Origin of the sequence: Hydrogenophaga sp., assembly GCF_011390835.1 — a bacterium.
Taxonomy (GTDB): domain Bacteria; phylum Pseudomonadota; class Gammaproteobacteria; order Burkholderiales; family Burkholderiaceae_C; genus Hydrogenophaga.
The window spans coordinates 1-92,360 of the sequence record NZ_JAABRQ010000017.1; the positions used below are offsets into that span (position 1 = coordinate 1).

Annotated in this window: 86 protein-coding genes and 1 riboswitch; of the genes, 56 read left to right on the forward strand and 30 right to left on the reverse strand. The window is 65.7% G+C overall.

The window, feature by feature from the left end; genetic code table 11:
- Positions 1-15: 15 nt before the first annotated feature.
- Genes gmhB through GPT34_RS11270 form a run of 3 tightly spaced genes read left to right on the forward strand, consistent with a single transcriptional unit; the run spans position 16 to position 2,401 of the window.
- The gene (gmhB, locus tag GPT34_RS11260) at positions 16-654 is read left to right on the forward strand and encodes a D-glycero-beta-D-manno-heptose 1,7-bisphosphate 7-phosphatase (protein WP_291012533.1); all 639 of its coding nucleotides are present in this window, start codon (positions 16-18) and stop codon (positions 652-654) included.
- On the forward strand, positions 651-1,400 hold the full coding sequence (locus GPT34_RS11265) for a lysophospholipid acyltransferase family protein (RefSeq protein ID WP_291012331.1): 750 nt from the start codon (positions 651-653) through the stop codon (positions 1,398-1,400). The genes gmhB and GPT34_RS11265 overlap by 4 nt, the downstream gene beginning before the upstream one ends.
- 5 nt (positions 1,401-1,405) lie before the next feature.
- Positions 1,406-2,401 (forward strand): SprT family zinc-dependent metalloprotease, encoded by a 996-nt coding sequence (locus GPT34_RS11270; protein WP_291012333.1) that lies wholly within the window; start codon positions 1,406-1,408, stop codon positions 2,399-2,401.
- Between the two features lie 56 nt (positions 2,402-2,457).
- Here the strand turns inward: GPT34_RS11270 and GPT34_RS11275 are convergent, their stop codons facing one another.
- Complete coding sequence (locus GPT34_RS11275) at positions 2,458-3,528, reverse strand: MBL fold metallo-hydrolase (RefSeq protein ID WP_291012335.1); 1,071 nt, start codon at positions 3,526-3,528, stop codon at positions 2,458-2,460.
- A 131-nt stretch (positions 3,529-3,659) separates the two neighbouring features.
- Here GPT34_RS11275 and GPT34_RS11280 point away from each other — a divergent pair, with 131 nt between their 5' ends.
- Positions 3,660-4,097 (forward strand): MerR family DNA-binding transcriptional regulator, encoded by a 438-nt coding sequence (locus GPT34_RS11280; protein WP_291012338.1) that lies wholly within the window; start codon positions 3,660-3,662, stop codon positions 4,095-4,097.
- An 18-nt stretch (positions 4,098-4,115) separates the two neighbouring features.
- Here GPT34_RS11280 and GPT34_RS11285 read toward each other — a convergent pair whose 3' ends face one another.
- Complete coding sequence (locus tag GPT34_RS11285) at positions 4,116-4,724, reverse strand: YigZ family protein (RefSeq protein WP_291012340.1); 609 nt, start codon at positions 4,722-4,724, stop codon at positions 4,116-4,118.
- 126 nt (positions 4,725-4,850) lie between these two features.
- Between GPT34_RS11285 and GPT34_RS11290 the strand changes: the two genes are divergently transcribed.
- The 14 genes from GPT34_RS11290 (at position 4,851) to GPT34_RS11355 (ending at position 18,373) form a co-directional block, all read left to right on the forward strand.
- Entirely contained in the window at positions 4,851-5,312 is a 462-nt protein-coding gene (locus GPT34_RS11290; RefSeq protein WP_291012343.1) for a PaaI family thioesterase, read from the forward strand.
- A 27-nt stretch (positions 5,313-5,339) separates the two neighbouring features.
- Positions 5,340-6,521 carry an isovaleryl-CoA dehydrogenase gene (locus GPT34_RS11295; protein ID WP_291012346.1) on the forward strand — a complete coding sequence of 394 codons (1,182 nt, stop codon included), beginning with the start codon at positions 5,340-5,342 and terminating at the stop codon, positions 6,519-6,521.
- Positions 6,521-7,174, forward strand: a complete 654-nt coding sequence (gene can / locus GPT34_RS11300) for a carbonate dehydratase (protein ID WP_291012349.1) — start codon at positions 6,521-6,523, stop codon at positions 7,172-7,174. Before GPT34_RS11295 ends, can begins: the two co-directional genes overlap by 1 nt.
- Before the next feature lie 32 nt (positions 7,175-7,206).
- Positions 7,207-9,042 (forward strand): bifunctional isocitrate dehydrogenase kinase/phosphatase, encoded by a 1,836-nt coding sequence (aceK, locus tag GPT34_RS11305; RefSeq protein WP_291012352.1) that lies wholly within the window; start codon positions 7,207-7,209, stop codon positions 9,040-9,042.
- Between the two features lie 45 nt (positions 9,043-9,087).
- Positions 9,088-10,284, forward strand: coding sequence for an acetyl-CoA C-acyltransferase (locus GPT34_RS11310; RefSeq protein WP_291012354.1), 1,197 nt, complete (start codon positions 9,088-9,090; stop codon positions 10,282-10,284).
- A 123-nt stretch (positions 10,285-10,407) separates the two neighbouring features.
- A complete protein-coding gene (locus GPT34_RS11315) occupies positions 10,408-11,076 on the forward strand; it encodes an SDR family oxidoreductase (protein WP_291012356.1) in 669 nt (222 codons plus the stop codon).
- Positions 11,077-11,108: 32 nt separating this feature from the next.
- Positions 11,109-12,236 (forward strand): acyl-CoA dehydrogenase family protein, encoded by a 1,128-nt coding sequence (locus GPT34_RS11320; protein ID WP_291012358.1) that lies wholly within the window; start codon positions 11,109-11,111, stop codon positions 12,234-12,236.
- A gap of 196 nt (positions 12,237-12,432) precedes the next feature.
- A complete protein-coding gene (gene trkA, locus GPT34_RS11325; RefSeq protein WP_291012360.1) occupies positions 12,433-13,824 on the forward strand; it encodes a Trk system potassium transporter TrkA in 1,392 nt (463 codons plus the stop codon).
- 13 nt (positions 13,825-13,837) lie between these two features.
- Positions 13,838-15,298: a potassium transporter TrkG gene (locus GPT34_RS11330; protein ID WP_291012362.1), complete on the forward strand. Its 1,461-nt coding sequence runs from the start codon at positions 13,838-13,840 to the stop codon at positions 15,296-15,298.
- A 158-nt stretch (positions 15,299-15,456) separates the two neighbouring features.
- A complete protein-coding gene (locus GPT34_RS11335) occupies positions 15,457-15,888 on the forward strand; it encodes a rhodanese-like domain-containing protein (RefSeq protein WP_291012364.1) in 432 nt (143 codons plus the stop codon).
- Positions 15,889-15,895: 7 nt separating this feature from the next.
- Entirely contained in the window at positions 15,896-16,300 is a 405-nt protein-coding gene (locus GPT34_RS11340; protein ID WP_291012366.1) for a YchJ family metal-binding protein, read from the forward strand.
- A 2-nt stretch (positions 16,301-16,302) separates the two neighbouring features.
- Positions 16,303-16,953: an HAD family phosphatase gene (locus tag GPT34_RS11345; protein WP_291012535.1), complete on the forward strand. Its 651-nt coding sequence runs from the start codon at positions 16,303-16,305 to the stop codon at positions 16,951-16,953.
- Between the two features lie 132 nt (positions 16,954-17,085).
- On the forward strand, positions 17,086-17,505 hold the full coding sequence (gene speD / locus GPT34_RS11350; protein ID WP_291012368.1) for an adenosylmethionine decarboxylase: 420 nt from the start codon (positions 17,086-17,088) through the stop codon (positions 17,503-17,505).
- Entirely contained in the window at positions 17,498-18,373 is an 876-nt protein-coding gene (locus GPT34_RS11355; RefSeq protein WP_291012370.1) for a hypothetical protein, read from the forward strand. The genes speD and GPT34_RS11355 overlap by 8 nt, the downstream gene beginning before the upstream one ends.
- Before the next feature lie 116 nt (positions 18,374-18,489).
- Here the strand turns inward: GPT34_RS11355 and GPT34_RS11360 are convergent, their stop codons facing one another.
- Entirely contained in the window at positions 18,490-19,659 is a 1,170-nt protein-coding gene (locus GPT34_RS11360; protein ID WP_291012372.1) for a mandelate racemase/muconate lactonizing enzyme family protein, read from the reverse strand.
- A 264-nt stretch (positions 19,660-19,923) separates the two neighbouring features.
- On the opposite strand from GPT34_RS11360, the gene GPT34_RS11365 reads away from it, so the two are divergent.
- Positions 19,924-20,838: a homocysteine S-methyltransferase family protein gene (locus GPT34_RS11365; RefSeq protein ID WP_291012374.1), complete on the forward strand. Its 915-nt coding sequence runs from the start codon at positions 19,924-19,926 to the stop codon at positions 20,836-20,838.
- Positions 20,839-21,216: 378 nt separating this feature from the next.
- Here GPT34_RS11365 and GPT34_RS11370 read toward each other — a convergent pair whose 3' ends face one another.
- From GPT34_RS11370 to GPT34_RS11385, 4 genes are all read right to left on the reverse strand, one after another.
- Positions 21,217-21,468, reverse strand: a complete 252-nt coding sequence (locus GPT34_RS11370; RefSeq protein ID WP_291012377.1) for a hypothetical protein — start codon at positions 21,466-21,468, stop codon at positions 21,217-21,219.
- Between the two features lies 1 nt (position 21,469).
- Positions 21,470-22,771 carry a TFIIB-type zinc ribbon-containing protein gene (locus GPT34_RS11375; RefSeq protein ID WP_291012379.1) on the reverse strand — a complete coding sequence of 434 codons (1,302 nt, stop codon included), beginning with the start codon at positions 22,769-22,771 and terminating at the stop codon, positions 21,470-21,472.
- 14 nt (positions 22,772-22,785) lie between these two features.
- Positions 22,786-23,970 (reverse strand): SPFH domain-containing protein, encoded by a 1,185-nt coding sequence (locus GPT34_RS11380; RefSeq protein ID WP_291012382.1) that lies wholly within the window; start codon positions 23,968-23,970, stop codon positions 22,786-22,788.
- Between the two features lie 314 nt (positions 23,971-24,284).
- Positions 24,285-25,262: an AraC family transcriptional regulator gene (locus GPT34_RS11385; protein ID WP_291012538.1), complete on the reverse strand. Its 978-nt coding sequence runs from the start codon at positions 25,260-25,262 to the stop codon at positions 24,285-24,287.
- A 186-nt stretch (positions 25,263-25,448) separates the two neighbouring features.
- Between GPT34_RS11385 and GPT34_RS11390 the strand changes: the two genes are divergently transcribed.
- The 13 genes from GPT34_RS11390 to GPT34_RS11450 all read left to right on the forward strand — a co-directional run bounded on the left by GPT34_RS11390 (position 25,449) and on the right by GPT34_RS11450 (position 36,953).
- Positions 25,449-27,071 carry a carboxyl transferase domain-containing protein gene (locus GPT34_RS11390; RefSeq protein WP_291012384.1) on the forward strand — a complete coding sequence of 541 codons (1,623 nt, stop codon included), beginning with the start codon at positions 25,449-25,451 and terminating at the stop codon, positions 27,069-27,071.
- Between the two features lie 6 nt (positions 27,072-27,077).
- Positions 27,078-27,590 carry a DinB family protein gene (locus GPT34_RS11395; protein WP_291012387.1) on the forward strand — a complete coding sequence of 171 codons (513 nt, stop codon included), beginning with the start codon at positions 27,078-27,080 and terminating at the stop codon, positions 27,588-27,590.
- Positions 27,587-28,723 carry an acyl-CoA dehydrogenase family protein gene (locus GPT34_RS11400; protein ID WP_291012390.1) on the forward strand — a complete coding sequence of 379 codons (1,137 nt, stop codon included), beginning with the start codon at positions 27,587-27,589 and terminating at the stop codon, positions 28,721-28,723. The genes GPT34_RS11395 and GPT34_RS11400 overlap by 4 nt, the downstream gene beginning before the upstream one ends.
- A 14-nt stretch (positions 28,724-28,737) precedes the next feature.
- Complete coding sequence (locus GPT34_RS11405; RefSeq protein WP_291012393.1) at positions 28,738-29,526, forward strand: enoyl-CoA hydratase/isomerase family protein; 789 nt, start codon at positions 28,738-28,740, stop codon at positions 29,524-29,526.
- A 32-nt stretch (positions 29,527-29,558) separates the two neighbouring features.
- Positions 29,559-30,302, forward strand: a complete 744-nt coding sequence (locus tag GPT34_RS11410; RefSeq protein WP_291012396.1) for a DUF4126 domain-containing protein — start codon at positions 29,559-29,561, stop codon at positions 30,300-30,302.
- Positions 30,302-32,326, forward strand: coding sequence for an acetyl/propionyl/methylcrotonyl-CoA carboxylase subunit alpha (locus tag GPT34_RS11415; RefSeq protein ID WP_291012399.1), 2,025 nt, complete (start codon positions 30,302-30,304; stop codon positions 32,324-32,326). Before GPT34_RS11410 ends, GPT34_RS11415 begins: the two co-directional genes overlap by 1 nt.
- A 36-nt stretch (positions 32,327-32,362) precedes the next feature.
- Entirely contained in the window at positions 32,363-33,283 is a 921-nt protein-coding gene (locus GPT34_RS11420; RefSeq protein WP_291012401.1) for a glyoxylate/hydroxypyruvate reductase A, read from the forward strand.
- A gap of 19 nt (positions 33,284-33,302) precedes the next feature.
- A complete protein-coding gene (locus GPT34_RS11425; protein WP_291012403.1) occupies positions 33,303-34,211 on the forward strand; it encodes a hydroxymethylglutaryl-CoA lyase in 909 nt (302 codons plus the stop codon).
- A gap of 1 nt (position 34,212) precedes the next feature.
- Entirely contained in the window at positions 34,213-34,881 is a 669-nt protein-coding gene (locus GPT34_RS11430) for a LysE family transporter (protein ID WP_291012406.1), read from the forward strand.
- Between the two features lie 46 nt (positions 34,882-34,927).
- A complete protein-coding gene (locus tag GPT34_RS11435; protein ID WP_291012409.1) occupies positions 34,928-35,455 on the forward strand; it encodes a YbaK/EbsC family protein in 528 nt (175 codons plus the stop codon).
- Positions 35,452-35,679: a DUF1289 domain-containing protein gene (locus tag GPT34_RS11440; RefSeq protein ID WP_291012412.1), complete on the forward strand. Its 228-nt coding sequence runs from the start codon at positions 35,452-35,454 to the stop codon at positions 35,677-35,679. The genes GPT34_RS11435 and GPT34_RS11440 overlap by 4 nt, the downstream gene beginning before the upstream one ends.
- Positions 35,680-35,686: 7 nt before the next feature.
- Positions 35,687-36,385: a 2-hydroxychromene-2-carboxylate isomerase gene (locus GPT34_RS11445; RefSeq protein ID WP_291012415.1), complete on the forward strand. Its 699-nt coding sequence runs from the start codon at positions 35,687-35,689 to the stop codon at positions 36,383-36,385.
- A 130-nt stretch (positions 36,386-36,515) separates the two neighbouring features.
- Positions 36,516-36,953 carry a universal stress protein gene (locus GPT34_RS11450; protein WP_291012417.1) on the forward strand — a complete coding sequence of 146 codons (438 nt, stop codon included), beginning with the start codon at positions 36,516-36,518 and terminating at the stop codon, positions 36,951-36,953.
- Positions 36,954-37,129: 176 nt separating this feature from the next.
- Here GPT34_RS11450 and GPT34_RS11455 read toward each other — a convergent pair whose 3' ends face one another.
- Entirely contained in the window at positions 37,130-38,254 is a 1,125-nt protein-coding gene (locus GPT34_RS11455) for an ABC transporter substrate-binding protein (protein ID WP_291012420.1), read from the reverse strand.
- 130 nt (positions 38,255-38,384) lie between these two features.
- Here GPT34_RS11455 and uvrA point away from each other — a divergent pair, with 130 nt between their 5' ends.
- Together uvrA and GPT34_RS11470 are read left to right on the forward strand one after the other, a co-directional pair.
- Positions 38,385-44,492: an excinuclease ABC subunit UvrA gene (gene uvrA, locus GPT34_RS11460; protein WP_291012423.1), complete on the forward strand. Its 6,108-nt coding sequence runs from the start codon at positions 38,385-38,387 to the stop codon at positions 44,490-44,492.
- A gap of 511 nt (positions 44,493-45,003) precedes the next feature.
- On the forward strand, positions 45,004-46,440 hold the full coding sequence (locus GPT34_RS11470) for an aldehyde dehydrogenase family protein (RefSeq protein WP_291012427.1): 1,437 nt from the start codon (positions 45,004-45,006) through the stop codon (positions 46,438-46,440).
- 204 nt (positions 46,441-46,644) lie between these two features.
- Here the strand turns inward: GPT34_RS11470 and GPT34_RS11475 are convergent, their stop codons facing one another.
- Positions 46,645-47,037 (reverse strand): hypothetical protein, encoded by a 393-nt coding sequence (locus tag GPT34_RS11475; RefSeq protein ID WP_291012429.1) that lies wholly within the window; start codon positions 47,035-47,037, stop codon positions 46,645-46,647.
- A 141-nt stretch (positions 47,038-47,178) separates the two neighbouring features.
- Between GPT34_RS11475 and GPT34_RS11480 the strand changes: the two genes are divergently transcribed.
- Complete coding sequence (locus GPT34_RS11480; protein WP_291012432.1) at positions 47,179-48,300, forward strand: YeeE/YedE family protein; 1,122 nt, start codon at positions 47,179-47,181, stop codon at positions 48,298-48,300.
- A 7-nt stretch (positions 48,301-48,307) separates the two neighbouring features.
- Here the strand turns inward: GPT34_RS11480 and GPT34_RS11485 are convergent, their stop codons facing one another.
- Together GPT34_RS11485 and GPT34_RS11490 are read right to left on the reverse strand one after the other, a co-directional pair.
- Positions 48,308-49,543: an MFS transporter gene (locus GPT34_RS11485; protein WP_291012435.1), complete on the reverse strand. Its 1,236-nt coding sequence runs from the start codon at positions 49,541-49,543 to the stop codon at positions 48,308-48,310.
- Positions 49,540-50,337, reverse strand: a complete 798-nt coding sequence (locus tag GPT34_RS11490) for an HAD-IIB family hydrolase (protein ID WP_291012437.1) — start codon at positions 50,335-50,337, stop codon at positions 49,540-49,542. The genes GPT34_RS11485 and GPT34_RS11490 overlap by 4 nt, the downstream gene beginning before the upstream one ends.
- A gap of 72 nt (positions 50,338-50,409) precedes the next feature.
- A riboswitch (S-adenosyl-L-homocysteine riboswitch) is annotated at positions 50,410-50,498 on the forward strand.
- Between the two features lie 76 nt (positions 50,499-50,574).
- Between GPT34_RS11490 and ahcY the strand changes: the two genes are divergently transcribed.
- The 6 genes from ahcY (at position 50,575) to GPT34_RS11520 (ending at position 56,313) form a co-directional block, all read left to right on the forward strand.
- Positions 50,575-52,008 (forward strand): adenosylhomocysteinase, encoded by a 1,434-nt coding sequence (gene ahcY, locus GPT34_RS11495; RefSeq protein WP_291012440.1) that lies wholly within the window; start codon positions 50,575-50,577, stop codon positions 52,006-52,008.
- A gap of 138 nt (positions 52,009-52,146) precedes the next feature.
- Positions 52,147-52,908, forward strand: coding sequence for a TlyA family RNA methyltransferase (locus tag GPT34_RS11500; protein WP_291012443.1), 762 nt, complete (start codon positions 52,147-52,149; stop codon positions 52,906-52,908).
- Between the two features lie 31 nt (positions 52,909-52,939).
- Positions 52,940-53,773 (forward strand): methylenetetrahydrofolate reductase [NAD(P)H], encoded by an 834-nt coding sequence (gene metF / locus GPT34_RS11505; protein ID WP_291012444.1) that lies wholly within the window; start codon positions 52,940-52,942, stop codon positions 53,771-53,773.
- Entirely contained in the window at positions 53,770-54,183 is a 414-nt protein-coding gene (locus GPT34_RS11510) for a septal ring lytic transglycosylase RlpA family protein (protein ID WP_291012447.1), read from the forward strand. Before metF ends, GPT34_RS11510 begins: the two co-directional genes overlap by 4 nt.
- A gap of 56 nt (positions 54,184-54,239) precedes the next feature.
- Positions 54,240-55,517, forward strand: coding sequence for an aminotransferase class I/II-fold pyridoxal phosphate-dependent enzyme (locus GPT34_RS11515; RefSeq protein ID WP_291012450.1), 1,278 nt, complete (start codon positions 54,240-54,242; stop codon positions 55,515-55,517).
- Positions 55,518-55,554: 37 nt separating this feature from the next.
- Entirely contained in the window at positions 55,555-56,313 is a 759-nt protein-coding gene (locus GPT34_RS11520; protein ID WP_291012453.1) for an alpha/beta fold hydrolase, read from the forward strand.
- A 16-nt stretch (positions 56,314-56,329) separates the two neighbouring features.
- Here GPT34_RS11520 and GPT34_RS11525 read toward each other — a convergent pair whose 3' ends face one another.
- From GPT34_RS11525 to paaA, 5 genes are read right to left on the reverse strand one after another with little or no spacing between them, the layout of a single operon-like run.
- The gene (locus GPT34_RS11525) at positions 56,330-57,439 is read right to left on the reverse strand and encodes a 2Fe-2S iron-sulfur cluster-binding protein (protein ID WP_291012456.1); all 1,110 of its coding nucleotides are present in this window, start codon (positions 57,437-57,439) and stop codon (positions 56,330-56,332) included.
- A 4-nt stretch (positions 57,440-57,443) separates the two neighbouring features.
- A complete protein-coding gene (gene paaD, locus GPT34_RS11530; RefSeq protein ID WP_291012459.1) occupies positions 57,444-57,974 on the reverse strand; it encodes a 1,2-phenylacetyl-CoA epoxidase subunit PaaD in 531 nt (176 codons plus the stop codon).
- 19 nt (positions 57,975-57,993) lie between these two features.
- Positions 57,994-58,851 (reverse strand): 1,2-phenylacetyl-CoA epoxidase subunit PaaC, encoded by an 858-nt coding sequence (gene paaC, locus GPT34_RS11535; protein ID WP_291012461.1) that lies wholly within the window; start codon positions 58,849-58,851, stop codon positions 57,994-57,996.
- Positions 58,851-59,150, reverse strand: coding sequence for a 1,2-phenylacetyl-CoA epoxidase subunit PaaB (paaB, locus tag GPT34_RS11540; protein WP_291012464.1), 300 nt, complete (start codon positions 59,148-59,150; stop codon positions 58,851-58,853). Before paaB ends, paaC begins: the two co-directional genes overlap by 1 nt.
- Positions 59,147-60,169, reverse strand: coding sequence for a 1,2-phenylacetyl-CoA epoxidase subunit PaaA (gene paaA / locus GPT34_RS11545; protein WP_291012466.1), 1,023 nt, complete (start codon positions 60,167-60,169; stop codon positions 59,147-59,149). Before paaA ends, paaB begins: the two co-directional genes overlap by 4 nt.
- A gap of 164 nt (positions 60,170-60,333) precedes the next feature.
- Between paaA and GPT34_RS11550 the strand changes: the two genes are divergently transcribed.
- On the forward strand, positions 60,334-61,014 hold the full coding sequence (locus GPT34_RS11550; RefSeq protein ID WP_291012469.1) for a CAP domain-containing protein: 681 nt from the start codon (positions 60,334-60,336) through the stop codon (positions 61,012-61,014).
- 18 nt (positions 61,015-61,032) lie between these two features.
- Here GPT34_RS11550 and rlmJ read toward each other — a convergent pair whose 3' ends face one another.
- Positions 61,033-61,947, reverse strand: coding sequence for a 23S rRNA (adenine(2030)-N(6))-methyltransferase RlmJ (gene rlmJ / locus GPT34_RS11555; protein ID WP_291012471.1), 915 nt, complete (start codon positions 61,945-61,947; stop codon positions 61,033-61,035).
- A 213-nt stretch (positions 61,948-62,160) separates the two neighbouring features.
- Here rlmJ and rplM point away from each other — a divergent pair, with 213 nt between their 5' ends.
- From rplM to erpA, 5 genes are all read left to right on the forward strand, one after another.
- Entirely contained in the window at positions 62,161-62,592 is a 432-nt protein-coding gene (gene rplM, locus GPT34_RS11560; RefSeq protein ID WP_291012473.1) for a 50S ribosomal protein L13, read from the forward strand.
- A gap of 11 nt (positions 62,593-62,603) precedes the next feature.
- On the forward strand, positions 62,604-62,996 hold the full coding sequence (rpsI, locus tag GPT34_RS11565; protein ID WP_066095514.1) for a 30S ribosomal protein S9: 393 nt from the start codon (positions 62,604-62,606) through the stop codon (positions 62,994-62,996).
- Positions 62,997-63,099: 103 nt separating this feature from the next.
- Positions 63,100-63,807 carry a DUF6776 family protein gene (locus GPT34_RS11570; protein ID WP_291012479.1) on the forward strand — a complete coding sequence of 236 codons (708 nt, stop codon included), beginning with the start codon at positions 63,100-63,102 and terminating at the stop codon, positions 63,805-63,807.
- Between the two features lie 27 nt (positions 63,808-63,834).
- A complete protein-coding gene (locus tag GPT34_RS11575; RefSeq protein WP_291012482.1) occupies positions 63,835-64,233 on the forward strand; it encodes a polymer-forming cytoskeletal protein in 399 nt (132 codons plus the stop codon).
- Positions 64,234-64,338: 105 nt separating this feature from the next.
- Positions 64,339-64,704: an iron-sulfur cluster insertion protein ErpA gene (gene erpA, locus GPT34_RS11580; RefSeq protein ID WP_291012484.1), complete on the forward strand. Its 366-nt coding sequence runs from the start codon at positions 64,339-64,341 to the stop codon at positions 64,702-64,704.
- A gap of 83 nt (positions 64,705-64,787) precedes the next feature.
- On the opposite strand, the gene GPT34_RS11585 is transcribed toward erpA, so the two are convergent.
- Positions 64,788-66,170 carry a M23 family metallopeptidase gene (locus GPT34_RS11585; protein WP_363356801.1) on the reverse strand — a complete coding sequence of 461 codons (1,383 nt, stop codon included), beginning with the start codon at positions 66,168-66,170 and terminating at the stop codon, positions 64,788-64,790.
- Between the two features lie 261 nt (positions 66,171-66,431).
- Here GPT34_RS11585 and tyrS point away from each other — a divergent pair, with 261 nt between their 5' ends.
- On the forward strand, positions 66,432-67,610 hold the full coding sequence (gene tyrS / locus GPT34_RS11590; protein ID WP_291012542.1) for a tyrosine--tRNA ligase: 1,179 nt from the start codon (positions 66,432-66,434) through the stop codon (positions 67,608-67,610).
- A gap of 22 nt (positions 67,611-67,632) precedes the next feature.
- On the opposite strand, the gene GPT34_RS11595 is transcribed toward tyrS, so the two are convergent.
- The 6 genes from GPT34_RS11595 to glgB are packed head-to-tail and all read right to left on the reverse strand — an operon-like array spanning position 67,633 to position 78,545.
- Positions 67,633-70,089: a glycogen/starch/alpha-glucan phosphorylase gene (locus tag GPT34_RS11595; protein ID WP_291012486.1), complete on the reverse strand. Its 2,457-nt coding sequence runs from the start codon at positions 70,087-70,089 to the stop codon at positions 67,633-67,635.
- A 34-nt stretch (positions 70,090-70,123) separates the two neighbouring features.
- A complete protein-coding gene (gene glgA, locus GPT34_RS11600; protein ID WP_291012488.1) occupies positions 70,124-71,608 on the reverse strand; it encodes a glycogen synthase GlgA in 1,485 nt (494 codons plus the stop codon).
- The gene (gene glgC / locus GPT34_RS11605) at positions 71,605-72,894 is read right to left on the reverse strand and encodes a glucose-1-phosphate adenylyltransferase (protein WP_291012491.1); all 1,290 of its coding nucleotides are present in this window, start codon (positions 72,892-72,894) and stop codon (positions 71,605-71,607) included. Before glgC ends, glgA begins: the two co-directional genes overlap by 4 nt.
- A 40-nt stretch (positions 72,895-72,934) precedes the next feature.
- Positions 72,935-74,437: a 4-alpha-glucanotransferase gene (gene malQ / locus GPT34_RS11610; protein ID WP_291012492.1), complete on the reverse strand. Its 1,503-nt coding sequence runs from the start codon at positions 74,435-74,437 to the stop codon at positions 72,935-72,937.
- Positions 74,434-76,599, reverse strand: a complete 2,166-nt coding sequence (gene glgX / locus GPT34_RS11615; RefSeq protein ID WP_291012495.1) for a glycogen debranching protein GlgX — start codon at positions 76,597-76,599, stop codon at positions 74,434-74,436. Before glgX ends, malQ begins: the two co-directional genes overlap by 4 nt.
- Entirely contained in the window at positions 76,596-78,545 is a 1,950-nt protein-coding gene (gene glgB, locus GPT34_RS11620) for a 1,4-alpha-glucan branching protein GlgB (protein WP_291012499.1), read from the reverse strand. Before glgB ends, glgX begins: the two co-directional genes overlap by 4 nt.
- 174 nt (positions 78,546-78,719) lie before the next feature.
- Between glgB and GPT34_RS11625 the strand changes: the two genes are divergently transcribed.
- On the forward strand, positions 78,720-79,649 hold the full coding sequence (locus GPT34_RS11625; RefSeq protein ID WP_291012502.1) for a cation diffusion facilitator family transporter: 930 nt from the start codon (positions 78,720-78,722) through the stop codon (positions 79,647-79,649).
- On the forward strand, positions 79,646-80,089 hold the full coding sequence (gene dtd / locus GPT34_RS11630) for a D-aminoacyl-tRNA deacylase (protein ID WP_291012505.1): 444 nt from the start codon (positions 79,646-79,648) through the stop codon (positions 80,087-80,089). Before GPT34_RS11625 ends, dtd begins: the two co-directional genes overlap by 4 nt.
- Before the next feature lie 10 nt (positions 80,090-80,099).
- On the opposite strand, the gene ybeY is transcribed toward dtd, so the two are convergent.
- Positions 80,100-80,558 (reverse strand): rRNA maturation RNase YbeY, encoded by a 459-nt coding sequence (ybeY, locus tag GPT34_RS11635; RefSeq protein WP_291012507.1) that lies wholly within the window; start codon positions 80,556-80,558, stop codon positions 80,100-80,102.
- A gap of 7 nt (positions 80,559-80,565) precedes the next feature.
- Positions 80,566-81,546: a PhoH family protein gene (locus GPT34_RS11640; RefSeq protein WP_291012509.1), complete on the reverse strand. Its 981-nt coding sequence runs from the start codon at positions 81,544-81,546 to the stop codon at positions 80,566-80,568.
- A gap of 40 nt (positions 81,547-81,586) precedes the next feature.
- On the opposite strand from GPT34_RS11640, the gene ruvA reads away from it, so the two are divergent.
- Entirely contained in the window at positions 81,587-82,165 is a 579-nt protein-coding gene (gene ruvA, locus GPT34_RS11645) for a Holliday junction branch migration protein RuvA (protein ID WP_291012511.1), read from the forward strand.
- 13 nt (positions 82,166-82,178) lie between these two features.
- On the opposite strand, the gene GPT34_RS11650 is transcribed toward ruvA, so the two are convergent.
- Positions 82,179-83,324 carry a carbonic anhydrase family protein gene (locus GPT34_RS11650; RefSeq protein ID WP_291012513.1) on the reverse strand — a complete coding sequence of 382 codons (1,146 nt, stop codon included), beginning with the start codon at positions 83,322-83,324 and terminating at the stop codon, positions 82,179-82,181.
- A gap of 149 nt (positions 83,325-83,473) precedes the next feature.
- On the opposite strand from GPT34_RS11650, the gene ruvB reads away from it, so the two are divergent.
- The 5 genes from ruvB to GPT34_RS11675 are packed head-to-tail and all read left to right on the forward strand — an operon-like array spanning position 83,474 to position 88,869.
- On the forward strand, positions 83,474-84,532 hold the full coding sequence (gene ruvB, locus GPT34_RS11655; protein ID WP_291012515.1) for a Holliday junction branch migration DNA helicase RuvB: 1,059 nt from the start codon (positions 83,474-83,476) through the stop codon (positions 84,530-84,532).
- A gap of 12 nt (positions 84,533-84,544) precedes the next feature.
- Positions 84,545-85,828: an efflux RND transporter periplasmic adaptor subunit gene (locus GPT34_RS11660; RefSeq protein ID WP_291012518.1), complete on the forward strand. Its 1,284-nt coding sequence runs from the start codon at positions 84,545-84,547 to the stop codon at positions 85,826-85,828.
- Positions 85,829-85,853: 25 nt separating this feature from the next.
- The gene (locus tag GPT34_RS11665) at positions 85,854-87,077 is read left to right on the forward strand and encodes an FtsX-like permease family protein (RefSeq protein WP_291012545.1); all 1,224 of its coding nucleotides are present in this window, start codon (positions 85,854-85,856) and stop codon (positions 87,075-87,077) included.
- A gap of 1 nt (position 87,078) precedes the next feature.
- Positions 87,079-87,795, forward strand: a complete 717-nt coding sequence (locus GPT34_RS11670) for an ABC transporter ATP-binding protein (protein ID WP_291012521.1) — start codon at positions 87,079-87,081, stop codon at positions 87,793-87,795.
- A gap of 27 nt (positions 87,796-87,822) precedes the next feature.
- Positions 87,823-88,869, forward strand: a complete 1,047-nt coding sequence (locus GPT34_RS11675; RefSeq protein WP_291012524.1) for an SPOR domain-containing protein — start codon at positions 87,823-87,825, stop codon at positions 88,867-88,869.
- Here GPT34_RS11675 and GPT34_RS11680 read toward each other — a convergent pair.
- From GPT34_RS11680 to GPT34_RS11690, 3 genes are all read right to left on the reverse strand, one after another.
- The gene (locus GPT34_RS11680; protein WP_291012526.1) at positions 88,857-90,623 is read right to left on the reverse strand and encodes a lysoplasmalogenase family protein; all 1,767 of its coding nucleotides are present in this window, start codon (positions 90,621-90,623) and stop codon (positions 88,857-88,859) included. The genes GPT34_RS11675 and GPT34_RS11680 overlap by 13 nt on opposite strands.
- Before the next feature lie 10 nt (positions 90,624-90,633).
- Positions 90,634-91,821 (reverse strand): DSD1 family PLP-dependent enzyme, encoded by a 1,188-nt coding sequence (locus GPT34_RS11685; protein WP_291012528.1) that lies wholly within the window; start codon positions 91,819-91,821, stop codon positions 90,634-90,636.
- The coding region (locus GPT34_RS11690) for a histidine phosphatase family protein (protein ID WP_291012531.1) at positions 91,805-92,360 on the reverse strand (556 nt) is incomplete at its 5' end. The genes GPT34_RS11690 and GPT34_RS11685, both read right to left, overlap by 17 nt.

A 92,360-nucleotide genomic window follows, 5' to 3' on the forward strand; every position in this document is an offset into this window, starting at 1 on the left:
GGTTACGCTAGACCCATGCCCGAACGCCTGCAGAAACTCCTGATCCTCGATCGCGACGGCACGCTCAACCGCAGCCGAGATGATTACGTGGCGTCGCCGGACGAGTGGGAGGCCTTGCCAGGGGCGCTGGAAGCGGTGGCCCGGCTCAACCAGGGCGGCTGGCATGTGGTGCTGGCGACCAACCAGAGCGGCATTGGCCGCGGCCTTTTCGACATGGCCTCGCTCAATGCGATCCACGCCAAGATGCACCGCCAGCTGGCGGCCGTGGGTGGGCGCGTCGATGCGGTGTTTTTCTGCCCGCATGCACCGGAAGACGGCTGCGATTGCCGCAAGCCGGCACCGGGGCTGTTTCACCAGATCGCGGCGCGCTTTGGCATCCCGCTGGCCAACCTGCCTGCGGCGGGCAATGCGGTGCGCCATGTGCAGGCTGCAGCCGCCGCTGGCTGCCCGGCCCACCTGCTGCTCACCGGCAAGTCCGAGCACCTGCGTGGCCGCCTTGGCCAGGGCGCTGAGGCCGATCTGGCCGTGCTCGCGCCCGAGCTGCCGCCCGGCACCCAGGTGCACGACGATCTGGACGCTTTCGCCGACTGGTTGCTGGCCCAGGAAGCCGCCGAGACACCCACGCTTCCCGTAGCACAAGGCGCCACTCCATGAACCTGCTGCGCTCCCTGCTTCACATGCTGTTCATGATGGTGACCGTGATCCCCTGGGGGCTCGCAGTGGTGATCGCTGCGCCCTTTCTGAGTAGCACCCGGGTCTACTGGATGTGCGTGGGCTGGTTGCGTGTGGCGGTGCGCAGCGGCGAGATCCTGCTGGGCATCCGCAACCACATCATCGGTTTCGAGAACCTGCCAGTAGCCACCAAGGCGCCGGCCATCCTGCTGCTCAAGCACCAGTCGACCTGGGAAACCTTCTGCATGCCTACACTGATGCCGCACCCGCTGGCCTATGTGTTCAAGAAAGAGCTGCTCTACGTGCCTTTCTTTGGCTGGGCCATGGGCCGCATGGACATGATTCACATCGACCGCAGCAAGCGCGCCCAGGCCTTCAACAAGGTGGTCGAGCAAGGCCAGCGCCTGCTCGACCAGGGCACCTGGGTCATCATGTTTCCCGAGGGCACACGCATTCCGCGCGGCCAGCAAGGGGTCTACAAGAGCGGTGGCACCCGCCTGGCGATCGCCACCGGCGCGCCGGTGATTCCGATCGCGGTCACCTCGGCTAAGTGCTGGCCGCGCAAGGCCTTCATCAAGAGGCCTGGCACGGTGGAGTTCTCGATTGGCAAGCCCATTCCCAGCGCGGGGCGCGAGCCCGATGAGCTGATGCGGGAAGTGGAGGCCTGGATCGAAGCCGAGATGCGCAGGCTCGACCCCACGGCTTATCCCTCGCCGGTGGCCAGCTGATCGCCATGCAGCGCTTCGTGCAACTGGCGCTGGACTTGCTGGGCATGGAGCCCTCGCCGGCACTGGTGCCAAGTCCCCAGCGACCGCGCCGAGTTCGCCGTCCGTCGGGCGTGGACACGGCAGGCAACGCGCAGGCTGCGCCGTTGTTGTTCGAAGTGCCTGTGGCGCCGCCCGCTCAGCAGCCGTCGGCGGGCGCGCTTCCGTCGGTGCCCGCCTTGCCTTTGAGCCAGGTGTTTCAGCCCGGCACCTGGCACCACCCGCGCGCCAACCGCTTGCTGCGGCTGCCATCGTGCGAGGTGGCCTACGAGTTCAAACGCGGCAAGCGCCGCACCATCGGCCTCACGGTCGGCCCCGAGGGCCTGAGCGTGCGTGCGCCTCGCTGGACGCCGCTGGGCGAAGTCGAGGCCATGCTGCATGAGCGAGCGCAATGGGTGCTGGACAAGTTGCAGCAAGCCCGCGCCCGGGCCGATGAACTGGCGCAGGCACGCACCGTCTGGACCGATGGCGCCCTGTTCGATTTTCTGGGTCAGCGCGTGCAACTGGTGCTGGACCCTGCACATGGCTTTGCACAGGTCGGTGCGGTGCTGGAACCCGGTATTGGCGATGTGCCCGCTCGCCTGCGGCTGGGGCTGGCGCACAACGCTGTCGAGGTCCAGATCCGCGACGCCGCGCAAGCCTGGCTCATGCGCCAGGCCAAGCGCGTGTTTGCTGAGCGGCTCGACCACTTCGCACCCCAATTGGGTGTGCGCTATCAGAAGCTGCGCCTGTCCAGCGCCGGCACCCGCTGGGGCAGCGCCAGTGCCGACGGTTGCATCCGCCTGAATTGGCGGCTGATTCACCTGAAGCTGGACATGGTGGACTATGTGGTGGTGCACGAACTCAGCCACCTGCGTCACATGGACCACAGCCCGCAGTTCTGGGAGGTGGTGGCCAGCGTCATGCCGGATCATCAGCAACGGCGGCGCGCATTGCGGCAAGCGGCGGTACCGCTGGGCGAGTAGAAGGGCCCGCACGCTGCCCCGCTGCGTGTGTCGCAGCCCTCCTCAAGCTCAGTGGATCAGACGGTACTGAATCGGTAGATGCCGTCGGCGCCGCGCTCGCGTTTCAGTTGGCCGTCGAACCAAAGCCGGTGCAAATGCGCGACCGCTTCGCCCATCGCAAATGTGGTCTGGTGTAGATCGAGTGCGCGGGTGAACAGCACGGGGATCATGTCCATCGCGCTGCAAGGCGCCTGCTGGCAGGCCTCGTGCACCTCGGCCAAGCGGTCGCGGTGGTGGTCCTTGAGCTGCTGGATGCGCTCATGCAGCCCGGTGAAGGGCTTGCCATGCGAGGGCAGCACCAGGGTATCGGCGGGCAAGGGCAGATAGCGATCGAGCGATTCAAGGAACAAGGCCAGCGGGTCCCCTTCGGGTTCCACGTCGTACACGCTCACGTTGGTGGAAATGCGCGGCAGCACCATGTCGCCGCTGATCAGGGTCTGGATGTCCGCGCAGTACAGCGCGATGTGCTCGGGCGCGTGGCCGTAGCCGCTGATGCAACGCCAGTCGCGCCCGCCGATGCGAACCAGTTGCCCGTCCATGATCCGGCGGTAGTGGCGCGGCACGCTGGGCACCAGATTGGGGTAGTAGCCGGTGCGCTGGCGGATCTTCTCCAGATCGTCCGGATCGGTCATGCCATGGGTACCGAAGAAGAGCATCGCACTTTCACCACCAAAGCCGGTGGTGCTCTGTGAGGCGATGCGAGCGGCGTTGTAGTCGGTGGCACTGGCCCACAGCGTCACACCCCATTTTTCGCACAACCAGTCGGCCAGGCCGATGTGGTCCGGGTGCATGTGGGTGACCAGCACGCGCAGCACTGGCAGGCCGTCGAGCTCGTTGGCGAACACCTGCTCCCACTGCGCTTTGGCTTCGTCGCGGGCAATGCAGCAATCCACCACCGTCCAGCCTTCAACACCGTCGATCTCGTCGCGCAGCAGCCAGAGGTTGATGTGGTCGAGCGCAAACGGCAGCGTCATGCGGATCCACTTCACGCCTGGCGCCACCTCGAGTGCGTGGCCTGGCTTGGGCAGCGCGGCGCCCTGCGGGTAGTGCAGTCGGCTCTCGAGCGCGTCTTTGGTGGGTGCGGTCATGTCGGGTGGATTCCGTTAAGATGAATGACGTTGACGTAAACGTCAATCTGCGTTGCATTCTACGGAGCGCGGTGCCTGCGCGCTGTCCGATGCCAGACAGGCCCTTTTCCCCCGGTACCCATCCCCCAGACATGGCGACACCTGCGACCCACACCATCAGCGACCTGGCCCGCGAGTTCGACCTGACCACGCGCGCCATCCGCTTCTATGAAGACATGGGCTTGTTGCAGCCGCTGCGCGAAGGACCGGGCGGTCGCAACCGGGTCTACAGCGCGCGCGACCGCACGCGGCTCAAGCTCACGCTGCGCGCCAAGCGGCTAGGGCTGTCCTTGTCCGAAGCCAAGGCCATCATCGATACCTACGACAGCCCGCGCGACACCGGGCCGCAGCTGCGCAAGTTTCTCGCCGTGCTGGCCGACCACCGGCGCCAGCTCGAAGAACAGCTGGCCGATCTGGTGGCCAACCTCGATGAGGTCAAGGTGCATGAGAAAGAAGCGCGTGCGCTGTTGGCCAAGGTGGACAAGGTGGACAAGGTGGACAAGGCTGCCATGCCGCGCAAGAGCACCTGATGCGCCCACCACGGGCGCTCACTCGCTTGGCGCACCCGCGTCGTTGTCGACCCAGTTCACCTGGCCTTGGCCCGCATCGTTGATGCGCGCCACCAGCCCTGCGGCCCTGGATTCGGGTACGTTCAGCGCCACATGCACACCCTGGCCGTGCTGCACCGCTTGCAGCTGCGCGGCGTGGCTGGGCAGTTCGCGGCGCAGCCAGCCCTCCAGCGCATAGGGCATCACGCATCGCAGGGTGGTGTGGCGGACGATGGGCATCTTCTCGGCCTTCAGCAGCGACTGCGCCACCGCGTCGGTGTACGCGCGCGCCAGACCTCCGGCGCCGAGCTGAATGCCGCCATAGTGGCGCACGACGGTGGCCAGCACCCCCTCCAGACCGTGGTGCCGCAGCACCTCCAGCATCGGGCGCCCGGCGGTGCCACTGGGCTCGCCATCGTCGTTCGCTGCCGATTGACCGCCCGCCATCAGCGCCCAGCACACATGGGCAGCGCCCGGGTGCTCGGCCCGCAGCGCGGCCACCCGCGCGATTGCGGCTGCGCGCCCGGTGCAGGGCTCGACGCAGCCGATGAAGCGGCTCTTCTTGATCGTGAGGTCGCTGTGGACCGGGTGGGCCAGCGCGTGGGGCATGTGCTGCAGTATCGTCTGCAGTGGGTACTGGTCGCGCTAGCCCGCTTCAGCCATAATTGACGTTTACGTAAACGTCAATGTCCGAACCCACGGTATCGCGTACCCGCGACCAGCTCAGGAAACGCCTTGCACCTCCCTGTTTTTGAACCCCGAGATCCCGATTACGTCCAGCGTGTGCGCGTCAGCTTCGAGCGCCAGGCCGCCATGCGCACCCTGGGCGCCTCGCTCGTCGCTGTGCGCCCGGGCCAGGTCGAGATCGCGCTGCCCTGGTCCGAGCCGCTGACCCAGCAACACGGCTTCCTGCATGCGGGCATGGTGTCCACTGCCCTGGACTCGGCCTGCGGCTACGCCGGGTTTTCGCTGATGCCTGCCAACGCGGCGGTTCTCACCATCGAGTTCAAGATCAACCTGCTAGCCCCAGCCAAGGGAGAGACCTTCCGCATGGTGGGCAACGTGATCAAGCCTGGCCGCACGGTGACGGTGTGCGAGGGTCAGGCCTACGCCATCGAAGATGGTCACGAGAAGCTGATCGCCACCATGGCCTGTACGCTCATGGCGGTGATCGGCCGAGACAACATCCAAGGCTGAGGCCTTTTTATTTCAGGAGATATTCACATGAACAACTTGCCCGGCCTCAACTTCCAGCTCGGTGAAGACATCGATGCCCTGCGTGATGCGGTGCGCGACTTTGCCCAGGCCGAAATCGCTCCTCGCGCTGAGGAGGTCGACCGCAGTGACCAGTTCCCCATGGACCTCTGGCGCAAGATGGGCGACCTCGGCGTGCTCGGCATTACTGTGCCCGAGACCGATGGTGGCGCCGGCATGGGCTATCTCGCCCACATGGTCGCCATGGAGGAGATCAGTCGCGCCAGCGCCTCGGTGGGCCTGTCCTACGGCGCGCACAGCAACCTCTGTGTGAACCAGATCAACCGCAATGGCAACGCCGCTCAGAAGACGAAGTACCTGCCCAAGTTGATCAGCGGCGAACACGTGGGCGCGCTGGCCATGAGCGAGCCGGGCGCTGGGTCGGACGTGATTTCCATGAAGCTGAAAGCCGAAGACAAGGGCGGCTACTACCTGCTCAACGGCAGCAAGATGTGGATCACCAACGGACCCGACGCCGACACCCTGGTGGTTTACGCCAAGAGCGAGCCCGAGCTCGGCGCGCGTGGCGTGACCGCCTTCCTGATCGAGAAAGGCATGAAGGGCTTCTCCATCGCGCAAAAGCTGGATAAGCTCGGCATGCGCGGGAGCCACACCGGTGAGCTGGTGTTCGAAAACGTCGAAGTGCCGGCCGAGAACATCCTCGGCGGACTCAACCTAGGTGCCAAGGTGCTCATGAGTGGGCTGGACTACGAGCGCGCAGTGCTCTCCGGCGGCCCGCTGGGCATCATGCAGTCGGTGATGGACAACATCGTGCCCTACATCCACGACCGCAAACAGTTTGGCCAGAGCATCGGCGAGTTCCAGCTGATACAGGGCAAGGTCGCCGACATGTACACCGTTCAGCAGGCGGCGCGTTCGTTTGCCTACACGGTGGCAAAGAACCTCGACCTGCTTGGCTCCGAACACGTGCGCCAGGTGCGCAAGGACTGCGCCTCCGTCATCCTCTGGACGGCCGAGAAAGCCACCTGGATGGCGGGCGAGGGCATCCAGATCTTCGGTGGCAATGGCTACATCAACGAATACCCGTTGGGCCGCCTCTGGCGCGACGCCAAGCTGTACGAGATCGGCGCTGGCACCAGCGAGATCCGCCGCATGCTGATCGGCCGTGAGCTGTTTTCGGAAACCATGTAATGCCGCTGCGCAACCTGCTCGCCCACAACCGTACTTGGGCGGCCCAGATGGAGGCCGAGCGGCCAGGCTTTTTCACGCGCCTGTCTGAGCAGCAGACGCCCCGCTACATGTGGATCGGTTGCTCCGACAGCCGCGTGCCCGCCAACCAGATCACCGGCCTGGAGCCAGGCGAGGTGTTCGTGCACCGCAACATCGCCAACGTGGTAGTACCGACCGACCTGAACTGCCTGTCCACGATCCAGTTTGCGGTCGACCAGTTGCACGTGGAGCACCTCATGGTGGTGGGCCATTTCGGTTGTGGCGGCGTGAAGGCAGCGCTCTACAACACACGCGTGGGCCTGGCCGACAACTGGCTGCGCCACATCAAGGATGTCCGCGACCAGCACGCGGGTCTGCTCGAGGGGCTGCACGAGTCGCACCGGCTGGATGCCATGTGTGAGCTCAATGTGATCGAGCAGGTGATGAACGTGGCCCAGACCACCGTGGTGCAAGACGCCTGGGCTCGCGGCCAGGCCTTAACGCTGCATGGCTGGGTCTACGGCCTCAGCGATGGCCTGTTGCAAGACCTTCATATGGTGATCCGCGGCGAAGACGTGCTGGCCGAAACCCACGCCCGCGCAATAGATGCGGTGGCGCAGCGCGTTCGCGCTTGAAGGTCCTCAGACGCCCCTGGTAACTGTCGAACATGGCACCTCAACGACTCGACTCCTCCGTGGCCTACGACATCGCCAAGGCGATGCTGGACGGCTTCAACCGCCACTACAAGCTGTTCCGAACCGAATCGGCGCGCGCCAAACATCGCTTCGAAACCCGCGACTGGCGCGGTCAGCAGCGCGCGCAGCGCGAGCGCATCGAGTTTTACGACCTGCGGGTCAACGAATGTGTCAAGCGGCTGATCAAGGAGTTCGGCGCCGGAGAGCGTCCCATGGAGGTCTGGGAGCAGGTCAAGCTGCATTACATCGGCCTGCTGGTGAACCACCACCAGCCGGAAACGGCAGAGACCTTTTTCAACTCGGTCACCACCAAGATCCTGCGCCGCGCCTATTTCCAGAACGATTTCATCTTCGTGCGCCCGGCCGTCTCCACCGAATACATCGAAAACGAAGAGCCCGACGCCAGGCCGACCTACCGCTGCTACTACCCCACGGCCGACACCATGCAGACCGAGGTGCTGCGCATGATCGAGGACTTCGACCTGCGCGTGCCATTTGAAAACCTGGAGCGCGATGCCGCGCTGGTGCTGGCGGCGATGAAGCTGCAGTTTGACTACGTCAAGCTGCGCGCCAACTTCCAGTTTCAGGTGCTCTCCGGCCTGTTCTTCCGCAACAAGGGCGCCTACGTGGTCGGCAAGATCATCAACGGCTTTCAGGACGTGCCGTTTGCGCTGCCCATCCTGCATAACCCGGCGGGCAAGCTGGAGATCGACGCTGCGCTGTTCGGTGAGGACGACTTGTTGCTGGTGTTCTCGTTTGCGCGCGCCTACTTCATGGTCGACATGGAGATTCCCAGCGCCTATGTGCAGTTCTTGCGCAGCATGATGCCGCGCAAGCCGCGCGCCGAGTTCTACAACGCGCTGGGCCTGGCCAAGCAGGGCAAGACGCTGTTCTACCGCGACTTTTTGTTCCACATGCGGCACAGCACCGACAAGTTCCGCATCGCACCTGGCATCAAAGGCATGGTGATGCTGGTGTTTGACCTGCCGAGCTACCCGTTCGTGTTCAAGGTCATCAAGGACTTTTACCCACCGCAGAAAGACACCTCCCGCGAACAGATTCGTGGCAAATACCAGCTGGTCAAGAACCACGACCGGGTGGGCCGCATGGCCGATACGCTGGAGTTCTCCGAAGTGGGCTTCCCGCGCGACCGTTTCACTGATGACCTGATCGCCGAGATCCAGAAATTTGCGCCCAGCCAGCTCGAAATCAGCGACCGCGACGGCGACGGCACCATCGAAGTCATCATCAAGCACGTGTACATCGAACGCCGCATGATCCCGCTGAACATCTACTTGCAGGAAGCCTTTGATGTGCTGCAGACCCCGGGCGCCGACGACCTGTCGCTGCAACGCGCTCGCGAACAGTTGACCCGCGCGGTGGTGGAGTACGGCAACGCCATCAAAGACCTGGTCGCCGCCAACATCTTCCCCGGCGACATGCTGTGGAAAAACTTCGGCATCACCCGCCACGGCAAGGTCGTGTTCTACGACTACGACGAGATCGAGTACATCACCGACTGCAACTTCCGCCGCGTGCCCGAGCCGCGCAACGAGGAAGACGAGATGTCGGGCGAGATCTGGTACAGCGTGGCCAAGAATGATGTGTTCCCCGAAACCTTTGGCCCCTTCCTGCTGGGCAATCCGCTGGTACGTCAGGAGTTCATGAAACACCATGCCGATCTGCTCGACGCCGAGTTCTGGCAATTGCACAAAGACCGAATCGCGGCCGGTCATGTGCACGACGTGTTTCCCTACGAGCGAGAGCGTCGCCTGCATGTCGACAGCCAGCACGACCTGCCCGCCTGATTTGAATCCCTGTCTCAAACCCCCGAATTTCCAAGGAGACCCCTCATGAGCACCCTGCCATCCGATCCCGTTGTCATCGTCGGCGCTGCCCGCACCCCCATGGGTTCGTTCCAGAGCGATTTCGCGTCCCAGTCGGCGCACGACCTGGGTGGTGTCGCCATCCGGGCCGCGGTCGAGCGCGCCGGCGTCAAGCCTGAACTGGTTGACGAAGTCCTCTTCGGCAACTGCCTCATGGCCGGCCAGGGCCAGGCGCCTGCGCGCCAGGCCGCGATCAAGGGTGGCTTGCCGCTGTCTGCGGGGGCCGTCACGCTGTCCAAGATGTGCGGCTCGGGCATGAAGGCCACCATGCTGGCGCACGACATGCTGCTGGCCGGCAGCGCCACCGTGATGGTGGCCGGCGGCATGGAAAGCATGACCAACGCGCCCTACCTGATGCTCAAAGGCCGCGCGGGTTACCGCATGGGTCACGACCGCATCTTTGATCACATGATGCTCGACGGCCTGGAAGACGCCTACGAACCCGGCCGCTCCATGGGGACCTTTGGCGAAGACTGCGCTGCCAAATACGGATTCACGCGCGAACAGCAGGACGCGTTTGCTATTCGCTCGGTGACCCGCGCCAAGGCCGCCACTGAAAGTGGTGCCTTCGCCACCGAGATCGCGGCCGTGACGGTCAAGGACCGCAGCGGCGAGCGCGTGATCGGCATCGACGAAGGCCCGGGCAAGGTCAAGCTCGACAAGATTTCCAGCCTCAAGCCCGCCTTCAAAAAAGACGGCGGCACGATCACCGCCGCGTCCAGCTCCAGCATCAACGACGGCGCGGCCGCGCTGGTGCTCATGCGCGAATCCACCGCCAAGGCCCAGGGCCTGAAGCCGCTGGCGCGCATCGTGGCCCACACCACCCATGCTCAGGAACCCAACTGGTTCGCCACCGCCCCGGTGGGGGCCACGCAGAAGCTGCTGGCCAAGACCGGCTGGGCGGTGGCCGATGTCGACCTGTGGGAAATCAACGAAGCCTTCGCCGTCGTGCCCATGGCGCTGATGACCGAGCTGTCGATCCCGCATGAGAAGGTGAACGTGAACGGTGGCGCCTGCGCGCTGGGCCACCCCATCGGCGCTTCCGGCGCGCGCATCCTCGTAACGCTACTGCACGCGCTGAAGGCGAGCGGCGGTAGAAAGGGCGTGGCCACGCTGTGCATTGGCGGTGGCGAGGCCACGGCCATGGCGGTGGAGATGATCTAACGCCCCCGCGCTGCAGGATGAGGCTCACCCCTGCCGCGCTGCGCGCGGCCCCCTCAAGGGGCGCCGCCGGCGGAGCGGCAGAGCCGGACCCGCGGCGGCCCTGACCGAACGCCCCCTTCATCTATGAGCACCATACTTATCATCGGCGCATCGCGCGGTATCGGCCTGGAGCTGGTCAACCAGTACCGGGCGGCGGGTGATCGCGTGATCGCCACCGCACGCAGCGACGCCGACCTGACCCGCTTGCAGACGCTGGGTGCCGAACCGCTGCGCCTGGACGTGGCCGACAGCGCCAGTGTGAGTGGTCTGGCCTGGCACCTGGACGGCGAGAAGCTGGACGTGGCGCTTTACGTGGCGGGCGTGATGGACCGCGCGTCGGCCACTACGCCGCCGACCCAGGCCGCGTTCGACCGGGTGATGCACGCCAACCTGCTCGGCGCCATGCAGTCCATGCCGCAGGTGCTGCCTGGCGTGCAGGCCGCGGGCGGAGTGTTCGGCGTGCTCTCCAGCAGTATGAGCCAGATTGGCCTGGTGCCAGCCAGCAACGCATGGCTGTACCGGGTAAGCAAGGCCGCGCTCAACATGGCGCTGGCCAGCGCTCGCTTCGACTACCCCGGCGCACGCCTGGTGGCACTGGACCCGGGCTGGGTACAGACCGACATGGGCGGTGCGGCGGCTGCGCTCACGGTTGAGGACAGCGTGCGCGGTCTGCGCCACGTGATTAACACCCTGACACCCGACGACAACGGGCGCCTGATCCACCACGACGGCCGCCGCGCGGCGACCTGGTGAGACCCCCTTCCCGAATTTGCTGAGGACATCCCATGCTGCTGAACCAAGACCAACTTATGATCCGCGACGCGGTGCGCGCCTTTGCCCAGGAACAACTGTGGCCTCACGCTGCGAAGTGGGACAAGGAACACCACTTTCCGAAGGCCGTGCACCAGGGACTGGCCGAGCTGGGCGCCTATGGCATTTGCGTGCCCGAGGCACTGGGCGGCGCCGGGCTAGACTACCTGACGCTGGCCGTGGTGCTGGAAGAGATCGCGGCGGGCGACGGCGGCACCAGCACCGCTATCAGCGTGACCAACTGCCCGGTCAACGCCATCCTGCTGCGCTACGGCAGCGCCCAGCATCAAGAGACCTGGCTGCGTCCTCTGGCCGCTGGCCGCATGCTCGGCGCCTTTTGCCTGACCGAGCCCCAGGCGGGGTCGGATGCGTCGTCACTGCGCACCACCGCCGTGCGGCAGGGTGGTGACTACGTGATCAATGGAGTGAAGCAGTTCATCACCAGCGGGAAAAACGGGCAGCTGGCCATCGTGATCGCGGTCACCGACAAGGGCGCCGGCAAAAAAGGCATGAGCGCTTTCGTGGTGCCCACCGACACCCCGGGCTACATCGTCGACCGCCTGGAAGACAAGCTCGGCCAGCACAGCAGCGACACCGCCCAGATCCGCTTCGAGAACTGCCGCATTTCGGCTGAGAACCTGATTGGCAGCGAGGGCGAGGGCTACAAGATCGCCTTGTCCGCACTGGAGGGCGGGCGCATCGGCATCGCGTCGCAGGCGATCGGCATGGCGCGCGCAGCCTTTGACTGCGCCGTGACCTACGCCAAGCAGCGCGAAAGTTTTGGCCAGCCGATCTTCCAGCATCAGGCCGTGGGCTTCAAGCTGGCCGAGATGGCCACGCAAATCGAGGCGGCCCGGGCACTCACCCACCACGCCGCCGCCCTGCGCGACGCCGGCCAGCCCTGCCTGAAAGAGGCCGCCATGGCCAAGCTGCTGGCCAGCGAAATGGCCGAAAAGGTCTGCTCGCAAGCGATCCAGATCCACGGCGGCTACGGCTATGTGAGCGACTTTCCAGTCGAGCGCATTTACCGAGATGTGCGTGTGTGCCAGATCTACGAAGGCACGAGCGACGTGCAAAAGATCATCATTCAGAGGGCGCTGTAAGCGCCATCCCCTGCGCCGCTGTGGCCCGGCATGGCCGGTTCCACAGGATCCCTGATTCCATACCCGCTCGCCGGAAGAAATATGAGAAGCGTGAAGGGAGCCATTCCAGAGCACCGCGGAACCAGCTTTGCCGGGCCGCCAGAGCCGCCCCCTGGGGGGGTGACGGCGAAGCCGGCGCGGGGGGTAACATTCATATATGAACATCATCATCCTCGGCGCTGGTCGCGTCGGTGAAAGCGTGGCCGAGAGCCTGGCCTCAGAGCAGAACGACATCACCGTCATCGACACCAATGCGGCGCGTCTGCGCAAGCTGGAGGAGCGTTTTGATTTGCGCGGTGTGGTCGGCAACGGTATCCAGCCCTCTGTCCTGAAAGAGGCCGGTGCGAAGGATGCCGACATGGTGATCGCCTGTGCCGCCAGCGACGAGTCGAATCTGGTGGTCTGCAAGGTGGCGCACGACGTGTTCAACGTGCCCAACACCATCGCCCGCTTGCGTTCGTCCGAGTTTGTTGAAGGCGACGAGCTGCTGGGCAAGACCGGCTTCGCGGTGGACCACGTGATCTGTCCTGAGGAGTCGGTCACCCGCTACATCCGCCAGCTCATCAGTTATCCCGAAGCCTTGCAGGTGGTGGAGTTTTCTCAGGCCCGCGCCTGCCTCACCGTGGTGCGGGCGGCCTCGGGCGGGGCTGGCGTGGGCCACACGATCGCCGAGCTGCGCGAGCGCATTCCCCACGCCGAGATGCGCGTGGTGGCGCTGTACCGGCTCGACACCGAGATGGACCCCAAGCCCAGCACCCGCATCCTGCCGGGCGACGAGGTGTTTCTGCTCGCCGATTCGCGCAAGATCCGCCAGGTGCTGGGCGCGATCCACAACATCGACAAGCCGGTGCAGCGCGTGATGATTGCTGGCGGCGGCCGGGTGGGCTTGCGGCTGGCGCGCAGCCTGATCGACCACTGCGAGGTCAAGATCATCGAGCGCGACCCCAAGCGCTGCGAATACCTGGCCAGCCAGCTGCCCTCATCCGTCCTGGTGCTGCAGGGCGATGGCGCCGACGAAGACCTGCTGCAGGATGAAAACGTCGGCATGATGGACATGTTCCTCGCACTCACCAGCGACGACGAAGACAACATCATGTCGGCCATGCTGGCCAAGCGGCTGGGTGCGGGCCGGGTGCTTTCGCTCATCAACCGCCGCGCCTACGCCGACATGATGCAGGGCAGCACCATCGACATCGCGATCTCGCCGGCGCAGACCGTGATTGGCGAGCTGCTGGCCCATCTGCGGCGGGGCGATGTGGCCGCAGTGCACAGCCTGCGCCGCGGCACCGCCGAGGCGCTGGAGGGCGTGGCCCGTGGCGACGTGAAGACCTCCAAGCTGGTCGGCCGGCGCGTCGAGGAGATCAAGCTGCCCAAGGGCGCGGCCATCGGCGCTATCGTGCGCGGCAAGGGCCGCGACGGACAGGTGCTGATGCCCCACCACGACACGCTGATCGAGGCGGACGACCACATCATCATCTTCATCCCCAACAAGCGCCAGGTGCGTGAGGTGGAGAAGCTGTTCCAGGTCAGCGCGACCTTCTTCGGCTGAGCCGGCCCCGCGCATGTACAGCCTCTTGCCTGTCCTCGCGGTCTTTGCCCGCATTCTGGTGGCATTTTCGCCGGCGTTTTTTGTCCCGCTGGGCTGGGCGCTGGCGCTCGACGCCAGTGAACACGCACTCTTGTGGGAGGTCTGCTTCGGCCTCGCGCTGGGCAGCGGGCTCCTGCTCTGGGCGCTGACCCGCAAACATCGCCGGGAGCTGCAGCCCCGCGATGGCTTCCTGCTGGTCAACCTGGTGTGGCTGGTACTGCCGGCTTACGCCGCGCTGCCGCTGATGTACACGGTGCCAGACATCACCTGGATCAAGGCTTACTTCGAAGCCATGAGCGCGCTCACCGCCACCGGTGCGACCGCGCTCAGCGGGTTGGATGCGCTGCCGGTGTCGATCAATATCTGGCGCTGTTTCCTGCAGTACCTGGGTGGTCTGGGCATCATGCTGTTGGTGGTGGCGGTGCTGCCCATGCTCGGGCTGGGTGGTTTTCAGGTCTACAAGGCCGAGACCCCCGGGCCCATGAAGGACGCCAAGTTCACCCCGCGCATTGCGGAAACCGCGCGCGGTCTGTGGGGCGTGTACTTCGCTTTTTCGCTCGCCTGTTTTCTGGCCTACCGCTGGGCTGGCATGAGCTGGGCCGATGCCTTCATGCACATGTGCTCCACCATGGGCCTGGGCGGCTTTTCGTCGCACGACGCCAGCATCGGCTACTTCAACTCGCCCGCTGTCGAGTGGGTCGCCATCGTGTTCATGGCGCTGGCCGGCATCAACTTCCTGCGCTATTTCATCGTCTTGCGCAGCCGCTCGCTTCGACCGCTCCTGCACGACCGCGAAATCAGCAACTACGTGGGCGTGCTGGTCGGCTCGGTGGTGCTGGTGGTGGTCTTGCTGGTGGTGCACGAGGTTCATCCCAATGTGGGAGACGCCCTGCGCATCAGCGCCTTCCATGTGGTCTCGCTGGCCACGACGACCGGCTATGCCTCCACCGACTACGCCGCCTGGCCGGTATTCGTGCCCATCCTGCTGCTTTTTCTCGGTAGCTTCGTGTCCTGCGCGGGATCCACCGGTGGCGGCATCAAGATGATCCGCATGATCTTGCTCATCAAGCAGGCGCGGCGCGAGCTGGTGCGCATCGTGCACCCGCGCGTGGTCAACCCGGTCACGCTGGGTGGTGCGGTAGTGCCGATCTCGGTCATGACTGCCACCTTCGGCTTCATGCTCATCTACGGCGCGGCCACCATGGGGTTGACCTTCATCATGCTGCTGACAGGTCTGGACCTGGTGACCGCGTTTTCGGCTGTGGTGGCCACCGTGAACAACATCGGCCCTGGCCTGGGCCTGGTCGGTCCATCCAGCAACTACGGTGTGCTCTCCGAATTCCAGCTCTGGGTGCTCAGCTTCGCCATGCTGCTCGGCCGGCTGGAGCTGTTGTCGGTGCTGGTGCTGCTGACTTCGCAATTCTGGAGGAAGTAGAGAGCCCCTCCCGCGCCGCCTTTGGCGTCACCCCCTCAAGGGGCAATGCCTGTGGTCCGGCAAAGCCGGTTCTACGGCATTCCCGGCCGAACGCCCCTTGGCTCTCAGTGGCGTTGGCTGACGACGGCGACCTTTCAATTCAATCACCGGAGACGATCATGCCCATCACCAAAGGATTCCGCCAGCTGGTGGACGAAGCCAATACCCAGATCACCACCTACACAGTGGAGCAGGTGCGCGAGCGCCTTGGAAAAGACCCGCGCTTGCAGCTGGTGGACATTCGTGATGTGCGCGAGTTGGAGCGCGAAGGCACGGTGCCTGGGGCAGTGCTGGCGCCGCGCGGCATGCTGGAGTTCTGGGTGGATCCCGCCTCGCCTTATTTCAAGCCGGTGTTTGGCGACGAGAGCAAAGAGTTCGTGCTGTTCTGCGGCGCGGGCTGGCGCAGTGCGCTGGCCACGCAGGCGCTGCAAGACATGGGCATGAGCAACGTCGCCCATGTGGACGGCGGGTTTGGCGCCTGGCAAAAAGCTGGCGCACCCACCGAAACACTGGAAGCACACAAAGCCGCCCACGCCGCCCGCAAAGCCTGACGTCTTCGTGCGCGCGCCTGTTTCGGTCGATTGCCCTTGTGGCCAGCGTGATGAGCGCGGCCGCGCGCAGGTGTTCGCAGCCTGCTGTGGCCGCTACCTGGGCGGCGAAGCGCTGGCGCCCGACGCGGAACGGCTCATGCGCTCGCGATACAGCGCCTACACCCTGGGCCACGTGCCCTACCTGTTGTCCAGCTGGCACCCCAGCACGCGACCGGCCGAGCTGTCGCTGGACGCCGGCGTGAAATGGCTGGGTCTGGAGGTGCGCGATCACCGCGCGCTGGATACCGACCGCGCCGAAGTCGAGTTTGTGGCCCGCTCGCGCCTCGCCGGGCGCGGGCAGCGGCTGCATGAGTGCAGCCGCTTTGTGCGCGAGGCCGGACAGTGGCTGTATGTGGATGGAGACCTGCTGTGAGCATGGTGTTTGATGCGGTGCTGTTCGATTGTGATGGCGTGCTGGTCGACAGCGAGCCCATCACCAACGGCGTGCTGCGCGAGGTGCTGAACGAATCGGGCTGGGCCCTCAGTCAGACGGAGTGCATGCAGATCTTCATCGGCAAGGCGGTGCGCGACGAGCGTGCGCGCATCGAAGCAGAGACGGGCCAGCCGCTCACCGACGACTGGATGCGCGCTTTTTATGCCCGGCGCGACCAGCGCTTGCGCGCCGAGCTGCGTGCCATGGACGGTGCATTGCATGCCGTGGCAGCCGCCCACCGCCACACGGCGGGCCGCATCGCCTGCGCCTCCGGCGCTGACCGGCCCAAGGTTGTGATGCAGATTCACATGGCCGGTATGTCGCCGTACTTCGAAGACCGCATCTTCAGCGGCCACGACCTGCCGCGCTCCAAGCCGCATCCCGACGTGTACCTGGCCGCTGCAGCGCACCTGGGCGCTGACCCTGCGCGCTGCCTGGTGATCGAAGACACTGCCACCGGCGCACAGGCGGGCCTCGCCGCCGGTGCCACGGTGTGGGGCTATTGCCCGGCGGGGCATGGACGGGCGTTTGACGGCATGACCCTGGCACGGGTGTTTCGCCACATGGACGAGTTGGCAGCGGCTTTGGGCTGAAGTCAACGCCTGGCGAACTCCTTCACCACCAGCGTCACACGCAGTGCCTCGACCAGCGGAGCCGCCTGCCCTATCCTCAAGGCATGGGCTCTCCAACGGAACCCGTCACCAACATGAAAGGACCGGATGAAGATGGAAATCACGGATCAGGGCCATGACAGCGCCTTGTTGTCACAGGAAAAAGACTATCTCATCACCCGCGACGGCAAACGCTATGCGGGCGTTCACCTGCTGATCGACCTGCATGGCGCGTCGCACCTCAGCGACCTGGCCCACATCGAAAAGACCATGCGCCGCTGCGTGGAGGCATCCAAAGCCACGCTGCTGCACATCCACCTTCATCGCTTCGACCCTGACGGTGTCAGTGGAGTCGCTGTGCTCGCCGAAAGTCACATCTCGGTGCACACCTGGCCCGAAAGCCGCTTTGCCGCCTTTGATGTTTTCATGTGCGGCAACACCCAGCCAGAGGTGTGCGTCGAGATCATGCGCGAGGCCTTTGAGGCCGAGCGCGCCGATGTACAAGAAATTTTGAGAGGCGAAGTCCATGAGTGAATTCAAATGGTGGCACGAGCGGTCGGATGGACACGGCATCACCACATCGGTGGAGGTGAAGCTGCTGCACTCGGAGAAAAGCCCGTATCAGCGCATTGAGATTTACGACCACCAGTCCTTTGGTCGCCTGCTGGTGCTCGATGGCTACATCCAGGCCAGCCAGGCAGACGAGTTCATCTACCACGAGATGGCGGTGCATGTGCCGCTGCTGGGCCGTGAGCGCAAGGACGCTTCTGTGCTCATCATCGGTGGTGGTGACGGCGGCATCTTGCGCGAAAGCCTCAAACACGATTTTGTGACCAGCGTCACCATGGTCGAGATCGACCAGCGCGTGATTGCGCTGGCAAAGGAATATCTGGCCGTCAACGGCGACTACGACGATCCCCGCGTGACGCTGGTCATCGACAATGCGGCCAACTTTGTCAGCCAGGCGCTGCAAAGCGGCCAGCGCTACGACCTGATCGTGCTCGACCTCACAGAGCCGGTGGGGCCTTCGTCTTGCCTGTTCACAGAGAAATTTCTGACCGAAGTGGTGTCCCTGGTATCAGAGACAGGCGTCATTCTCGATTCCGACAGCATTTACCTGTCGCAAAGCGGTGGCGATTTCCTGCAAGAGGTGAGCGGCGATGGCGACAACCTGGTGACCGTGATGCAGCGCACCAAGCTGCTGCCGCACATTGAGGTGTATCACACCAACATTCCGCTGTACCCAGGCGCTGATTTTGGATTTTTCCTTTACAGCCGGGATGGCGTGTCGTTGCGCAAGCCGGTCAAAGCGTTTGAAGGGCGGCACTACAACGCGGATGTGCATCAGGCCGCTTTCGCGCTGCCCAACTGGCAGAAGAAGTGGTCGACGGTTCAGGACTGAAGCGCACGCCGGGCGCCTGAGCCAGGCGCGACGCTGGACACCGCCAAAGAAGCCGTCGACTCTGCCCTCAGGGGTGCCTGAGGGTGCAAGCCGGCCGATCTTGCTCCCTCAGCGATTCAGTCCGACAGCGCCTTCATCACCCGATATAAATCGGCCTTGCCCTCAAACCCGATACCCGGCAAGTTGTCGGGCAGGGTGACGAAGCTGTTTTCCACTTTCACACCGTCGGGGAAGCCGCCGAAGGGCTGGAACAGGTCGGGGTAGGACTCGTTGCCCCCCAGACCCAGGCCGGCGGCGATGTTGAGTGACATCTGGTGCCCGCCGTGCGGGATGCAGCGGCTGGCCGACCAGCCGTGTTCCTTGAGCATGTCCAGCGTGCGCAGGTACTCCACCAGGCCGTAGCTCAATGCGCAGTCGAACTGCAGCCAGTCGCGGTCGGGTCGCATGCCTCCGTGGCGGATGAGGTTGCGCGCGTCCTGCATGGAGAATAGGTTTTCGCCGGTGGCCATGGGGTTCTTGTAGTAGTTGCGCAGCGTGGCCTGCAGCTCGAAGTCGAGCGGGTCGCCGGCTTCTTCGTACCAGAAGAGGTCGTATTGCGAGAGCGCCTTGGCGTAGAGGATGGCGGTGTCGAGGTCGAAACGGCCGTTGGCGTCGACACAGAGTTTCTGACCGTCACCCAGCACGCTCAGGATGGAATCGATGCGGCGCAGGTCTTCGTCGAGCGAGGCGCCACCGATCTTTTTCTTGACCACGGTGTAGCCGCGGTCGATGTAGCTGCGCATTTCGTCTTTGAGCTTGCTGTGGTCCTGGCCTGGGTAGTAGTAGCCGCCAGCGGCGTAGACGAAGACCTTGCGGTTGGGCTGGCCGTTGCCATAGCGATCAGCCAGTAGCTGGAACAGCGGCTTGCCTTCGATCTTGGCCACAGCGTCCCAGACCGCCATGTCGATGGTGCCGATGGCCACCGAGCGCTCGCCATGTCCGCCAGGCTTTTCGTTGGTGAACATCGCATGCCAGACTTTGTGCGGGTCGAGGTTGCTGCCGCTGGCGTCCAGCAGCGAATCCGGATCGGCCTCGGTCACACGCGGAATGAAACGTTCGCGCATCAGCGTGCCCTGGCCATAGCGACCGTTGGAGTTGAAGCCGTAGCCCACCACCGGCTGGCCGTCGCGGATCACATCGGTGATCACCGCCACCAGGCTCAGCGTCATCTTGCTGAAGTCGATGTAGGCGTTGCGGATGGGGCTGCTGATGGGAAGGGTCTTCTCACGAATCTCGACGATCTTCACGCGGGTCTCCTGGTGGGGTAAGGGCCGTTCAAAGTCGACATGATGGCAGGCCCATCGCCGCTGGCCCAAAGCGGATCCTGGCATCCTTGCTGACGGTGGGGCGGATGTCCGAGCCGTTAGGGTCATACGGAATCAACGCAACACCCCCTTTTTTTGTTCAAGGGATGTGGGCTCGGGTTCTTAAAGGGTCGACCGATCTGCGGGGTTCGGCACAATCCACCACTCTCCAGCCTGCCATTTGGTTTGCCGAAAGACCGCGCACCCATGTACCAACACATTGCCCAGAAACTGCAGCGCGGCGAGACCATCATCCTCGACGGCGGCACCGGCACCGACATCCAGCGCCGTGGCGCGCCCATGAGTGGCGACACCTGGTGCGCCGAGGTGAACCTGACGCATCCGGCCATCGTGCGAGCGGTACACGAGGACTACATTGCTGTGGGGGCAGACGTGATCACCGCCAATACCTTTGCCACCAGCGCCTTGCTGTTCAACGCGCTGGGACGCGACGACGAGCTGCTGGACATCGACCGTGCGGCGGTGGCCATTGCGCGGGAAGCAGCCGAGGGCAGACCGGTGGCGGTGGCGGGCTCGATCTCGACCATGCGCCCGCTGGCCGTGGGCACCGACCGCACCGATCTGCACCAGGACTGGTCTGAGGACACGGCTCGGGAGCTGTTTGCCCGCAAGGCCAACCACCTTGCTGTGCTGGGCGTCGATTTCCTGCTGATGGAGATGATGCGAGACGTTCACTATTCGCTGTGGGCCACGCAGGCCGCGCTGGCGACCGGCCTGCCGGTATGGGTGGGCATCGCCACCGAGCGCCGCGCCGACGGCGAGCTGGTCGGCTTCGGGCATCACGACCAGTTGCTGGACGAGGTGGTGCGCGAGCTCGTCGCGACAGGGCCGGCGCACATCAGCATCATGCATTCCTCGTCCAGCGACACGGCTGACGCCATCGACATCGTCAAGCGCCACTGGCAAGGGCCGCTCGGCGCGTATCCGGAGAGCGGCTATTTCAAGATGCCGGAGTGGAGCTTTGTCGACCTCATTTCGCCCGACGATCTGGTGGACCGGTCACAAGGCTGGCAGCGCCAGGGCGTGACCGCATTGGGTGGTTGCTGTGGGCTGGGGCCTGAGCACATTGCCGCCCTGGCTCAGCGGTTCAAACGAGCCTGATGAAACTGGCCCTGATTAAGGCATTCTCTTATGTCCTTGAGCTTGCGTGCCTGCGGGGTGCCAGCCAAGAAAGAGTCTCCGGCCGGCCGCTCCATTCATGGCGCGATTGCAAGTGCGCTGCGACATCCAGTTTGAGATCTGTACAAAGAAGTTTGGACGGCTGCCGACCAGATCTGGACGTTCAACCGTCGAGAGAATTGCGCCGCTAGTGACCGGTCTCTTGGGATACAGGGGACCTTGCTCAGGGTTCGCGAGCGAGGCCGAACTCCGGACATCTGTCGTTCAGGGACCTGAAACAACGGACGTCACCAAAGTCTTGTCCAACGTCGGGTCGCCGATCCGCCGAAGGAGCGTGGTCGCTGCAGAGAGGTCGACAGCCTACATCGGCCGCAAGCGCTGCCGATGGTTTCCCAGGTTTTCCCCCTGAATGCGGGCCGATCGGACCCCGCGGAGTTCATCGACCTTGCGATCGGCCTCGTTGCCGGTCAGGGCCAGCACCTCGACCGCGGTCTCGTGTTCAAAGGCGTGTGACTTGTCGGTGTTGCGATAGTGGCGATACATGGCCCAATAGAAGCCGACCGCGCCGACAGGGCCCAGGGCCAGTAGGAAAAGGACGCCGTCGCTGTCCATGTCAGCTCGCGATGAACCACAGCGCCAGCGCCTCGAGCACCGTCCCGATGGTCAGGGCCGCCAGAAGGAGCTTCCACTGCTGCACCGGCACGCTGCCCATGGTTTCGCCGGTGCGGCCGTTGACCGCGATGTAGTGCAGCAGGCCGCCGCCCGGCCCGGGCTGGTGGTAGGCGTACAGCCACACCGGCAGGTACATCGACACCCAGCGCGTGCCCTTGACGTCGATGCGCTCGCGCTCCCAGCGCACGCCGCGGTCGTAGCCCCGCACCGAAGGCAGCATCCGGGAGCGGGCGATCGAGAGCATCTGGTCGTGCACCTTTGGCATCAGGTGCTGCACGTCGCGGTCGCGCTTTTCAGAGGTGTAGCCCATCAGGTAGGAGGCGTTCCATTGCACCGCGTTCTTGGTGTCGAAGGGCAGGATGGTGTTGATGACGTTGAGGGTGTTGGTGCGGGTGTCGAGGTTGCCCCGGGCGGCGCTGGATTCGAGCGGGAGGTCGTCCACGGTGAAGTCCACATGGCGTTGAATCTGCCACACGTCGGCATCGTAGTAGGTCACCTTGTTCTTGCCCTCGCCCCGCGTATAGCGGCGCGTTTCGATCTCGCCGACGCCCGCCGCGTCGGCGCTGCCGCGCGCGTCCACCACCATGTAGGGTAGATACACGCCGACGACGTTGTCGGGAGTGAACTCGTCCTTGAATGCCTTGAGCGCAAACAGCCGGCGCTTGTTCACGAACTGACGGATGCGCGCCACCGCGTCGTCCTTCCGGATGTGAAAGGGCAGCACCGCGTCGGGAACCGCGCCGTTGTCGATTTGTTCGTTCACGCCCAGCACATGCCGGCACCAGTGGCAGCGTGCGGTCATGGCGAATTCGGTATTGACCACCACCTCGGCGCCGCACCCGCCGCACTTGAAGCTGCGCAGGCTCGCGGCGTCGGCGGCGATGTCGCGCGCGCCAGACGCGATCTGCGTGCCCAGCAGATCGGCGATGCCCTCGCCCAGCCCGAAGGCCTCCTCCACCCGGGTGGCCGCCCATTCGTGGCGACAGTAAAGGCAGATCAGCTGGTCGGACCCCGGCCGATGCCGAACCTCGGTGGAGCCGCACTTCGGGCAGCGGTTCACGCCGTCACGCAACTCTTTGGCGGCAGTGTCGATGGCAGCCGGGTCGGGCGCCAGCAGTTCGTCCCGGATCGGCTGCGGCAGCGTGTCCGGGTCGAGCGGATGCTGCCCCGTCGCAGGCGGCATGTCCTGGGGCGAGCCCGGTCCGGTGGGCCCGGGCGGGCTGGTCGGCGTGTGGGGCGCCATGCGCTGCGCCGGCCCTACAAGCCCAGCGCCTTGGCCTTCGCCGCGTCGTAGTCGGCCTGGGTGATGAGGCCAGAGTCGAGCATCTGCTTGGCCCTGGTCAGGCGGACGATGGGGTCGTCGGCCGCAGGAGTCGGTGCCGCCTGCGGCGCAGGCACAGCAGCAGGCGCCGGGGCCACCGGCTGCTGCAGGCCAGCCAAGCCACCCATGCTGCCCGCGGCAATGCCCATGCCCATGATGCCGCCCACGCCGGCGTTTTCACCCGCCGACTGCATGCCCGCTGCCACCGAGGCCTGCAGGTTGGAATTGCCGCGCGCACCGGCCAGTGCGTCGGCGCGCTGCACCGTCTTGAGGATCTCGCGGGTCTGGGCGTCGTATTCGATAGAGACGATGGCCGTCTTGACGATGACCAGGCCGCGGTCGGACTTCCAGTGGTAAGCACTTTCGACGGCGTCGGACAGGCTGGCAGCAAAACCGATGGCGTCCTGCTGGATGCGGGTGATGCGGTTGCCTTTGGCCGGGTCGTTGGTGTAGTGGCTGAAGGCCGGCGCCAGCGAGCCGACGACCTCGTTGAACAGCTGGCCGGCCGCCGCGTTGTCCAGGTCGGTGAAGTCGAACACCTGGCCGGGCTGCAGGTAGGTGGCGGGGACGAAGCCCTTGACGAAGCGGATCGGATCCACGATCTGCAGGGTGTAGCTGCCTCGGGTGATGGCACCGACCTGCGTGTTCAGGAAGCCGTCGTCCCAGTAGATTTCGGACTGGGTGCCGAAGCGGTTGTTCGGCAGCTCCTTCAGCGACACGAAGAACGCGGCCTGCTGCGACCCCGGCTGGCCCCCGAACTTGAAGCGCTCCCAGCTCTGGCGGACAAGCGAATCGAACAGCCCGCCGCCGCTGAAGATCGATTGCGACTGCAGATCGTTCGAGTTCCATTCGTAGCCGCCTGCCTCGGCCACGAAGGCTGTGACTGCACCGTCCTGCATCAGCAGCAAGCCGTAGCCTTCGGGCACGACGATGCGCGAGCCATTCGTGATGATGTTCGAAGACCCACGGGTGTTGGAGCCGCGCCCCGCGTTGGTGCCGCGCGGCACCGCCGCGAACAACGCGGCTGTCGCCGCCAGGCCATCGGGCACGGTGTAGAAGTCCTTCCACTGGTCGGCAAGCGTTCCGCCGATCGATCCTACCGCAGCCTGAACGAGACCCATGATGCGTTCCCTTTGTGAATGCGTGGCCGTGCGCTGCACCGCGAACGCGGGGCTCACCGACAAAAAATCATATCCGACCGCAGGGCCCGGCAGACTGACGTCGCCCGGAATCAATGCGAGATGGACAGTGCCGGCCCCCTCATCGTAATGCAGCGGGGGCGCCATCCGGCACCCGTTGGGGCTGCCGGCCGATAGGTGCCCTCCGCTACGAGGCCTCCGACGGTTGCCTGCGGGCGGGTCCGACCGGCAGCTTTGGGACGGCGAGTCCGTTAGGGGCTTTGTCGCAGGTGGGTCGAAAGCAGCAGCCTAGCGCTTCACCCCTGCTCTCGCCATTCCCCCGGGCTCACGCCCGTCCACCCTTTGAAGGCCCGGATAAAGCTCTTCTCGTTTCGGAACCCGGCCGCCAGCGCCACCTGCTTCACTGGCCGGCTCGTGCGCTGCAGCAGCTCGGTGGCGCGGTCGCGGCGCACCATGTCTTTGAGCGCTTGCAGTGAAGCGCCTTCTTCCTTTAGTTGCCGGTGCAGCGTGCGGGCCGACAGGTTGAGCTGCGCGGCCAGGTCGTCGGCGTTGTGGCTGTTCAGTGGCTGGCTGGCGAGTGCCTGGCGCACGCGCTGGACCAGCAGGCGATCGCGCCGGTAGGGCAGCACCGTGAGGGGCAGGGCGCGCTGCAGCATCTGGCTCATCGCGGGTTCGTCGCGCCGGATCGGCAGCGCGAGGTAGCGGGTATCCAGATGCAACGCGGCATGGGGCTGGTCGAACTCGGCCGGGCCGTCGAACAGCAGGCGGTAGGCATCGCCGTGTGCGGGCTCGGGGTAGGGGAAGCGGGCGCCCTGCAGCGGAATGCGCGAGTCCACCAGCCAGCAGGCCAGGCCCAGTACATTGCGCAGCACCGAGACCACGCAGAACTCGGTGAGCGCGCCGGGCTGGCGGTCGGCCGTGAGCACCAGCCGGGCGGCGTCGCCCTCGGTGTGCAGCGCCAGCGCTACGTCGTCGGTCAGCAGGGCGTGGTGACGGCACCAGCGCTTGAGCGCCACGCCCAGGCTGGGGGCCGAGAGCGAGGCGCGCGCCAGCATGCCGTAGCTGCCCCAGGGCAGGGCGCGGCGAAAACAGCCCAGGGCTTCGTCGTCCAGCTCGCGCATGGCCGCTTCGGACATGGCCTCCATCTGCGCGGCGGTGATGCGCGCACCGGAACTGATCACGGAATCTGGCGCGATTTGTGCCAGATGCAAAGCGGGGGTGGGATCCAGGCCTCGCGCAGCGTAGGCCGCCACCATGGCCTGCACAAAGAACATGGGCGTGGCAGCGACCGAGGCTTTGCCAGGAGCGGAAGAGGGCCGCGCCGCAGGTGGACGGCGCCTTGGGTCAGACATCGGCCAAGTCTGCCTAAAGCTGGCAGCATTTGCAACCTTGGTGGCGACCCGGATGGCAGGCAGCGGCCTATCCTCCACAATGGACCGATACACCTCACGGATGGACCCATGCAGACACTGGAGACTCAACTCAACGCCCGCTCAGCCGAGTTTCAAGCCAACGCCGCCGCCATGCGGGCGGTCGTGGATGACCTGAAGGCGCAGATCGAAAAGGCCACGCTGGGCGGCGGCGAGGCGGCGCGCGCCAAACACGTGAAGCGCGGAAAACTGCTGCCCCGCGACCGGGTGCAGATGCTGCTGGATCCGGGCACTCCGTTTCTGGAAATGAGCCCGCTGGCAGCCCTGAACATGTACCCGGACCGCGACGGCAGTGACAGCGCGCCCTGTGCCGGCGTCATCGTGGGCATCGGCCGCGTGAGCGGCGTGGACTGCATGATCGTCTGCAACGACGCCACGGTGAAGGGCGGTACCTACTACCCCATGACGGTGAAGAAACACCTGCGGGCGCAGGAGGTGGCGGCGCAAAATCACCTGCCCTGCATCTACCTGGTGGACTCGGGCGGCGCCAACCTGCCGAACCAGGACGAGGTGTTTCCCGACCGCGACCACTTTGGCCGCATTTTCTTCAACCAGGCCAACATGAGCGCGCAGGGCATCGCGCAGATCGCGGTGGTCATGGGCTCGTGCACGGCGGGCGGCGCCTACGTGCCGGCCATGAGCGACGAGACCATCATCGTCAAGAACCAGGGCACCATTTTTCTGGGCGGCCCGCCGCTGGTGAAGGCCGCCATTGGCGAAATCGTGAGCGCCGAAGACCTGGGCGGCGGTGATGTGCACACGCGGCTCTCCGGCGTGGCCGACCACCTGGCGCAGAACGATGCGCACGCCATCGCCCTGGCCCGCCAGGCCGTGGCCACGCTGAACCACCGCAAGGAAGTGGCGCAGGCGCTGCGCGAGCCATTGCCACCCAAATACGACCCGCAGGAGCTGTACGGAGTGATCCCCGCTGACACCCGCAAGCCCTACGACGTGCGCGAGATCATCGCCCGCATCGTCGACGCCTCCGAGTTCCACGAATTCAAGGCACGCTACGGCGCCACCCTGGTCTGCGGCTTCGCCCACATCGAAGGCATGCCGGTGGGCATCGTGGCCAACAACGGCATCCTGTTTTCCGAGAGCGCGCAAAAAGGCGCTCACTTCATCGAGCTGTGCTGTCAGCGCAAGGTGCCGCTGATCTTTCTGCAGAACATCACCGGCTTCATGGTGGGCCGGAAGTACGAGAGCGAAGGCATTGCGCGCCACGGTGCCAAGATGGTCACCGCTGTGGCCACGGCCCAGGTGCCCAAGTTCACCGTGATCATCGGTGGCAGTTACGGTGCCGGCAACTACGGCATGTGCGGCCGCGCCTATTCACCGCGCTTTCTATGGATGTGGCCCAACGCTCGCATCTGCGTCATGGGCGGCGAGCAGGCCGCTGGTGTGCTGGCCACGGTCAAGCGCGATGCCATCGAGGCCAAAGGCGGCAGCTGGAGCGCCGAGGAGGAAGCGGCGTTCAAACAACCCGTGCTCGATCAGTTCGGCCATCAGTCCCACCCTTACTACGCCAGCGCCCGGGTGTGGGACGACGGCGTGATCGACCCGGCTGACACGCGCCGCGTGCTGGGGCTGGCGCTGTCCGTGGCGTTGAACGCACCGATCGGCGAGCCGAAGTTTGGCGTGTTCCGCATGTGAGCGCGCATGGACGCCCACGCTCACTTCATCACCCTGGCCCGCTACAACGTCTGGGCCACGCAGAAGCTGCTGGCCGCGATTGAGCCGCTGCCTGACGCTGACTACCGGCGCGACGTGGGGCTGTTCTTCAAGAGCATCCACGGCACCCTGAACCACCTGCTGGTGGGAGAACACTTGCTCTGGTACGCGCGTTTCGCCAAAGGGGCATCGCCGCTGCTGGGCTTGGACACGGAAATCGAGCCCGACCGCGAACGCCTCGGGCAGGCCCTCAAAGGTGGTGCGGCCAACTGGGAGCCGCTGATCCGCGGCTGGCCGGTGGAGCGCTTCGACGGCTGCCTGGATTACAAGACTATGAAGGGTGTACCGCAGTCGCTGCCGTTCGCCGCCACGCTGGCCCATGTGTTCAACCACGGCACGCACCACCGCGGCCAGATCAGCGCCGCCCTGACCGCACTCGGGCAAGCCGCGCCTGAGCTGGATCTGGTGTATTGCCTGCAACAAACCGAGACGCCCGCATGACCCCCACCATCTACGACACCCCGGACCACGAGTTGCTGCGTGATCAGGTGGCGCGATTTCTGGCACGCGAGGTGGAGCCGTTTGCTGCCGCCTGGGAGGAAACCGGCATGGTGCCGCGCGACGTGTTGCGCCGCATGGGGCAGGCCGGGTTGCTGGGCATTGCGTTTGATTCGGATCACGGCGGCGCCGACGCCGATGCCATGACCAACCTGGTGTTTGCCGAAGCGCTGTCGCAGTCCACGTTTGCCGGTTTCATCATCACCGTGCTGGTGCACACCGACATGGCAGGTCCCCACCTGCACCACGCCGGCAGCCCGGCCCAGAAGGCGAAATACCTGCCCAAGGTGACAGCGGGCGAGATGATCACGGCGGTGGGCATCAGCGAACCGGGCGCAGGCTCGGACGTGGCGGGCATCCGCACCAGCGCGCGGCGTGACGGCGATGAATGGGTGCTCAACGGCACCAAGATGTTCATCACCAATGGCGTGCACGCCGATCTGTATTTCGTGGCGGCCAAGACCGGCACGGCCCGGCACGACATGAGCATGTTCATCGTCGAGAAAGGCACGCCCGGTTTCACCGTGGGCCGCGCGCTCAAGAAAACCGGCTGGCTCTCCAGCGACACGGCCGAGCTGGTGTTCGACAACGTGCGCATTCCGGCCGAGAACCTGCTGGGCGAGGAGGGCAAGGGCTTTTACTCGGTGATGAAGAACTTCCAGACCGAGCGCATCGCCCTGGGCGCGATGGCAGTGGGGCACTGCACGCAGGCGCTCCAGATCACGCTGGACCACGTGCGCCAGCGCCAGGCCTTCGGCGGCACGCTGTGGGACCAGCAGACGATTCGCCAGCGCCTGTCCATGCTGGACGCGAAGACCCGCGCGGCGCGGCAGTTCATGTACCACTGCGCGTGGTGCGTGACACAGGGCAAAGACATCGTGCAGGAGGTGTCGATGCTGAAGGCACTCACGGGCGAGCTGGTCAACGAGGTGGTGCAGACCTGCCAGCAGTTTCACGGTGGCATGGGCTTCATCCGCGAAACCGCGATCGAGCGGCTGTGGCGTGATGCGCGCGTGCTGGCCATCGGCGGTGGCGCCACTGAGGTGATGCTCGAAGAGGTCGCCAAACGCTATTGAGATGGGTATTGAAGATGAATCAAGTGTTGGACATTTCCCGCCCCACGCCTCAGGTCGCGCGCGTGTGGCTCAACCGCCCCGAGGTGCGCAACGCCTTCAACGACGAGGTGATCGCCGCGCTGACCACCAGCTTCGCCGAGCTGGCGCAGGACGAGCAGCTGCGTGTGATCGTGCTCGGTGCGCATGGCAGGGCCTTTTGCGCTGGCGCCGACCTCAACTGGATGAAAGCCATGGCGGGCTACAGCTGGGAAGAGAACCGGGCCGACGCGCAGAAGCTGGCCGACATGCTCTGGACGCTTGACCAGTGTCCGGTGCCCATCGTGGGTCGCATCCAGGGTGACTGTTATGCCGGTGGCATGGGGCTGGCGGCGGTGTGTGATGTGCTGGTGGCGGTGGCCGGCGCGACCTTCTGTTTGTCCGAAGCGCGGCTGGGCCTGTTGCCTGCCACCATCAGCCCGTACGTGGTACGTGCGCTGGGCCAGCCCGCCTCCCGCCGCTATATGGTCACGGCTGAGCGTTTCAGCGCCGAGCGCGCCCACGCGCTGGGCATGGTGCACGAACTCGCCACGGTCGAGACGCTGGACGAAAAAGTCGATGACTTCGTGCGCACCCTGGTCGCCAATGGCCCGCAAGCCGCGCGTGCCTGCAAGCGCCTGGTGCAAGACGTGAGCGGCGTGCCCATCACCAAGGCCCTGCGCGCCGAGACCGCGCGCCGAATTGCCGACATTCGCGCCAGCGATGAGGGCCGCGAAGGCGTGTCTTCATTCCTGAACAAGCGCCCGCCGTCCTGGCTGGTCGGCTGACGATCGCATCCTCCGCCGGACCATCTCACCCCATGGAAACGACCGACCCCAACCTGTGGCAACAGCTGCTGGCCTGGCTGCACGGCCTGGGCCTTCACCTGGGCAGCGGACCGGTGGCCGCTGTGGGCGAGCAAGTGGGCGCTGGCGTGGCCGACGCTGCGAGCAGGATGGACATGCCCAGCCTGCTCGCGCTGGCCGCGGCGCTTGGCTGGGCCAGCGGTTTCCGGCTCTATGCTGTGGTGTTTCTGGTCGGGGTGGCGGGCGCGGCGGGCTGGATTGCGCTGCCGCCGGGGCTGATGGTGTTGCAACACCCGGCGCTGTTGCTGGCCAGCGGTTTCATGCTGTTCATGGAATTTTTTGCCGACAAGATTCCTGGCGTCGATTCGGTCTGGGACATGCTCAACAGCGTGATCCGCATCCCCGCCGGCGCCGCCCTGGCCGCCGGCGCGCTGGGCGCTGACGGCGCCACCATGGGTCTGGTGGGTGCGCTGCTCGGCGGCGGTCTGGCCGCCACCTCGCAGGCGGCGAAGACCACCACCCGCGCCGCCATCAACACCTCGCCCGAGCCGTTTTCCAACCTCGCCATGAGCCTGGTGGAGGACGGCCTGGTGGTCGGCGCGCTCTGGCTGGCCACCAACCATCCGCTGGCCTTCGGCATCCTGCTGGTCATCGTAGTGGTACTGATGTGGATTGTCACCTGGATATTGTTCAAGTTCTTGCGCGCGGTGATTCGCCGCCTGATCGCCCTGTTGTCTGCTGCCCCAAAGGAAGCCTGATGTTTTCGAAAATACTGATTGCGAATCGAGGTGAGATCGCCTGCCGAGTCGCCGCCACCGCCCGCCGCATGGGTGTTCGCACCGTGGCCGTCTATTCCGATGCCGACGCCCACGCCAAGCATGTCGCCGCCTGTGATGAATCGGTGCACGTGGGTGGCAGCGCACCCAGGGACAGCTACCTGCAGTGGGAGCGCATCATCGCGGCCGCCAAGGCCACGGGCGCGCAGGCCATCCACCCTGGCTATGGCTTTCTGAGCGAAAACGAAGCCTTTGCCAACGCCTGCGCAAAAGAAGGCCTGGTATTCATCGGTCCGCCTTCGTCGGCCATTCTCGCTATGGGCCTGAAGGCGGAGTCCAAGCGCCTGATGGAAAAGGCCGGCGTACCGCTGGTGCCGGGTTACCACGGCGCCGACCAGGACCCTGCCATGCTGAAACACGAGGCCGATCGCATCGGCTACCCGGTGCTCATCAAGGCCAGTGCAGGCGGCGGTGGCAAAGGCATGCGCGCGGTGGACAAGGCGGAAGACTTCGCCGCCGCGTTGGCCAGCTGCCAGCGCGAGGCGCGCAACAGCTTCGGCAGTGACGCGGTGCTGGTCGAGAAATACGTGCAGCGCCCGCGCCACATCGAGATCCAGGTGTTCGGCGACACCCACGGCAACTGCGTGTATCTGTTCGAGCGGGATTGCTCGGTGCAGCGCCGCCACCAGAAGGTGCTGGAAGAGGCGCCCGCGCCGGGCATGACGCCCGAGCTGCGCCAGCAAATGGGTTTGGCCGCAGTGGCCGCTGCCAAGGCGGTGAACTACGTGGGCGCGGGCACGGTGGAGTTCATCGTGGAGCAACCTGGTGGCTACGACAAGCCGCAGGACATGCGATTTTTCTTCATGGAAATGAACACACGGCTGCAGGTGGAGCACCCGGTGACCGAAGCCATCACCGGGCTCGATCTGGTGGAGTGGCAGCTGCGCGTGGCCTCGGGCGAGCCGCTGCCGCTGAAGCAGGAGGAGCTGCGCATGCACGGCCACGCGATCGAGGCGCGCATTTGCGCCGAGACACCGGACAACCAGTTCCTGCCCGCCACCGGCCGGCTCGATGTCTACCGCAAACCTGCGGCGGTGAGTTTCGAGCGCGGTGCGGTGCGCTTCGACGACGGCGTGCGCGAGGGCGATGCCATCAGCCCGTTTTACGACTCCATGGTGGCCAAGCTCATCGTGCACGGCGCTACCCGCGCCGAGGCCCTGGCCAAGCTGGACGCCGCGCTGGCGCAGACGCGCATCGTCGGTCTGTCGACCAACGTGCAGTTTCTGCGCCATGTGGCGTCCAGCGCCTCGTTTGCCAGCGCCCAGCTCGACACGGCGCTGATTTCGCGCGAGGCCGATGTGCTGTTCCAGCAAGACCGCGTGGGCCGCCCGCTCGCCGTGGCCGCTGCCGTGGCGCAGACGCTGATCGCCGAGCGCGCCGCCGAAGGGGCAGACCCGTTTTCGCGCCGCGACGGCTGGCGCCCGTTCGGCCTCACCGTGCGCCGATTCGACTTTGAATACCGAGGCGAGTCGCTGCAGGCTCAGCTGAGCTACCTGCACGATGGCGCGCTGTTGCTCAACGTGGGGGAAGTGGCCGGGCCTTTGGTTTTCAACGCGCTGGAGAGCGACAGCGGCACGCGGATGGACCTGAGCTTCCACGGTCAACGCCAGACCGTGCAAACCTGGCAGCGCGACGAACTGGTGCATGTGTTCTGCGACCTGGGCGCCACCGTGATCACCGAGATCGATGCGCTGGCCCACGCGGGCGAAGCCGCTGCCGAGGGTGGCCGACTCACCGCACCCATGCCGGGCAAGGTGGTGTCGTTCTCGGTCAAGGCCGGCGACACGGTCAAGAAGGGCCAGCCGCTGGCGGTGATGGAGGCCATGAAGATGGAGCACACGATCGCCGCGCCCGCCGATGGCACGGTGGCTGAGCTGCTGTACGCGCCTGGTGACCAGGTGGCCGAGGGTGCGGAGCTGTTGAAGATCGCAGTGGCCTCCGCATGACAGCTTGCGGTGCCGATTCGGCTTAGAGTCCTGGGCATGAACATCACTTTTTGCTGCACCGACACCAAGGCCGAGCCCTGGCTGGCCGGCTTGCATGCCGCTTTGCCAGACGCGAGCGTCGAGGTCTGGCAACCGGGCTCGCCGCAGGCCGATTACGCCGTGGTCTGGGCGCCGCCTCAGCAATTCCTCGACGAACAGCCGCGACTCAAGGCGCTGTTCAACATCGGCGCCGGCGTGGACGCGCTGCTGCAACTCAAGTTGCCACCCGCCACCCGCGTCGTGCGGCTGGACGACGCGGGTATGTCGGTGCAGATGGCAGAGTATGTGTGCCATGCGGTGATCCGCCATTTCCGAGAATTCGATGGTTACGAGGCCGATGTGTCGCAAGGCAAGTGGTCGTTCCGCAAACCGCGCAGCCGCATCGATTTTCCGGTGGGGGTGCTGGGCCTGGGCGTGCTGGGCGAGCGGGTGGCGCAGGCGCTGCGCGTGTTCGAGTTTCCGGTACACGGCTGGAGCCGCAGCCCCAAGACGCTGGAAGGCGTGGTCTGCCACAACGGGCCAGACCGGCTCGACAGCTTCCTCGGCCAGTGCCGCGTGCTGGTCAACCTGCTGCCGCTCACGCCCGAAACCAGCGACATCCTGAACCGGCGCACGCTGTCTCTGCTCAAACCGGGCGGTTACCTCATCAACGTGGCGCGCGGCGCCCACCTGGTCGAGGCCGACTTGATTGAGCTGCTGGACCGGGGCCACCTCGCGGGCGCCACGCTGGACGTGTTCCGCACCGAGCCGCTGCCCGCCAGTCATCCGTTCTGGCAACACCCCGGGATCCGCATCACGCCGCATACCTCGGCGCGCACTTTGCGCACCGAGAGCATTGCCCAGATCGTCGGCAAGATCGCGGCGCTGGAGCGCGGCGAGCCGGTGGCCGGGGTGGTCGACCCCGCACGTGGTTATTGAATACCTTGAGAACAACACGATGACGCTGCCTTCCCGAGTCCAACTGATTGACGTCGGCCCGCGCGACGGCCTGCAAAACGAAAAACAGCCAGTGCCAGCGGCGATCAAGATCGAACTGGTTCACCGCCTGCAGGCCGCCGGCCTGAAAGAGATCGAGGTCACGAGCTACGTGAGCCCCAAGTGGGTGCCGCAGATGGCGGACAACCACGAAGTGATGCAAGGCATGACGCGCCAGCCTGGCGTGCACTACTCGGTGCTCACGCCCAACCTCAAGGGATTCGAGGCTGCGTTGCAGGACAAACCCGACGAGATCGTGGTGTTCGGCGCCGCCAGCGAGGCCTTCAGCCAGAAGAACATCAACTGCTCGATCGCCGAGAGCATCGAGCGCTTTGCGCCGGTGGTCGAGGCGGCGCTGGCCGCCGGTATCGCGGTGCGTGGCGCCATGAGCTGCACCGTGGGCTGTCCGTACGAGGGCGAGATCGCGCCCGAGCGCGTGGCCTACCTGGCGGGGCTGATGAAGGGCATTGGTGTGCAGCGGGTGGATGTGGCCGACACCATTGGCGTCGGCACGCCACGCGCGGTGCAGGCCGCCATCGAGGCCACGCTGCAACACTTTGCGCTCGATGCTGTGTCCGGCCATTTTCACGACACCTACGGACAAGCCTTGTCCAACACCCTGGCCGCGCTGCAGATGGGCGTGTGGAACTTCCAGTCTTCGGTCGCTGGCCTGGGCGGCTGCCCCTACGCCAAGGGTGCGACCGGCAACGTGGCCACCGAAGACGTGGTCTATCTGCTGCACGGCATGGGCGTGGAGACCGGCATCGACCTGGATGCGCTGGTGGATGCCGGCGCCTGGATCAGCGCAGAGCTCGGTCGCCCAACAGGGTCGCGCGTGGCGCGGGCGCTGCTGGCCAAGCGGACAGGCTGACATGGAGTGGCAGGTCTGGATCGCCTACTTTCTGGCCTGCTGGGTGATTGCCATTTCGCCCGGATCGGGCGCTGTGCTGTCCATGAGCCATGGTTTGGCCTATGGGGTGCGCCACACCAGCGCTACCATCGCCGGCTTGCAGCTTGGGCTGGCTGTGGTGCTGGTGATTGCGGGCGTGGGTGTGGGGGCCGTGCTGCTGGCATCCGCCACAGCCTTCACCGTGGTCAAGGTGCTTGGCGCGGCCTACCTGATGTGGTTGGGCTGGAGGCAGTGGCGTGCGCCGGTGCACGAGGCTGGGCCCGTCATCAACGAAGCTGTTCAGGCCACCAACGCATCCATGGCCTTGAGCAGGCGCGTTCCCTCGACACGCGAGCGCTTCGTCATTGGGCTGATGACCAACCTCACAAACCCCAAGAGCATTGTGTTCATGGTGGCGGTGTTGCCGCAGTTCATGAATCCGGCCCATTCGGTCTGGTTGCAGCTGTTGATCCTGGCGAGCACCGCCATGGCGGTGGACACGGTGGTGATGCACGGCTATGCCTTCTTGGCGTCGCGTGCCAAGCGCTGGATGGCGACGGCACGCGCGCAGCGCAATCAGAACCGCGTGTTTGGTGGTGTGCTGCTGGCCATGGGCGCGGGTTTGCTGTTGGTCAAGCGCTCGGCGTCTTGACCTGGTGCCGGGCGAGGCGGTTGCTTCGCCGCTAACATCAGGGACCATGGCCCCAATCCCTGACTTGAACGCCGCTGAGCGCCCCGCCGGCCTGCAGCGCGTGGCCGACGCGTTGGCCGCTGCTGGCCACCCGCATGCGCCGGTGATGCTCAGTGACGCCGCGCGCACTGCGCAGCAGGCGGCCGGTGCGCTGGGTGTGGCCCTGGGCCAGATCGCCAAGAGCATCGTCTTTCGCCGCAAGGCCGATGACGTGGCGGTGCTCGTCATCACCTCGGGTGACTTGCGGGTGGACGAGAAGAAAGTGCAGGCCATAGTCTGCGCCGAAGGTGGCCAACTGGGTCGTGCAGACGCCGAGTTCGTCAAGGCGAAGACCGGCTTCTCCATCGGCGGCGTCTCGCCACTGGCTCACGTCACGGCGCCAGTGACGCTGATCGACGCCCAGCTCTTTCGCTTTGCCGACATCTGGGCCGCGGCTGGCCATCCCCATGGTGTTTTCCGCCTCAGCCCTGCCGAGCTGCAAAGCCTGACCGGCGCACTGGTGCACGACGTGACCGAACCCCTGACCACCTCATGAGCCACGAACCCCTCATCAACCTGCGCGATGCGATGGACCGCCACAGTGGCCCTGGCGTGCCTTCGCCCTGCGTGTCGATCTGCGAGCTCGATGCGCGGCAAGGTCAGTGCAAAGGCTGTTACCGCTCGCTGCAGGAGATCGCGGTCTGGGGTCAGTTGGGCGATGACGAAAAAGTCGCCGTCTGGCGCCGCATCGAAGCGCGCCAGCTCGCTTCAGCCGGGTAAGGTCGGCATGAACACAATGGCCGAGCCCACGCTGCACGACATCCGGTTTTTCTACGATCCCATTTCGCCCTACGCCCACCTCGCATTCGAGCGCCTGCCCGAAGCGCTCATGGGTCACAGTGTTCGAGTGCGTTACCAGCCGGTGTTGTTCGCGGCCCTGCTCAAGGCGCATGGCCAGCTCGGCCCGGCCGAAATTCCGGGCAAGCGCGACTGGACCTACCGCCAGGTGAGCTGGCTGGCGCATCAGCACGGCGTAGCACTGGATCTGCCAGCCGAGCACCCGTTCAATCCGCTGCCCCTGCTGCGCCTGGGTCTGTGCTGCGCCACCGATGAGGCGCCCGGCGAAACCAGCCGCTGGGTCACCGAACAGCTGTTTCGCCACATCTGGCGCGGTGGCCACAGCGCGACCGGCCCCGAGCGCCTGGCCGATTTGCAAGCGCGCCTGCAGGACCACATGGCGCAGTGCGGCCGCCCGTGGCTCGAGCCCGACAGCGATGCCGTGAAGCAGCGCCTGCGCGTCAACACCGAGCAGGCGTTGGCGCTGGGGCTTTTCGGGGTGCCTTCCCTGGTGATGAACGGCCGCCTGTTCTGGGGTCAGGATGCCTTGCCCATGCTGCGCGCCTGCCTGGACGGTGAACCCTGGTTCAAAGGGCCGGACTGGGATGCTGCGGGCCAGCTGCCTGCTGGGGTTCAGCGACCGCGCTGAGGGCGGCCCGCCGCCGCTGATTGATGCAGCGCAAGCCATCCGGCTCGTGGCTCCGCTAGCATGGAGGGCCGGAGGTGGTGGTCACGGCGCGCGCAGCGCCCCACCCGAACCGGTCAACCAGGAGACCGCCATGTTCAAAAAAATTCTTGTCCCCACCGACGGTTCGGCCCAGGCCGCGCTGGCAGCCAAGACGGCTGCCGAGTTAGCCAAAAGCGAGGGCGCTGAGGTTGTGGGCGTGTATGTGATCGATCCTTTTCCCTACATCGGTATCGGCGATGCGTCGGCGGTGGGCTTGCAGGCCTACCTGGCCGAAGCCAAGAGTGCCGCAGGTCAGGCTTTGGACATGCTGGCCAAAGCTTGCAAGGAGCATGACGTGCCGTTTGCAGGCGACACCATCGAGCGCAACGTGGTGCACGAAGGCATTCTGGAAACGGCCAACGCTGAAAACTGCGACCTGATCGTCATGGGTTCGCACGGCCACCGCGGCATCAAGTCGCTGATCCTGGGCAGCGTGGCGCAGAAGGTGCTCGCCCATGCGACGCAACCGGTGCTCATTGTCAAGGTCTGACCAGACTCTCGATGCACACGCACAGCCAGCGATGCTGGCCGCTGGTGGTCTTTGTGCCGTCACTGCTGACGCTGACAGCACTTGGAGCCACCACACGCTGATGAAGGGCGGCTGGGAAGCCGTGCGGCGTTCCGGTGGGTTCGCGAACGGCTCTTCTTGGCGACTTCACGCCGCCGCTAGCGCCGGAAGCGCCCCGATCCGTCGATGATGGACAGGTCGGCGAAATCCAGGCCGGTGTGGTTGGTCGAGCTGTAGCTCACCGTGAGGCCTCCGATGTCGAAATTGCTGATGTTCTCCAGCGCGTCGCGCAAGGTTCTCGGCGTTGGACTGGGTCCCGCGCGCCTGAGCCCTTCCACCAGCACCTTGGCGGCAGCATAGCCCTCCATCATGGCCGGCGACACGCTATCCAGTCCCTTGGCCTTGGCCAGCTCCCGCGCTTCCTTGATGAGCGGCGAGGCGATGCGCCGCTCGTTGGGAAACACCTGGGTCACGATCACGCCACGCGCATGCTCACCCAGCAGCTGGATGAAACCGGCCGACGCGTTGTTCGAAAGCGTCACCACCTGGGCTCGCGAGCCGGCCGCCCGCAAGGCCTTGACCGCGTTGGCCGTGTTGCCGGCCGAGCCGATCACCATCACGGCCTGGGCCTGGGCGGCGGCGATCTCTTTAGCCAGGGGCGCGAAGTCGGGTTTCTCGCGCGGAAACTTGATCAGCAAGAGGGGTTTCTGACCCACCTGGTCGAATCCTTTTTGCGCACCGGCGGCCGAGTCGGCGCCGAACGAGTCGTCGGTCTGCAGCACCGCAATGCGGGTGATGCCGATACTGGCCAGATGCTCGATGGCCTTGGCCGCCTCGCGCTGGTAGGTGGCGCGCACGTTGAACACCCAGGGATTGACCGGCTCATGCAAGACCATGGCGCCAGTGCTGGGGCCCACCAGGGGCACCTGGTACTCCGCCAGCAAGGGCAGCAGCGCTTGCGCGTGGGGTGTGCCGCGGTTGAGAAACAGGGCGATCACCTTCTGCTGCGTGATCAGCTCACGCGCCACTTCCACCGTCACCTTGGGGTCAAACCGGTCGTCCACTGACAGCAGCTCGATCTTCTGGCCGTTGACCCCGCCACGGGCGTTCACCGCATCGAAGTAGAGTTTGGCGCCGTCGGTGTTCTCCTTCACGCCGGCGGCCACCGACCCGGTGAAGCCTGAGGGCTGTCCGATTCGCACCTGAGCCGATGCCGGTGCGCACAAGAGCAAAGCGGCCGTCAGGCCCAGGGTGGTCAGGATTCGGGATCGGGTATTCGTCATCTGGGCTCCTTGGGTCGAACGCAAAGTATGCCGACATGAGAAATGGCGGCATTGTGGAAATGACGTAGCGGCGCTGCGCTGGGTGAGCACCCCTCCTAGAATGTTGGGCTCCCCACCGAGAAGCCCGCTCATGTCTGATGAAACCCCCGTGCCCAGCCCCTTGTCGCCCGACGCCGACGGCGAACGAGCGAGCCAGGCGGCAGATCGACCGGTGGGGCTGATCCGCATTCGCGGCGCGCGTCAGCACAATCTCAAGAACCTCGACCTCGATATCCGCACCGGCGAGCTCACGGTGGTCACCGGGCCCAGCGGCTCGGGCAAGTCCAGCCTGGTGTTCGACACCTTGTTCGCCGAGGGGCAGCGGCGCTACGTCGAAACCTTCAGTGCCTACGCACGCCAGTTCCTAGATCGCATGGACAAGCCTGCGGTGGACCGGGTTGACGGCGTGCCGCCCGCGATTGCCATCGACCAGACGAATCCGGTGCGTTCCTCGCGCTCCACCGTGGGCACCATGACCGAGCTGAACGATCACCTGAAGCTCCTGTTTGCGCGCGGTGCCGACCTGTTCGACCGTGAGACGGCACAGCCCGTTCGGCACGACTCGCCGGAGTCGATTTACCTTGAACTGCAAAAGCGGTGCCTTGAACGGAGCGATCCTCGGCTCGTCGTGACTTTTCCGGTCGAGCTGCCTGCCAGCACCACGCCAGAGGAAATCGAGCAGTGGCTTTCCGCCAGCGGCTACACGCGGGTGCAGGCGGAGCGCGTGGTGCAGAAAGCGGTGTCGGCAGAGCCTGAGAAAAAAAGCAAGAGCACGAGCAAGGCCAAGGCTGCGAAAGCGGTGATCGAATCCGTGAAGGTGCTCGACGTGGTGGCGGACCGCTTTCGCATTGGCACCGCGGAGCAGGCGCGCGTCATGGAGGCGATTGAGGCGGGGCTGAAGCGCGGCAGCGGCAAGCTCATGGTCTATGTGCTGGGTGAAGAGGGCACCGAGCCCGTTGTGTGGCGTTTTTCGACCGGCTTGCATTGCCCCGAGAGCGATGTTCGGTACGGCGAACCCACGCCGTCGATGTTTTCGTTCAATTCGGCAGTGGGCGCCTGCGAAGCCTGTCGGGGCTTTGGCCGCGTCATCGGGGTTGACTATGGTCTGGTGATCCCGAACGACAAGCTCACGCTGCGCGGTGGCGCAATCAAGGTGTTCCAGACGCCAGCCTGGAAAGAGGCCCAGGACGATCTGATGCGCCACGCCGAGGCAGCCGGTATTCCGCGCGACACGCCCTGGAACAAACTCACACCCGAACAGCAGCACTGGGTGAAGGCAGGCTCGCCGAACTGGAACGGCAAGTGGAACCAGCAGTGGTTTGGCGTGGCACGCTTCTTTGAGTACCTGGAGAGCAAGGCCTACAAGATGCACATCCGGGTGCTGCTCTCCAAGTACCGTAGCTACACCGAGTGCCCGAGCTGCCATGGAGCGCGGCTCAAGCGCGAAAGCCTGCTCTGGCGCATCGGCAACCAGGCGCAGGCCGATGCGGTCATGCCGCCGGCGCGGCGACACCTGCCGGTCGGTGTGAAGTGGTCCCGTCCACAACTCGAAGCCTTGCCCGGTCTGTGCCTGCACGATCTGATGCTGCTGCCGCTGGACCGGCTGCGCACCTTCTTTGGTTCGCTGGCGGACACCCTGATGCCCACCGGGGAAGACGCGACTGGCCAGGCGCAGGCGCTCAAGCTGCTGTTCGAGGAAATCAACACGCGGCTGCGCTACCTGTGTGATGTGGGCATCGGCTACCTCACGCTGGATCGCCAGAGCCGCACGCTCAGTGGCGGCGAGGTGCAGCGCATCAACCTCACCACCGCGCTGGGCACGTCGCTGGTGAACACGCTGTTTGTGCTGGACGAGCCCAGCATCGGCCTGCACCCTCGCGACATGGCGCGCATCAACAGCGCCATGTTGCGCCTGCGAGATGCGGGCAACACGCTGGTGGTGGTGGAGCATGACCCGGCGGTGATGCTGGCGGCTGACCGCCTGATCGACATGGGCCCTGGCCCGGGCGAGCGCGGTGGGCAGATCGTCTTCGACGGCTCGCCCGAAGACGTTCGGCAGGCCGATACGCTGACCGGCGCCTACCTCGGCGCGCGCAAGCAGGTGGGCATGGGCTTCAAGCGCATGGTGACCGACAGCACGCCGCGCCTCATCCTGGAAGGTGCGCGCGAGCACAACCTGAAAAACGTCACCGTCGATTTCCCGCTGCAACGCCTGGTGGTGGTCACTGGTGTGTCGGGCTCGGGCAAGTCCAGCCTGATCCAGGATGTGCTCGCGCCCGCGCTGCTGCGCCACTTTGGCAAGTCCACCGACGCGCCAGGCGCCCACGATCGCCTGCTCGGCGCTGACCATTTGAGCGAGGTCGTGTTCGTCGACCAGTCGCCCATCGGCAAGACGGCGCGCTCCAACCCGGTGAGCTATGTGGGTGCCTGGGACAGCATTCGCGCCTTGTTCGCCGATGCACCGCTGGCCCGCCAACGAAGCTACACCGCCAGCAAGTTCAGCTTCAACGGTGGCGACGGCCGTTGCCCCACCTGCGGCGGCTCGGGCTTTGAACATGTCGAGATGCAGTTCCTGAGCGACGTGTACCTGCGTTGCCCGGACTGCGACGGCAAACGCTACCGGCCCGAGGTGCTGGAGGTGAAGATCGAGCGCGGCGGGCGCTACCTGAACGTGGCCGATGTGCTGGATTTGACGGTCAGCGAAGCGGCCGACCTGTTCAAGACCGACCGCGAGGCAATCCGCGCCCTGCAACCCATCGTCGATGTCGGTCTCGAATACGTGAAGCTCGGCCAGCCGGTTCCCACGCTCTCGGGCGGCGAAGCGCAGCGCCTCAAGCTTGCTGGCTTCCTGGCCGATGCCGCCAAGAGCGCCAGCGCGAGTCGCCAGAGTTTGGCCAAAAAGGGCACGCTGTTCCTGTTCGATGAACCCACCACCGGCCTGCACTTTGACGATATCGCCAAGCTCATGCGCAGCCTGCGTCGGCTGCTGGAAGCGGGCCACTCACTGGTGATCATCGAGCACAACCTGGATGTGATCCGATCGGCCGACTGGGTGATCGACCTTGGGCCCGAGGGCGGCGACGCCGGGGGGCTGGTGGTGGCCGAAGGGCCACCCGAGGAGGTCAGAAAGCACCCGAGCAGTCAAACCGGCCAATCTCTGCGTGAGTACGCGCTGTCCATGGGTGAGGTGTTTGAGGCCGGTGAAGGCCGCGCGGCCGACTACCTGGTGCCGGCGGTCAAGCCCATCACGCGCCCGAGGTCGACCGCGCCCGACGCGATCCGCATCGTCAACGCCAAGGAGCACAACCTGAAGAACCTGAGCGTGGACATTCCGCGCGGGCGATTCAATGTGATTTCGGGCGTGAGCGGTTCGGGCAAGTCCACGCTGGCGTTTGACATCCTGTTCAACGAAGGCCAGCGCCGCTACCTCGAATCGCTCAACGCGTACGCGCGCAGCATCGTTCAGCCAGCGGGCAGGCCCGAGGTGGACGCGGTCTACGGCATTCCGCCTACGGTGGCGATCGAGCAGCGCCTCAGCCGGGGTGGTCGCAAGAGCACGGTGGGCACGACCACCGAGGTTTGGCATTTTCTGCGCCTCCTCTATGTGAAGCTGGGCACGCAGCATTGCGTGCACGACGGTGCTGCGGTGATGCCGCAAAGCCCGGAAAGCATTGCTGCGGCCATCCTGCACCGCTACAAGGGCCGACACATCGGCCTGCTCGCGCCGCTGGTGGTCAACCGCAAGGGCGTCTACACCGAGCTGGCCGACTGGGCGCGCCCGCGTGGCCATACGCACCTGCGGGTCGATGGTGAGTTCCTGCCCACCACCGGCTTTCCGCGCATCGACCGCTTCAAGGAACACACCATCGAGCTCCCGGTGGCCGACGGCGTGGTTGACCCGGCCAACGAGGCCTGGTTGCGCTCGCAACTGACCAAGGCGCTGGAAATCGGCAAGGGGCAGGTCCATGTGCTGAGCGAACTGCAAGGTTTGGACGAAGCCATGGCCGCTGGCGATTCCACGCGCGGCATCGGCAAGCTCGAGGTGTTTTCCACTACCCGCGCCTGCCCGGTCTGCGCCACCAGCTACCCCGAACTGGACCCGCGCCTGTTCTCTTACAACAGCAAACACGGCTGGTGCCCCGACTGCGTGGGCACTGGCCTGGCGCTCTCGCGCGAGCAGCGCAAGGCGCTGGACGACTCGGTGCGCGACGACCAGGAAAAAGGCCGGGAGCAGAGCTTCGCCGAGCCCGATGTGGAGGTGACCGACGATGCGGCGTGCCCCGCCTGCGAGGGCACCCGGCTGAATGCGCAGGCTCGAGCGGTGACGTTCGGTGGCGTGGGCATCACGGCGGTGGCAAGGCTGGCGGTGAACGACGTGCGCGCCTGGGTGCGGAGTTTGATGGGCGATGGCGGCGCGTCCGTCGATCAGGCGCCGGGCCGCCCCAAGCCGGATCAGCCCCCTCGGGGGGCAGCGACCCGCGTCAGCGGCGGAGCGTGGGGGTCATTGACCCAGCGCGAAGCCGACATTGCGCGTGACCTCTTGCCCGAAATCGAGAGCCGCCTGGCCTTCCTGGAAGAAGTGGGTCTGAACTACCTCACGCTGGACCGTGGCGCGCCCACGCTCAGTGGCGGAGAAGCCCAGCGCATCCGTCTCGCTGCCCAGCTCGGCAGCAACCTTCAGGGCGTGTGCTATGTGCTCGACGAGCCGACCATTGGCCTTCACGCGCGTGACAATGCCATCCTGCTCAATGCCTTGCACAAGCTGGGCGAGATGGGCAACACGCTGGTGGTGGTCGAGCACGACGAAGACACCATCCGGCGGGCTGACCACATCATCGACATCGGCCCCAGTGCCGGCAAACGCGGTGGTCGCGTGGTGGCGCAAGGCACAGTGGCCGACCTCTCGGCCAACCCCGAATCGGTCACCGGCCGCTACCTGCTGCACGCGATGAAGCACCCACTGCAGGCGAGACGGCCGGTAGCGGAAATGGGGGCGGCGAGCGGGAGAGCGGCTGAGATGGGGTCAGATCCCGATTCAGGACAACCCCCGCCACGGAGCGCGAAACGCAAATCGAAATCGGGCGCTGACCCCGTTTCAGCGGAGCCAACGCCAACCTCAACGCCAACAGAAGAAACCACCTGGATCGAAGTCAGGGGCGCGAACCTGCACAACCTGAAAAATCTCAACGTCGCCATCCCCCTGCGGCGCCTGGTCGTGGTCACCGGTGTCTCCGGTTCCGGTAAATCCACCGTGGCGCGCGACGTGCTGCTCACCAACGTCGCGGAGGCGGTCAGTCGCCGCAGCACCTTCGCCGGCCGCCAGGCCTGGGACCAGGGCGAGCGCCCGGTCTGGGTTGGCTGCGAGAAGGTGCTGGGCACCGAGGTGGTGGACCGCGTGCTCGAAGTCGACCAGACACCCATCGGCAAGACGCCGCGCAGCTGCCCCGCCACCTACATCGGCTTCTGGGACACGGTGCGCAAACTGTTTGCCGACACGCTGGAGGCCAAGGCGCGCGGCTACGGCCCCGGCCGCTTCAGCTTCAACACCGGTGAAGGCCGCTGCCCCGGTTGTGAAGGCCAGGGCATGCGCACCATCGAAATGAGCTTCCTGCCGGATGTGAAAGTGCCGTGCGAGGTGTGTCACGGCGCCCGCTTCAATCCCGAAACCCTGGCCGTCAGCTGGAAGGGCAAGAGCATTGGCGATGTGTTGCAGATGGAGGTGGACGAGGCGGTGGAGTTCTTCGCCTCCATGCCCAACATCGCGCATCCGCTGCAGCTGCTGAAAGACGTCGGCCTGGGGTACCTCACGCTGGGCCAGCCCAGCCCCACGCTCAGCGGCGGCGAGGCACAGCGCATCAAGCTTGTGACCGAACTCAGCAAGGTGCGTGACGATGTGACCCGGCGTGGCCAGAAGGCGCCGCACACGCTGTACGTGCTCGACGAGCCCACGGTGGGTCTGCACATGGCCGATGTGGAAAAGCTTATCCGCGTGCTGCATCGGCTGGTGGACGGCGGCCACAGCGTGGTGGTGATCGAGCACGATCTCGATGTGATGGCCGAAGCCGACTGGATCATTGACCTCGGCCCCGAGGGCGGTTTCGGTGGCGGCCAGATCGTAGCGGCGGCGCCACCCGACGAGGTGGTGCGGCTCGGCACGCATACCGGCAAGGTGCTGGGGCCGGTTCTGGCGCGGGCCTGATCATGCGAGCGTGATGCCAGCACCCCAGCATGCCCCGCGATCAGGTCATCCACATCCACCCCGAGGCACCGCTCAAGCCCGCGCTCGGCGCGCCGTGTAACGGCTGCGGAGTCTGCTGTCTGGCTGAGCCCTGTCCGCTGGGCCAGGTGATCTCACGCAAGCGCGCTGGCGCTTGCAGCGCCCTGCGATGGGATTCAGCGCAAAGGCTTTATCGGTGTGGTGTGCTCAGCGACACCGAGGGCGTGCTGGGCAATCGTTGGCGCTGGGCGGCACCCCTGTTGCGCCGCCTGGCCCGGCGCTGGATCGCTGCGGGGGCGGGGTGCGATGCGAGCTTGCAGGTCGATGCCCGCTCGAGGCCTTGACGGCGGTCAACCTTGGCGTTCTGAACGCAAGCGACCCAGCCTCGGCTCCCGTGTAGGTAGGATGGTAGGTTTCGGCAAGCGACATTGGTGAGGCCGCCGCCTCGCGAATGCCATCGTAGCCTTTCTGTTTTTTCCAGGATATATCCACCATGCAAGAGCTCTTCAAGTTTTATATCAACGGCGCCTGGGTGGCGCCGCAAGACACCCTGCGTCCGCATGATGTGATCGACCCCTCCACCGAGGCGGTGGTGGCTCGCATTGCGCTGGGTTCGGCGGCCGACGTGGACAGTGCAGTGAAGGCGGCTCGGGCGGCCTTTCCTGCGTTTTCGCAGACCACCGTGGCCGAGCGCAGCGCGCTGATCGAGCGCGTGATCGAGGAATACATGAAGCGCTTTGCCGATATCGCGGCAGCGATTTCGACCGAGATGGGCGCACCTGCCGGTCTGGCCAAAACGGCGCAGGCAGGCATTGGTGTGGCACACCTGAAAACGGCTTTGGCCGTGTTGAAGACCTACGCGTTTGAGGAGTTGCGCGGCACCACATTGCTGCGCAAGGAGCCCATTGGCGTCTGCGGCTTCATCACGCCTTGGAACTGGCCGACCAACCAGGTCATGTGTAAGGTGGCGCCGGCGCTGGCCACCGGCTGCACCATGGTGCTCAAGCCCTCGGAGATGGCGCCGCTGTCGGCCCAAATTCTGGCCGAGGTGTTGCACGTGGCGGGCGTGCCGGCGGGTGTGTTCAACATGATCCACGGCGATGGCCCGGGTGTGGGCTCGGCCATTGCCAGCCACCCCGATATCGAGCTGGTGTCCTTCACTGGCTCCACCCGCGCCGGTATTGCGGTTGCGCAGGCCGCCGCGCCCACCGTCAAACGGGTGCACCAGGAGCTCGGCGGCAAGTCGCCCAACATCATCCTGCCCGATGCCGACATCGCGAAAGCGGTCACCGCCGGCGTGCGCACGGTCATGAACAACTCAGGCCAGTCGTGCAACGCGCCCACCCGCATGCTGGTGCCCAAGGCGGCGAAGGCCGAGGCCTTGGCCGCGGCCAAAGCGGCGGCAGAGAAAACCACGGTGGGCGCGCCGGACAGCGGTGCCGTGATCGGGCCCGTGGTGTCCAAAGCCCAGTGGAACAAGATTCAGGGCCTGATCCAGACTGGCCTGGACGAAGGTGCCACGCTGGTGGCTGGCGGCCTGGGGCGGCCCGACGGTCTGGGCAAGGGCTATTTTGTCAAGCCCACTGTGCTGGCTGATGTGACCAACCAGATGACGGTGGCACGCGAAGAAATTTTTGGCCCAGTGCTGGTCATCATCGAATACGGAACGCTGGACGAAGCCGTGGCCATCGCCAACGACACGCCCTATGGCCTGGCGGCCTACCTGCAAGGCACCGACACCGCCACCCTGCACAGCGTGGCGAACCGCCTGCGCGCCGGACAAGTCATCCTCAACAGCGCGCCGACCGACATGATGGCGCCGTTTGGCGGCTTCAAACAGTCGGGTAACGGGCGCGAGTGGGGCGACGTGGCCTTTGGCGAGTTCCTGGAAACCAAGGCGGTGCTGGGGCATTCGCCCGCCAAGGCCTGAGCCTGAATGGCGGTTCCCCTGTTGAGGGAAGGCCGCTAGGGGATCGCGAAGGCACCCGCCACCCGCAAAAAAGATCCTGGCGCCTCTCTCCCACTGGGGGAGGGTCGCTGCCTTGAATCGCAGCACGCAGCGCAGCCTCTGCAAGCCGCGCCACACGCGCAAAAGCGCCTCCATGGGTGTGGGCGTTTCCCAGAGCCCCGCGCTTCAGCGGCTGAGCGCCAGCGCGAGCAGCCCCAGCAAGCCAATCGCGCCGCCCCAGAGCAGCATCCGCGTTCGCGTGCGCAGCACCGCGACAGCAGCCACCAACCGCGCGTTTTGTTCGGCCAGCTCGGCCAGGGTCTGGGCCAGCTGTTCTTGCGCAACGGCGTGTTGATCGATCTGCTGTTGCGCGGCGATCAGGCGGTTGCGCAGCTCGCCCAGGCTGGGCGGGGTGGGGCTGTTGACGTCGATCACATTGCCCGTCACTGAAGGCTCGGCTGGGGACTGCGTGCGTTTCTGATCAAGCAGTTTGCGCGCGGCGTCCAGCACCTTGGGGGCGTGTTCAATCACGTCACCCCAGGGAATGACTTTGAGGGCAACCAGCCAGGGAATCGCCATGGTTTTCCTTTGCTAGGTGGTCAGGGGTCGAAAGCCCCTCTGCGAAAGAGCTTAAACGGCTGCGCGGGTTCACCCAAGTTTGCGCAGGATCAAGTCCGCACGCCGGTTCCGGTCATAGCATGAATATTTGCGCATATTTCTATGTTTGGGGCATCCATGGACTGGGCTGGCTGGATCGAACGGATGGGGGAGCCCGCGGTACTCGCGCTGTGTGGCCTGGCGGCTGGACTGGGCTTCGGCTTTTTTGCCCAGCGCTCGCGCTTTTGCCTGCGTGCCGCGGTCATCGAGTTCTGGCACGGGAAGTTCGGCGACAAGCTCACCGTCTGGCTGCTGGCCTTCGGCGCGGCGGTGGTGGGCGTGCAACTGCTCATCGTCACCGGCGGGCTGGACGTGAGCACGGCGCGCCAGCTCTCAGCCCGCGGCAGCCTCTCGGGCGCCATTGTGGGCGGTCTCATCTTTGGTGTGGGCATGGTCATGACGCGCGGCTGCGCCAGCCGGCTGCTGGTGCTCTCGGCCAACGGCAACCTGCGGGCCCTGCTGTCGGGGCTGGTGTTTGCGGTGGCGGCCCAAGCCTCCTTGGCTGGTGTGCTGGCGCCGCTACGGCTGGCGATTTCCAGCTGGTGGGTGGTCGACGGCGGGCCTTCGCGCAGCCTACTGGCGCAACTGGGTGTGGGTCCCTGGGACGGTCTGGTGTTCGCCACCGTCTGGTTGATCACCGCACTGTTCTTCGCGTACCACAGCGGCTGGGCGTTCTGGAAATGGGCGGGTGGTATCGGCACCGGGCTCATGGTGGCGCTGGCCTGGTGGTTCACCTACGCGGTGATGTCGAACTCGTTCGAGCCGGTTCAGATCCAGGGTCTGACATTCAGCGGCCCGTCGTCCGACTGGCTGATGCGGGTGCTGGCCGAACCCGACGGGCCCTGGGGCTTCGGCCTGGGCCTGATGCCAGGGGTGTTCCTGGGTTCGCTGGTGGGTGCACTGGTCGGTGGCGACTGGAAGCTCGAAGGGTTTGGCGGCGGCTACACCATGCCGCGCTACATCGTAGGCGCCATTTTCATGGGCTTTGGCTCCATGCTGGCCGGAGGCTGCGCGGTCGGCGCTGGCATGACCGGCGGCGCCATCTTCGCGGTGACCGCCTGGCTCACGCTGGGCGGCATGTGGGTGGGCGGCGGTGTCGCCGACTACCTGCTGGACCGGCCGCGCGAGCAGCGGGCCGACGCACCCACGGCTCCTGTGGCCGCCGCTTCTGCCGCGGCGCCGTAGCGCCGCTTCAGCGCCGCCACAGCAGCCAGCACCCCAAGCTGGCCACCCCGATCAGCAGGCCCGGAAAACCCAGTGTGGGCGCCCACTGTAGCGCCGCGGCCCCCAGCGCCGGCGCCAGCACACCGCCCAGGGTGTACGAGAGCACCAGCACGGCCGTGCTGTTGACCAGGGTGATGCCGGCTTCACGCGAGCCAATGTCGATCATCACCATGGTGTAGAGGCAGCCGCCCGCGCCGCCCCAGACGAATGCCACCGGCGCCGCAAGCCAGGGCACGCCGGCCACAAAGGGAATCACCAGGGTGGCGATCAGCGTGGTCGCCGCACAGCCGCGCATGATCAGGCGCCGGGCTGCGAATTCGTCGCCGAAGCGCTGGAGCGGGTGGTGGGCCAGCCGGTCGGCCAGCAGGCCAGCCGGCAGCATGGTGAGCGCGCTGCCCAGGCCGCTGCTCGACACCAGCAGCGCCGCGGCCGCCGCACCCAGGCCCAGCGACAGTCCGTACAACGGCAGGATGGCCGTGATGCCGCTTTCGAAAAAGCCGCCAATGAAGCCGATGGCCATGGTGAGCGGGTGCGCCAAAAAGGCGTGCCACACGCCGGACAGCCCGACCCGAGCGCTGTGCTCGTCGGCCGCCACTGGCAGACGCGGGATCACCAGGCTCCAGCACAGGCCCACCACCAGCAGCCCCAGCGCAAGCCAGAGCGCGGTATCGTTCTGCGCGCCGGTCCAGACCAGCAGCGCAGGGCCAATCACGAAGGTGGTTCCGACCATGGTTTCGAACACCCCGATGGCGCGCCCACGCTGACCTGGCGGCGCAAACTCCGCCACCACCGCTTCGGCCAGCACCCAGCGCAGTCCCGAGGCCATGCCGCCGACCAGGTTGAACGCGAACCAGCCGAGCAGCGAGGTGGTGGCCAGAAAGCCCGCTGTGGTCAGCACCGGCACCAGCGCGGCGATCCACAGCGTGGGCCGCCGCCCCAGGCGCTGCGTGATGGCCGAGGCGAATGGCGTCATCAGGAACACGCCCAGCCAGCCGGTGGCGGCAAACAGTCCCACCACGGCGGTCGGCACGCCCTCGGCATTGAGCCGCAGGATCAGAAAGGGCGTGAGCATGAAATAGCCCACCAGCTCAAAGAAGGTAGAACCGAAAATGGCGTAAAGGCCCAGCCGGGCTTGCCGGGGCGCGGGCGCTAGGCCGCTTGCGCCCACGCCACTGGTTCCGGGTGGCAGCGGGTGTTCGCTCATGCGGCTTCCTTCGCCGCCAGCAGCGCGTCGACCACCTCAGCGAACCCGGCGCCGCGTTCACCGCACGCGAGGTAGCGCGGCAGGTGACTGAGCTGGGGCACGAAGCGCGCCACATTGGCTACGCCCACGCTGTTGGGGAAGTGGCCGAACATGCGCGCGTCGTTGGTCGAGTCGCCCACGTAGACCCAGTGATCGAGCTCGTCGTCCAGCGCGCGGCCCAGGTGTTCGCGCACGATCCAGCGCGCGCCTTCGAGCTTGTCGTGTCCACCGATCCAGCCATTGATGTGGATGGAGCTGACGGTGGCGTTCAGGCCACCGCCGCGCATCAGCGCCACCACCTGGGCGATGTCGTCCGCACTCAGGTGCGCGAATTCGCTGTGATCGATGGCGATGTCGGTTTCGCGACCTGGGCTGTCGGTCGCCAGGCGCGCCTCTGGCAGGGTCTGCAGGATGTGCTGGGCGACTGCTTGCAGTCGCTGGAAATTGGCCTGGCGCGTGGGGGCATCCTGCAGGTAGGCCCGCTGCAGCTCGCCGCCAGCACCGCGTGACAACGCCACGGCGCCGTTTTCGGCAACGATGGCATTCACCGGCCAGCTCAGGGCAAAGGCCTCGCTCCAGCCGGCCGGTCGGCCGGTGATGGCAAACACCGGCAGACCCGCACCTTGCAGCCGATACAACGCGGCCAGGGCGTCAGGCGTGATCGCACCTTCGGTGGTGAGGGTGTCGTCGATGTCGGTGAGCACGCCTCGCACGCGGGCGCGGGCGGAGGCAGGCCACTGGGCGAGCGGGGTCATGTGGACAGCAACTGAGGCATGAAAGCCGGGCAGTTTCGCACACGGGGATTTCCCTCCTGCGTTAGAATCATCGCTTCCGAGGAGCGTTGCAGCGCACCCCTGACCACGGTCAGGCGAGGAGCGTGAGGCTCGGATTCATCTTGCAACGACGCTCATCCACTTCTGGTGTGATGGGCTTTTTTTTGCCTGTGGATTGCACCAGTTGGGGTTTTTCAACCTTCAATGGAGCGCACCACCATGAACGCACGCATTCCCTCAGCCGTCAACGCCGACTGCATCATCGCCGACATCGGCCTGGCCGCCTGGGGCCGCAAAGAGATCCAGATTGCCGAAACCGAGATGCCTGGCCTGATGGCCATCCGCGAAGAGTTCGCGACCAAGCAGCCCCTCAAAGGCGCCCGCATCACTGGCTCGCTGCACATGACGATCCAGACCGCGGTGCTGATCGAAACCCTGCAAGCCCTGGGCGCCAACGTGCGCTGGGCCTCTTGCAACATTTTCTCTACGCAAGACCACGCCGCCGCCGCGATCGCCGCCAAAGGCACGCCGGTGTTCGCGATCAAGGGCGAGACCCTGGCCGACTACTGGGACTACACCCACCGCATCTTCGAATTCGGCGCCGCCAACACCGACGGTGAAGGCCCGAACATGATCCTGGACGACGGCGGCGACGCCACCTTGCTCATGCACTTGGGCAAGCGCGCCGAGAAAGATGCTTCCTTGCTGGCCAACCCCGGCAGCGAAGAAGAGACCTGCTTGTTCAACGCCATCAAGGCCAAGCTCAAGGAAGACGCCACCTGGTACAGCCGCAAGAGTGCGCAGATCATCGGCGTGACCGAAGAGACCACCACTGGCGTGCTGCGTCTGAACGAGATGTCGGTCAAGGGTTCGCTCATGTTCCGCGCCATCAACGTCAACGACTCGGTGACCAAGAGCAAGTTCGACAACCTGTACGGCTGCCGCGAGTCGCTGGTGGACTCCATCAAGCGCGCCACCGATGTGATGATCGCTGGCAAGGTCGCCGTGGTCGCCGGCTACGGTGACGTGGGCAAGGGCTCTGCTCAGGCTCTGCGCGCCTTGAGCGCCCAGGTGTGGGTGACCGAGATTGACCCGATCAACGCGCTGCAGGCCGCCATGGAGGGCTTCAAGGTCGTGACCATGGAGTACGCCGCCGACAAGGCCGATATCTTCGTGTCCGCCACCGGCAACAAGAACGTGATTCGCTACGAGCACATGGCCGCGATGAAAGACCAGGCCATCGTCTGCAACATCGGTCATTTCGACAATGAGATCGACGTTGCTGCGCTGGAAAAGTGCGAGTGGGACGAGATCAAGCCACAGGTCGATCACATCAAGTTCCCCGACGGCAAGAAGATCATTCTGCTGGCCCAGGGTCGCCTGGTGAACCTGGGCTGTGCCACCGGCCACCCCAGTTTCGTGATGTCGTCTAGCTTCGCCAACCAGACCATTGCGCAGATCGAACTGTTCTGCCACGCTGACAGCTACGACGTGGGCAAGGTCTACACCCTGCCCAAGCACCTGGACGAAAAGGTCGCGCGCCTGCACCTGAAAAAGGTGGGCGCCATGCTGACCGAGCTCACCGACGAGCAGGCGGCCTACATTGGCGTGCCGAAGCAAGGCCCTTACAAGGCCGATACGTATCGGTATTGATTGAGCCCCCCGCGCCGCTTCGCGTCACCCCCCAGGGGGCGGCGCTGGCCGACCGGCCAAGCCGGGTCGGCGGCGCCCTGGGTTCGAGCGGCCTTCGGGCCGCTCGTTTCGCGTCTGTGAAGTGAGGGTGTGCGCTGCATGCGTGCTGATCAGTTGCTTGTCGAACGCGGTCTTGCCGCCACGCGCTCTCAGGCGCAGCGGCTGATCGCGTCCGGCGTGCGCTGGCGCGAGGGCGACGGCGCTTGGAAAGTGGTGTCCAAGAATGGCGAGGATCTGCGCGGAGGCGTTGCGCTGGAGTTGCTCGACTCGGCCGAAACGCGCTTTGTGTCGCGCGGTGGTTTGAAGCTGGATGCCGCGCTGGTGCTCACCGGGATCGACGTGACCGGACTGCGCTGTCTGGACGTGGGGCAAAGCAGCGGTGGTTTCACCGACTGCTTGCTGCAGCACGGTGCCGAGGCGGTGGTGGGCGTGGACGTGGGCCAGGGGCAGTTGCATCCGAAGCTGCGCGCCGATGCGCGTGTGACCTGCATCGAGCAGCACAACGCGCGTGATTTGTCAGCGCAGACGCTGCTGGACCTGGGGGTACAGGATCCCAGCTTTCCCCTCATCGTAGGGGACCTGTCGTTCATTTCCCAGACCCTGGTGTGGCCGGCGATTGTGCCCCTGCTGAATGCCCAGGGTGCCATGCTGATGCTGGTCAAGCCGCAGTTCGAATTGCAGCCCGAGCACATCGGCAAAGGCGGTCTGGTGCGCGACGCGGCGAGCTATGCGCTGGTGCGCCAGCGAATCGAGCAGGCCTGCGCCGATCATGGGCTCGTGTTGCGAGACTATTCTGAAAGCGCCATCACCGGTGGTGATGGCAACCGAGAGTTTTTTGTCTGGGCCAGTCGCAGCGCCTGAGGCGTGGCGCCCCGGGCAGCAAGGAAACACCATGGCCCTGCCTTTGAGCATCGAGTTTTTTCCGCCCAAAACGCCTGAAGGCACCGTCAAGTTGCGGGCGGTGCGCCAGCAGCTCTACGCGCTCAAGCCCGAGTTCTGCTCGGTGACCTACGGCGCGGGCGGCTCCACCCAGCAGGGCACGTTTGACACCGTGGGCGAGATTCTGGCCGAAGGTGTGGATGCGGCGTCGCATTTTTCCTGCGTGGGCGCCACCAAAGCCAGCGTGCGCGAGCAGCTGGCCGCGCTCAAGGCCATGGGCGTGAAGCGGCTGGTGGCCTTGCGTGGCGACCTGCCCAGCGGCTATGGCCTGGGCGGTGAGTTCCACCACGCCAGCGATCTGGTGGCATTCATCCGCGAAGACAGCGGGCGTGACTTTCACATCGAGGTGGCGGCCTACCCCGAGGTGCATCCGCAGGCACGGTCGCCCGAGGCGGATGTGCAGGCCTATGTGGCCAAGGTCAAGGCCGGCGCCGACGCGGCCATCACCCAGTATTTCTACAACAGCGATGCTTACTTCCGCTTCGTGGACGACGCCTACCACCTGGGTGCCGATGTGCCCGTGGTACCGGGCATCATGCCCATCAGCAGCTCGTCGCAACTGCTTCGTTTCTCGGATGCCTGCGGGGCCGAGATTCCGCGCTGGATCCGGCTGCGCCTGCAGGCTTATGGTGACGACACCGCGTCGATCAAGGCGTTTGGCCTGGACGTGGTGACCGATCTGTGTGACCAGCTGCGCAATGCCGGCGTGCCCGGGTTGCACTTTTACAGCATGAACCAGAGCGCGGCCACGCTGGAAATCGTGCGCCGACTGGGCCTGGCATCGTGAGCCCGTCGCGCCGGCTCGCCACGCTCGGGCTGGCCAGCCTGGTGCTGGCCGGCTGTGCGTCCAGTCCCAGCCGCGTGCCAAGTGGGTCCACCCCTGCCGAGCGGGAAATCGATGGCGAGAGCGAGATCGCCCGCGGTCTGGCGTCCTGGTACGGCGAAAAATTTCAAGGCCGGCGCACCGCCAGCGGTGAGCGATTCGACATGAACGCACTCACCGCTGCCCACCCCAGTCTGCCGTTCGGCACCCGGGTTCGGGTTCGCAACGCGCGCAACGGACGCGAAGTCGAGGTGCGCATCAACGACCGCGGGCCGTTCACCGGCAAGCGCATCATTGACCTGAGCCGCGCAGCCGCGCAGGCTATCGACCTGGTGCAGGCGGGCGTGGGGCCGGTGGTCTTGTTGCGACCTTGAAACCTGCCACCCCTCACAATCCTCCCAGACAAACCCCATTTTTAGGAGACCCCACCATGAAACTCGAAACCCTGGCCGTGCACGGCGGCTACACGCCAGATCCCACCACCAAGGCGGTGGCGGTGCCGATTTACCAGACCGTGGCCTACGCGTTCGACAACACACAGCACGGCGCCGACCTGTTCGACCTCAAGGTGGCGGGCAACATCTACAGCCGCATCATGAACCCGACCAACGGCGTGCTAGAAGCCCGCGTGGCGGCGCTCGAAGGCGGCATCGGTGCGCTGGCCATGGCCTCGGGCATGGCGGCCATCACGGCGGCAATCCAGACCATCGCCGAGGCGGGCGACAACATCATTTCGGCCGCCACGCTGTATGGCGGCACCTACAACCTGTTCGCGCACACCTTTCCGCAGCAGGGTATCGAAGTGCGTTTTGCCGACGCCAGCGACCCGGCATCGTTCGCCAAGCTGATCGACGAGCGCACCAAAGCCATCTACTGCGAATCGGTGGGCAATCCGCTGGGCAATGTGACCGACATTGGTGCGCTGGCCAAAGTGGCGCGCGCGGCCGGCGTACCGTTGATGGTGGACAACACCGTGCCCAGCCCTTACTTGTGCCGCCCGTTCGAACACGGTGCGGATATCGTGGTGCACTCGCTCACCAAGTACCTCGGTGGCCACGGCACCACCATTGGCGGCGCCATTGTGGACAGTGGCAAGTTCCCCTGGGCCGAGCACAAGGCGCGCTTCAAGCGCCTGAACGAGCCCGATGTGAGCTACCACGGTGTGGTCTATACCGAAGCCCTCGGTCCGGCGGCCTACATCGGCCGTGCACGCGTGGTGCCCCTGCGCAACATGGGCGCAGCGCTGTCACCCATGAACGCATTCCAGATCCTGCAAGGCATCGAAACCCTGGCACTGCGCATGGACCGGATCTGCGAGAACGCGGTGAAGATCGCCACTCACCTGAAGAACCACCCCAAGGTGGGCTGGGTCAATTACGCCGGCCTGCCCGACCACAAAGACCATGCGCTGGTGAAGAGGTACATGGGTGGCAAGGCCTCGGGCATCATCAGCTTCGGGCTTAAGTCCTCCCAGCCGGTCGAAGCCGGCGCACGATTCCAGGATGCGCTGCAGCTGTTCACCCGCCTGGTGAACATTGGCGATGCGAAATCGCTGGCCTGCCACCCGGCCTCGACCACGCACCGCCAGCTGAATGAGACCGAGCTGGCCAAGGCCGGGGTGAGCGCTGACATGGTCCGCCTCTCGGTCGGCATCGAACACATCGACGACCTGATGGCCGATCTGGACCAGGCGCTGGCTAAGGTGTGATCGGGCGCGCCGCGAGCGCTGAAGATGGGAGAGCATCGTGTGGCGCAGCGTGTTGACCTGGCTGGGCGGCGCAGCGCTGGTGTATGTCGCGTTGTGCGCAGCACTCTATGTGTTTCAGCGCTCGCTGCTCTATTTCCCGCAGCCAGCCCATGTCGATACGCCCAGCCTGCTCCTGAGCGTGCCCGGCGCGGAGTTGCAGGTGTCGGTGCTCGAGCGCGAGGGACCCCGTGCCGTGCTCTATTTCGGCGGCAACGCCGAGGACGTGTCGGCCAGCCTGGCAGAGCTGGCCGCCAGCTTTCCCGAACATGCGGTGTACGCCTTGCACTATCGCGGCTATGGCCGCAGCACCGGCAGCCCGAGCGAGGCGGCCTTGCAGGCGGATGCGCTGGCGCTGTACGACCATGTCGCGCGTCAACGGACAGACATCACCGTGGTGGGGCGCAGCCTGGGCAGTGGTCTGGCGGTGTCGCTGGCGGCCGCGCGGCCCCTGACGCGGCTGGTGCTGGTGACGCCTTACGACAGCATCGAGGCGGTGGCGGCGCAGCAGTATGCGATGTTTCCGGTGCGTTGGCTGATCCAAGACCGGTTCAACGCCGCTGCCCGCGCGCCGCAGGTGCGCGTGCCCACCACGGTGATCATCGCCGAGCGCGACGAAGTGATCCGCCGGGCGCGCTCCGATGCGCTGGTGAGTCGCTTTGCGCCGGGCGTGGCGCAGGTGGTGGTGATTGCCGGCGCCGGCCACAACACGCTGGACGGTCGCCCCGATTACGAGGCGGCGCTGGCGGGCCAGCGCTGACGTTCAGCGCTGACGTTCAGCGCTCGTCGTAGCTGACGACCAGGGTGTCGCTGGTGGGGCGGGCCTGGCAGCTGAGCACGAAGCCTTTGTCGGTCTCCCAAGGCTCAAGCGTGAAGTTCTTGTCCATGTGCACGCTGCCCTCCATGACCTTGGCGCGGCAAGTGCAGCACACGCCACCGCGGCAGGACCACGGCAGGTCGAGCCCGGCATTGAGCGCCACGTCGAGCACATGCTCGTCCTTGTTCATGCGCAGGCTGTGTGGCTTGCCGTCGAGCAACACGGTGAGGGCCACCTCGCCGTCGGTGCGCACCGCGGGGTGACCCAGCACCGCTGCTTTGCGCTGAGCAGCGGGCAGCGCTTCCAGCGTGGGCGATGTGAAGCGCTCGGTGTGCACCCGGTCCGGGCGCACGCCGGCCTCGAGCAGCGCCTGCTCCGTGGCTTCGATCATGGCCTCAGGGCCGCAGATGAAGACCTCGTCCATGCTGCCCACCGGTAGCAGCGCGGCGATGATCTCGCGCACTTTGTCGCCATCGATACGGCCTTGCAGCAAAGGCACTTCCTGGGCCTGGCGCGACAGCACGTGGATCAGCGTGAGGCGACCAGGGTAGCGATCTTTCAGGTCTTGCAGCGCTTCGTTGAACATCACGCTGGCCATGCGGCGGTTGCCATAGACCAGGGTGAACTTGGCGTCGGGCGAGTCTTCCAGCGTGCTGGCCAGGATGGAGAGGATGGGTGTAATGCCCGAGCCGGCGGCAAAGCCCACGCGGTGCAGCGCGCGGGGCTTGTGCACGGTGAAACGGCCGTCGGGCGGCATGACGCTGAGCGTGTCGCCGGCCTTCAGTGTGGTCGCAGCCCAGTTCGAGAACACACCGTTTTCCACCGGCCGAATACCCAGCGTGAGTTCACCCCGGCGCGTCAACAGACTGGCCGGGCTGCTGATCGAGTAGCTGCGGCGCACGTCTGCGCCCTTGATGGTGGCGCGCACCGTGAGGAACTGGCCAGGCTTGAAGGTGAAGGTGTCTCGCTGATCGGGTGGCACGGCCAGCGTGATGGCCACCGCGCCCGCGGCCTCGGGGCTGATGCGGGCGATGGCCAGGTCTTGGAAGCGAGGGGATGCTGTGCTCATGGCGTCAATAGGGTTTGAAGTAGTCGAACGGCTCTAAGCAATCGAGGCAGCGATACTGCGCCTTGCAGGCGGTGGAACCGAAGGGTGAGACTTCGGTGGTGTTGCACGAGCGGCATTGCGGGCAGGGCACGGCTTCGCGTCGGGCTGCGTGCCGACTGAACTTCACAGTGCCCACGGCGGTATCGCCCGCGCTGCCGCACTGGGGAGGGGCGATGCCGTAGGCGCGCAGCTTCTCGCGCGCGGCGTCGCTCATCCAGTCGGTGGTCCAGGCGGGTGTGAGCTGGGTGATCACGCGCGCCTCCTGTCCCATGGCCTTGATCGCGGCGCGCACATCGTCCTCGATCTGGCCCATGGCGGGGCAGCCGCTGTAGGTGGGCGTGATCACGACCTCGGCCACACCGTCTGCACCTCGCCGCACGCCGCGCAGGATGCCGAGTTCGGCGAGGGAGACCACCGGGATCTCCGGGTCAGTCAGGTGCTCCAGCGCCGCCTCGATGGCTTGCAGGTCGGTGCTGGAGGTGGCAGCAGCGTTCATGTCAGGGCGGGGGCTGGACTCACCACACGGCTTGTGGATGGGCGCGTGCCAAGCTCTGCATTTCTGCCAGCAAAAAGCCCAGGTGTTCCGAATGCAGTCCCACATGGCCCTGGGCCACGTAGCCCACGTGCGGCTGTGTGTCGCTGCGTTGCAGCGTCGCCTCGCTCAGGGTTTCATGGACGATGGCATTCCAGTCGTCGCGCAGCTCAGCCACGCGCACGCCGGCGCCCTTGGCCACGGCGGCATCTTCGGCGGGGTTCGCTGACCAGAAGGCTTCGCAGTAGGGCAGCAGGTGATCCAGCGCGGCCTGGGCGCGCGCATGGGACTCGTCGGTGCCGTCGCCGAAACGCACCAGCCAGTCGCTGGCGTGGCTCAGGTGGTAACGCACCTCCTTGAGCGACTTGGCCGCAACGCCGGCCAGCTGCGCGTCGCTGGAGGCCTGCAGCTGTTGCCAGACCAGGACCATGAATGCGCTGTAGAGAAAGTTGCGGGCGATGGTAGTGGCGTAGTCGCGTTCGGCGACCGCATAACCCACCAGAGCGCCGTGGTGCGGCAGCTCGAGCAGCGTGTGGTTGCGGAATTCAGCGGTGTCGCGGAAGTAGGCCAGGGTGTCCTCGGTGATCTGGCCATTCTGGCGCGCGCCTTGCAGGTGGGCAAAGCGCTGCACCTCGGCCGGGTCGGCGTTGATCAGCGTGGCGGCGTGCTGGTAGAGCAGGCGAGCCTGGCCGATCAGATCCAGGCTGTTGTTGGCCAGCGCCAGGTCTTCTTCAAGCACGGGACCGTGACCGCACCACTCGGCGTTGCGCTGACCCAGCACCAGGGCGTTGTCGGCCAGGTGCAAGAGATAGTCCACGGGCGCGTTGGCGGGTGCATCCATCACATGTGCCCCACTTTGTCCGGAATCTCGTAGAAGGTCGGATGCCGATAGATCTTGTCGGCGGCCGGGTCAAAGAAGCTGTCCTTGCTGTCGGGTTCGCTGGCGGTGATGGTGTTCGAGGGCACCACCCAGATGCTCACGCCTTCCTGGCGCCGGGTATATACATCGCGCGCCATCTGCAGCGCGTGTGTCGCATCACTCGCGTGCAGGCTGCCGCAGTGTTTGTGCTCCAGGCCTTGTTTGCTGCGCACAAAGACCTCCCAGAGCGGCCACTCCTTGAGGGCGGGTTGTTCAGTCATGCGGCCTCCTTTTGTTGACGTTGTTGTTGCTTGCGCGCGTGGGCCAGGGCGGCGTCGCGCACCCACTGGCCTTGCTCGTGAGCTTTCACGCGCGTGGCTAGGCGTTCCTTGTTGCAGGGGCCGTGGCCATTGACCGTGGCCCAGAACTCGTCCCAGTCGATGGCGCCGTGATCGTGGTGGCCGCGGGCCTCGTTCCACTTCAGGTCGGGGTCGGGAAGGGTCACGCCCAGCACCTCGGCCTGCGGCACGGTGGCGTCGATGAATTTCTGCCGCAAATCGTCGTTCGAAATGCGCTTGATGCCCCAGCGCATGCCTTGTGCGCTGTTGGGGCTGTCGCTGTCGGGTGGTCCAAACATGGCCAGGCATTTCCACCAGTAGCGGTTCACCGCATCCTGGACCATAGCCTTTTGCTCGGCCGTGCCTTGCATCATCACCAGCAAGGCCTCGTAGCCCTGTCGCTGGTGAAAGCTCTCTTCTTTGCAGACGCGGATCATGGCGCGGGCGTAGGGGCCGTAGCTGCATCGGCACAGCGGGATCTGGTTCATGATGGCCGCGCCGTCGACCAGCCAGCCGATCACGCCCATGTCGGCCCAGTTCAGCGTGGGGTAGTTGAAGATGGAGCTGTACTTCGCCTTGCCCGTGTGTAGCCCGTCGAGCATCTGGTCGCGGCTGGTGCCCAGGGTTTCGGCCGCGCTGTACAGATAAAGACCGTGACCGCCTTCGTCCTGCACCTTGGCGATCAGGATGGCTTTTCGCTTGAGGCTGGGGGCACGAGAAATCCAGTTGCCTTCGGGCAGCATGCCGACGACTTCGCTGTGGGCGTGCTGGCTGATCTGCCGCACCAGGGTCTTGCGGTAGGCCTCGGGCATCCAGTCGCGCGGCTCGATCTTGCCGTCGGCGTCGATCACTGCATCAAAATGTGCCATCAAAGCGGCGGTTTCGGCGTTGATGGGCGCGACCACGGCCTGCGGCCCCGGCTTGTTGTCGGCATCGGCCGTGCTGAACGATTGCGTGTACATGGGCGGTCTCCTGCGTCTGGAATGCGACGGAAAAAGCAGTATAGACAATTAGCCGACCGATCGGTCGGCTAATTGTCAGGCGATTGCTCAGGGTTTTTACGGTGCGCAGCGGGCCAGCACAATCGCTTACCTTGCTGGCTTGGCCAGGCCTTAAATTGGCGGCCATGACACACCTGACCCAACTCACTCCGCCCACACCGCCTTCACAACCCCGCAGCCAGCAACGCCTGACTCTGGTGGCTCTCGCCATGACCGCGGGGTGGCTGACCGCATGCGGTGGCGGCGGAGATGCTGGCAGTGCGGCCCTCCTTGCCGCAGGCGGCACCGTGGGCAGTGCGCCGGTCAGTGCCACCACCACCTCACCCACGCCGGCGGCGTCCAGTCCCGTCGCCTCGGCGGTTCTGGCGCCTGACAGCACCTGCAACCTGCCCAACTTCCAGGCTGACCTGTTGCGCCAGATCAACGCTGCCCGTGCGGCCGGGCGCAGCTGCGGTGCAACTGCCTTTTCCCCAACAAGCTCTCTGGCGTGGAACGCCCGCCTGTTCGCTGCTGCAGAAGGTCATTCGCGCGACATGGCGAGCAACAACTATTTTTCCCACACCAGCCTGGATGGGCGCTCGGCTTCGAGCCGGGTCACCACCGCGGGCTATGTCTGGCGGGCCACCGGTGAGAACATCGCCGCCGGTCAACGAGACGTGACCACCGTGATGAACGGCTGGCTGGCCAGCGAAGGCCATTGCCGCAACATCATGAATCCCAGCTACCAGGACGTGGCCGTCGCCTGTGTGCAGCAATCGGGTACCACCTACGGGCGCTACTGGACCATGGTGCTGGCCCGACCCTGATTCGCTGGAGGCGAGCGATCAGCCGCCGGACTCCACGCTTTGCCCCTTGCCGCGCCCCCGGCCCAACACATCCAGCAGGATGGTCAACGCCTGCTGCAGTGCCGGCTTGAGCGTATGGGGCGGGTTGATCACAAACATGCCGCTGGCGGTGAGGCCAGGTCGGTCGTCCGGACCATGGGTAGGGTCCTGACCAATCGCCAGGGTGGCGTTCAGCCACGGGCGCTGGGCCTGGTTGCTCAGGGTCTTGAGGCGCTTGGGCAGGTCATGGGCCTCGGTACGCGGGATGACGGGATACCAGACCAGGTAGGTACCGGTCGGGAAGCGCTTGAGTGAGTCCTGTATGCAGGCGCTCACTTTCGCGTAATCGCTCTTGATCTCGTAGCTGGGATCGATCAGCACGAGCGCACGCCGGGAGCCGGTGGCCGAAGGCGGTGGCGGCAAAAGTGGCTTGAGGCCTTCGAAGCCATCCTGACGCAACACCGTGATGTTCCGGCCGGCTCCCAGCTGGGCGATGTTGGCGTCCAGCGTCTTGCCGTCGGTCGGGTGCAGCTCGAACAGCTTCAGCCTGTCGCGCGAGACGGTACGCATCAGCGAGTGCAACACAAAGGGCGATCCTGGGTAGACGCGCAGGCTGCCCGAAGGGTTGAAGCTGGCGATCAGGTCCAGGTAGTCATCCAGGGCAGGGCTGGCCGTTACCGGCGTGCCCTGGGCCGGGCGGCAGGCCGCCATGAGTTTGACCACACCGTCTTTGGCTTCGCCGCCGGTTTCCGCATAGTCGCCATCCAGCCGGTACAGGCCTGCCCCGGCATGGGTGTCTACCAGGGTGATTGCCGGTTCTTTCTGCATGAGGTGACGCAGGGTGGCAATCAGCGTGGTGTGCTTGATCACATCCCCGTGGTTGCCGGCATGAAAGGCATGGCGATAGCTGAACATAGGCCGCCATGGTAGCGGTTATGGCTGCTTCACCACATGCCGCTTGCCTCGACCCCGGGAAATTTCGTACAATGGAAGGCTTCGCAGCGAAATAGGCTCCGCGACGAAGTCGATCTGGCGCCATGCGGCGGATCAATCCCCACCTAAGAGGTTTCCAGCAGAGAAACACCGACCGTGGAAAAGAGCCGCCAAACCCTCTCTTCAGAGAAACTCATGACCAAAACGTTCAGCGCCAAACCCGCTGACGTGACGCACGAGTGGTTTGTGATTGACGCGACCGACAAGGTCCTCGGACGAGTTGCCAGTGAAGTGGCTCTCCGACTGCGCGGCAAGCACAAGGCCATTTACACGCCTCACGTCGATACCGGTGACTTCATCGTCATCATCAACGCGGCCAAGATCCGCGTCACGGGCAACAAAGCCCTGGACAAGATTTACTACCGCCACTCCGGCTACCCGGGCGGTATCTACGCCACCAACTTCCGCGACATGCAGGCCAAGCACCCGGGCCGCGCGATCGAGAAGGCCGTCAAGGGCATGCTGCCCAAGGGCCCGCTCGGCTACGCCATGATCAAGAAGCTCAAGGTGTACGGCGGTGCCGAGCATCCCCACACCGCCCAACAGCCTAAAGTGCTGGACATCTGAAGGAGCCAGCAATGATTGGTGAATGGAACAATGGCACCGGCCGTCGCAAATCCAGCGTCGCGCGGGTGTTTCTGAAAAAAGGCTCCGGCCAGATCGTGGTCAATGGCAAGGACATCCAGGCCTACTTCGGCCGTGAGACATCCATCATGATCGCCAAGCAGCCCCTGCTGCTGACCAACCACGCCGATACCTTCGACGTGATGGTCAATGTGCACGGTGGTGGCGAATCCGGCCAGGCCGGCGCTGTGCGCCATGGCATCACCCGCGCCCTGATCGACTACGACGCCACGCTCAAGCCTGAGCTGTCGCAAGCCGGTTTCGTGACGCGCGATGCGCGCGAGGTCGAGCGCAAGAAGGTCGGTCTGCGTTCTGCACGCCGCGCCAAGCAGTTCAGCAAGCGCTAGCCGCCTGTTTGCCTGCTGCAAAAGCCGCCCTCAAGTCAGCTTGGGGCGGTTTTTTGCTTTCAGGACCTTGGTTACGTTGGCTTGCAAATTGAAAGGCTTTTGAATGCGATTTCGCTTGCTCCGAAGGCGTCTGGCGCAAAACACGCCGCGCGTGTCGGTGCGCAGTGCCCTGCCGTGGCCGTTCCGCTGGTTGCTGGGTGCGGTGGTGCTGGGCTTCTCGGGGGCGCTGGCATTGTGGGCATTTGAGTTTGGCAAAGACATTGCCGGTCTGGATCGCAACGCCAAGCAGGAGCTGGCGAGTCTGCGCAGCGAAGTCGCGGTGCTTCGAGAGGAGCTGGGCAAGTCTCAGTCGATCTCCAACACGTCTGAGAGCCTGTTGACGGCGGAGAGGGTGGCGCAGGAGCAGCTTTTGCTGCAGATGCGGCAGCTGGAAGTGGAGAACCAGGCGCTGCGCAGCGATCTGGGTTTCTTTGAGCGCCTCATGCCTGGCACGGGCAGCGATGAACTCAACATCCGTGGCCTGCAGGTGGAACGGGTCTCCGAAGGCCAATTGCGTTGGCAGGCGCTGATGATCCAAGCCAAGAAGAATGCGCCCGAGTTCAAGGGCACGCTGGAGATCTCGCTCACCGGCACGCTGGAAGGCAAGCCCTGGTCCAGTGCAGGTGCGGGAAGATCGCAACCGGTTGTCATCAAGAGTTACCTTCGGCGTGAAGGCCTGATCGACCTGCCGCCCATGACCGTGGTAAAAACCGTGACTGCCCGTATCCTGCAGGGCAGCGTGGTGAAGTCGGTTCAAACCGTCAAGCTGTAGATTCCATCGTTGTCTGGAGAATCGCCCATGTTCGGCAAGAAGAAACAGCCCCCCATCAAGAGCCTGATTGCACTAGGCACGCGAATCGAGGGCAACGTGATCTTTCACGATGGCTTGCGCGTGGATGGGGAAGTGGTCGGCGATATCCGTGCCAGCGATGAGCAGCCCAGCATTCTGGTGGTCAGCGAAGAGGCCAGTGTGTCGGGACAGATTCATGCGGACCACGTCATCATCAATGGCCGCGTAAAGGGCCCTGTGCATGCATTCGAACTGCTGGAGCTGCAACCGAAGGCGCGGATCGAAGGCGATGTGTCCTACAAGGCGCTGGAAATGCACCAAGGCGCCACGATTTCCGGGCAGCTCAAGCCCATGATTGGCGCTCTCGAGGACAAACCCACACTGAAGCTGGCGGCAAACAACCTCTGAGTGCGCTGGCGCCGGAATTGAGCTAGCATGGTCGTCAGGGGGTTAGAAATCCCGCACGCTACGGCCCTGTGACCGTGGCTTATCCATTTGATGACGAGGACAAATATGAGTGCTGTGGCTGAAAACATCCCCACCGAGATGCCTGCTCCGCTGATCTTCACCGACAGCGCTGCGGCTAAGGTGGCTGAACTGGTGGCCGAAGAAGGCAACCCGGACCTGAAGCTGCGCGTATTTGTGCAGGGTGGCGGCTGTTCGGGTTTCCAGTACGGGTTCACCTTTGATGAAGTGGTGAACGAAGACGACACCGAAATGGCCAAGAACGGCGTTTCGCTGCTGATCGACGCCATGAGCTACCAGTACTTGGTGGGCGCCGAGATCGACTACAAGGAAGACCTTGAAGGGGCCCAGTTCGTGATCAAGAACCCCAACGCGACCAGCACCTGCGGTTGCGGTTCAAGTTTCAGTACCTGATCTGAGGCCTCGCTACCACCCACAAGAAAGGGAGTCATTGGCTCCCTTTCTGGTGGGTGGTTGTCTATATGCCCGACCAATGATCACTCGGCGCTGGCCTGTTGCAAGGTGGCCGCGGCACTCAGCTTTGCTCGCTGCTCCTGCGCCACGGTATCAAACTCGCCGCGTAACGCGCGGCTGATCGGGATGTTCTCGCTCTTGCGGGCGATTTCCAGCGGGTCCTGGTGCACGCCGTTGTCGCGGAACTCAAAATGCAGATGCGGACCGGTGGAAAGGCCAGTGGACCCCACAGCACCGATGAAGTCACCCTGTTCTACCCGCTGTCCCTTTTTCACATCGATGCGGCTGAGGTGGGCAAACAAGGTGGATTTCTTGTCGCGGTGGCTGACCTCGATCACGTTGCCGTAGCCACGCTGCCATCCGGCGAAACTCACAACGCCGTCGGCGATGGTTCGCACCGGTGTGCCCGTGGGGGCCGCATAGTCCACGCCGAGATGGGCTTTTTTCCGGCCCAGCACCGGGTGGAAGCGCATACCGTAGCCGCTACTGACACGGGAGAACTCTAGCGGTGAGCCTAGGAAGGCTTTGCGTGAACTCTGGCCATCGAAGCCGAAGTAAGCGCCTTTCTGGCCTGCGCCACCGAACCAGACCGCCTGGTGCTCGCGCCCGTTGTTGATGAACTCCGCGCTGAGCACCCGGCCCGCGCGCAGCGGCTCGCCGTCGGCCTCGAGGGCTTCGTAGACCACACTGAAGCGGTCGCCTTGGCGCAGGTCGCGCCGGAAGTCGATGTCAGACGAAAAGATCTCGGCCAGCTGCACCGCGACGTTGTCGGGCAGGTTGACGGCGTCGGTGGCAGCAAACAGCGAGCTGCGGATTGTGCCGCTGGCCAGACGGGCAGAGGCGGTGAGTTCCCCCGATTCCATCCGGGCGCTCAGGCCCTGGGGAGTGCGCTCCACCACCAGGCGGTTGAAATTGCGTCCGTCATTGGGCAACCAGCGGGCGGTGAGGCGCAGCAATTCGCCGCTGTCACTGGCTTCCACGTGCACCAACTTGCTGGCGCGGCCAGCCAGCAGCAGCTGAGCGGTCTTGTCCTTGCGCAAGAACGTTTCGGCTTCGCGATCGCCCACACCCAGGCGATTGAGCAGTGACTGGGCGGTATCGTCGCGGCGCACCGTGTCGCTGCGGTACAGCGTGAGTGGCACCTGGGCCGACAACGCGTCGGACGGAAAGGAGGCGATGCTCAGCGTTTCCACCACCTGGCTCACGGGCAGGCGAGAAGCGTCGGGTGCGAGAGGGGCAATGCCAAATGCGGTCACACCGGTGCCGAGCAACAGCGCGCCCAACCCAGCCATGATGCGGCGGGGGTGACGGCCGAGGCTTTGGCGGGTTGCCTGGGCGATGGCTCCCAGTTGGGTGAACAGGGCTTGCGTCAAAATCGGGTCCGGGCTGCAGGTGGCCAGCGCCACGCTGTGAGGTTCAAAGGGTTGAAGCGGCGGACCAGAGCCGCGGCGTTCAGCGAACAACGTGCCTTGTTGCCTGCTGGCAACGGGGAGCGCACTAAAATGCATCCTCACCCACAAAAATCACGGTTATATCCTCCCATTGTACCGGGGTCAGGGTTTGCCGCATATGGACATACACGTATGAATCTGGCCCGAGTAGACGCCAAAAGTTCTCAGCACAAGGGGCCAGACCACGAGGACTGGACGGACGGCGTGCGCGAGGCGATGGCTGTCACCTTGCGCGGCTGTGAAGAGTTGTTGCCGCACGACGATTGGGCCAAGAAGCTGGCCCGCGCCGAGCGTGACGGTGTCGCCCTGCGTATCAAGCTGGGTTTGGACCCGACCGCGCCGGACATCCACATCGGTCACACGGTGGTGCTCAATAAGCTGCGGCAGCTGCAGGACCTGGGCCACCAAGTCATTTTCCTGATCGGCGACTTCACCAGCCTGATCGGCGACCCATCCGGTCGCAACACCACCCGCCCGCCGCTCACGCCGGAGCAGATCCAGGCCAACGCACAGACCTACTACCGGCAGGCCAGTCTGGTGCTCGACCCGGCGCGCACCGAGATCCGCTACAACAGCGAGTGGAGCGAGCCGCTGGGCGCGGCCGGCATGATCCAGCTCGCGGCCAAGTACACCGTGGCCCGCATGATGGAGCGCAACGATTTCCACGATCGCTTCAAAGCGGGCACGCCGATCAGCGTGCACGAATTTCTGTACCCGCTGATGCAGGGCTACGACTCGGTGGCACTGAAGGCCGACCTGGAACTCGGAGGTACCGACCAGAAGTTCAACCTGCTCATGGGCCGTCACCTTCAGGCCGAGTACGGGCAGGAGCCGCAGTGCATCCTGACCATGCCGCTGCTCGAAGGCCTGGACGGGGTGGAAAAAATGTCCAAGAGCAAGAACAACTACATCGGCATCAGCGAGCCAGCCAACACCATGTTCGCCAAGGTGCTGTCGATTTCAGACACGCTGATGTGGCGTTGGTACACGCTGCTGTCGTTTCAGTCGATGGATGCGATCGAGGGGCTTCGGCAGGAGGTTGCGGCAGGCCGCAACCCCAAGGACGTCAAGGTGACGCTGGCAAAGGAAATCACTACCCGCTTCCATAGCGCGGCGGCTGCCGATGCGGCCGAGCAGGACTTCATCAACCGCAGCAAGGGCGGTATACCCGACGACATCGCCGAGCTCAGTTTCTCTGGAGCGCCCATGGGTATTGGCGCACTGCTCAAGGCCGCGGGCCTTGCGCCCTCGACCAGCGAAGCCAACCGGCTCATCGACGGCGGGGGTGTGCGCATTGATGGGGCTGTCATCAGCGACAAGGGTCTCAAGCTCGATGCCGGCACCCGTGTGTTGCAGGTGGGCAAACGAAAGTTTGCGCGCGTCACGTTGTTGTGAGGCACGCCAGCGGCCTGTGGCGTCAGCGGCTAATGGGCTTCACGTTCCAAATGTCATCGGCGTATTCGCGGATGGTTCGGTCGGATGAGAAGAACCCCATGCCCGCGACGTTGAGGATGGCCTGGCGGGTCCACTCAATGGGACGCCGGTACAGTGCATCGACTTGGTGCTGAGTGGCGACGTAGTCGGCGTAGTCGGCCAGCAGCAGGTAGTGGTCGGAGTCGAGCAGGGCGCCCACCAGATCGTGGTACCGGTGCGGTTCGGCAGGTGAGAATGCGCCGTCGGCGATGCGGTCGATGGCGAGCCTCAGGTCGTAACTCTCCTCATAGTGCTGACGCGGCCTATAGCCAGCGGCCCGCACCGCGGCCACCTGCTCGGTGCGCAGCCCGAAGACGAACATGTTGTCCACCCCGACCTGCTCGGCAATCTCGATGTTGGCGCCATCCCAGGTGCCGATGGTCAGCGCACCGTTCAGCGCAAACTTCATGTTGCCGGTGCCCGAGGCCTCGGTACCGGCGGTGGAAATCTGTTCCGACAGGTCGGCGGCGGGAATGATGATCTCGGCCAGCGACACGCGGTAGTTGGGCACGAACACTACCTTGAGCTTGTCACCCACCCGCGGGTCGGCGTTGACCACATGGGCCACGTCGTTGATGAGCCGGATCACCTTCTTGGCCATGTAGTAAGCCGACGCGGCCTTGCCCGCGAAGATCACGGAGCGCGGCATCCAGTTGTCGTGCGGATTGGCCAGGATCTGGTGGTAGCGGGTGATGACGTGCAGCAGGTTGAGCAGCTGGCGCTTGTACTCGTGCATGCGCTTCACCTGTACGTCGAACAGGCTCTCAGGGTTGAGGACGACGCCAGTCTCACGCGCAATGCGCTCGGCCAGCCTGCGCTTGTTCTGTGCCTTGGCGAGCTGGAATGCGTTGTTGAAAGCGGGCTCGGCGGCGAGCTCGCGCAGCGCGCCGAGTTCATCCAGGTTGCGCCGCCAGGTGGTGCCGATGCGCGAGTCGATCAGCTCGGACAGTGGCGGATTGGCCTGGGCCAGCCAGCGCCGAGGCGTGATGCCGTTGGTCTTGTTGCAGAAACGGTCCGGGAACACCTGGGCGAAGTCGGCAAAGATGGTCGACACCATGAGGCGGCTGTGCAGAGCTGACACGCCGTTGACCCGGTGCGATGCCAGAACACTGAGGTAGGCCATGCGGATGCGGCGCGGACCGTTCTCATCGATCAGCGAGATGCGGCGTAGCAAATCGTTGTCATTCGGAAATCGGACATGCAACTCGGCTAGGAAGCGGGCGTTGAGGTCGAAGATGATGCGCAAGTGCCGCGGCAGCACTTGACCGAACAGGTCGACCGACCAGGTTTCCAGCGCTTCCTGCATCAGTGTGTGGTTGGTGTAGCTGAAGATGCGCGTGCATAGCGACCAGGCCTTGTCCCAGGTTAGACGGTGCACGTCGATCAGCAGCCGCATGAGTTCGGGCACGGCGAGGGCAGGGTGGGTATCGTTGATGTGGATCGCAACCTTGTCCGGCAGTTGGTCCAGGCTGCCGTGGTCGCGCAGAAAACGGCGCAGCAGGTCTTGCAGCGAGGCGCTGACGAAAAAGTATTCCTGGCGCAGGCGCAGCTCGCGACCGTGCTCGGTGCTGTCATCGGGGTAGAGCACGCGCGAGACGTTCTCCGAAGCGTTCTTTGCCTCCATCGCGCGGATGTAGTCGCCCTTGTTGAAGGCATCCAGGTTGATGGCGTGGCTGGCGCGGGCCGACCACAGGCGCAGCGTGGAGACCGAGCCCAGTTCGTAGCCGGGCACTGCGTAGTCGTAGGCAACCGCGATCACCTCTTCAGCCTCGATCCATTGCACGCCGCCGTTACCGGTGTCGAGGCGCCCGCCGAAACACACGCTGTAGCTGAATTCCGGGCGCATGATTTCCCACGGGTTGCCCGCCTCCAGCCAGCCATCGGGTTCTTCGACCTGTTGCCCGTTGACGATGCGCTGGGCGAACATGCCGTAGTCGAATCGGATGCCGTAGCCCATGTTGGGAAGGCCGAGCGTGGCCATGGAGTCTAGGAAGCAGGCGGCCAGGCGGCCAAGGCCACCATTGCCCAGGCCGGGGTCGGCCTCGAGGTCTAGCAGCTGGTCAAAATCGGCGCCCAGCTGGGCGCAGGCCGCACGGGTCTCGTCGTGTATGCCCACGGCCATCAGGGCATTGCTGAGCATGCGACCGGGCAGGAACTCCATGGACAGGTAGTAGACGCGCTTGAGGTCCTGGGTGTGGGTAGCCTGCCGGGTCTCGCGCCAGCGGTCCATGACGCGATCACGGGCCGCGTGGAAGATGGCGAACAGCCAGTCGCGCTGCGTGGCCGACTGCACGTCCTTGCCCACCATGTACACCAGCCGGTTGGCGATGGAGCGGCGCAGCGCGACCACGGTGTTGGTCGGGTGGTCGAATTCGAAGTCCTGTTCAGCGGGGTGGTTCATGGGTGGTCGAGGTCGTGGGCTGGATAGAGAAAGGTCATGGCGCTGGTGCGCGCGGTATCAGCGTCGAGAAGAGGGACTGGTAGGCCTGGGCTGCGTGTTGCCAGTCGAAGCGCAAGGCCATGGCGTTTCGCTGCGCGGCGGTCCAGTCAGTGGGGCGCCGGTGCAGGGCAAAGGCGCGGCGCACCGCTCGTGCCATCGCTGCGCTGGTGAATTCGTCGAACATAAAACCACTGGCAGTGCCATCGTCTAGGTTCTCTAGGCTGGCGTCGGTGACCGTGTCTGCCAGACCCCCCACTGCGTGTACCAGTGGCAAGGTACCGTAGCCCATGGCGTACAGCTGCGTCAGGCCGCAGGGCTCGTAGCGCGAGGGCACGAGCAGCACGTCCGACCCGGCGACGATGCGGTGGGCCGTGGGCTCATCGTAGACCAGGTGCAGGCCCACCTCTCCCGGGTGGCGCGCAGCGGCCTGCTGCAGGGCGTCGACCAGACCAGGGTCGCCGGTACCTTGCACCACCAGCTGCCCGCCCTGCGCCACCAGCTCGTCGAGCACCTCGTGCAGCAGGTGCAGGCCCTTCTGTTCGCTCAGGCGGCTCACCACGCCGAACACCAGGGCGTCGGACCGAGCCGTCAAGCCGAACTGCCGTTGCAGCGCCTGTTTGTTGAGGGCTTTTCCCGCCAGGTGACTGGCGTCGTAGCGGTGCTCGATGCGCGGATCGGTTGCCGGGTTCCAGACCGCATAGTCAACGCCATTGAGAATGCCGTGCAGCTGACCCTGGTGTGCCCGCAACACACCGTCCAGTCCACAACCCTGCTCGGGGGTCGTGATTTCCACGGCGTAGCGCGGGCTCACGGTTGTGATGGCTTGCGCGTATTGCAGACCTGCCTTCATGAACGACAGCTGGCCGTGGAACTCTGCGCCGGTGACCTGCAGCACCGAGGGCGGCAGGCCCAGATGCAGTCCGGCCTTCAGCGGGAACAGACCTTGGTAGGCCAGGTTGTGCACGGTGAACACGGTGGGCGGACACGGCTGTGCGTGGGACAAATGAAGGTACAGCGGCGCCAGACCGGTGTGCCAGTCGTGGGCGTGCAGCACATCGGGCTGCCACGCCGGGTCGCCACCCAGCGCCAGCCACGCAGCAGCCCAACTCAGCAGGGCGAAGCGCTCGGCGTTGTCTGCCCATTCGCGGCCGTCCGGGTCGAGGTAAGGCCCACCCGGCCGGTGAAACAGGGCGGGCGCATCGAGCAGGTAGAGCGGTTCACCGGTGGAGACCAGGCGTCCGAGCAGCAGCCGGGGCGCTGGCTGCATCTCCCCCAGCAGCGCTGGACCGCCCTGGCCGCTCAAGGCCAGTGCCGGCCCTTTGATTTCAACGCCCGCCTGCAGTGCGGCGAAGGCGGGCAGCAAGCGGCGCACTTCGTTGCCCTCTGCCTGTAGGGCCGTAGGCAAGGCGGTAGCCACATCGGCCAGGCCGCCGGTTTTCAGCAAGGGATACAGCTCGGTGCAGGCGAACAGCACTTTCACCCGGGTTCTCCCGCAGATGGCGTGGGAGCTGCCACGCGCGCCAGCATGTCGCGGGTCACCAGCACCACGCCTTGTTCGGTGCGAAAGAAATTTCGCGCGTCGGCCTCGGCGTCGAACCCGATCTCCATTCCGGCCGGAATGACGCACCCGGTGTCAATCACCGTTTTTCGCAAACGCACGTGGCGATTGACCTGCACATCGGGCAGGATGACCGATTCCTCCACCTGGCTGTAAGAGTGGAGGCGCACGCGCGAGAACAGCACCGAGCGGCGCAGGTAGGCGCCCGAGATGATGCAGCCTCCCGAGACCAGCGAGTCCACGCCCATACCGCGCCGGTCGTCGTCGTCGAACACGAACTTGGCCGGTGGCAGCTGTTCCTGGAAGGTCCAGATCGGCCAGCTGCGGTCATACATGTCGAGCTCGGGCAGCGGCAGGGTCAGGTCCATGTTAGCCGCCCAGTAGGCATCGATGGTGCCCACGTCGCGCCAGTAATCAGGCGCGTCCGGCGTGCTTTTCACGCACGACAGACCAAATGGATGGGCAACGGCCTCGCCGCGCGCCACCAGCGCCGGGATGATGTCTTTGCCGAAATCCCGGCTGGAGCCGCTTAGCTGAGAGTCCGCCTTGAGCAGCTCGTACAGGTAATCCGCGTCAAACACGTACACCCCCATGCTGGCCAGTGCATGGTCCGTGCTCCCGGGCATGGGTTGCGGATGGCGCGGCTTTTCGTCGAAGCGCACGATGCGCCGTTGTTCGTCGATGGTCATAACCCCGAACCCCTGCGCGTCGGCCAGTGGCACCTCGACGCAGGCGACGGTGCAGCGCGCGCCTTGGCTCACGTGGTCGGCAATCAGATTGGCGTAGTTCATCTTGTAGATGTGGTCGCCTGCCAGCACCAGCACGTAGTCGGGTTTTTGAGCGCTCAGGATGGTGATGTTCTGGAACACGGCATCGGCCGTGCCCTGGTACCAGGAGTGCTCGTCGATCTGCTGCTGGGCGGGCAGCAGGTCTATGTATTCGCTGAACTCGCTGCGCAGGAACGACCAGCCGCGCTGCAGATGCCGCAGCAGGCTGTGCGACTTGTACTGGGTGAGGACCGAAATTCGGCGCACGCCGGAGTTCAGGCAGTTCGACAGCGCAAAGTCGATGATCCGGAACTTGCCGCCGAAATACACGGCCGGCTTGGCGCGGCGATCGGTCAGCGCATGCAGGCGCGAACCGCGGCCACCGGCGAGCACCAGGGCAATGGTGCGGCGTGCGAGCTGGTATGGGTCGTTGTGGTCCATCGGCGAGTCCCCTATGTGATGGTGTTTCGGATTCGATAGCTCAGGTTCTGCCATGGGCGCGAATCATGGCGCCCAAGCGGCTCGCCGGCGACGCGTCGACCATAGTCCAGTCGAATCGCCAGGTCCAGCAGCCGCGGGCCTGGCCAGGCACGTTCATTCGGTGGCTGCTGTCCAGTCCCAGCACGTCCTGAAACGGCACGATGAGGGTGTTGGCCACCGACTGGGACAGGGCCTGCACCATGGCCCAGTGAACCTCCCGGTCCACCTGCGGGCCAAGGTAGTGGCGCACCGCGTCGCGCGCCTCGGGGCCGAGCGACAGCCACCAGCCCACTGTGGTGTCGTTGTCGTGGGTGCCGCTGCAGGCCACGATGCCTTGGGCCAGGTTGTGGGGCAGGTGCATGTTGGTCGGCGAGCCGTCGAAGCCGAACTGCATCACCCGCATGCCCGGGAAGCCGCAGTCCAACCGCAGCTGGGTGACGGTGTCGGTGATCACACCCAGGTCTTCGGCGATGAAGGGCAGGGGACCCAGCCCCTCGTCAAGCGCCTCGAAAAAGCGGCTCCCGGGGCCGGCCTGCCAGTGGCCGTTGACAGCGGTGGTGTCGGTGGCCGGGATTTCCCATCCGGCTTCGAAGCCGCGGAAGTGGTCCAGCCGCACCACGTCGAGTAGGGAGAGCAGATGGCCCGCGCGGCGGGTCCACCAGCCCCAGCCGTCGGCCGCCATGGTGTCCCAGCGGTACAGCGGATTGCCCCAGCGCTGACCGTCGACGCAAAAATAATCGGGCGGCACGCCGGCCACCACGCTGGGCTCGCCCTGCGCATCGAGCCTGAACTGTCCGGCGTGGGTCCAGACGTCGGCGCTGTGGTGGTCCACGAACAGGGGCAGGTCGCCGACGAAGTGGATGTTGCGCGCATGGGCAGCGGCTCGCAGCCGCGCCCACTGGACCTGGAAGCGCCATTGCACAAAGTGCCAGAAACCCAGGGCGCCCGCAGCTGCGGCATCCAGGCGCTGCAGCGCCGACGGGTCGCGCTGGGCCAACTCGGTCGGCCAATGGGTCCAGGGTTCGCCGTGTCGCTCGGTCAGGACCATGAAGCGGGCGTAGTCGATCAACCACCCCGCCTGCACCTTGGTGAAGCGCTCAAACGCTTCGCGGTCGTCAGCACTGGCCTGCCGCTGGAAGCCGCGCCAGGCCTGATTCAAGGCGGCACGACGGTGCGGTATCACGCGTTCGAAGTCGCATCGGCGCGGGTCGAAGCCGGGGTCGGGCAGGGGTGGGAGCCAGCCGCAGGCCGCCAGGTCGTCTAGGTCCACCAGCCAAGGATTGCCGGCGAACGCCGAAGGGCTGCGGTAGGGCGAGTGGCCGGGGCCGGAGGGCGTGAGCGGAAGGATCTGCCAGAGCGACTGCCCGGCGGTTGCCAGCCAGTCCAGAAAGTGCATCGCACCCTCGCCTAGATCGCCCGATCCATGCCGCCCGGGCAGGCAGGTCAGGTGCAGCAGCACGCCGCTGGTACGCCGCTGCAGCAGAGGGTGTGGATCGTGCTTCATGATGAGGCTGGCGGTTCGTGGGTCAAGGGCTGGACCAGCATCAGCACCGCGGAGGGAGCAGCGTCGATGCCGCCGGTGAACAGGCGCGCAGGCTCACCGTCCTGGGCCACCCAGCCCTGTGCACTGTCCATCAGCAGTTGCCATTCGCCACCGGGCAGGCTCACCGACGTGACGTCCGGGTTACCGTGGAAGATCAGCATCACGCGCTCCTGGGCCGGCGTCCCGCGTTCACCAACGGTGATGACGCAAGCGAGCAGGCGCCCGTCCGGGATGTCCCACTCAATACCGTGAGGGTGCGTGCCGCTCGCGTTGCGCCAGTCGATGTCGGGGCAGTGTGCCCCCGCGACCGGCTCACCGGTGTACCAGTGCGGGTGCCGCAGCGCCGGGTAGCGCTGCCGCAAGCTCGCCAGTCCGCTCACAAAGGCGGTCAGCGCCCGGTCAGCCTGCGACCAGTCCAGCCAGGTGGTGGGATTGTCTTGGCAGTAGGCGTTGTTGTTGCCGCGCTGGCTGTGGCCGAGTTCGTCTCCCGCCAGCAGCTGCGGTGTGCCTTGTGCGCAGAACAGCGTGGCTAGCAGGGCGCGCCGCCAGCGCGCGCGCCGTTGCAAGATCACCGGGTCGGTGGTCGGGCCCTCTTCGCCGCCGTTGGCGCTGAAATTGTGGTCATGACCGTCCTGCGTGCCTTCGCCGTTGGCCTCGTTGTGTTTTCGCTCATAGGCGGTGAGATCGGCGAGGGTAAAGCCGTCGTGGGCCGTGATCAGGTTGATGCTGGCGGTGGGTGGACGTCCGCTGCCCTGGAACAAGTCGTTGGAGCCGGCCAGGCGGCGCGCAAACTGGCCGCGCGTGCAACTGTGGCCCAGCCACCAGGCGCGCACCGTATCGCGGAAGCGGTCGTTCCACTCGTGCCAGCGGGCGTTGAACTGGCCGGTGCGGTAGCCGTGGGGACCTACGTCCCAGGGCTCGGCGATCAGTTTGGCGCGCGTCAGCACCGGGTCTTGCGCGATCGCGGTGAACAGCGTGGCCAGCGGGTTGAAGTTGCGACCCAGCTCGGGTGCGCGGCCCAGGGTCACGGCCAGGTCGAATCGGAAGCCGTCCACCCCAAAGGCCTGGACCCACCAGCGCAGGCTGTCCATGATGAGTTGGGTCACGCGTGGCTGGCCCATGTCGAAGGTGTTGCCACAGCCAGTGGGGTTGAAGTAGTCGCCATGGCCGTCCAGCGCGTACCAAGCGGCGTTGTCTAGACCTCGCCACGACAGCGTGGGGCCTTGGGTGTCGCTCTCGGCGGTGTGGTTGTAGACCACGTCAAGGATCAGCTCAATACCGTGCCGGTGCAGGGTGTCGACCATCTGCCGGAACTCGGCGCGTACCGCCGAATCGTCGGCGCCCGCGCCACCGCGCGAAGCCAGGCGCGGGTCGGGTACAAAAAAACTCAGGCTGTTGTAGCCCCAGAAGTTGGTGAGGCCCTTCTGAATCAGGTGGCGTTCGTCCACGTGCAGGTGCACCGGCAGCAGACACAGGCTGGTCACGCCAAGGCGCTCGTAGTGCGCCAACATGGCAGGGCTGGCCACCGCGGCATACGAGCCTTGGTGCTCCGGCTCCACGCTGGGGTGTAAACGGGTGAGTGATTTGACGTGCGCCTCGTAGATCAGCGTGTCGCGCCAGGCGGTCGCTGGTCCGCTCGCGATGCGGGCGCCGGCCTGCAATTCAGCCTCGGTGTCGATCACGCGGCACTTGGGCACGAACGCCGCATTGTCGGTCGACTCGGGCAGGGTGGTTGCATCGGGCCGCGGCTCGCTTCGCACCACCAGATCGTCCAGTGAGCCCACCAGCGCACGCGCCCAAGGGTCGATCAACAGCCGCGCAGGGTTGAAGCGATGCCCCAACTGCGGTTGCCAGGGGCCATCGGCCCGCAGGCCATAGAGCTGTCCGGCGGTGATGCCCGGAACGAAGCCGTACCAGACCCCTTCAGCTCGCTCGGGCAGGCGCCAGCGCGCGGTCTCGGTCTGGCCATCGGCTGTGTATAGGCAGATCACCACAGCTCGGGCGTTGGGAGCGAATACGCACACGTTGAGTCCGCCGCGCTCGCGCAAGCGGGTGAGCTGTGTCCCCATGGGCCATGGGCGACCGGGTTCGCAGCAGGGCACTTGCACCAGCGGCACGGTCATGGGCGCTCCGGTTGCAGCCACAGCACGGCCAGCGGTGGCAGTGTGAGCGCCGCGGACCAGTCCTGGCCGTGTAGCGGCGCGTCGTCACACCACATGTGGCCGTCGTTGCCCACATTGCCGCCGCCGTAGTGGAACGAATCGGTGTTGAGCACCTCGCGCCAGGCGCCGCTGTGCGGCAGTCCCACGCGGTATCCGTGGCGGACCAGGGGCGTGAAGTTGGCGACCACCACCACCGTGTCTTCCGGCCGGTGGCCGTATCGCGCAAAGGCCAGCACCGACTGCTCGGCGTCGTCCACCACCAGCCACTGGAAGCTCTGCGGGTCGCTGTCGCGCGCGAACAGCGCCGGCGAGGCGCGGTAGGCGTGGTTCAGATCGCCCACCAGCCGGTGAATGCCCGCGTGGGCCGGGTCCTGCAGCAAGGCCCAGGGTAGTTCGCCATCGTGGTTCCATTCGGTGGGCTGGGCCAGTTCTGCGCCCATGAACAGCAGTTTCTTGCCCGGGTGAGCGTACATCCAGCAATAGAGGGCTCGCAGGTTGGCCAGCTGCTGCCAGCGATCGCCAGCCATTTTGCCCAGCAGCGAGCCTTTGCCGTACACAACCTCGTCATGCGAAAGCGGCAGCACGTAATCCTCGCTGTGCGCATACATCATGGCGAAGGTCAGCTTGTGGTGGTGCCAGCGCCGGTGCACGGGGTCCAGGGCCAGGTAGCTCAGCACATCGTGCATCCAGCCCATGTTCCATTTGTGGTCGAAGCCGAGGCCGCCTTGGGCCGTAGGGCCAGTCACGCGCGGGAAGGCGGTCGATTCCTCGGCGGTGGTCATGGCCTGCGGCGCTTCGCGGTGCAGCACGTCGTGCACTTCGCGCAGAAAGGCAATGGCCTCGTAGTTTTCACGTCCGCCGTCGCGGTTCGGAATCCAGTCGCCGGCCGTCCGGCTGTAGTCGCGGTACAGCATTGACGCCACTGCGTCCACACGCAGACCGTCGATGCCGTACTGCTCGATCCAGAACAGCGCGTTGCCGACCAGGAAGTTGCGCACCTCGTGGCGGCCGAAGTTGTAGATCAGTGTGTTCCAGTCACGGTGCACGCCCTCGCGCGGATCCTCGTGTTCGTAGAGCGCAGTGCCGTCGAAGCGAGCCAGCGCGTGCTCGTCGGCCGGGAAGTGGGCGGGCACCCAATCCAGCACCACCTTCAGGCCGGCCGCGTGGGCGGCGGCGACGAAGCGCCGAAAAGCCTCGGGCGATCCGTAGCGCGCGGTGGGTGCGTAGAGGCCGGTGGGCTGGTAACCCCAGGAGCCGTAGAACGGGTGCTCGCTGATGGGCAGCAGCTCCAGGTGGGTGAAGCCCAGTCCAGCGGCGTAGGGCACCAGGTGCTCGGCCAGGTCGTCCCAGGTGGGCAGCACATCGGGGCCACCCGGGCGCCGCCAGGAGCCGACATGCACCTCGTAGACGGCCATTGCCCGATCCAGTCGCGCGTGGTCCGCTGTCGGCGCAGTGGTTGACCGCAGCGGGGCACAGACCCGAGATGCGTTGCCCGGGGGCAGCTCAGTTTCACGGGCATAGGGGTCGGTCTTGAGCACGCGGCGGCCGTCGCTGCCTTCGACCTCGAACTTGTACCAGGCGCCCCCGCCGGCGCCCGGTACGAACAGCTCCCACACACCGCATTCGGGCCGAAGAACCATGGGCTGGGGTTGCCAGCCGTTGAAGTCGCCCATCAGCCCGACCTGGCGGGCGTGCGGCGCCCAGACCGCAAAGGCCGTACCCGCCACCCCGTCGAGCGAGGTGGGGTGGGCGCCGAGCTTTTCCCAAGGTCGCAGGTGCCGACCCTCGGCCAGCAGCCAGGCGTCGGTGTCACCCAGCCAACGACCGGACGGGGACTCGGGCCCTGGCGTCGGATCGGTCTGTTGCCCGGGCAAGCTGGGCGTGGGTGCTGAGGGCGCAGGCGTCATGGTGTTGCCATGCCATTTTTGCACCGTTCCTGTGTGCCTTCCCGTCGGACTGGTCGGGCCATCGCTGCCGCGCCAAATCTGTCGGGTCTGGACGACAGGGACGAGTGGCGGTCAGCGGTCGGTGGTGCCTGCGCCGCTTTCGTTGCATTGCCGACGCTGCGCGACAATAGCCCCATGAATTCCGCGACCCTCCAATGGCTGACCCCCAAGCGCTTGCTCATGGCTTCGGTGGTGGTTGCGCTGTTCACCATCACCCTCAAGACGCTCGCCTGGTACGTCACCGACTCGGTCGGCCTGCTGTCGGACGCGATGGAGTCTTTGGTGAATCTCGCCAGTGCGCTGTTCGGGCTGGTGATGGTTACCGTGGCCGCGCGGCCGGCGGACGACGATCATCCCTATGGGCACCACAAAGCCGAGTACTTTTCGTCGGGCTTTGAAGGCATTCTGATCATCGCGGCGGCGATGGGCATCATCTGGGCGGCAGGACACCGCTTTTTTGATCCGCAGCCCATCACCCAGGTGGGTTGGGGCCTGAGCCTCTCGGTAGCCAGCTCAGCGCTCAATGGCCTGCTGGCCTGGGTGATGTTTCACGCTGCGCGGGAGCACCGCTCCATCGCGCTGGAGGCCGACGCCAAGCACCTGGTGACCGATGTCTGGACCTCGGCCGGTGTAGTGGTTGGCCTGACTCTGGTGCATTTCACCGGCTGGCTGTGGCTGGATCCGGTGGTGGCCATCGCGGTGGCGCTCAACATCCTCAAGGAGGGTTACCACCTCATCTGGCGTTCCTCGCAGGGCTTGATGGACGAGGCGCTGGAGCCTGAAGTGCTGGTCACCATCAACGAGACCCTGGCAGGCTTTGCCCACCAGCGAGGAGAGACCGAAATCGTCCGTTTTGACCACCTGACCACGCGCAGGGCCGGTCAGCGGCGCTTCGTGGATCTGCATATGCACATGCCTGCCTCGTGGACCCTGGGTCGCGCAGCGGCAGTGCGCGGCAGTGTGGAGCAGGCACTCATGAGCGCCGTGCCTGGTCTGCGCGCCACCATCCAGCTGCTGCCCAGCGATGTGGAAGCCCATTTCGACGATGCCAGGGACCTGATTTGATCGCCTTGCTGCAGCGCGTGAGCGAGGCCCGGGTGGAGGTCGAGTCAGCGGTGGTGGGCGAGATCGGTGCCGGCCTGCTGGTGTTGTTCTGCGCCGAGCCTCAGGACACCGAAGCCCTTGCCGAGAAGATGCTCAGCAAGATCCTCAAGCTGCGCATCTTCGGCGACGATCAGGGCAAGATGAACCGCAGCGTGCAGGACGTGGGAGGCGGGTTGCTGCTTGTCAGCCAGTTCACGCTGGCAGCCGACACGCGCAGCGGCAATCGGCCTGGGTTTACAGGAGCGGCGCCTCCAGCGCTGGGCGAGTCGCTGTTCAACCACTTCGTGGCCCTGGCCCGCGAGCGCCATCCTGTGGTGCAGACCGGGCGGTTTGCTGCCGATATGCGGGTGCACCTGGTGAACGACGGCCCGATCACCATCCCCTTGCAGATGAGCGCCTAGGCCGGCGGCATCAGCTGGCGTAGGGGTCGGGCTGGCCGAGCCCGGCCAGGATGGCCGTCTCACGGGCTTCCATGGCCCGTGCGTCGTCGTCGCTGGTTTCGTGGTCCCAGCCCTGCGCGTGCAGCGTCCCGTGCACCAGCAGGTGCAGGTAGTGCTCGTCCAGCGGTTTGCCAAGTGCCTTCGCTTCCCGGGCTACCACCGGTGCGCACAGCACCAGATCGGCCATCACCATCGGTTCGGCGGCGTAATCGAAGGTCAGCACGTTGGTGGCGTGGTCCTGGTGGCGGTAGTCGCGGTTCAGCGTCAGGCCTTCGGCTTCGTCGACGATGCGCACCGTGATCTCCGCGTCGCATGACAAGGCGTGGCGGATCGCCCGGCTCACCCGGTGTCGGGGCAGGGCGGCACGGTGTACAGCCGGGTGGGCCAGCGCACCGAATTGCAGCGAGAGGGTCAGGGCAGGCAGTGCCATGGCGGATTCAGGGCTTGGCGCGGCGCGTGCGCTTGGCCGCCGGTGCCGCCTCGTCGGCCACCTCGCTGCGCGCGTCGTAGGCATCGACGATGCGCGCCACCAGAGGGTGGCGCACCACGTCAGCGCTGGTCAGGCGGCACATCGCGATGCCCTGCACCCGCTTCAACACCCGCTCGGCGTCGATCAGGCCCGAGAGCTCGGTGCGCGGCAGGTCGATCTGGCTCACGTCGCCGGTCACCACCGCTTTCGACCCGAAGCCGATACGGGTGAGGAACATCTTCATTTGCTCCACCGTGGTGTTCTGTGCTTCGTCCAGGATCACGAAAGCGTGGTTCAGCGTACGCCCACGCATGAAGGCCAGCGGCGCGATTTCGATCTGCTGGCGCTCGAACGCCTTGACGACCTTGTCGTAACCCATCAGGTCGTAGAGCGCGTCGTACAGCGGGCGCAGATAGGGGTCGACCTTCTGGCCCAGGTCGCCCGGCAGAAAGCCCAGCTTTTCGCCAGCCTCCACCGCCGGGCGGGTGAGTACGATGCGCTGCACCGCGCTGCGTTCCAGCGCATCGACCGCGCACGCGACGGCCAGATACGTCTTGCCAGTGCCGGCCGGGCCGATGCCGAAAGTGATGTCGTGCGCGGCCATGTTCTCCAGGTAGCGGGCCTGGGCCGGTGTGCGGCCGCGCACCTCACCGCGCCGCGTCTGCATGGTCACGCCGTCCTCTCCCCCGGGCAACGCGGTGTCGCCGCTGAGCATGAGCTGCACCGTCTCGGGCGGGATCGGCTTCTTGGCTATTTCGTAGAGGGCCTGCAGGGTCTCCAGCGCCTGGTTGGCTTTGGCTTTAGGCCCCTCGATGCGGAACTGCTCGAAGCGGTGCGCCACCTTGACCTGCAGGCCCGCCTCAATGCTGCGGATGTGGCTGTCCATGGGGCCGCACAAATGGCCCATGCGGAGGTTGTCTGGCGGGGAGAAAGTGTGTCTGAGGATCAAACGGATAATCCGGTGAGGCTGATAACCAAGGAATCCCGCCATGATAGGCAAGTTGACCGGCACCCTGCTGGAAAAGAACCCGCCCCAGATCCTGCTGGACTGCCATGGCGTCGGCTACGAAGTGGATGTGCCCATGAGCACCTTCTACAACCTGCCCGGCGTGGGCGAGCCAGTGTCGCTGCTCACGCACTTTGTGGTGCGCGAAGATGCGCAGATCCTCTACGGGTTTGGCAGCGCCAGCGAGCGCGAAGCGTTTCGCCAGCTGGTCAAGATCAGCGGCGTGGGTCCACGCACTGCGCTCTCGGTGCTCTCGGGCATGAGCGTGGCCGATCTGGCGCAGGCCGTGAGCGCGCAGGACAGCGCACGCATCGTCAAAGTGCCCGGCATTGGCAAAAAGACCGCTGAGCGCCTGCTGCTCGAGCTCAAGGGCAAATTCGGCGCCGACCTGAATCTGCCCGGCGTCGGTGCGGCGGGTGGCGACACCGCCAGCGACATCCAGCAGGCGCTGATGGCCCTTGGCTACAGCGAAAAAGATGCTGGCGCCGCGCTCAAGGCGCTGCCAAAAGACGTGGGGGTGAGCGAGGGCATCAAGCTCGCGCTCAAGGCGCTGGCGAAATAGGGCCGCCGGCCGATCAAAGCGCCTCGCGCACCACCCGGCCATTGAGTGCCTGGGTTGGCCGTGCGTTCATGGGGAACAGCTGCGAGAACAGCTTGAGCTGCTCCCGGCTCACGGTCATGGGCTGCTTCATCACCATCCACAGCACGCCTTCGGTACAGGGCGGCGTGGTGAGGGACCCCATGAACTGGTAGTAGCGGGGATCCTGGGGCAGCAGGCCCTTCATGTCGATCAGGGCGGCGGGCAGCCGAACCCGGTCCTTCACGTCCAGCGGCATGTGGGTCCACACCTTGTTGACCAGATCGTTCGCGGCACCCGGATCAATCAGCACCGCCACCACCGCAAGCTGGCCTTCGGCGTTCTTGTGCACCAGGTGCGCCACCATGGCAAAACCTTTGTGGTCGACCTTCTCCTCGGCCGGGTGGTGAAAGTGGAACTGCAGCAGCTGGTAGGTGGAGCCGCGCACGGTGAGCGTGTTGTTGCCCTCCAAGTCGACTTGGATGGTGTGGCCGTTGTTGACCACGCTGCCGCCGCTGGGCTGATAGTCGAACACCAGCGGTTCGGCCGGGCCTTGCAGCGTGCTGCCTTCCTGAATGTGCACCGGCGACTGGCGCTGGCCAGCGGCGCAGGCACCGAACTCGGGCTTGAGCTGCGCCCACGCGTCGGGACCCGTGCCGGTCTCGGTGTAGCTCCAATGGGCTTCCGCATGGCCCTGCAGGGCGGCTTGGTGTGCGGTGCCTGCGCTGATGTCGGTGGATGGCTGGCCGTGGCCGGAATTCGCAGTGGCGTGCGGGCGTTTGCCTTGGCTGGCGGCCGCCACGTGTGCCTGCGCCCGCTCGCGGGTCTTGGCGAGGCTCATGGCTGCCTGCACCTTGAGCGCGATCTGGGCAGCATCTTGTTCCAGGGAAAGCGGGCCATGGACTGCGGGCGCAGTCTTGCCGGACAACTCCGCCGCTGGCGCCTGGTCCTTGGTCGCATGGGTAGGTGCCGAAGTCGCGGGTGCATGAGCCTCGGTTTCAGGGGCCGTTGCGTGAGCTGGCGCATGTGCGGGCTCGCTTGGGTGAGCGGGACTGGCGTGGAGCAGCGCACCGGCGAGCAGCAGGCTGCCACCAGCGACAGCCAGGCGGTGGGCAGAGTTCCAGGTGTGGGCGTGAGCGGGCATGGCGATCTATTGAGCTTGAATGGTGTCACCAAGCTATCGGCAGCCTTTCGCGAAACTTCAAGGCGCTGTGGTCAGCGCTATATAGTCGTGAGGCGCATCCGCCCACGATTCTGCCGCCTCGCCAGGCGGTTCGCCTCTCCTCATCGCCCATGTCCATCCAGACCGACGACTTCGCTCCCGCCCCTCGCGTGGTCTCGGCCGCGCCGATCTCGCCCAAGGAAGAGGCGATCGAGCGCGCCCTGCGGCCCAAGCTGCTCGATGAATACGTGGGCCAGGCCAAGGTACGCGAGCAGCTGGAGATTTTCATTGGCGCGGCCAGGAAGCGCGGCGAGGCGCTGGACCATGTGCTGCTGTTTGGTCCGCCCGGGCTGGGCAAGACCACCTTGTCGCACATCATTGCCCAGGAGCTCGGCGTGAACCTGCGCCAGACCAGCGGACCAGTGCTGGAAAAACCCAAGGACCTGGCGGCGCTGTTGACCAACCTGGAGGCCAACGATGTGCTGTTCATCGACGAAATCCATCGGCTGAGTCCGGTGGTCGAGGAAATCCTATACCCGGCGCTGGAGGACTACCAGATCGACATCATGATCGGCGAGGGCCCGGCGGCGCGCAGCATCAAGCTCGACCTGCAACCCTTCACTCTTGTCGGCGCCACCACCCGGGCCGGCATGCTGACCAACCCGCTGCGCGATCGCTTTGGCATCGTGGCGCGGCTGGAGTTTTACAGCGCCGAGGAGCTCACGCGCATCGTCACGCGCAGCGCGGGTCTGCTGAACGCGCCGACTGAAGCCGAGGGTGCATTCGAGATCGCGCGCCGCTCACGCGGCACACCGCGCATTGCCAACCGCTTGCTGCGCCGGGTGCGCGACTACGCCGACGTGAAGGCCGACGGGCGCATCACCGCGGACATCGCCGGGCGCGCGTTGACCATGCTCGACGTCGACCCGCAGGGCTTCGACGTCATGGACCGCAAGCTGCTCGAAGCGGTGATTCACCGTTTCGATGGTGGCCCGGTGGGGCTGGACAATATCGCTGCCAGCATCGGTGAGGAGCGTGACACCATCGAAGACGTGATTGAACCTTACCTGATCCAGCAGGGCTACCTGCAGCGCACGCCGCGCGGGCGCATCGCCACGCTTGCGGCCTACCGTCACCTGGGGGTGGCGCCTCCTTCTTCGGACGCCGGTCTGTTTGCGCCGGGCGTCTGAGGACTCAGCAGCATGAACCTGAAAGGCAAAAAAGCCCGTGTGTGGTGGGGTGTACTGCTGGCGGTGCTGCTGGTGGGCGCAGTATCGTTGGTGCTGTGGTGGCGCGGCACGCCCGTGGACGCGGTGACGGTGCAGTCTCAGGCGCTGGTGCGCAGCCTGCAGTTTTCTGCGCGCATAGCGAGCCAGACCCGCGTGGACGTGGGCAGCACCCTCACCGGGCGCGTGCAGGTGGTGCGGGTGGATGAAGGTTCCGTGGTGAAGCGAGGCGACGTGTTACTGGTGCTGGAGTCGCAGGAGCTTCAGGCCGCGCTCGGGCAGGCAGAGGCCAGCGAGCGCCAGGCCGCCGCGGGTCTGGCAGGCCTGCGCAGCACCGGTCGATCCACGGCGCTGGCCAACGTGAGTCAGGCAGAGGCCGCCGAACGCGCGGCGCAGGCCAGCTGGGCGCGCACGCAGCAACTCGTGGCCCAGGGTTTTCTGAGCCCGGCGGCGCTGGACGATGCGCGCCGCGCCCGCGACGTGGCCGCCGCGCAGCTGCTCAGTGCCCTGGCCCAGAGCCGAGCCAGCGGTGAGCGCGGCACCGACGTGGCCCAGGCCCAGGCTCAGCTGAGCTTGGCGCAGGCGGCGACCCAGGCCGCGCGCGCGCGGCTGGCGCAAACCGAGCTGGTGGCGCCGGCCGATGGCCGCGTGCTGGTGCGCGAGGTGGAGCCAGGGCAGATCGTTCAGCCGGGCAAAGCGCTGCTGAGCCTGGTGCTGGCCGGACCGGTGCAGATCAGCGCTCAGGTGGACGAACGTTTTCTCGATCAGCTGCGCACCGGTCAACGCGCTTCGGTGGTGGCCGACGCCTACACCGATCAGCGATTTGCTGCGCGCGTGATCTCGATCGCGCCCTCGGTGGACGCGCAGCGCGGCTCGGTTGAGGTCAAGCTGGCCCTGGCTGGCGACGCGCCGGACTATCTGCGAGAAGACATGACCTTGTCGGTCGAAGTCGAAACCGGCCGCCGAGAATCGGCCCTGGTGCTGCCGCTGGCCGCGCTGCGCGCGGCAGCGGACGCCGAGCAGGCCGAGGTGATGGTGGTGGTCGCGGGTCGGGCGCGCCTGCGAGCCGTGCGCCTAGGCCTTCGCACGCTGGCAGCGGTGGAGGTGGTGGATGGCTTGACCAGCGGCGATCAAGTGCTCTTGGGCACGGCGGTGCAGGCCGGTCAACGAGTTCGTCCACAAGCGCGCGCACCGGGTCTGACGGCAGATTCGGCGGGCATCGATGCGGGCTCCGCGCTCACCAACGCCATGGGGCGCTGAGCATGTGGCGCCCGGCGTGTTGACCATGGCCTGGCTGGGTTTTGAGCGGCAGGTGGCGATTCGCTTCCTGCGCGAAGGCCGCATGCAGACGCTGCTCATCATAGTAGGCGTGGCGGCGGGTGTGGCGGTGATCGCCTACATCTCGGCGCTGATTTCGGGTTTGCAGGCCAACACCCTGAACAAGACCCTAGGCGCACAACCCCACATTTCCCTCAGTGTGCCCGACGACGTGGTCACGCCCGCCGCGGCGCGCGCGGCTGATACCGTGGTGATGTCCGACGTGCAGGTGCGCGCGCAACGCTTGCGCACGGTGGCCAACTGGCAACTGCTGCTGCCGGTGCTGGAGCGCACGCCCGGTGTGGTGGCGGTCTCGCCCATGGTGGCCGGTGCGGGCCTGGCGCTGCGCGGCGAGGCCAGTCAGGCGATTTCGCTGCTGGGTGTGGACCTGGAGCGCTATGACCGTATCGTGGGCCTGCGCAGCAAGGTGGTGCAAGGCACGGCACGCCTGGCGCCGGGCGACGCGGTGTTAGGGCGCGATCTGGCCGCTGATCTGGGCCTGCGGGTGGGTGACCGGCTGCGGGTGCAGACCACCACGGCGAGCGACGCTTTGCGCGTGACCGCGCTGGTGGACCTGGGTGTGAAAGAGCTCAACCGGCGCACCGTGATCGTGCCGCTGCGCAGTGCGCAGAACCTGCTCGGTTTGCCTGGCGGCGCGACCAACATCGATCTCACCGTGAGCGATGTCTGGTCGGCGCAGGCCATGACGGACGACCTGCGGCGCCAGTTGCCCTATCAGGTGGAAAGCTGGCAGGAGAGCAATGCGCAACTGGTGTCTGCCCTCAACGCGCAGTCGGTCAGCACCAGCCTGATCCGGGCGGTGGTGCTAGTGGTGGTGGTGCTCGGCATCGCCAGCGTGCTGGTGGTCTCGGTGGTGCAGAAACAGCGCGAAATCGGCATCCTGCGGGCCATGGGCGCGACCCGGGCGCAGGTCCTGCGGGTGTTTCTGGTGCAGGGCGCAGTGGTCGGGGCCTTGGGCTCGGCACTCGGGGTCTTGCTGGCCTGGGTGATGGTGGTGCTGTTCACCCGCTTTGTGCGCGGATCGGACGGTTTGCCTCTGTTCAACATCAGCTTGCCTGCGTCGCTGGCGCTGCAGGTGGCCCTGGTGGCCACGGTGTGTGGCGTACTCGCAGCGATTGCACCGGCTCGCCGCGCAGCCGCCATGGACCCGGCGCAAGCCATCCGGATCTGAGATGAGCGACACACCGCTGATCGAGTTGCATGAGGTTCGAAAGACTTACAACGTCGGCCTGCCCAATGCCGCCGAGGTCTTGCACGGGCTGGACCTGAGCGTGAACGGTGGCGAGTTCGTGGCGCTCATGGGGCCCTCGGGGTCGGGCAAGAGCACCTTGCTCAACATCGTGGGGCTGCTAGAACGCATGACCTCGGGCAGCTACCGGCTGCAGGGCGAAGAAATGGTAGGACTGGACGATGGCGGGCTGACGCTGCGCAGGCGCCGCCTGCTGGGTTTTGTATTCCAGTTTCACCACCTGTTGCCGGCTTTCTCGGCACTGGAGAACGTGACTCTGCCCGCGCTGATGGCCGAGGGCAGGGTCAGCGATGCGCAGCGCTCGCGCGCCAAGGACTTGCTCGATGCGGTGGGGCTGTCGGCGGCCCTGAACAAGCGGCCGTCGGAGCTCTCGGGCGGTATGCAGCAGCGGGTGGCGATTGCGCGCGCGCTGGTGATGAACCCGCCGCTGGTGCTGGCCGATGAACCCACCGGCAACCTCGACACCGTCTCGTCCGACGAGGTGTTTCAGCTGCTGAGGCGCATTCACGCCGAGCGCGGCACCTCTTTTGTGGTGGTCACCCACGATGCCCGGCTGGGCGCGCGCTGCGACCGGCTGGTGGAGCTGGTCGACGGTCAGATCTCCAGCGACGAGCCGGTGTTGGCAAAAGACGCCGCATAGCGCGGCAGCGTGTCAAAATTTGGCTCGATGTCTGACCCTGCGCCACTCGACGAAAGTACCACCGCGGTAGGCGGGGCGGTGCGCGATGCCTTGTACCGCGCGGCCCTGGGGCCGGTGCATGCCGAGCACTACCTGCCGGTTTTTGCCCGGTTTGATGAGCGTGGTCGCGCCGGCACGGCCTGGAATCTCTCCGCCTTTGTTTTCAACCTGGGCTGGTTGCTGTATCGCCAGCTCTGGGGAGCAGCCGGCGAGTTTGCGCTGCTGCTCGCCGCCTGGGCTGCGGTCGGTGGCGGTTTGTGGTGGCTCACCGATACCTGGCCGCTGGGGGTTCGGGTGGGGTTGGTGCTGGCTTTGCTGCTGCTGGTCTTGCTGGTACCGGGGCTGTTTGGCACCGCGTTGCTGCATGCCCAGGTGCGGCAGCGCATGATCAGCGCGGTGGAGCAGTCGACCACGATCGACGCCGCCTGCGAGCTCCTGCAATCGCGTGGCCATGGGCAACGGCGCAATGGCGCGTGGGCCGTGGCTGGCTTGTTGCTCGGCGCTGGTGCAATGGCCTGGGCGCTCTGGGCCTGGACCGCCAACTCAGCTGATCGACCCTCGCCGCCGGTGGCAACACTTTCACAACCCGCCGCGTCTGTGCCGGCCTCTCAACCGCAGACGCCCGCGCTGCTGACAGAGCCCAGCCCAGCCGAGTCCGAACCGCCTGAATCCACGCCATCCATTGCTGCAGTCAGTCCAGCCGTGCCCGCCAGCGCCTCGCCGACGGCCACACCCGTGGCCGAATCCTCGCAGACCAACGCACGCGCTGCCTTGGCAGAAACGCTGAACCAGGTGCGCAGTCGCGCTCAGGGGTTTGGCGTGAGCGTGGGGTTGTTTGCGGTGGCGGGCAACGCCGATCGTGTCGTGGCCACTTTGGCTGGCGCCGGATTGCCGGTGATCATCGATCCCATCGAGTCCGCGCGGGGTCCGATGACGCGGGTGAGGGTGGGACCCTTCGAAACCCGGGAGGAGGCCCAGGCGGCGGCCGGGCGGGTGCGCGCGCTCGGCCTGGAGGCTCGGGTCTACGCGCCCTGAGCAGCCCAACCGCTTGTCTGGCTCGCCCGGCGGCCCCGCAGCCAGCCCATGACCATGAGGCACTGTGCGGCGTAGTAAGTGCCCAGGACCCAGACTGCTGAGTGGGGCAGCGGCATCACGAAGCGGTTGACCGCCAGGGTAGCGTCGCTGATCAGGAAACAGATGGCACCGACGGCCACGGCCCACGCCGGTCCATCGCCCAGTACCTTGGCGCGACTCACCGCCCAGCTGGCCATCACCGCGATCGCCAGCACATACACCGCCACCGGTGCGCGCAGCGCAGCGGGCAGGCCTCCGGTCCACAACACGGCGTACACCGCCAGCCCCACCAGCGCAATGACCAGCGTCGCTCGGGGTGCAGCCAGCAGCGGCGCATCCTGGCGGAACAGGGCGGTGTAGGCCAGGTGGGCGAGCAAAAAGGCCAGCAGGCCAGGCAGGAAAAAGCCATCGAACATCAGGAAGGCATCGCCCGCCAGCGAAGCGGCCAGCGCTGCCAGCAACCAGCCTATACCGTGCGGGGGCGATCCCCCACCGCCGCGCGCGACCAGGCCGGCTTGTGCCACCACCATCAGCGCGAGGCCCATGGTCAGCGGCTTGAACAGCCGGTGCAGCTCTACCAGGCCAGTGGCTGAGGTGGCCATGGTGAGCGCCGCGCACTCGATCATCAGCGCTTCCAACATGCCGATGCGGCCCTGCATCACCGCGCCCACCGACCACAGGCCGGTGAGCAAGACCGCGAGCCAGACCGCGCTCTGCGACAGCGGCCAGCTGTCGGTGAGCCAGAGGTAGGCGCCAGAGCCCGCAAGCAGGGCGATGAACTGCAGTGCGGTAAAGCGCTGCACGTTCGGGCTTAGCGGCGGCGCAAATGTGCGCACCTGCCCGATGTCAAACGCGGGTTTTGGAAAGCGGTGACTCACATCCGCCGGTCGCCAGCCAGGCGGCTGGAACCACACGCGCAGCTTGTCTGTCCAGCGGCGGGTGTGCCAGCTGTCGCGCGCCAGGTCGACATAGACCTCGGCATTGGCCCAGAGCGGGTCCCAGCTGTTGAGCGGGCTGCGCGTGCCGTAGACGCAGGGTTCGCCATCGTCTTCGTCGGCATAGCTGCCAAACAGCTGGTCCCACAGGATCAGGATGCCGCCGTAATTCTTGTCCAGGTAGCGGTCGTTGACCGCGTGGTGCACCCGGTGGTTGGAGGGGGAGGCGAACACGCGATCGAACCAGCCGAGCTTGCCGATCTGTTGGGTGTGAATCCAGTACTGGTAGAGCAGGTCCACCAGCGCCACCACGCCAAACACCAGCGGCGGCACGCCGGCCACCGCCATCGGCAGGTAAAACACCCACCCGAACAGGGCACCGCTGCTGGTCTGGCGCAGCGCGGTCGAGAGGTTGTAGTCCTGGCTCTGGTGGTGCACCACATGGGCGGCCCAGAACAGCGCACAGGTGTGTCCCAGGCGGTGGTGCCAGTAGTAGCAGAAGTCATAGAACAGCAGGGCCAGCAGCCAGCCGCCCCAGCTGGTCCAGAAGCCGGTATCGGGCGACAGCGCCACCACACCATAGACCGCGGTGTAGATGCCGATGCGCAGCAGCCGGGTGAACACCGCGCTCACCTGGCTCAGCATGCCCAGGCCGATGCTGGTCACCGCGTCGTCCAGCCGGTAGGTGTTGCGCCCGCGCGCCCGGCCTGCCGCGTATTCCACCGCGATCAGCGCCAGGAACACCGGCGTGGCCAGCACGATGATCTGGCTCGGGCTCATGCTCGCAGCCTCAACCCAGCGCTCCGCGCGCGTCGATGTCGATCAGGCGCTCCACGTGACCAGCGGCCAGGCCACCGCGCACGCCGACCGCAAAGTCGTGCAGGTTCACCGTGGGGTCGCAGTGGCCAGGCACCAGCCAAACTGTCTCGTCCAGCGCGGGCAGCTCCCCTTGCCCGCTGGCGACGCGCAAGAGGCCGTGCTCGTCGCCACCGCTGGTGTACGACAGACCGCCAGGCCACCACACCGTGGGCAGGCCGCTGTCGATCGCGTGGCTCTTGTGGCCGGCGTCGCAGACCGCATGGTCTGCAGCCAGGCTCATCACCGCGGTCTTGATGAACAGTGCGTGTTCAAACACCGGTGCGCCTGGATCGGCTTCATTGGCCGCGTAGTCCGCGTCCATGAACAGGTAAGAGCCTGCTTGCAATTCGCCCCACACACCGCTGGACGCCTCGCGCACAAAGCTGCCGGTGCCGGCGCCGGTGACTAGGGGCACGGCGATGCCCGCGGCGCTCAGCGCATCCAGCGTCTGGCGCACCGCCGCTTCGGATGCGGCCAGCGCCGCGTCGCGCTCGGCGGTGGCGCGCCGGTGCTGTGCACTGCCGTGGTAGGCCTGCAGGCCAGCGAAGCGCAGCACGGCGTGGTCCTGGATCAGGCGGGCGAGCATCAGCGCCGGCGCACCCGCGGCGGCGCCGCAGCGACCATGCCCTACGTCGATTTCCACGAACACGTCGATCGCGCCGCTGCGCGATACGCCTGCATTCATGAGGGCCTCTGCCAGGCGAAGTACGCCCAGCGCGCTGTCGACCGCGATCGCGAATCGGGTCGGCAGATGTTGCACTGCTTGCGCCAGTCTCGCGAGCTTGGTGGGCGCGACCACCTCGTTGCTGATGTAGATGTCGGTCACACCTGCGTGCGCCAGCGCCAGGGCCTCGTCGGTCTTCTGCACGCACACACCCACCGCGCCGTGGGCCATCTGCAGCCGTGCGATCTCGGCGCTCTTGTGCATCTTGGCGTGAGGCCGCAGTCGCAGCCCGTGCGAACGGGCGAAGGCGGCCATGCGGGCGAGGTTGCGCTCCATGGCGTCGAGGTCGATCACCATGGCTGGCGTGTCCACGGCACTCACGCTGTGGCCCACCCAGCCCTGCGCACGGTCGCGCCGCGCGCGCGCGAAGTGCCCTGGCTCAGACCGCCCGTTCATCGAGCGATCCTTGTTGCAGGTGGCCTGTGTCGGCCCATCCCACCAGGCTCAGTCCCTCGGGGGTCCAGAGCAGGCGGTTGATGGCGGTGTTGGGCAGTTCCCAGCTGCGCGGCGCCTGCAGATCGAGCCGGGTGGCGGCGCGGTACAGGATGTCGAGTACACCACCGTGCGCCACAATCAGCACCTGCTCGCCAGGGTGGCGCGCCGCGAGCTCGCTCACGGTAGCCACCACGCGCGCCTGCAACTGCAGCAACGATTCGCCGCCAGGGGGCGCGAAATCGGGCACCCGCTTGCGCCATGCCTGCGTCTCGACCGGCCAGGCGGCTTCGAGCTGGACCCAGGTCTGGCCTTCGAACTGGCCGAAGCTGCGTTCGCGCAAACCCGCGTGCGTGGCTACTGTTTCCCCCACCACATCCGCCACCGCCTGTGCGGTGCTGCGCGCGCGGCTGAGGTCGCTGGCGTAGCAGGCGGCGATGGGCTCGTCGCGCAAGGCTTGCGCCAGCCGGGCAGCTTGCCAGCGGCCATGCTCGTTGAGATCG

What these genes read in the sequence shown, in the direction of transcription:
- gmhB (WP_291012533.1), top strand. Translation starts at nt 16, where the DNA reads ATGCCCGAACGCCTGCAGAAACTCCTGATCCTCGATCGCGACGGCACG.
- GPT34_RS11265 (WP_291012331.1), top strand. Translation starts at nt 651, where the DNA reads ATGAACCTGCTGCGCTCCCTGCTTCACATGCTGTTCATGATGGTGACC.
- GPT34_RS11270 (WP_291012333.1), top strand. Translation starts at nt 1,406, where the DNA reads ATGCAGCGCTTCGTGCAACTGGCGCTGGACTTGCTGGGCATGGAGCCC.
- GPT34_RS11275 (WP_291012335.1), bottom strand. Translation starts at nt 3,528, where the DNA reads ATGACCGCACCCACCAAAGACGCGCTCGAGAGCCGACTGCACTACCCG.
- GPT34_RS11280 (WP_291012338.1), top strand. Translation starts at nt 3,660, where the DNA reads ATGGCGACACCTGCGACCCACACCATCAGCGACCTGGCCCGCGAGTTC.
- GPT34_RS11285 (WP_291012340.1), bottom strand. Translation starts at nt 4,724, where the DNA reads ATGCCCCACGCGCTGGCCCACCCGGTCCACAGCGACCTCACGATCAAG.
- GPT34_RS11295 (WP_291012346.1), top strand. Translation starts at nt 5,340, where the DNA reads ATGAACAACTTGCCCGGCCTCAACTTCCAGCTCGGTGAAGACATCGAT.
- can (WP_291012349.1), top strand. Translation starts at nt 6,521, where the DNA reads ATGCCGCTGCGCAACCTGCTCGCCCACAACCGTACTTGGGCGGCCCAG.
- aceK (WP_291012352.1), top strand. Translation starts at nt 7,207, where the DNA reads ATGGCACCTCAACGACTCGACTCCTCCGTGGCCTACGACATCGCCAAG.
- GPT34_RS11310 (WP_291012354.1), top strand. Translation starts at nt 9,088, where the DNA reads ATGAGCACCCTGCCATCCGATCCCGTTGTCATCGTCGGCGCTGCCCGC.
- GPT34_RS11315 (WP_291012356.1), top strand. Translation starts at nt 10,408, where the DNA reads ATGAGCACCATACTTATCATCGGCGCATCGCGCGGTATCGGCCTGGAG.
- GPT34_RS11320 (WP_291012358.1), top strand. Translation starts at nt 11,109, where the DNA reads ATGCTGCTGAACCAAGACCAACTTATGATCCGCGACGCGGTGCGCGCC.
- trkA (WP_291012360.1), top strand. Translation starts at nt 12,433, where the DNA reads ATGAACATCATCATCCTCGGCGCTGGTCGCGTCGGTGAAAGCGTGGCC.
- GPT34_RS11330 (WP_291012362.1), top strand. Translation starts at nt 13,838, where the DNA reads ATGTACAGCCTCTTGCCTGTCCTCGCGGTCTTTGCCCGCATTCTGGTG.
- GPT34_RS11335 (WP_291012364.1), top strand. Translation starts at nt 15,457, where the DNA reads ATGCCCATCACCAAAGGATTCCGCCAGCTGGTGGACGAAGCCAATACC.
- GPT34_RS11345 (WP_291012535.1), top strand. Translation starts at nt 16,303, where the DNA reads ATGGTGTTTGATGCGGTGCTGTTCGATTGTGATGGCGTGCTGGTCGAC.
- speD (WP_291012368.1), top strand. Translation starts at nt 17,086, where the DNA reads ATGGAAATCACGGATCAGGGCCATGACAGCGCCTTGTTGTCACAGGAA.
- GPT34_RS11355 (WP_291012370.1), top strand. Translation starts at nt 17,498, where the DNA reads ATGAGTGAATTCAAATGGTGGCACGAGCGGTCGGATGGACACGGCATC.
- GPT34_RS11365 (WP_291012374.1), top strand. Translation starts at nt 19,924, where the DNA reads ATGTACCAACACATTGCCCAGAAACTGCAGCGCGGCGAGACCATCATC.
- GPT34_RS11370 (WP_291012377.1), bottom strand. Translation starts at nt 21,468, where the DNA reads ATGGACAGCGACGGCGTCCTTTTCCTACTGGCCCTGGGCCCTGTCGGC.
- GPT34_RS11375 (WP_291012379.1), bottom strand. Translation starts at nt 22,771, where the DNA reads ATGGCGCCCCACACGCCGACCAGCCCGCCCGGGCCCACCGGACCGGGC.
- GPT34_RS11380 (WP_291012382.1), bottom strand. Translation starts at nt 23,970, where the DNA reads ATGGGTCTCGTTCAGGCTGCGGTAGGATCGATCGGCGGAACGCTTGCC.
- GPT34_RS11385 (WP_291012538.1), bottom strand. Translation starts at nt 25,262, where the DNA reads ATGTTCTTTGTGCAGGCCATGGTGGCGGCCTACGCTGCGCGAGGCCTG.
- GPT34_RS11390 (WP_291012384.1), top strand. Translation starts at nt 25,449, where the DNA reads ATGCAGACACTGGAGACTCAACTCAACGCCCGCTCAGCCGAGTTTCAA.
- GPT34_RS11395 (WP_291012387.1), top strand. Translation starts at nt 27,078, where the DNA reads ATGGACGCCCACGCTCACTTCATCACCCTGGCCCGCTACAACGTCTGG.
- GPT34_RS11400 (WP_291012390.1), top strand. Translation starts at nt 27,587, where the DNA reads ATGACCCCCACCATCTACGACACCCCGGACCACGAGTTGCTGCGTGAT.
- GPT34_RS11405 (WP_291012393.1), top strand. Translation starts at nt 28,738, where the DNA reads ATGAATCAAGTGTTGGACATTTCCCGCCCCACGCCTCAGGTCGCGCGC.
- GPT34_RS11410 (WP_291012396.1), top strand. Translation starts at nt 29,559, where the DNA reads ATGGAAACGACCGACCCCAACCTGTGGCAACAGCTGCTGGCCTGGCTG.
- GPT34_RS11415 (WP_291012399.1), top strand. Translation starts at nt 30,302, where the DNA reads ATGTTTTCGAAAATACTGATTGCGAATCGAGGTGAGATCGCCTGCCGA.
- GPT34_RS11420 (WP_291012401.1), top strand. Translation starts at nt 32,363, where the DNA reads ATGAACATCACTTTTTGCTGCACCGACACCAAGGCCGAGCCCTGGCTG.
- GPT34_RS11425 (WP_291012403.1), top strand. Translation starts at nt 33,303, where the DNA reads ATGACGCTGCCTTCCCGAGTCCAACTGATTGACGTCGGCCCGCGCGAC.
- GPT34_RS11430 (WP_291012406.1), top strand. Translation starts at nt 34,213, where the DNA reads ATGGAGTGGCAGGTCTGGATCGCCTACTTTCTGGCCTGCTGGGTGATT.
- GPT34_RS11435 (WP_291012409.1), top strand. Translation starts at nt 34,928, where the DNA reads ATGGCCCCAATCCCTGACTTGAACGCCGCTGAGCGCCCCGCCGGCCTG.
- GPT34_RS11440 (WP_291012412.1), top strand. Translation starts at nt 35,452, where the DNA reads ATGAGCCACGAACCCCTCATCAACCTGCGCGATGCGATGGACCGCCAC.
- GPT34_RS11445 (WP_291012415.1), top strand. Translation starts at nt 35,687, where the DNA reads ATGAACACAATGGCCGAGCCCACGCTGCACGACATCCGGTTTTTCTAC.
- GPT34_RS11450 (WP_291012417.1), top strand. Translation starts at nt 36,516, where the DNA reads ATGTTCAAAAAAATTCTTGTCCCCACCGACGGTTCGGCCCAGGCCGCG.
- GPT34_RS11455 (WP_291012420.1), bottom strand. Translation starts at nt 38,254, where the DNA reads ATGACGAATACCCGATCCCGAATCCTGACCACCCTGGGCCTGACGGCC.
- uvrA (WP_291012423.1), top strand. Translation starts at nt 38,385, where the DNA reads ATGTCTGATGAAACCCCCGTGCCCAGCCCCTTGTCGCCCGACGCCGAC.
- GPT34_RS11470 (WP_291012427.1), top strand. Translation starts at nt 45,004, where the DNA reads ATGCAAGAGCTCTTCAAGTTTTATATCAACGGCGCCTGGGTGGCGCCG.
- GPT34_RS11475 (WP_291012429.1), bottom strand. Translation starts at nt 47,037, where the DNA reads ATGGCGATTCCCTGGCTGGTTGCCCTCAAAGTCATTCCCTGGGGTGAC.
- GPT34_RS11480 (WP_291012432.1), top strand. Translation starts at nt 47,179, where the DNA reads ATGTTTGGGGCATCCATGGACTGGGCTGGCTGGATCGAACGGATGGGG.
- GPT34_RS11485 (WP_291012435.1), bottom strand. Translation starts at nt 49,543, where the DNA reads ATGAGCGAACACCCGCTGCCACCCGGAACCAGTGGCGTGGGCGCAAGC.
- GPT34_RS11490 (WP_291012437.1), bottom strand. Translation starts at nt 50,337, where the DNA reads ATGACCCCGCTCGCCCAGTGGCCTGCCTCCGCCCGCGCCCGCGTGCGA.
- ahcY (WP_291012440.1), top strand. Translation starts at nt 50,575, where the DNA reads ATGAACGCACGCATTCCCTCAGCCGTCAACGCCGACTGCATCATCGCC.
- GPT34_RS11500 (WP_291012443.1), top strand. Translation starts at nt 52,147, where the DNA reads ATGCGTGCTGATCAGTTGCTTGTCGAACGCGGTCTTGCCGCCACGCGC.
- metF (WP_291012444.1), top strand. Translation starts at nt 52,940, where the DNA reads ATGGCCCTGCCTTTGAGCATCGAGTTTTTTCCGCCCAAAACGCCTGAA.
- GPT34_RS11515 (WP_291012450.1), top strand. Translation starts at nt 54,240, where the DNA reads ATGAAACTCGAAACCCTGGCCGTGCACGGCGGCTACACGCCAGATCCC.
- GPT34_RS11525 (WP_291012456.1), bottom strand. Translation starts at nt 57,439, where the DNA reads ATGAGCACAGCATCCCCTCGCTTCCAAGACCTGGCCATCGCCCGCATC.
- paaD (WP_291012459.1), bottom strand. Translation starts at nt 57,974, where the DNA reads ATGAACGCTGCTGCCACCTCCAGCACCGACCTGCAAGCCATCGAGGCG.
- paaC (WP_291012461.1), bottom strand. Translation starts at nt 58,851, where the DNA reads ATGGATGCACCCGCCAACGCGCCCGTGGACTATCTCTTGCACCTGGCC.
- paaB (WP_291012464.1), bottom strand. Translation starts at nt 59,150, where the DNA reads ATGACTGAACAACCCGCCCTCAAGGAGTGGCCGCTCTGGGAGGTCTTT.
- paaA (WP_291012466.1), bottom strand. Translation starts at nt 60,169, where the DNA reads ATGTACACGCAATCGTTCAGCACGGCCGATGCCGACAACAAGCCGGGG.
- GPT34_RS11550 (WP_291012469.1), top strand. Translation starts at nt 60,334, where the DNA reads ATGACACACCTGACCCAACTCACTCCGCCCACACCGCCTTCACAACCC.
- rlmJ (WP_291012471.1), bottom strand. Translation starts at nt 61,947, where the DNA reads ATGTTCAGCTATCGCCATGCCTTTCATGCCGGCAACCACGGGGATGTG.
- rplM (WP_291012473.1), top strand. Translation starts at nt 62,161, where the DNA reads ATGACCAAAACGTTCAGCGCCAAACCCGCTGACGTGACGCACGAGTGG.
- rpsI (WP_066095514.1), top strand. Translation starts at nt 62,604, where the DNA reads ATGATTGGTGAATGGAACAATGGCACCGGCCGTCGCAAATCCAGCGTC.
- GPT34_RS11570 (WP_291012479.1), top strand. Translation starts at nt 63,100, where the DNA reads ATGCGATTTCGCTTGCTCCGAAGGCGTCTGGCGCAAAACACGCCGCGC.
- GPT34_RS11575 (WP_291012482.1), top strand. Translation starts at nt 63,835, where the DNA reads ATGTTCGGCAAGAAGAAACAGCCCCCCATCAAGAGCCTGATTGCACTA.
- erpA (WP_291012484.1), top strand. Translation starts at nt 64,339, where the DNA reads ATGAGTGCTGTGGCTGAAAACATCCCCACCGAGATGCCTGCTCCGCTG.
- tyrS (WP_291012542.1), top strand. Translation starts at nt 66,432, where the DNA reads ATGGCTGTCACCTTGCGCGGCTGTGAAGAGTTGTTGCCGCACGACGAT.
- GPT34_RS11595 (WP_291012486.1), bottom strand. Translation starts at nt 70,089, where the DNA reads ATGAACCACCCCGCTGAACAGGACTTCGAATTCGACCACCCGACCAAC.
- glgC (WP_291012491.1), bottom strand. Translation starts at nt 72,894, where the DNA reads ATGGACCACAACGACCCATACCAGCTCGCACGCCGCACCATTGCCCTG.
- malQ (WP_291012492.1), bottom strand. Translation starts at nt 74,437, where the DNA reads ATGAAGCACGATCCACACCCTCTGCTGCAGCGGCGTACCAGCGGCGTG.
- glgX (WP_291012495.1), bottom strand. Translation starts at nt 76,599, where the DNA reads ATGACCGTGCCGCTGGTGCAAGTGCCCTGCTGCGAACCCGGTCGCCCA.
- glgB (WP_291012499.1), bottom strand. Translation starts at nt 78,545, where the DNA reads ATGACGCCTGCGCCCTCAGCACCCACGCCCAGCTTGCCCGGGCAACAG.
- GPT34_RS11625 (WP_291012502.1), top strand. Translation starts at nt 78,720, where the DNA reads ATGAATTCCGCGACCCTCCAATGGCTGACCCCCAAGCGCTTGCTCATG.
- ybeY (WP_291012507.1), bottom strand. Translation starts at nt 80,558, where the DNA reads ATGGCACTGCCTGCCCTGACCCTCTCGCTGCAATTCGGTGCGCTGGCC.
- ruvA (WP_291012511.1), top strand. Translation starts at nt 81,587, where the DNA reads ATGATAGGCAAGTTGACCGGCACCCTGCTGGAAAAGAACCCGCCCCAG.
- GPT34_RS11650 (WP_291012513.1), bottom strand. Translation starts at nt 83,324, where the DNA reads ATGCCCGCTCACGCCCACACCTGGAACTCTGCCCACCGCCTGGCTGTC.
- ruvB (WP_291012515.1), top strand. Translation starts at nt 83,474, where the DNA reads ATGTCCATCCAGACCGACGACTTCGCTCCCGCCCCTCGCGTGGTCTCG.
- GPT34_RS11660 (WP_291012518.1), top strand. Translation starts at nt 84,545, where the DNA reads ATGAACCTGAAAGGCAAAAAAGCCCGTGTGTGGTGGGGTGTACTGCTG.
- GPT34_RS11665 (WP_291012545.1), top strand. Translation starts at nt 85,854, where the DNA reads ATGGCCTGGCTGGGTTTTGAGCGGCAGGTGGCGATTCGCTTCCTGCGC.
- GPT34_RS11670 (WP_291012521.1), top strand. Translation starts at nt 87,079, where the DNA reads ATGAGCGACACACCGCTGATCGAGTTGCATGAGGTTCGAAAGACTTAC.
- GPT34_RS11675 (WP_291012524.1), top strand. Translation starts at nt 87,823, where the DNA reads ATGTCTGACCCTGCGCCACTCGACGAAAGTACCACCGCGGTAGGCGGG.
- GPT34_RS11680 (WP_291012526.1), bottom strand. Translation starts at nt 90,623, where the DNA reads ATGAGCCCGAGCCAGATCATCGTGCTGGCCACGCCGGTGTTCCTGGCG.
- GPT34_RS11685 (WP_291012528.1), bottom strand. Translation starts at nt 91,821, where the DNA reads ATGAACGGGCGGTCTGAGCCAGGGCACTTCGCGCGCGCGCGGCGCGAC.